General features: G+C 64.4%; 115 protein-coding genes, 2 tRNA genes and 3 pseudogenes (2 of these 120 only partly in view). 80 read left to right on the plus strand and 40 right to left on the minus strand.

Translation table 11 applies throughout. The features are described 5' to 3' along the window. Window positions 1–282 carry the 5' portion of an aconitate hydratase AcnA gene (gene acnA / locus FIU94_RS11450; protein ID WP_152465920.1) on the minus strand. The gene continues 2508 nt to the left of window position 1, outside the view, so 282 of the gene's 2790 nt are visible here — the first part of the coding sequence; its start codon is at window positions 280–282; its stop codon lies off the left edge, out of view. Between the two features lie 222 nt (window positions 283–504). Here acnA and FIU94_RS11455 point away from each other — a divergent pair, with 222 nt between their 5' ends. After that, the gene (locus tag FIU94_RS11455) at window positions 505–1203 is read left to right on the plus strand and encodes a thioredoxin family protein (RefSeq protein WP_152465921.1); all 699 of its coding nucleotides are present in this window, start codon (window positions 505–507) and stop codon (window positions 1201–1203) included. A gap of 281 nt (window positions 1204–1484) precedes the next feature. On the opposite strand, the gene FIU94_RS11460 is transcribed toward FIU94_RS11455, so the two are convergent. The 6 genes from FIU94_RS11460 to FIU94_RS11480 form a co-directional block, all read right to left on the minus strand. Continuing rightward, window positions 1485–2381, minus strand: coding sequence for a lysophospholipid acyltransferase family protein (locus FIU94_RS11460; protein WP_152465922.1), 897 nt, complete (start codon window positions 2379–2381; stop codon window positions 1485–1487). A gap of 85 nt (window positions 2382–2466) precedes the next feature. Beyond that, window positions 2467–3543 carry a flagellar motor switch protein FliG gene (locus tag FIU94_RS11465; protein WP_152465923.1) on the minus strand — a complete coding sequence of 359 codons (1077 nt, stop codon included), beginning with the start codon at window positions 3541–3543 and terminating at the stop codon, window positions 2467–2469. Window positions 3544–3604: 61 nt separating this feature from the next. Beyond that, window positions 3605–4132: a tetratricopeptide repeat protein gene (locus tag FIU94_RS11470; protein WP_152465924.1), complete on the minus strand. Its 528-nt coding sequence runs from the start codon at window positions 4130–4132 to the stop codon at window positions 3605–3607. Between the two features lie 216 nt (window positions 4133–4348). Further along, window positions 4349–4510: a hypothetical protein gene (locus FIU94_RS20895; protein WP_172975893.1), complete on the minus strand. Its 162-nt coding sequence runs from the start codon at window positions 4508–4510 to the stop codon at window positions 4349–4351. A 197-nt stretch (window positions 4511–4707) separates the two neighbouring features. Next, window positions 4708–6018, minus strand: a complete 1311-nt coding sequence (gene purB, locus FIU94_RS11475; RefSeq protein ID WP_152465925.1) for an adenylosuccinate lyase — start codon at window positions 6016–6018, stop codon at window positions 4708–4710. 74 nt (window positions 6019–6092) lie between these two features. Then, window positions 6093–7307: an alpha/beta fold hydrolase gene (locus tag FIU94_RS11480; RefSeq protein WP_152465926.1), complete on the minus strand. Its 1215-nt coding sequence runs from the start codon at window positions 7305–7307 to the stop codon at window positions 6093–6095. 163 nt (window positions 7308–7470) lie between these two features. Here FIU94_RS11480 and FIU94_RS11485 point away from each other — a divergent pair, with 163 nt between their 5' ends. Together FIU94_RS11485 and FIU94_RS11490 are read left to right on the plus strand one after the other, a co-directional pair. Continuing rightward, window positions 7471–8625, plus strand: coding sequence for a PLP-dependent aspartate aminotransferase family protein (locus FIU94_RS11485; RefSeq protein WP_152465927.1), 1155 nt, complete (start codon window positions 7471–7473; stop codon window positions 8623–8625). 35 nt (window positions 8626–8660) lie between these two features. Then, window positions 8661–9374 carry a DUF3445 domain-containing protein gene (locus FIU94_RS11490; protein ID WP_152465928.1) on the plus strand — a complete coding sequence of 238 codons (714 nt, stop codon included), beginning with the start codon at window positions 8661–8663 and terminating at the stop codon, window positions 9372–9374. A 20-nt stretch (window positions 9375–9394) separates the two neighbouring features. Here FIU94_RS11490 and FIU94_RS11495 read toward each other — a convergent pair whose 3' ends face one another. From FIU94_RS11495 to FIU94_RS11515, 5 genes are all read right to left on the minus strand, one after another. Beyond that, window positions 9395–9817 (minus strand): glyoxalase superfamily protein, encoded by a 423-nt coding sequence (locus FIU94_RS11495; RefSeq protein ID WP_152465929.1) that lies wholly within the window; start codon window positions 9815–9817, stop codon window positions 9395–9397. Between the two features lie 267 nt (window positions 9818–10084). Further along, the gene (locus tag FIU94_RS11500) at window positions 10085–10888 is read right to left on the minus strand and encodes a lytic transglycosylase domain-containing protein (RefSeq protein WP_152465930.1); all 804 of its coding nucleotides are present in this window, start codon (window positions 10886–10888) and stop codon (window positions 10085–10087) included. A 101-nt stretch (window positions 10889–10989) separates the two neighbouring features. Beyond that, complete coding sequence (locus tag FIU94_RS11505) at window positions 10990–11244, minus strand: hypothetical protein (protein WP_152465931.1); 255 nt, start codon at window positions 11242–11244, stop codon at window positions 10990–10992. A gap of 158 nt (window positions 11245–11402) precedes the next feature. Next, a complete protein-coding gene (gene glnA, locus FIU94_RS11510; RefSeq protein WP_152465932.1) occupies window positions 11403–12809 on the minus strand; it encodes a type I glutamate--ammonia ligase in 1407 nt (468 codons plus the stop codon). 31 nt (window positions 12810–12840) lie between these two features. Beyond that, the gene (locus FIU94_RS11515) at window positions 12841–13179 is read right to left on the minus strand and encodes a P-II family nitrogen regulator (RefSeq protein WP_152465933.1); all 339 of its coding nucleotides are present in this window, start codon (window positions 13177–13179) and stop codon (window positions 12841–12843) included. A gap of 160 nt (window positions 13180–13339) precedes the next feature. Between FIU94_RS11515 and FIU94_RS21180 the strand changes: the two genes are divergently transcribed. Next, window positions 13340–13996 (plus strand): NAD(P)H-hydrate epimerase, encoded by a 657-nt coding sequence (locus tag FIU94_RS21180; RefSeq protein WP_152465934.1) that lies wholly within the window; start codon window positions 13340–13342, stop codon window positions 13994–13996. Between the two features lie 44 nt (window positions 13997–14040). Beyond that, window positions 14041–14892 (plus strand): NAD(P)H-hydrate dehydratase, encoded by an 852-nt coding sequence (locus tag FIU94_RS21185; RefSeq protein ID WP_152465935.1) that lies wholly within the window; start codon window positions 14041–14043, stop codon window positions 14890–14892. A 2-nt stretch (window positions 14893–14894) separates the two neighbouring features. Here FIU94_RS21185 and FIU94_RS11530 read toward each other — a convergent pair whose 3' ends face one another. Then, window positions 14895–15416 carry a Hint domain-containing protein gene (locus tag FIU94_RS11530; RefSeq protein ID WP_152465936.1) on the minus strand — a complete coding sequence of 174 codons (522 nt, stop codon included), beginning with the start codon at window positions 15414–15416 and terminating at the stop codon, window positions 14895–14897. Between the two features lie 164 nt (window positions 15417–15580). Here FIU94_RS11530 and FIU94_RS11535 point away from each other — a divergent pair. Beyond that, window positions 15581–15664: transfer RNA gene (locus FIU94_RS11535), tRNA-Leu, on the plus strand. A 361-nt stretch (window positions 15665–16025) separates the two neighbouring features. On the opposite strand, the gene FIU94_RS11540 is transcribed toward FIU94_RS11535, so the two are convergent. Further along, window positions 16026–17045 carry a 1-aminocyclopropane-1-carboxylate deaminase gene (locus tag FIU94_RS11540; protein ID WP_152465937.1) on the minus strand — a complete coding sequence of 340 codons (1020 nt, stop codon included), beginning with the start codon at window positions 17043–17045 and terminating at the stop codon, window positions 16026–16028. Window positions 17046–17270: 225 nt separating this feature from the next. On the opposite strand from FIU94_RS11540, the gene FIU94_RS11545 reads away from it, so the two are divergent. Then, window positions 17271–17747: an Lrp/AsnC family transcriptional regulator gene (locus tag FIU94_RS11545; protein ID WP_152465938.1), complete on the plus strand. Its 477-nt coding sequence runs from the start codon at window positions 17271–17273 to the stop codon at window positions 17745–17747. A gap of 17 nt (window positions 17748–17764) precedes the next feature. On the opposite strand, the gene FIU94_RS11550 is transcribed toward FIU94_RS11545, so the two are convergent. After that, a complete protein-coding gene (locus FIU94_RS11550) occupies window positions 17765–19282 on the minus strand; it encodes a malonyl-CoA synthase (protein ID WP_152465939.1) in 1518 nt (505 codons plus the stop codon). 3 nt (window positions 19283–19285) lie between these two features. Next, window positions 19286–20539, minus strand: coding sequence for a malonyl-CoA decarboxylase family protein (locus FIU94_RS11555; RefSeq protein ID WP_152465940.1), 1254 nt, complete (start codon window positions 20537–20539; stop codon window positions 19286–19288). A 219-nt stretch (window positions 20540–20758) separates the two neighbouring features. Between FIU94_RS11555 and FIU94_RS11560 the strand changes: the two genes are divergently transcribed. The 11 genes from FIU94_RS11560 (at window position 20759) to FIU94_RS11610 (ending at window position 34649) form a co-directional block, all read left to right on the plus strand. Then, window positions 20759–21415 carry a GntR family transcriptional regulator gene (locus FIU94_RS11560; RefSeq protein ID WP_152465941.1) on the plus strand — a complete coding sequence of 219 codons (657 nt, stop codon included), beginning with the start codon at window positions 20759–20761 and terminating at the stop codon, window positions 21413–21415. A gap of 236 nt (window positions 21416–21651) precedes the next feature. Next, window positions 21652–23166, plus strand: coding sequence for an ABC transporter substrate-binding protein (locus tag FIU94_RS11565; RefSeq protein WP_152465942.1), 1515 nt, complete (start codon window positions 21652–21654; stop codon window positions 23164–23166). 68 nt (window positions 23167–23234) lie between these two features. Further along, window positions 23235–24152 carry an ABC transporter permease gene (locus tag FIU94_RS11570; protein ID WP_152465943.1) on the plus strand — a complete coding sequence of 306 codons (918 nt, stop codon included), beginning with the start codon at window positions 23235–23237 and terminating at the stop codon, window positions 24150–24152. Window positions 24153–24160: 8 nt separating this feature from the next. Beyond that, window positions 24161–25075 carry an ABC transporter permease gene (locus FIU94_RS11575; RefSeq protein WP_172975894.1) on the plus strand — a complete coding sequence of 305 codons (915 nt, stop codon included), beginning with the start codon at window positions 24161–24163 and terminating at the stop codon, window positions 25073–25075. Continuing rightward, window positions 25075–26712 (plus strand): ABC transporter ATP-binding protein, encoded by a 1638-nt coding sequence (locus FIU94_RS11580; protein WP_152465944.1) that lies wholly within the window; start codon window positions 25075–25077, stop codon window positions 26710–26712. The genes FIU94_RS11575 and FIU94_RS11580 overlap by 1 nt, the downstream gene beginning before the upstream one ends. Beyond that, on the plus strand, window positions 26709–28301 hold the full coding sequence (locus tag FIU94_RS11585; protein WP_152465945.1) for a gamma-glutamyltransferase: 1593 nt from the start codon (window positions 26709–26711) through the stop codon (window positions 28299–28301). The genes FIU94_RS11580 and FIU94_RS11585 overlap by 4 nt, the downstream gene beginning before the upstream one ends. Then, the gene (locus FIU94_RS11590; RefSeq protein ID WP_152465946.1) at window positions 28298–29686 is read left to right on the plus strand and encodes a M20 family metallopeptidase; all 1389 of its coding nucleotides are present in this window, start codon (window positions 28298–28300) and stop codon (window positions 29684–29686) included. Before FIU94_RS11585 ends, FIU94_RS11590 begins: the two co-directional genes overlap by 4 nt. A 3-nt stretch (window positions 29687–29689) precedes the next feature. Further along, complete coding sequence (locus FIU94_RS11595) at window positions 29690–31000, plus strand: D-serine ammonia-lyase (protein WP_152465947.1); 1311 nt, start codon at window positions 29690–29692, stop codon at window positions 30998–31000. Next, the gene (locus FIU94_RS11600; protein ID WP_152465948.1) at window positions 30997–32487 is read left to right on the plus strand and encodes an amidase; all 1491 of its coding nucleotides are present in this window, start codon (window positions 30997–30999) and stop codon (window positions 32485–32487) included. The genes FIU94_RS11595 and FIU94_RS11600 overlap by 4 nt, the downstream gene beginning before the upstream one ends. Window positions 32488–32591: 104 nt before the next feature. Next, a complete protein-coding gene (locus FIU94_RS11605; protein WP_152465949.1) occupies window positions 32592–33812 on the plus strand; it encodes an FAD-binding oxidoreductase in 1221 nt (406 codons plus the stop codon). A 57-nt stretch (window positions 33813–33869) separates the two neighbouring features. Next, window positions 33870–34649 (plus strand): short-chain dehydrogenase/reductase, encoded by a 780-nt coding sequence (locus FIU94_RS11610; protein WP_152465950.1) that lies wholly within the window; start codon window positions 33870–33872, stop codon window positions 34647–34649. A 58-nt stretch (window positions 34650–34707) separates the two neighbouring features. Here the strand turns inward: FIU94_RS11610 and FIU94_RS11615 are convergent, their stop codons facing one another. The 4 genes from FIU94_RS11615 to FIU94_RS11630 all read right to left on the minus strand — a co-directional run bounded on the left by FIU94_RS11615 (window position 34708) and on the right by FIU94_RS11630 (window position 38450). After that, window positions 34708–35637: an AEC family transporter gene (locus FIU94_RS11615; protein ID WP_152465951.1), complete on the minus strand. Its 930-nt coding sequence runs from the start codon at window positions 35635–35637 to the stop codon at window positions 34708–34710. An 86-nt stretch (window positions 35638–35723) separates the two neighbouring features. Then, window positions 35724–36524, minus strand: a complete 801-nt coding sequence (locus FIU94_RS11620; RefSeq protein WP_152465952.1) for an MBL fold metallo-hydrolase — start codon at window positions 36522–36524, stop codon at window positions 35724–35726. Further along, window positions 36524–37324: a TatD family hydrolase gene (locus FIU94_RS11625; RefSeq protein ID WP_152465953.1), complete on the minus strand. Its 801-nt coding sequence runs from the start codon at window positions 37322–37324 to the stop codon at window positions 36524–36526. Before FIU94_RS11625 ends, FIU94_RS11620 begins: the two co-directional genes overlap by 1 nt. A gap of 10 nt (window positions 37325–37334) precedes the next feature. After that, window positions 37335–38450: a DNA polymerase III subunit delta' gene (locus tag FIU94_RS11630; protein WP_152465954.1), complete on the minus strand. Its 1116-nt coding sequence runs from the start codon at window positions 38448–38450 to the stop codon at window positions 37335–37337. Between the two features lie 252 nt (window positions 38451–38702). On the opposite strand from FIU94_RS11630, the gene FIU94_RS11635 reads away from it, so the two are divergent. The 4 genes from FIU94_RS11635 (at window position 38703) to FIU94_RS11650 (ending at window position 41228) form a co-directional block, all read left to right on the plus strand. Then, window positions 38703–39425 carry a hypothetical protein gene (locus FIU94_RS11635; protein WP_152465955.1) on the plus strand — a complete coding sequence of 241 codons (723 nt, stop codon included), beginning with the start codon at window positions 38703–38705 and terminating at the stop codon, window positions 39423–39425. A gap of 459 nt (window positions 39426–39884) precedes the next feature. Continuing rightward, on the plus strand, window positions 39885–40259 hold the full coding sequence (locus FIU94_RS11640; RefSeq protein ID WP_152465956.1) for a hypothetical protein: 375 nt from the start codon (window positions 39885–39887) through the stop codon (window positions 40257–40259). Next, window positions 40256–40696, plus strand: coding sequence for an SMI1/KNR4 family protein (locus tag FIU94_RS11645; protein WP_152465957.1), 441 nt, complete (start codon window positions 40256–40258; stop codon window positions 40694–40696). Before FIU94_RS11640 ends, FIU94_RS11645 begins: the two co-directional genes overlap by 4 nt. A gap of 1 nt (window position 40697) precedes the next feature. Then, window positions 40698–41228, plus strand: coding sequence for a hypothetical protein (locus FIU94_RS11650; RefSeq protein ID WP_152465958.1), 531 nt, complete (start codon window positions 40698–40700; stop codon window positions 41226–41228). A gap of 301 nt (window positions 41229–41529) precedes the next feature. Here FIU94_RS11650 and tmk read toward each other — a convergent pair whose 3' ends face one another. From tmk to FIU94_RS11665, 3 genes are read right to left on the minus strand one after another with little or no spacing between them, the layout of a single operon-like run. Then, window positions 41530–42168, minus strand: a complete 639-nt coding sequence (gene tmk, locus FIU94_RS11655; protein ID WP_152465959.1) for a dTMP kinase — start codon at window positions 42166–42168, stop codon at window positions 41530–41532. Beyond that, a complete protein-coding gene (locus FIU94_RS11660; RefSeq protein ID WP_152465960.1) occupies window positions 42165–43316 on the minus strand; it encodes a D-alanyl-D-alanine carboxypeptidase family protein in 1152 nt (383 codons plus the stop codon). Before FIU94_RS11660 ends, tmk begins: the two co-directional genes overlap by 4 nt. A 21-nt stretch (window positions 43317–43337) precedes the next feature. Then, a complete protein-coding gene (locus FIU94_RS11665) occupies window positions 43338–44234 on the minus strand; it encodes an SPOR domain-containing protein (protein WP_152465961.1) in 897 nt (298 codons plus the stop codon). 223 nt (window positions 44235–44457) lie between these two features. On the opposite strand from FIU94_RS11665, the gene FIU94_RS11670 reads away from it, so the two are divergent. From FIU94_RS11670 to FIU94_RS21190, 19 genes and pseudogenes are all read left to right on the plus strand, one after another. After that, window positions 44458–44547, plus strand: a tRNA-Ser gene (locus tag FIU94_RS11670). 146 nt (window positions 44548–44693) lie between these two features. Next, window positions 44694–45893: a site-specific integrase gene (locus FIU94_RS11675; RefSeq protein ID WP_152465962.1), complete on the plus strand. Its 1200-nt coding sequence runs from the start codon at window positions 44694–44696 to the stop codon at window positions 45891–45893. A gap of 15 nt (window positions 45894–45908) precedes the next feature. After that, on the plus strand, window positions 45909–46874 hold the full coding sequence (locus FIU94_RS11680) for a hypothetical protein (protein WP_152465963.1): 966 nt from the start codon (window positions 45909–45911) through the stop codon (window positions 46872–46874). Between the two features lie 218 nt (window positions 46875–47092). Next, window positions 47093–47323 carry a MerR family transcriptional regulator gene (locus FIU94_RS11685; RefSeq protein WP_254702526.1) on the plus strand — a complete coding sequence of 77 codons (231 nt, stop codon included), beginning with the start codon at window positions 47093–47095 and terminating at the stop codon, window positions 47321–47323. Between the two features lie 186 nt (window positions 47324–47509). Further along, complete coding sequence (locus FIU94_RS11690) at window positions 47510–47836, plus strand: hypothetical protein (RefSeq protein WP_152465964.1); 327 nt, start codon at window positions 47510–47512, stop codon at window positions 47834–47836. Continuing rightward, window positions 47829–48347: a helix-turn-helix domain-containing protein gene (locus FIU94_RS11695; protein WP_152465965.1), complete on the plus strand. Its 519-nt coding sequence runs from the start codon at window positions 47829–47831 to the stop codon at window positions 48345–48347. Before FIU94_RS11690 ends, FIU94_RS11695 begins: the two co-directional genes overlap by 8 nt. Before the next feature lie 88 nt (window positions 48348–48435). Beyond that, a complete protein-coding gene (locus FIU94_RS11700) occupies window positions 48436–48954 on the plus strand; it encodes a hypothetical protein (RefSeq protein WP_152465966.1) in 519 nt (172 codons plus the stop codon). Between the two features lie 831 nt (window positions 48955–49785). Then, window positions 49786–50484, plus strand: a pseudogene (locus FIU94_RS21035) (DUF5131 family protein). Window positions 50485–51012: 528 nt separating this feature from the next. After that, complete coding sequence (locus tag FIU94_RS11710; RefSeq protein WP_152465967.1) at window positions 51013–51573, plus strand: hypothetical protein; 561 nt, start codon at window positions 51013–51015, stop codon at window positions 51571–51573. A gap of 62 nt (window positions 51574–51635) precedes the next feature. Then, on the plus strand, window positions 51636–52007 hold the full coding sequence (locus FIU94_RS11715) for a hypothetical protein (RefSeq protein ID WP_152465968.1): 372 nt from the start codon (window positions 51636–51638) through the stop codon (window positions 52005–52007). Window positions 52008–52579: 572 nt separating this feature from the next. Then, window positions 52580–53866: an urea ABC transporter substrate-binding protein gene (gene urtA, locus FIU94_RS11720; RefSeq protein WP_152465969.1), complete on the plus strand. Its 1287-nt coding sequence runs from the start codon at window positions 52580–52582 to the stop codon at window positions 53864–53866. Between the two features lie 67 nt (window positions 53867–53933). Beyond that, the gene (gene urtB, locus FIU94_RS11725) at window positions 53934–55862 is read left to right on the plus strand and encodes an urea ABC transporter permease subunit UrtB (RefSeq protein ID WP_152465970.1); all 1929 of its coding nucleotides are present in this window, start codon (window positions 53934–53936) and stop codon (window positions 55860–55862) included. A gap of 4 nt (window positions 55863–55866) precedes the next feature. After that, the gene (gene urtC / locus FIU94_RS11730; RefSeq protein ID WP_152465971.1) at window positions 55867–57048 is read left to right on the plus strand and encodes an urea ABC transporter permease subunit UrtC; all 1182 of its coding nucleotides are present in this window, start codon (window positions 55867–55869) and stop codon (window positions 57046–57048) included. Further along, window positions 57045–57800: an urea ABC transporter ATP-binding protein UrtD gene (gene urtD / locus FIU94_RS11735; RefSeq protein WP_152465972.1), complete on the plus strand. Its 756-nt coding sequence runs from the start codon at window positions 57045–57047 to the stop codon at window positions 57798–57800. Before urtC ends, urtD begins: the two co-directional genes overlap by 4 nt. After that, window positions 57787–58482, plus strand: a complete 696-nt coding sequence (gene urtE / locus FIU94_RS11740; RefSeq protein WP_152465973.1) for an urea ABC transporter ATP-binding subunit UrtE — start codon at window positions 57787–57789, stop codon at window positions 58480–58482. The genes urtD and urtE overlap by 14 nt, the downstream gene beginning before the upstream one ends. 506 nt (window positions 58483–58988) lie before the next feature. Next, the gene (locus FIU94_RS11745; RefSeq protein ID WP_152465974.1) at window positions 58989–60272 is read left to right on the plus strand and encodes a site-specific DNA-methyltransferase; all 1284 of its coding nucleotides are present in this window, start codon (window positions 58989–58991) and stop codon (window positions 60270–60272) included. Then, the gene (locus FIU94_RS11750; RefSeq protein WP_152465975.1) at window positions 60269–60481 is read left to right on the plus strand and encodes a hypothetical protein; all 213 of its coding nucleotides are present in this window, start codon (window positions 60269–60271) and stop codon (window positions 60479–60481) included. Before FIU94_RS11745 ends, FIU94_RS11750 begins: the two co-directional genes overlap by 4 nt. An 84-nt stretch (window positions 60482–60565) precedes the next feature. Beyond that, the gene (locus FIU94_RS11755) at window positions 60566–61279 is read left to right on the plus strand and encodes a recombinase family protein (RefSeq protein ID WP_254702527.1); all 714 of its coding nucleotides are present in this window, start codon (window positions 60566–60568) and stop codon (window positions 61277–61279) included. Next, window positions 61279–61566 (plus strand): LysR substrate-binding domain-containing protein, encoded by a 288-nt coding sequence (locus FIU94_RS21190; protein WP_172975896.1) that lies wholly within the window; start codon window positions 61279–61281, stop codon window positions 61564–61566. Before FIU94_RS11755 ends, FIU94_RS21190 begins: the two co-directional genes overlap by 1 nt. 71 nt (window positions 61567–61637) lie before the next feature. On the opposite strand, the gene FIU94_RS11765 is transcribed toward FIU94_RS21190, so the two are convergent. Beyond that, a complete protein-coding gene (locus FIU94_RS11765; protein WP_254702528.1) occupies window positions 61638–62618 on the minus strand; it encodes a GlxA family transcriptional regulator in 981 nt (326 codons plus the stop codon). A 132-nt stretch (window positions 62619–62750) separates the two neighbouring features. Between FIU94_RS11765 and FIU94_RS11770 the strand changes: the two genes are divergently transcribed. From FIU94_RS11770 to FIU94_RS11785, 4 genes are all read left to right on the plus strand, one after another. After that, window positions 62751–63221: a hypothetical protein gene (locus tag FIU94_RS11770; RefSeq protein WP_152465976.1), complete on the plus strand. Its 471-nt coding sequence runs from the start codon at window positions 62751–62753 to the stop codon at window positions 63219–63221. A 286-nt stretch (window positions 63222–63507) separates the two neighbouring features. Then, window positions 63508–64338, plus strand: a complete 831-nt coding sequence (locus FIU94_RS11775; RefSeq protein WP_152467032.1) for an alpha/beta fold hydrolase — start codon at window positions 63508–63510, stop codon at window positions 64336–64338. A gap of 54 nt (window positions 64339–64392) precedes the next feature. Next, entirely contained in the window at window positions 64393–65187 is a 795-nt protein-coding gene (locus FIU94_RS11780) for an alpha/beta fold hydrolase (protein WP_152465977.1), read from the plus strand. A gap of 70 nt (window positions 65188–65257) precedes the next feature. After that, window positions 65258–65683 (plus strand): organic hydroperoxide resistance protein, encoded by a 426-nt coding sequence (locus FIU94_RS11785; protein WP_152465978.1) that lies wholly within the window; start codon window positions 65258–65260, stop codon window positions 65681–65683. Between the two features lie 52 nt (window positions 65684–65735). Here FIU94_RS11785 and FIU94_RS11790 read toward each other — a convergent pair whose 3' ends face one another. Further along, a complete protein-coding gene (locus FIU94_RS11790; protein ID WP_152467033.1) occupies window positions 65736–66644 on the minus strand; it encodes a LysR family transcriptional regulator in 909 nt (302 codons plus the stop codon). 112 nt (window positions 66645–66756) lie between these two features. On the opposite strand from FIU94_RS11790, the gene FIU94_RS11795 reads away from it, so the two are divergent. From FIU94_RS11795 to FIU94_RS11885, 19 genes and pseudogenes are all read left to right on the plus strand, one after another. Beyond that, window positions 66757–67086, plus strand: a complete 330-nt coding sequence (locus tag FIU94_RS11795) for a nuclear transport factor 2 family protein (protein WP_152465979.1) — start codon at window positions 66757–66759, stop codon at window positions 67084–67086. After that, the gene (locus FIU94_RS11800) at window positions 67083–67862 is read left to right on the plus strand and encodes an SDR family oxidoreductase (RefSeq protein WP_152465980.1); all 780 of its coding nucleotides are present in this window, start codon (window positions 67083–67085) and stop codon (window positions 67860–67862) included. Before FIU94_RS11795 ends, FIU94_RS11800 begins: the two co-directional genes overlap by 4 nt. Before the next feature lie 682 nt (window positions 67863–68544). Then, window positions 68545–69462 carry an NAD(P)/FAD-dependent oxidoreductase gene (locus tag FIU94_RS11805; RefSeq protein ID WP_152465981.1) on the plus strand — a complete coding sequence of 306 codons (918 nt, stop codon included), beginning with the start codon at window positions 68545–68547 and terminating at the stop codon, window positions 69460–69462. Next, a pseudogene (locus FIU94_RS11810) lies at window positions 69459–69692 on the plus strand (GTP-binding protein); the annotation flags it as partial. The gene FIU94_RS11805 and the pseudogene FIU94_RS11810, both read left to right, overlap by 4 nt. Before the next feature lie 82 nt (window positions 69693–69774). After that, window positions 69775–70056, plus strand: a complete 282-nt coding sequence (locus FIU94_RS11820) for a DUF6525 family protein (RefSeq protein ID WP_152465982.1) — start codon at window positions 69775–69777, stop codon at window positions 70054–70056. A gap of 6 nt (window positions 70057–70062) precedes the next feature. Continuing rightward, entirely contained in the window at window positions 70063–71562 is a 1500-nt protein-coding gene (locus FIU94_RS11825; RefSeq protein WP_152465983.1) for an ABC transporter substrate-binding protein, read from the plus strand. 8 nt (window positions 71563–71570) lie between these two features. Next, window positions 71571–72488: an ABC transporter permease gene (locus FIU94_RS11830; protein WP_254702529.1), complete on the plus strand. Its 918-nt coding sequence runs from the start codon at window positions 71571–71573 to the stop codon at window positions 72486–72488. Continuing rightward, complete coding sequence (locus FIU94_RS11835; RefSeq protein WP_152465985.1) at window positions 72485–73297, plus strand: ABC transporter permease; 813 nt, start codon at window positions 72485–72487, stop codon at window positions 73295–73297. Before FIU94_RS11830 ends, FIU94_RS11835 begins: the two co-directional genes overlap by 4 nt. Beyond that, window positions 73294–74736, plus strand: a complete 1443-nt coding sequence (locus FIU94_RS11840; protein ID WP_152465986.1) for an ABC transporter ATP-binding protein — start codon at window positions 73294–73296, stop codon at window positions 74734–74736. Before FIU94_RS11835 ends, FIU94_RS11840 begins: the two co-directional genes overlap by 4 nt. A gap of 41 nt (window positions 74737–74777) precedes the next feature. Further along, entirely contained in the window at window positions 74778–75344 is a 567-nt protein-coding gene (locus tag FIU94_RS11845; RefSeq protein ID WP_152465987.1) for a DUF2796 domain-containing protein, read from the plus strand. A gap of 2 nt (window positions 75345–75346) precedes the next feature. After that, window positions 75347–76036, plus strand: a complete 690-nt coding sequence (locus FIU94_RS11850; RefSeq protein ID WP_152465988.1) for an ABC transporter ATP-binding protein — start codon at window positions 75347–75349, stop codon at window positions 76034–76036. Then, window positions 76033–77283, plus strand: a complete 1251-nt coding sequence (locus FIU94_RS11855; protein WP_152465989.1) for an ABC transporter permease — start codon at window positions 76033–76035, stop codon at window positions 77281–77283. Before FIU94_RS11850 ends, FIU94_RS11855 begins: the two co-directional genes overlap by 4 nt. After that, the gene (locus tag FIU94_RS11860) at window positions 77280–77789 is read left to right on the plus strand and encodes a DUF3299 domain-containing protein (RefSeq protein WP_254702530.1); all 510 of its coding nucleotides are present in this window, start codon (window positions 77280–77282) and stop codon (window positions 77787–77789) included. Before FIU94_RS11855 ends, FIU94_RS11860 begins: the two co-directional genes overlap by 4 nt. After that, complete coding sequence (locus FIU94_RS11865; protein ID WP_152465990.1) at window positions 77780–78286, plus strand: DUF3299 domain-containing protein; 507 nt, start codon at window positions 77780–77782, stop codon at window positions 78284–78286. The genes FIU94_RS11860 and FIU94_RS11865 overlap by 10 nt, the downstream gene beginning before the upstream one ends. 63 nt (window positions 78287–78349) lie before the next feature. Continuing rightward, window positions 78350–78667, plus strand: a pseudogene (locus FIU94_RS21040) (DDE-type integrase/transposase/recombinase); the annotation flags it as partial. Between the two features lie 200 nt (window positions 78668–78867). Next, the gene (locus FIU94_RS11870; protein ID WP_152465991.1) at window positions 78868–79791 is read left to right on the plus strand and encodes a choline ABC transporter substrate-binding protein; all 924 of its coding nucleotides are present in this window, start codon (window positions 78868–78870) and stop codon (window positions 79789–79791) included. A gap of 82 nt (window positions 79792–79873) precedes the next feature. Beyond that, entirely contained in the window at window positions 79874–80707 is an 834-nt protein-coding gene (gene choW, locus FIU94_RS11875; protein ID WP_152465992.1) for a choline ABC transporter permease subunit, read from the plus strand. After that, window positions 80704–81720 (plus strand): choline ABC transporter ATP-binding protein, encoded by a 1017-nt coding sequence (choV, locus tag FIU94_RS11880; RefSeq protein WP_152465993.1) that lies wholly within the window; start codon window positions 80704–80706, stop codon window positions 81718–81720. The genes choW and choV overlap by 4 nt, the downstream gene beginning before the upstream one ends. Before the next feature lie 86 nt (window positions 81721–81806). After that, window positions 81807–82076 carry a hypothetical protein gene (locus tag FIU94_RS11885; RefSeq protein WP_152465994.1) on the plus strand — a complete coding sequence of 90 codons (270 nt, stop codon included), beginning with the start codon at window positions 81807–81809 and terminating at the stop codon, window positions 82074–82076. A gap of 27 nt (window positions 82077–82103) precedes the next feature. On the opposite strand, the gene FIU94_RS11890 is transcribed toward FIU94_RS11885, so the two are convergent. Beyond that, window positions 82104–83117: a Hint domain-containing protein gene (locus tag FIU94_RS11890; protein ID WP_152465995.1), complete on the minus strand. Its 1014-nt coding sequence runs from the start codon at window positions 83115–83117 to the stop codon at window positions 82104–82106. Between the two features lie 138 nt (window positions 83118–83255). Here FIU94_RS11890 and FIU94_RS11895 point away from each other — a divergent pair, with 138 nt between their 5' ends. From FIU94_RS11895 to FIU94_RS11920, 6 genes are all read left to right on the plus strand, one after another. Continuing rightward, window positions 83256–84035 (plus strand): SDR family oxidoreductase, encoded by a 780-nt coding sequence (locus FIU94_RS11895; protein WP_152465996.1) that lies wholly within the window; start codon window positions 83256–83258, stop codon window positions 84033–84035. A 14-nt stretch (window positions 84036–84049) separates the two neighbouring features. Continuing rightward, window positions 84050–84436, plus strand: coding sequence for a hypothetical protein (locus tag FIU94_RS11900; protein ID WP_152465997.1), 387 nt, complete (start codon window positions 84050–84052; stop codon window positions 84434–84436). 2 nt (window positions 84437–84438) lie between these two features. Further along, a complete protein-coding gene (locus tag FIU94_RS11905) occupies window positions 84439–85563 on the plus strand; it encodes a hypothetical protein (protein WP_152465998.1) in 1125 nt (374 codons plus the stop codon). Between the two features lie 70 nt (window positions 85564–85633). Continuing rightward, complete coding sequence (locus FIU94_RS11910; protein WP_152465999.1) at window positions 85634–86734, plus strand: ABC transporter ATP-binding protein; 1101 nt, start codon at window positions 85634–85636, stop codon at window positions 86732–86734. After that, window positions 86727–87080, plus strand: coding sequence for a Lin0512 family protein (locus FIU94_RS11915; protein ID WP_152466000.1), 354 nt, complete (start codon window positions 86727–86729; stop codon window positions 87078–87080). The genes FIU94_RS11910 and FIU94_RS11915 overlap by 8 nt, the downstream gene beginning before the upstream one ends. Beyond that, window positions 87073–87432, plus strand: a complete 360-nt coding sequence (locus FIU94_RS11920; protein ID WP_152466001.1) for a Lin0512 family protein — start codon at window positions 87073–87075, stop codon at window positions 87430–87432. The genes FIU94_RS11915 and FIU94_RS11920 overlap by 8 nt, the downstream gene beginning before the upstream one ends. Window positions 87433–87523: 91 nt before the next feature. Here the strand turns inward: FIU94_RS11920 and FIU94_RS11925 are convergent, their stop codons facing one another. Further along, window positions 87524–88189, minus strand: a complete 666-nt coding sequence (locus FIU94_RS11925; RefSeq protein WP_152466002.1) for a YafY family protein — start codon at window positions 88187–88189, stop codon at window positions 87524–87526. Between the two features lie 183 nt (window positions 88190–88372). Between FIU94_RS11925 and FIU94_RS11930 the strand changes: the two genes are divergently transcribed. The 4 genes from FIU94_RS11930 to FIU94_RS11945 are packed head-to-tail and all read left to right on the plus strand — an operon-like array spanning window position 88373 to window position 91077. Continuing rightward, window positions 88373–88636: a twin-arginine translocase TatA/TatE family subunit gene (locus tag FIU94_RS11930; protein WP_152466003.1), complete on the plus strand. Its 264-nt coding sequence runs from the start codon at window positions 88373–88375 to the stop codon at window positions 88634–88636. A 6-nt stretch (window positions 88637–88642) separates the two neighbouring features. Then, window positions 88643–89326, plus strand: a complete 684-nt coding sequence (gene tatB / locus FIU94_RS11935) for a Sec-independent protein translocase protein TatB (RefSeq protein WP_152466004.1) — start codon at window positions 88643–88645, stop codon at window positions 89324–89326. Between the two features lie 3 nt (window positions 89327–89329). Further along, window positions 89330–90238, plus strand: coding sequence for a twin-arginine translocase subunit TatC (tatC, locus tag FIU94_RS11940; RefSeq protein WP_152466005.1), 909 nt, complete (start codon window positions 89330–89332; stop codon window positions 90236–90238). Then, complete coding sequence (locus tag FIU94_RS11945) at window positions 90235–91077, plus strand: ATP-binding protein (protein WP_152466006.1); 843 nt, start codon at window positions 90235–90237, stop codon at window positions 91075–91077. The genes tatC and FIU94_RS11945 overlap by 4 nt, the downstream gene beginning before the upstream one ends. 18 nt (window positions 91078–91095) lie before the next feature. On the opposite strand, the gene FIU94_RS11950 is transcribed toward FIU94_RS11945, so the two are convergent. The 11 genes from FIU94_RS11950 to radA form a co-directional block, all read right to left on the minus strand. Then, window positions 91096–92136 (minus strand): Hint domain-containing protein, encoded by a 1041-nt coding sequence (locus FIU94_RS11950; protein WP_254702531.1) that lies wholly within the window; start codon window positions 92134–92136, stop codon window positions 91096–91098. Between the two features lie 136 nt (window positions 92137–92272). After that, window positions 92273–93520: a peptidoglycan DD-metalloendopeptidase family protein gene (locus FIU94_RS11955; RefSeq protein ID WP_152466007.1), complete on the minus strand. Its 1248-nt coding sequence runs from the start codon at window positions 93518–93520 to the stop codon at window positions 92273–92275. 62 nt (window positions 93521–93582) lie between these two features. Beyond that, window positions 93583–94239, minus strand: a complete 657-nt coding sequence (locus FIU94_RS11960; RefSeq protein WP_152466008.1) for a protein-L-isoaspartate(D-aspartate) O-methyltransferase — start codon at window positions 94237–94239, stop codon at window positions 93583–93585. Next, window positions 94236–95021, minus strand: coding sequence for a 5'/3'-nucleotidase SurE (gene surE / locus FIU94_RS11965; protein WP_152466009.1), 786 nt, complete (start codon window positions 95019–95021; stop codon window positions 94236–94238). The genes FIU94_RS11960 and surE overlap by 4 nt, the downstream gene beginning before the upstream one ends. An 82-nt stretch (window positions 95022–95103) precedes the next feature. Continuing rightward, entirely contained in the window at window positions 95104–95739 is a 636-nt protein-coding gene (locus FIU94_RS11970; RefSeq protein ID WP_152466010.1) for an SDR family oxidoreductase, read from the minus strand. Between the two features lie 43 nt (window positions 95740–95782). Next, window positions 95783–96049 (minus strand): pilus assembly protein PilZ, encoded by a 267-nt coding sequence (locus FIU94_RS11975; RefSeq protein WP_152466011.1) that lies wholly within the window; start codon window positions 96047–96049, stop codon window positions 95783–95785. 127 nt (window positions 96050–96176) lie between these two features. Beyond that, complete coding sequence (locus FIU94_RS11980) at window positions 96177–96599, minus strand: DUF1801 domain-containing protein (RefSeq protein ID WP_152466012.1); 423 nt, start codon at window positions 96597–96599, stop codon at window positions 96177–96179. Window positions 96600–96642: 43 nt separating this feature from the next. Further along, window positions 96643–98127: an amidophosphoribosyltransferase gene (gene purF, locus FIU94_RS11985; protein ID WP_152467036.1), complete on the minus strand. Its 1485-nt coding sequence runs from the start codon at window positions 98125–98127 to the stop codon at window positions 96643–96645. Window positions 98128–98285: 158 nt separating this feature from the next. After that, window positions 98286–99413: a PAS domain-containing sensor histidine kinase gene (locus FIU94_RS11990; RefSeq protein WP_152466013.1), complete on the minus strand. Its 1128-nt coding sequence runs from the start codon at window positions 99411–99413 to the stop codon at window positions 98286–98288. Between the two features lie 67 nt (window positions 99414–99480). Then, entirely contained in the window at window positions 99481–100035 is a 555-nt protein-coding gene (locus FIU94_RS11995; RefSeq protein ID WP_152466014.1) for a CvpA family protein, read from the minus strand. A 26-nt stretch (window positions 100036–100061) separates the two neighbouring features. Beyond that, on the minus strand, window positions 100062–101429 hold the full coding sequence (gene radA, locus FIU94_RS12000) for a DNA repair protein RadA (protein ID WP_152466015.1): 1368 nt from the start codon (window positions 101427–101429) through the stop codon (window positions 100062–100064). Between the two features lie 451 nt (window positions 101430–101880). Between radA and FIU94_RS12005 the strand changes: the two genes are divergently transcribed. Continuing rightward, window positions 101881–102846: a hypothetical protein gene (locus FIU94_RS12005; RefSeq protein ID WP_152466016.1), complete on the plus strand. Its 966-nt coding sequence runs from the start codon at window positions 101881–101883 to the stop codon at window positions 102844–102846. 18 nt (window positions 102847–102864) lie between these two features. Here the strand turns inward: FIU94_RS12005 and FIU94_RS12010 are convergent, their stop codons facing one another. Beyond that, window positions 102865–104097 carry a Tm-1-like ATP-binding domain-containing protein gene (locus FIU94_RS12010; protein ID WP_152466017.1) on the minus strand — a complete coding sequence of 411 codons (1233 nt, stop codon included), beginning with the start codon at window positions 104095–104097 and terminating at the stop codon, window positions 102865–102867. Further along, window positions 104094–105578, minus strand: a complete 1485-nt coding sequence (locus FIU94_RS12015) for an aldehyde dehydrogenase (protein ID WP_152466018.1) — start codon at window positions 105576–105578, stop codon at window positions 104094–104096. Before FIU94_RS12015 ends, FIU94_RS12010 begins: the two co-directional genes overlap by 4 nt. 185 nt (window positions 105579–105763) lie before the next feature. Between FIU94_RS12015 and FIU94_RS12020 the strand changes: the two genes are divergently transcribed. The 5 genes in view from FIU94_RS12020 to FIU94_RS12040 are tightly spaced (at most 51 nt apart) and all read left to right on the plus strand, a layout consistent with a single transcriptional unit that may run on beyond the window. Continuing rightward, window positions 105764–106699, plus strand: coding sequence for a tripartite tricarboxylate transporter substrate-binding protein (locus FIU94_RS12020; protein ID WP_152466019.1), 936 nt, complete (start codon window positions 105764–105766; stop codon window positions 106697–106699). 51 nt (window positions 106700–106750) lie between these two features. Further along, on the plus strand, window positions 106751–107284 hold the full coding sequence (locus FIU94_RS12025; protein ID WP_152466020.1) for a tripartite tricarboxylate transporter TctB family protein: 534 nt from the start codon (window positions 106751–106753) through the stop codon (window positions 107282–107284). After that, complete coding sequence (locus tag FIU94_RS12030) at window positions 107284–108888, plus strand: tripartite tricarboxylate transporter permease (protein ID WP_152466021.1); 1605 nt, start codon at window positions 107284–107286, stop codon at window positions 108886–108888. Before FIU94_RS12025 ends, FIU94_RS12030 begins: the two co-directional genes overlap by 1 nt. Then, window positions 108869–110125, plus strand: a complete 1257-nt coding sequence (locus FIU94_RS12035; RefSeq protein WP_152466022.1) for a cytochrome P450 — start codon at window positions 108869–108871, stop codon at window positions 110123–110125. Before FIU94_RS12030 ends, FIU94_RS12035 begins: the two co-directional genes overlap by 20 nt. A gap of 7 nt (window positions 110126–110132) precedes the next feature. Continuing rightward, window positions 110133–110917, plus strand: partial view of a glutamine synthetase family protein gene (locus FIU94_RS12040; protein ID WP_152466023.1) — the 5' portion only. The gene runs 508 nt beyond the window's last position; 785 of the gene's 1293 nt are visible here — the first part of the coding sequence; it begins with the start codon at window positions 110133–110135; the stop codon falls past the right edge of the window.

Genomic DNA, 110917 nt, shown 5'->3' on the forward strand with positions numbered 1-110917 from the left:
CTGCATCAGCACGCGTGCGGGGCGATAGGCAATTTCGCGAGGATTCTTGCCGCCTTTGCTTGCCCATTCGGCGAAGGCCTTGATGTCGTCCACGGTAACGGTCTTGCCGTCCTCGAAGCGCAGCATGTTCTCCAGCACCACCTTGAGCGCGGCAGGCAGCTTGGTGAAGTCGCCCAGCCCTGCCTCCTGCGCCGCGGGGATGGAGTAATAGGCGATTTTCTGATCGCCCGCGCTGAGGGTCTTGCGGGTCTTGGCGGTGTCCTGACCGACTTGAATCGTCATGGAGGGGCTCCCTTGGCTGTGAAAGGTGGCAGTTCTTGACGTCTAGATGGCCTATTGCAGCCCGCGTTTCAATGGGAAACGCGGGCATTGGCATTAAATTGTATACTGTGGTATACCAAGCCTGGCTTTTGGACAGCCCGAGCTTTCAAGAAACATTGATTGGTTATTTCAGGGCCGCATGGATACTACTGGCCGGGTCGTTGCTCCGCAGATTGGAATGAAATGAGATACCTGCTGCCCCTGGTTACTGCGCTGAGCCTTGGCTCCGTGCTTCCCGCGATTTCGCAAGAGAGCCCGGTGGTTGTGGAGCTGTTCACGTCGCAGGGCTGTTCGAGTTGCCCGCCGGCCGATGCCATTCTGGAGGAACTGGCGGAACGGGAGGACGTGATCGCGCTGGCGCTGCACGTGGATTACTGGGACTACATCGGCTGGGAAGACCCCTTTGGCGATCCTGCCCACGCGGACCGGCAACGCGCCTATGCACACAAGGCCGGACGCAAGTCGATCTATACGCCCGAGATGATCGTGCAGGGCGAGACCGACATCGTGGGCGCAAAGCCGATGAAGCTGAGCAAAGCCATTGCCGAACACAATCAGCGCGGCGCCCCGGTTGCGCTGAAGATCGCGCGCGAGGGCGATACACTGAAGATCGAGGCTGAGGCGCTGGAGGAGGTGTCGGGTCCGGTCATCCTGCATATGGTGCGTTACGTGCCACACCGCACCACCACGATCGAACGCGGTGAGAACCGGGGCAAGACGCTGAGCTACGCCAATATCGTCGACGGCTGGCAGGTGCTGGGCCAGTGGGATGGCGCGGCCCCCTTGTCGATGACTGCCGAGATCAGTGGCGACACGCCGGTTGTGGTGATTCTGCAAAGCGATGAGGCTGGCCCGATCCTGGCGGCGCAACGTCTGCGTTAGGCCAAAGGTCGCGTGTTGGCGCGCTCGACCGGACCTGACGTCTGCGGTACTGGCGAACGAAATGTCTACGGCACTGGCGAACGAACTTTCCCACCCCGCCGGATGATGACATTTCATTTATGACATGTCTGCGAAGAACGGTCTGATTCCGTCAGACAGTCCGTCAAACAGTCCGTCAGACAGGGCGGCGCGGCGCGCAGCAACCGAGCAGGCCGTGCGGTCGCGGTGATCGGGAAACATGCCTGCCGCAACATCGACCGCTGAAGGATCGTCAGTCACCGCTATTCGTCGGGCCGCCAGCGGCGGTGGACCCAGAACCACTGCTCGGGATGGGCCCGCACCCTTTCCGACAGGCTGTCGTTCAGCGCCTGCGTCATCGTTTCGGGGTCGCTGTGCGGGATCGGCGCTTCCAGCACGCTGCGAAAGCTGACGCCATCAGGCTGTCGGATGCTGTAGAACGGGATCAGCAGCGCGTCGTAGCGCAGCGCCAATTCCGCCGCCGACACGGCGGTGCGGGCGGGCGCGCCCATGAAATCAAGGATCGGCGCGAACTGCACGTGCTGATCGAACAGCAGAACCAGCTGGCCGCCGTCGCGCAAGTGGCGCACGAAACCTGCCGTGCCGCGCCGTCCCTGCGGAAACACGGGGCCGCCGAAGGCTTCCATCGTCTTGACATAATGTGCGTTGAAATAGGGGTTCTTCATGTCGCGGTAGAGACCGCCGATGTCATGGCCCCGCGCCACAAGGGCCGCCCGGGTGGCCTCGTAATTGCCGAAATGTCCTGTGACCAGGATCACCGGTCTGCCCCGCGCCGCCGCGTCCTCCAAGGCCGTCAGGCCCGGCCCTTCGGGCGTGATGCCCGCCATGCGCGCGGGAAAATCCTTGTGGGAGTAATTCTCGATAAAGGTACGGCCCGCGTTGTCCAGACAGCCCGCTGCGATTTCTCGGTGCCGGTCCGGCGGCAGGTCGGGGCGGATCCGTGCGAGGTTGTCCAGCGCCCGCCTTCGGTATCCGGCGGCGGGACCCAGCACCCTGCGCATCAGCGCGCCAACGGCACGCACCCGTGTCTCATAAGGCAGGGCGAGGGCGCAGCGGATGATGCCGACCGCCAGGCCGTTGGTCAGATAGTGACCGATCTTGCGCCCGAGGGCAGGCGGAGCGGTGGCTGGTTCGGGCATGGGACCACGTGATTGGGGCAGGTCGCACTGACATAGCCCGCGGGGCGCCGCGCAACAAGGGTGGCGCGGGCCTGCTCCTCTTTGGTCAGGCGGCGTCCTCCCCGTCGTCCTCTACCAACAGCAGCAGATCGCCTGCGGCTTCCATCTGGCGAATGGTGCCCACCACGTCGCTCATCGCCGCTTCCGCTTCCGCCGGTTTGAGCTTGCCCGTCTCCGCGATTTCCTCGCGCAGCTGGTCGGCCATGCGGCCCGACATGTTTTCGAGAATGAAATCCCGCGTCGCGGCAAAACCGGCCGCTTCCGCCCCGGCGAGCGCGGTCAGCAGGCTGGCGGGCGGGACCTCGCGCAGGATGCGCGGCACGTCGCGCCGGGCAATGCGGGCGGGGATGTTGCCAAAGGTGAAGATCGCCTTGCGCACCGCGTTGGCAAACCCCTGATCGGTTTCGTCCAGCCCGGTCAACACGTCGTCGCGGGTCATGGTATTGGAGGAATTCAGGATCGCCCCCACCCGCGCCACCGGGTCGCCGTCAAAGGCCCGGGCGGGCTGCGCGTCCAGCTGCATCGCCAGCGACAGGCCGATCCGGTCGACCGCCTCGGGGGTTACGGCGCTGGTCAGCGACACGGCATAGGTGATCCGGCGGGCCTGCGGACCGGGCAGTCGGCCCAGCAATTCGGCCGCCAACGGCACCGGCAGCTTTGCCAGCATCACCGCCGACACCTCCACGCTTTCGTTTTGCAGCACGGGCAGCAGGCTGTCGGCGCCCAGTTCGCGGATGCGTGCCCAAGGGTCGCCCCACTGGCGCACCCCGGCTTCCCTGCGCAGGCGCAGCGCGGTATGGCGGCTGATCTTGCCGTCCAGCGCGTCCAGCGCGCCCGCAATCCCGGCAGGAAATGCCAGGCCGATGCTGTCGATCTCGTCGGCGAATTCGGACGCCACGGCGCAGAGCGTGTCGCGGTCCACCAGCCGCATAGCCCCCATCTGGTGGGTCAGCGCCTCTTGCAGCTCGTCGGGCAGATCCTCCAGCGGGAGGTCCGCCCCCTCGTTCAGCAGCAGGCGCACCACGATGGCAGCCTTTGCCCGCCGGCTGAGGGTGATCGGCGCGCCCGTCGGCGCCACTGCGGGCGCCGAAAGCATGGAGCCGATCGGCACCATATCGTTCATCTGTCTGTCCCCTTCCGTCACTGCGGCGCTTGTGACACGAAAGGATGAAGGAAGCCTGAAATCAGTAGCTGAAGGTGCGCCCCGTGGCGATGGCCTGCCGCAGCGAAGCCTCGGCCCAGGTGCCGCTGCCGCCGTGGGCACGGATCGCCCTGAGCTGATCCATCGCGGCCGCGATATTGCCCGCTTCGACAAAGCCCTGGCCCATGTAGGACCGTGCCAGCACGTTGTCCGGATTGAGCACAAGTGCCTCGCGATAATGGCCCATCGCCCGTTCGGCATTGCCCATCTTGCGATGAACAAAGCCGAGGTAGGTCAGCGTGCGGTCGTCGGTCTGCGGCATCTCGGCCAGAATCACCTGCGCATCTGCGTAGCGCCCGGCATAGGCAAGTTCGCGCACCGTCTCGTACAGCGTATCGACATCGAGGTTGCTGTCCTTGGCGACGATGCAGGTCTTGGTCGCCTTGTCGTAGACCTGCCCGGTCTCGCACTTGGGCTTTTCGGGAGCGGTTTCATTGCCGCCGCCTGCGGCCAGGGCGGCGGTGGTTGCCAACGGCAAGGCGAATGCGGTGGAAAGAAGCAGGACCTTCATCTGGGGTCTCCGGTATGTCGTTACTGTCAAACTGAATAAAAGGGCAGAAACCGCCAGACAGCCAGAAAAAACGTGGCTATATGCGACACGGTTGCGTGATGGACGGTGGCCGCAGGGGGATGCACCGCCTGCGGTCAGGGCGGTCAGGGCGGTCAAGGCGGTCGTGAAAACCCGCGCGGATACGGCGGGTCTGCACGGGAATTCCAGGATGCCGGATCAGGTGCTGACCGGCATGCAGGTTTTCGTGGCGCTGTCGTAGGTAGTGCCGGCGGCACAGGACATCGCCTGTTTCTCCTTGCCATAGGAACATCCGGCGGCGAGGCCGAGGCTCGGCGCGGCGGTGAGGGCAAGGGCAATCGCAAGGGTCTTGATCTTCATGGTCCGTCTCCTTTTGCTTGATTGCTTAAACCTACACCGATTGCGCAATTTTTCAAACCCGGACCTTGCCGTGGCGTCAATGGGGGGGCACTGTGCACAGTCTTCGGGCAGATCGGCGCCCCGACCAACTGCCTGTGCGGAAAGGCGGGCCGGGGATGAGGTATTTTTGGCATAAAGAAGGGGAGGGGGCGCGTTGGTCAGGCCCCGTCGCCGAAGACGCGGGCAAAGATCGTGTCCACATGTTTGGTGTGGTAGCCCATGTCGAATTTCTCTTCGATCTGATCCGTGCCCAGGGCGGCCACCACGTCCGCGTCGGCCAGAAGTTCCTCTTTGAAATCCGTGCGCTGTTCCCAGACCTTGAGCGCGTTGCGCTGGACCATGGCATAGGCGTCCTCGCGGCTCACACCGGCCTGGGTCAGGGCCAGAAGGACGCGCTGGGACATCACGAGGCCGGGGAACTTGTTCATGTTCTCCAGCATGTTCTCGGGGAAGATGATCATCTTGTCCACGACGCCGGTGAGACGGGCAAGGGCGAAATCCAGCGTCACGGTGGCGTCGGGGCCGATCATCCGTTCGACCGAGGAATGCGAGATGTCGCGTTCGTGCCAGAGGGCCACGTTTTCCATCGCCGGGATCACCGCCATGCGGACGAGGCGGGCAAGACCCGTCAGGTTCTCGGTCAGCACCGGGTTCTTCTTGTGTGGCATGGCGGACGAGCCTTTCTGGCCCATCGAGAAGAATTCGGCGCCTTCCAGCACCTCGGTGCGCTGCATGTGGCGGATTTCGATCGCGACGTTTTCGACCGAAGAGGCGATGACGCCAAGCGTGGCGAAGAAGGCGGCGTGCCGGTCGCGGGGGATGACCTGTGTGGAAATGGGCTCGGGCGTGAGGCCGAGCTTGGCGCAGACGTGTTCTTCCACGCGGGGGTCGATATTGGCAAACGTGCCGACCGCGCCCGAGATGGCGCCGGTGGCGACCTCGTCGCGCGCGGTACGCAGGCGCGTGAGGTTGCGGTCCATCTCGGCATAGAAACGTGCAAATGTCAGGCCCATGGTGGTGGGTTCGGCGTGGATGCCGTGGCTGCGGCCCACGCGCAGCGTGTCCTTGTGTTCGATCGCGCGGCGCTTGAGCGCAGCCAGCAGCGCCTCCATATCCGCGATCAGGATGTCGGCGGCACGGACAAGCTGAACGTTCAGGCAGGTGTCCAGCACGTCGGACGAAGTCATGCCCTGATGGACAAAGCGCGCCTCGTCGCTGCCGACATGTTCGGCCAGATGCGTGAGGAAGGCGATGACGTCGTGTTTGGTCACGGCCTCGATCTCGTCGATGCGGGCGACGTCGAATTCCACATCCTTGGCCGTCCACACGGCGTCGGCGTTTTCGCGCGGGATGACACCCAGATCTGCCATGGCGTCGCAGGCATGGGCCTCGATCTCGAACCAGATGCGAAACTTGGTCTCGGGCGACCAGATGGAAACCATTTCGGGGCGGGAATAGCGAGGGATCATGGGGCACCTGTCCGGAAAGCTGACGTTTGCGCGGTGCATAGACCGACAGGGGGCCAAGGACAAGCGGCGCCCCGTTAGTCCAGGAGTTCGGTCACTACGCGAGAGCTGCGTTCCAGCGTGCGGTGCACCGGGCATTTGTCGGCGATCTCCAGCAGCCGCTGGCGCTGGTCGGCGCTCAGGTCTCCGGTCAGGCGAATCCGGCGCTGCCAGGTGTCGATCTTGTCGCCTGAACCGGTCTCGGCGTCTTGGGCATGCACCTTGTCGTGGCAGACATCGACGCTGACATGTTCCAACGGCCAGCCCTTGCGCCGGGCGTACATCCGGATCGTCATCGAGGTACAGGCGCCCAGTCCGGCAGAGAGGAAACCGTAGGGTGTCATCCCCTTGTTCGTGCCGCCGTAGGCGTGCGGCTCGTCCGCCAGGACGTGGTGATGCGGGCCGCTGTTGATGTCGTGCAGAAATCCGTCGGAATCCGCTTCGGCCACGCGCACGACGCCTTCCGGGGCGCCGGGCGGCGGGGCGGGCGGGGTCAGCGGCAGGTACCGCCCCGCCCAGGCGGCGATGACACCGGCGACATATTCCGCGTCGCGCCTGCGCGATACCAGGTGGTCGGCCCCGTCGAGGGTAACAAAGCTCTTGGGGTGCGTCGCGCCCAGGAAAATCTGGCTGGCGCTGTCTATCCCGACGATGTCGTCGGTGGGCGAATGCAGCACCAGCAGGGCCGCGGTCAGCCGCGCCAGCGCCGGCCCCAGCGCACCCTGTTCCACGTCTTCGACAAAGCCCTTGCCGATGCGGAAGGGACGGCCCCCCAGCGTCACCTCGGCCGCGCCCTCGGCCCGGATGCGGGGCAGCGCCTCGGCGAAGTTCCGGGTAACGTGGCCGGGGTCGAAGGGGGCGGCAATGGTCGCCACGGCCTTGACCTCGGGCAGGTCGGGTGCTGCCTTGAGCACCGCAGCACCGCCCAGCGAATGACCAATCAGCAGGGCGGGGGCCATCCCGCGCCCGTCGAGATAGCGGGCGGCGGCGGCAATATCCGCGACATTCGAGGTGAAGGAGGTATTGGCGAATTCCCCCGCCGAATGACCGAGACCGGTGAAATCGAACCGCAGCACCGCGATGCCCATCCCGGCAAGCCGGGCCGCGATCCGGCGGGCTGCGGGGATGTCCTTGCCGCAGGTGAAGCAATGGGCGAAAAGCGCCGTGGCCAGGTGCGGCCCTTCGGGCAGATCCAGCCGGGCGGCAAGGTCGCTGCCGTCATGGCCGGGAAAGGTGATGCGCTCTGTGGCCATGCCGGGCTCCCTGTGTGCTGCAAGCGAGAGTGACCCCCTGCCGCGCCCTGTGCAAGTCCGTGTCACGCCACTGTGACGCGCCGAACCCGACCGTGAACGGGGCTGGCGGGGGCGCGATGCGCCGTGTAGCAAGGGGCACGCACCACGATCGAAAGGGTATTTCATGGCCGCCACGCCTGACAAAAGATTGCAACCGGCCACCCTTGCGGCGCAGGCGGCGGGGGCTGCTGACGCGCATACCGGCGGGGTTGTCCCTGCGGTGCATATGGCCACGACATTTGCGCGCGACGACGATTATGCGCCGCTGGTACCCGGCAACGTCTACCTGCGGTCCCACAACGAGAATGTGCGCGTGGCCGAACGGCTGCTGTCCCGGCTGGAGGGTGCAGCAGACACGCTGCTGTTCCCCTCGGGCATGGCGGCGGTGGCGGCGGTGTTCCGCACCGTGCCCAACGGGGCCAGCATCCTGGTGCAAAGCCAGATCTACTGGGGCACCACCGCCTGGATCCGGGCGTTCTGTGCCCGTCGCCAGATCACCCTCCACGAGGTCGAAGCCGCTGATACGGATGCCTTTGCCGCCGCCTGCGCCGCCCACCGGCCCGCCATCGCCTGGGTCGAGACGCCGTCGAACCCCTGGCTGCGGATCGTGGATATCGCCGCCGCGGCAGAGGCGGCGCATGCCGTCGGCGCGCAGCTGGTGGTCGACAGCACGGCGGCCAGCCCGGTCCTGAGCCAGCCGCTGGCCTTGGGCGCGGACATCGTGATGCATTCCGCGACCAAGGGGATCAACGGCCATTCCGACGTTCTGGCCGGCGCACTCTGTGTGGCGGACGGGGAAAGTGAGATCTGGCGCATGGTCCGCGAGGACCGCGACATGGCGGGGGCGGTGCTGGCCCCGATGGAGGCCTGGCTGCTGACGCGGGGGATGCGCACATTGCCGCTCCGGATGCGGGAAATGTCGCGCTCCGCCCAGGCGCTGGCGGCATACCTGTCGGATCACCCACGGGTAGAAGAGGTGATGTATCCCGGTCTGCCGGATCATCCGGGCCATGCGTTGGCGGCGCGTCAGATGCAGGGCGGCTTTGGCGGACTGCTGTCATTTGTCGTGAAGGGCGGGGCGCAGGCGGCCCTTCAGGCGGCGGGCCGGTTGCAACTGTTCCACAGGGCGACGTCGCTCGGCGGGGTCGAAAGCCTGGTGGAGCATCGCCACACGATCGAGCCGGATACCGGCATTCCCGAGGGGCTGCTGCGGCTGTCGGTCGGGATCGAAGATGTGGGGGATCTGCGCGATGATCTGGCGCAGGCGCTGGGGCAATAGGGTCCGGTTCCCCTCCTGACCCAAGGGTGCGCGCGATGAAAGAGATACTGCACAGCTGCCTGCCACCCGAGATGTCGCAGGACCGGCCTCTTCCGGGTGTTGCCCCCTGCGGGGCGACGGACTGGTTGCGGGTGGATGAAACCTATTCCGCGCAGATGGCTTATCGCGCGGCGCTGCTGGCGGAGCGGCCCGACAAGGTATTGTGGGAGCCGCCCGAGGCCCGCGCCGCCGCGACCGAGGTGCTGGAGGAGGCGCTGGCCCTGTTGCCGGGGCTCGGCTTCTCGGTCGAAGGCAACCGGGTGATCTGCCCGGACGGGCGCAGGGTGGTGCTGGACTGGGAGGCGCCCCTGCGCACGCTGGGGCATCTTGTGCAGCAGGACATCTGCGTGATGGACAAGCGCGGGGATGAACATGTGCTGGTGGCGGCGGTGTTGTGCTTTCCGGCGAGCTGGCGGTTGGCCGACAAGGCGGGGCGGCCCCTGGTCGCGATCCACGCGCCGGTGGCGGAATATGACGCCGGTCTGGCGCGGCGGGTGCAGCGGCTGTTCGATGGGGTGCAGCCAGGCCGTCCGCTGTGGCGGTTCAACCGGCTGCCTTATGCTGACAGCGACCTGCATCATCCCACGCGCGCGGATCCCACCGCGCCCTGCCGCTATCTGCGGGCGGAGCGCCAGTGCGTGGTACGGATGCCGCGCAGCAGGGCGGTTGCCTTTACCATCCACACGCATGTGGTGCGGCGCGCGGGCTGATCCCGCGCGCCGCCCCGGTGTCAAATCGGGTCCAGCACCATATGGGGCTGGCCGTCCGAGGTCTTTTGCGGCGATTGGCCGTGCGCGTTCACCGTCGTGTTGACCTGCCGCCGGAACGAACTGAACAGGTCCGACGTGACCACGTCGATCGGTCTGTCGAACCGCAGTGTCAGCGCCCAGTAGCCCGAGGAAGACTGCCGCGCCGCCTTGACCTCGGCCACAAAGGGATGACCCAGGTAGCGGCCTGTCACACGCTGACCCGGCGCCCAGCCGGGATGGCTGTTTGCGGCACGCGCGGCGATGGTGTTCCAGTCGCGTGCGCCCCACTGGTGGGCCACGGTTTCCAGTGCTTCGGCATGGCTGAGCATCTGGCCACGGGCAGCCAGATCGGCGCGCAGGCGTTTGGCCTGCGCCTTGAGAACGTCACGGGAAGGGGTATTCATGTCTACACTCCGTCTCGCATGAAGTGACGTGGGGGTCCGCGTTGCCCATCAATCTAGCGAGATTGAAGGTAGGTCATCGTTCAGGACTTCACCGGAATGCGGACGGCAGGGGCCTGACCCTGAGGCCCAGATAGGGGGCAGGGCCGGTTTGCGCAAGGGCCTGCGCGCAGCACCTGTCGGCACTGTGGCTTTTGAGTATTTTCGGCATAAAGAAGCCTGGGGGGCCGCGCCACGGGCCGATGTCATGCCCGTGGCGCGGGGCGTCTCTTAACCGTCGATGCGGGCGCCCATGATCGCGATGGCTTGCTGGTAGACGGTGGCGGCGTTCCATTGCTTGATCACGCGGAAGTTCGGCTGCCCTTCCTGGTATCCCTGGCCCGGTTGCCAGCCCTTGCGGCGCAGGAAGTTCGCGGTGGAGGCAAGGGCGTCGGTCTGGTTGTAGAAGTCGACGCGGCCGTCGCCGTTGCCGTCAACGCCGTATTGCAGGGCATTGCCCGGCAGGAACTGGGTATGGCCCAGTTCGCCATGTTTGGCGCCCTTGGTGTTCGAGGTGATCGCGCCGCGATCCACCAGTTTCAGCGCGCCGATGGCGTGCGGCACGAAGAAGCTGGAGCGGCGGCAGTCGTAGGCCAGCGTGGTGATGGCCGACACGACAGAGGAATTGCCCATGAACCCGCCGAAACCGGTTTCCATGCCGTGGATGGCAATCAGCACGCCTGCGGGCACGCCGTAGGACCGTTCCAGCGATTGATAGAAACCGGGGTTCTGTGCCTTGCGTTTACGGCCCTGGGATACAATCGTATCGGCCCCGCGCACCTGCATGAATTTGGACAGCGAGTAGCGAAAGGATTTCTGGTTGCGGTCCGCCGCGATCGTGCCGGAGGCGTAGCTGGCCGACGCCAGCGCATCGAGCCCGCGCTGTCCCACGCCCGCTGCGCGGGCTTCGTTCGCAAAGGCCGCCTTCCAGGCGTTGAAACCGCCCGAGTTGTTCCCGCAGGTCGCGGCGAGGCCCGGTGCGGCGAGCGCGGTCGCGACGCTCAGTGAAAGGGCAAGGGTTCTGAAGTGGCGCATGGTAATCCTCAGCCGGTTGTGAATGTACAGAAATGAAATCTAGATCCGAACCTTAACCCGGCGAATACTTTCTGAAAAGAGCCGCCGAAAAGGTGGCGCGCTCAGTAAGAGAGCATTTTCACCTTTGAGCTGAGAATGCCGGCCATGTCGAGCGGGGTCTCGGTAGGCCTGTCCATTGCCTCCCAGGCGTAGACGGTGCCGCCGGCCATGAAAAAGCACAACATCAGCGGGGTTATCAGCGAACTGCCCAGACTGCGGGTGCGCCGGGGCTTGCGGGCTTGGACGGTGCGTCGGGCCTGCTTCTCAATCCGGTCGATCCGATTGGCGAAAGCGATTTCGTTCGCTGCGTTGCCCATATCCGTGCTGTCCCCCGACCGTGCCATTCACTCGTGCCGACCATCGCAATCAATTTGGGTCGAATTGTGACAAACCGCGGGCCAATTGGCGAAGCCGCACAAAGCAAAAGGGCACCCCCGAAGGGGTGCCCCGATGACAGACCGGCGCGTGGGCGCGATCAGCAGCTGTAGTACATGCCGAATTCGACCGGATGGGGGGTGTGCTCGTACTTGTGCACCTCTTCCATCTTCAGTTCGATGTAGCCTTCGATCTGGTCGCGGGTGAACACGTCACCGGCCAGCAGGAAGTCCATGTCGGCCTGCAGTTCCTCCAGGGCTTCGCGCAGGCTGCCGCAGACGGTCGGGATGTCGGCCAGTTCCTCGGCGGGCAGGTCATAGAGGTTCTTGTCCATCGCTTCGCCCGGGTCGATCTTGTTCTTGATCCCGTCAAGGCCCGCCATCAGCAGCGCAGAGAAGCACAGGTAGGGGTTGGATGCGGGATCGGGGAAACGTGCTTCGACCCGCTTCGCTTTCGGCGACTCGGTCCACGGGATACGCACGCAGCCCGAGCGGTTGCGCGCGGAGTACGCACGCAGAACGGGGGCTTCGAAGCCCGGGATCAGGCGCTTGTAAGAGTTCGTCGACGGGTTGGTGAAGGCGTTCAGCGCCTTGGCGTGGCGCAGGATACCGCCGATGTACCACAGGGCTTCCTGGCTGAGATCGGCATATTTGTCACCGGCAAAGAGCGGCTTGCCGTCTTTCCAGATCGACATGTTCACATGCATGCCCGACCCGTTGTCGCCCGAGATCGGCTTGGGCATGAAAGTGGCCGACTTGCCGTAGGCATGGGCGACGTTATGGATCACGTACTTGTACTTCTGCAGCTCGTCCGCCTGCTTGGTCAGCGTGCCGAAGATCAGGCCCAACTCGTGCTGGCAGGAGGCGACTTCGTGGTGGTGCTTGTCCACCTTCATGCCGAGACGCTTCATGGTGGACAGCATTTCTGCCCGCAGATCCTGCGCCTCGTCCACGGGGTTCACCGGGAAATAGCCGCCCTTGAGGCCCGGACGGTGGCCCATGTTGCCCATCTCGTAATCGGTGTCGGTGTTCCAGGACCCGTCGGATGCATCGACCTCGTAGGACACCTTGTTGATCGAGTTGGAGAACTTCACGTTGTCGAACAGGAAGAACTCGGCCTCGGGACCGAAGAAGGCGGAATCGCCGATACCCGAAGAGATCAGGTAGGCTTCGGCCTTTTCGGCGGTGCCGCGCGGGTCGCGCTCGTAGCTTTCGCCGGTGTCCGGCTCAACGATGGAGCAATGCACGCAGATCGTCTTTTCCGCATAGAAGGGGTCGACGTAGGCGCTTTCGGTGTCCAGCATCAGCTTCATGTCGGAGGCTTCGATGCTTTTCCAGCCTGCGATCGAGGAGCCGTCGAACATGAAACCCTCTTCGATGAAGTCCTCGTCCACCTCATCGCTGCAGACGGTGACGTGCTGCAGCTTGCCGCGCGTGTCGGTGAACCGCACATCGACGTATTCGATGTCTTCGTCCTTGATCTTCTTGAGGAACTCTTTGGTGCTCATGGGCTGTAATCCTTTTGGCAGGTAGTGCTGTTTACAACGCGTCCGAGCCGGTTTCGCCGGTGCGGATGCGAATGGTTTGTTCGACGGGCGTGACGAAGATCTTGCCGTCGCCGATTTTTTCGGTCTTGGCGGCGTCAACGATGGCGGCAATGGCCGCATCCACCTGGTCATCGTCGAGTACGACCTCGACCTTAACCTTGGGCAGGAAATCGACGACATATTCAGCGCCGCGATAGAGTTCGGTGTGGCCCTTCTGGCGCCCGAACCCCTTTACCTCGATCACGGAAAGACCCTGGACGCCGACGTCCTGTAGCGCCTCCTTCACTTCGTCGAGCTTGAAAGGCTTGATGATCGCTTCGATCTTTTTCATGTCGGTCCCTTTTCGAGGAAAGCTTTGGCCAGCAAAGGCATTTCATTTTGACCGGGGGGAATCCATAACAGCTCCGGCCCGAACGGCTTGGATGCAGGTTAATCCGCAGGCGGCGGCGTTAAAACAGGCAAAGAGATTAAATAATGTGCAATAGTGAAACATGAGTGGCGCGGTCCCCGCGGATTGTCTGACCAGCGCGCAGATGCGCGCTGTCGAACGGGCCGCCATGGCATCAGGCGCGGTGACGGGCAGAACCCTGATGGAACGCGCGGGTCGGGGTGTTGTGGAGGCACTGCGCGCTCGGCGATCCGATCTGGTGGTGCCGGGACAGCGTGCAGTGGTGCTGTGCGGGCCGGGAAACAACGGCGGGGACGGCTATGTCATCGCACGCCTGCTGCGTGAGGCGGGGTTGGATGTAGGAGTGTTCGGCATGGGGGCGATACCGGATTTGCCGCCCGACGCCCGGGCCAATGCCGAAGTTTGGCGGGAATTGGGCGAAATTGCCTCGCTGGAGGTTGTTGCCCTGCCCGCTGACGGGGCGCCGGTGCTGGTTATTGATTCGCTTTTCGGGATTGGTCAGCGCGGGCCGCTTGACGATGTGCTGGCGCCGGTGCATCGGGCGGTGGGGCGGTGCCGTGGCGCGGTTTTCATGGTCGCCGTCGATGTGCCGACGGGTTACGATGCCGACGCGGGGACGATGCTGGCCGCGCAGCCGTTGTCCGCCGATCTGATCGTGACGTTTCACCGGGCCAAGCCCGCCCACCGGATGCCGCCACTGGCCGATACGGCGCTGGTGGTGGCGGGGATCGGCCTGTAATCTGAAACGCCGTTTGGCCCGATCGACATGGGAAGGTTCGAAAATTGGTTCACCCTATCACCCGCGACACCCTGGATCTTGCACTGCTGCGCAAAGGGCAGGGGCACAAGTACGACCACGGGCATGTGCTGGTCCTGTCTGGCGGGCCGGGGCGCACCGGGGCCGCGCGGTTGGCGGCGCGGGCGGCGTTGCGCATCGGGGCAGGGGCGGTCACGCTGGGTGTACCCCCTGCCGCGCAGTTGGAAGTCGCGGTTCAGGTCACTGCCGTCATGCTGGCGCGGGTCGGGGATGCCGCCGCCCTGCACGACCTGCTGGCGGAGGGGCGGTTTGCCGCCCTGTGCCTGGGCCCCGGTTTCGGCATGGATGCAAATCAGCAGGCGCTAGTGGAAGGGGCGTTGGACAGTGGGCTGCCCTGTGTGCTCGACGCGGATGCGCTCACGATCATCGGCAAGTCACCGACCCTGATTGCGGGACTGCACGACGCCTGTGTGCTCACCCCGCACCTCGGGGAATTCCGCCGGGTCTTTGGCGACATCGCTGCCAGTTTCGAAGCAAAAACAATGACAAAGGCGCAGGCGACGGCGCAGGCGGCGCAGAAGGCGGGCTGTACCGTGCTGCTTAAAGGGGCTGAGACGACAATCGCCGCGCCGGACGGAAGCGTCACCTGCCACGCTGCCACGGGGGCGCGGGCGGTGCCCTGGTTGGCCACTGCGGGGGCGGGGGATACGCTGGCGGGCATGATCACCGGTCTGCTGGCGCGGGGGGTGGATCCGGCAAGCGCCGCCGAAACGGCGACATGGCTGCACGCGGAATGCGCCCGCAGCTTTGGCCCCGGCCTGATCGCCGAGGACCTGGCAGAGGAGCTGCCAAAGGTTCTGAGGGGACTGGGCCTTTAGGATCAGGCGGCGTGCAGAACCGCGCCGCGTGCCTTGGCCGCATCGGCCGTTCCCAGTTCCAGCCCGTCGGCATAAAGGATATGCGGGCCGTCACAGAAGATCTGGAACAGAGTTGTTTCTGTCGTGCCAAGGTCGGTGATGAATTCGTTGTCCACCAGCGTGCGTGCGGCCACCAATGCGCGTTCCGAATTGAACAATGCCCGCGCGCGCCAGTCGCGGATCAGCACCATCTGGTCCCCCGCAAGGATCGCGTCCCGCTCGGGCCGGGTGTGGCCCAGTGATCCCGCAGACAGCCCGATCTGATGCACGGCCCGTGTGCTGCGCTGGATGTGCATGACCTTGGAAATGCCGGTATCGCGGGTGATGATCTTGTCGCCCACCGACAGAAATTCCACCGGAATCTCTCCGTCGAGCGTGAGCAACATGGCACCTTGGACCAGTCCTGTATCCAGGACGGCGTAAGGGGAGTACTGGCCCGCATGGCGATCATTGTCGCCTACGCGCCCGACCGTATTCGGTTTCATGGGCGTCACTTTCTTTTTTGTACCTGCCTCAGGTTATCCCGAACATAAGACAACAAAGTGTTAATGTCTTGCCTTTTTTTGGGCCGGACCGCCGCCGAGTTTTTTCTCTCGCCTATCGGCATCGTGTTTGCTAATCAGCGCCTCAGACCGAAATCCGGTCGTGTGCGGGTGTGGCGGAATTGGTAGACGCACCAGATTTAGGTTCTGGCGCCTTTGGCGTGGGGGTTCGAGTCCCTTCACCCGCACCACTGGCTCTTCCGAAGGAAGATGCCGCAACTCTCGAAACAACAGCATGCGGCAGTCGCTCCAAGGGAGCGATGAGAGCATTTGGCTCTAGGTCTCTCTTTTCACCCGCACCACTTTGAAATGGCCTATCGCATTCGGCTACCTGAGGCCGGTTTGGTTCCAGGTTTACGCGTCTCACCCGCTCCAAAGCTCGGAAAACTCAGCTCTTTACAGCACCGCACGGGGCGGCAGCCGCTTTGAAAAATGATGTGAGTGCGGTCTGCCGGTCTTTCGGTTGGCTGTGGCTGAAAACACAAAACGGACCGGGCACGCGAGGCGTGGTCCCGATCCGTTGTCTGCACCGGACGCGCGGCGAAGCGGGGCTCAGCCGTCCTTGTAGTAGTAGCTGTAGCCGTTCAGCGCTGGCGCGCCGCCAAGGTGCGCATAAAGCACCCGAGACCCCTCGGGGAAAAACCCCTTGCGGGTGAGGTCGATCATGCCCTGCATGGATTTGCCCTCGTAGACCGGGTCCGTCATCATCGCTTCGGTCCGGGCCGCGAGGCGGATCGCGTCGTTGGTTTCGTCCGACGGCACCCCATAGGCGGGGTAGGCGTAATCGTTATTGATGACGATGTCCTGCTCGGTGATCTCCTGGCCCAGTTCGACCAGCTCGGCGGTGTTGCGGGCGATCTCCGTCACCTGGGCGCGGGTCTGCTCGGGCGTGGCGGAGGCGTCGATGCCGATCACCCGGTCGGCGCGGCCCTGGTCCTTGAACCCGACGATCATGCCCGCCTGGGTGGAGCCGGTCACGACGCAGACCACGATGTAGTCGAACTTGAACCCCAGTTCTTCCTCCTGCTGGGCGACCTCTTCGGCAAAACCGATGTAGCCCAGTGCGCCGTATTTATGCACCGATGCACCGGCGGGAATGCCGTAGGGGACGCCGCCTTCGTCGCGCACCGACTGCATCGCGTTTTCCCAGCTTTCGCGAATGCCGATGTCGAAACCTTCGTCGACCAGGCGCGAATCCGCACCCATCAGGCGGGTCATCAGAATGTTGCCCACCCGGTCGTAGACGGCATCGAAATGCGGCACCCATTTTTCCTGAACCACCACGCATTTCATGCCGATCTTGGCGGCGGTCGCGGCGACCATGCGGGTGTGGTTGGACTGGACGCCGCCGATGGACACCAGCGTATCGGCCCCAGAGGCAAGCGCGTCCGGCACGATGTATTCGAGCTTGCGCAGTTTGTTGCCGCCCATGGCAAGACCGGAATTGCAGTCGTCCCGCTTTGCGTAGATTTCGACCTTGCCGCCCAGCGCCTCGGACAGGCGCGGCAGGTGTTCGATCGGCGTTTTGCCGTAGGTGAGCGGATAGCGTTCGAATTTCTCAAGCAATGACATGGCTGTCTCCCGTGTTGTCGGCGCTGACACTACCGAATAATGCCAGAGATGTCCTTTCAATATCGAGGGATTTTTTCTATGTATTGCGTGGCAAGAGGTCTGGATAAGGTATGATTTTTCACCAGCGTCCTTCAAATTGAAAGAAATCATCAGACGAGTCCCTGCTCGAATCACGTTCCACTTCACCGCCGGCCGTGCGGTGGCTCAGACAAGGAAACCAAACCCGTGAATGACACACCTGCCGATCCGCTCAGCCGGTCCGAACTCACCCTGTTGCGGTTGCTGCAAGAGGACGGGCGGCAGACCAACGCCGAACTGGCCAAGCGGATCAATGTCAGCGCCGCGACCTGCCACCGGCGCACGCAAAGACTTTTTGACGAAGGCTTCATCACCGGCGTCCGCGCGACCGTGGACCCCCACAAGGTCGGGCTGGGCGCACTGGTCATGGTGGGGATCGTCCTGGACCGGTCCACGCCCGAAAGCTTTGCCGCATTCGAAGAGGCGATCGCCCGGGAGGACGCGATACTGGATTGCGATCTGGTGGCCGGGGACTTCGACTACCTACTGCGGATCAGGGTGTCCGACATGAGCGATTTCAACCGGCTGCATACGCGCAAGCTCATCGCCTTGCCCGGCGTCCGGCAGGCGCGGACCTTTTTTGTGATCAAGGAGGTCAAGTCGAACGCCCCGCTGAAGTTCTGAACTCCGGCAGAGCGGGGTCACTGCGATGTAAACATGTCCTTGTAAGTCTCGCGCAGGACATTCTTCTGGACCTTGCCCATGGTGTTGCGCGGCAGGCTGTCGATCATCACCAGACGGCGCGGATGCTTGAACCGCGCGAGCGGGCCCTTGATCCGTTCCATGATGCTGTCGACGTCCGGGTCCTGACCTTTTTGCGCCACCAGAACGCCCAGCACGGTTTCACCGAAATCGGGATGTGGCACGCCGATCACCGCGCTTTCCAGCACGCCTTCCTGTTCGTCCAGTACCAGCTCCACCTCCTTGGGGTAGATGTTGTACCCGCCCGAGATGATCAGGTCCTTGCCGCGTCCCACGATGCTGACGTAGCCGTCCGCGTCGATCGTGCCCAGGTCGCCGGTGATGAAAAACCCGTCGTCGCGCAGTTCGGCGGCGGTCTTTTCAGGCATCTGCCAATAGCCCTTGAACACGTTCGGCCCGCGCACTTCGATCACGCCGACCTCGCCCTGCGGCAGGGGGGTGCCGGTTTCCGGATCGGTGATCTTCAGCTCGACCCCCGGCAGCGGAAAGCCGACGGTCCCCGCGCGGCGTTCGCCGTCATAGGGGTTCGAGGTGTTCATGTTGGTCTCGGTCATGCCGTAGCGTTCCAGAATGCGCTGGCCGGTGCGCGCTTCGAACTGCACGTGGGTTTCCGCAAGCAGGGGCGCCGAGCCCGAGATGAACAGACGCATATGCGCCGCCGCGTCCCGGGTAAAGCGCGCGTCGTCGAGCAGGCGGGTATAGAACGTCGGCACACCCATCATCGTCGTGGCCTCCGGCATCCGGTCCAGGATGCGATCCAGGTCGAACCCGGACAGGAAGATCATGCTGCCCCCGGCCACCAGCGTCACGTTGGTGGCGACGAACAGGCCATGCGTATGGAAAATCGGCAGGGCGTGCAGCAGCACGTCATCCGCGGTGAATTGCCATTCCTGAACCAGCGTCCGGGCATTCGACAGAAGGTTGGTCTGGGTCAGCATCGCGCCCTTGGACCGGCCTGTCGTGCCGGACGTGTACAGAAAGGCCGCCAGGTCGTCTTCGCTGCGGGGCACGGTGTCGAACTGTTGCGGTGCCTGCGCGGCCTTTTCCGTCAGCGATCCGCTGCCGTCGGCATTCAGCGTCTCGATCCGGGCACCCAGCCGGGTCGCCACCGGGGCCAGGTCCTGCTCTCTGGCGCTATCTGTCACCACCAGGGCGGCACCGCTGTTGTCGATGAAATAGGTCAGCTCGTCGGTCGTATAGGCGGTGTTCAACGGCAGGAACACCAGCCCCGCCTGCGCACAGGCGGCACAGAGCGCCAGCGCCTGCGGCGATTTCGCGACCTGCACGGCCACCCGGTCGTCCGGCGACAGGCCCAGCCCGGTCAGCACATGGGCCATCTGCGCGGCCTCGGCCAGAAAGTCCGCATAGGTGACTTTGCTTCCGTCTGCCAGATGAAGAAACGGCGCGTCACGGCCCGCATTTGCCCCGTAGAGGGTGTCGTAGAGTGGATTGCCCATGTCTTACCTTTCCGCCTTGAGCATGTTGGTGCCCGTTCTGGCCAGAGATGTCACCTCGGAACTGGCGACGATCTTTTGATTTGTCTGAAAATTCTCATGATTTGCCGCGACTTGCGCAAGATCGTAGAGGTAGTTCACCATGACGCCACCCGACTGAGCCTGCCCGTTCGGCGTGTCGTCCGCATCCGCGTGGACCGCATGCACCAGCGCGCCGTTGCCCAGATGAAACCGCGCCACCGGGTCGAAGGGCGCATCATTGGGCCCTCTGGCGTTCAGCAGGTAATGCGCCGCCAGCGCGCGCCGGTCCTCTGGCTCTTGCGGCATCGCGATGCCCTGCGCACTGGCCCATCTGGTCAAAAGCGGAATCGGCGACAGGGTGACAAAGGACTTGAGCATCGGCAGTTCCGCCGCAAGGTCCGCCGCGACCTGTTTGATCAGCGAATTGCCGAACGACACGCTGGCCAGACCCGCCTGACAATTCGAGATCGAGTAGAACACAGCGGTATCACAGCTTTCGGGATCCAGCGCGGTGCGGTCTTCGGCCAGCACCGTCCGGACCGAACCGGGGATGCCGCGGGTCAGGGCGACTTCGACGAAAATCAGCGGCTCATCCGGCATCGCGGGGTGAAAAAAGGCAAAGCAGCGCCGGTCTCGCGGTTGCAGGCGACGGCGCAGGTCGTCCCAGCTTTGGATGGCGTGCACGGCCTCGTAGGCGGTGATCTTCTCCAGGATATGGGCCGGGCTTTCCCAGTTGATCGGGCGCAGCACCAGAAAGCCGCGGTTGAACCAGGACGCAAAGAGGTGCCGGAAGTCGAGGTCCAGCGCCGCCAGTTCCGGGTCGTCGCCGGCCAGCCGCAACAGGTCGGCACGCATCCGCACCAGCGCGCCGGTCGCCCCGGGCACCCGGTTCAGGCGGCGGATCAGTTCCTGTCGCTTCGGCTCTGCCGCCGTCATGAATGCGCGGTAGGTCTGTTTCGACGGGGCCTGTTCATAGGCGTCCAGTGACGTGCGGACCGTCTCCGGGTCGATGTTCATCGCATGGGCGAGGTGACGCAGGAAGCCCAGCTTGCCGTTGTCGTCGAAGCTGGCAAACTGGTCCAGGATATCCTGCGCCAGCGCCAGCTCCGACAGTTCGCCCGCGCTGCCCAGAAGGTCTTCCATCAGATCCTCCACCGGCCGCGCCGAGGGCGCTTTCTGTCCCAGGGTGAGGTGACGGCGATCAAGCATCGTGGAGAGCAGGTCGGCAAGTAACGTCATTGATCTGGTCCTTGTCGTGTCGATCGCGCGGCGGCGTCGCGGGGCAGGGGCCGGCGTGTGGCCAGGCGCCCCTCACCGGATCAAGTGGCCTGTGCGCCGGGGCGCCGAAGGTAAGGCGCGCCACCTGGATCATAGGGGTGCTGTGTTTTTTGGGTCAACACTTTTGTATACAAGATATTAGTTATTGCGTGCCTCAGGTCCTCAAGCTACTTTTTTCCCATGGAATTACGCAGCGCGGTGAATATCGCAAGATCTTTGGAAGAAATGATCTTTGACGGCACTTTCGCCGACGGCGATCGGCTGGACGAGGTGCGGTTGGCCGAGCAGTTCGGCGTATCGCGCACGCCGCTGCGCGAGGCCCTGCAAAGGCTGGAAAGCTCCGGCCTCGTGACCCTGATCCCCCGGCGGGGTGCCTTCGTGCGTCAACCCGGCCCGCTGGAGCTGCTGGAGATGTTCGAGGTCATGGCAGAGATGGAGGCTGTCTGCGCCAGACTTGCGGCGCGGCGGATGTCGAACGGTGCGCTGGATGAGCTGCGCGAAGCCAACAGGCGTTGTGAGGCGGCCTCGGACGCGCAGGATCCGGACCTTTACTATGCCGAAAACGAACGGTTTCACGCCGCGATCTACCGTGAATCCGGCAACAGCTTTCTCGAACAGGAAAGCCTGAAGCTTCAGAAACGCCTGCGTCCCTTCCGCCGTCAGCAGCTGCGGTCCCGTGGACGGTTGAAACAATCCCTGTCCGAACACCAGGTGATCGTCGCGGCGCTGGCAGAGGGGGACAGTGTGGCCGCCGCCAATGCCGTGCGCGACCATGTGACCGTCCAGGGCGAAGGGTTCCAGCGGTTGATGGCCAGCCTCAAGGCCATCGCCTCCTGAAAGTTCTGTCCCGGCGTCCGGCGGTCCAGATCGCTGCCCCGGACGGTTCATGCGCGTGATACCTGACCCTGCGGAACCGGCGGTGCTGCTCAATTCATGGTCATGATGTCGTGCGATACGCGGAACCGGCAAAAAAAGGTCCTCAAGCCGCTTGACGGATTACGACATGATCTTGTTGTATACAAAAACAACAAAAAGAAATGCACACCGACGGCCAACCAACAGAGAGGACGACCATGAAACTCAAGACATTGATGATGGGGAGCGCGCTGGGCCTTGCAATCGCCGCGCCCGCCTTCGCCGACAAATCCGACGACACGCTCCGTCTGGCTTTCCTGAAGGAACTGGAATCGGTCGACAACTACTTCAACTCGGCCCGCGAAGGCATTCTGATCTCCCGCGCGGTCTGGGACGGTCTGCTCTATCGCGATCCCGATACCGGCGAATTCAAAGGCAACCTGGCGACCGAATGGACCTGGATTGATGACGTCACCATCGAGCTCAAGCTGCGCGAGGGCGTCACTTTCCACAATGGCGAGCCGTTCAATGCCGATGACGTGGTCTATACGGTCAATTACGTGACCAACCCCGACAACGGGATCAAGGTCTCGGCCAACGTGAACTGGATGAAGAGCGCGGAGAAGGTTGACGACTATACCGTGCGCATCAACCTGGTCGCGCCTTTCCCGCCTGCCGAGGAATACCTGGCCGGCCCGGTCGTCATGTACCCGAACGAATATTACGAAGAAGTCGGCCCGACCGGCATGGCCACGGCCCCCATCGGCACCGGCCCCTATAAGGTCGATCTGGTCGAGCCGGGGCAGCTTTACGAGCTGTCCAAGTTCGAGGATTACCACGACAGCCCCAAGGGTGAGGCGGACATCGGCAAGATCGAAGTCAAGACGATCCCCGATATGAACACCCAGGTAGCAGAGCTGTTCAATGGCGGGCTCGATTTCCTGTGGAACGTCCCCGCCGACCAGGCCGAAAAGCTGGCCGAGATGGAGGACCGTTTCGAGGTGGTCAACGCCCAGGCGATTCGCATCGGCTATATCACGATTGACGCCGCGGGCGCCTCGGACCCCGATGGCCCGATGACCGACAAGAAGGTCCGCCAGGCGATCTACCACGCCATCGACCGCCAGGCGATTGTCGATGCGCTGGTCAAGGGCTCGTCCGAAGTTGTCAACGCCGGCTGCGCCCCGATTCAGTTCGGTTGCGATCAAAGCGTGAAAACCTACGACTACGATCCGGAAAAAGCCAAGGCTCTGCTGGCCGAAGCAGGTTATCCGGACGGTTTCGAGATCGACTTCTACGCCTACCGCGACCGGCCCTATGCCGAGGCGCTGATGGGCTTTCTGAACGAGGTCGGGATCACGACCAACTTCAACTACCTCAAGTACGCCGCCCTGCGCGAGAAGCGCGAGAAGAAGGAGGTGCCGATTTCCTTCCAGACCTGGGGGTCCTATTCGCTTGCCGATGTTTCAGCGATCACGGGTGAGTTCTTTACCGGTGGCCCGCTTGACGACGCGATGGATCCCGAGGTGATAGAGTGGGTGAAAGAGGCCGGATCTGTCACCGATCGCGCCAAGCGCGAAGAGCTTTACTCCAAGGCCCATGCCAAGATTGCGGAGGAAGCCTATTGGGTGCCGCTGTGGACGTACAACGTGAACTACGTGCTGAGCAATGAACTTGCCTTCACGCCCACGGATGACGAAATCGTCCGCTTCGCGGATTTCTCCTGGAAGTAAAACAGGACGGGCCGCGTGCGACCATGTGCGCGGCCCGTTGTCCTTACCTGTCCGGAAGGTGACGCACGATGGCCGTCTATATCCTCAAACGTCTCGGTCTTGCCCTTCTGGTGGCGCTGACCGTGTCTTTCATCAGTTTCAGTCTGCTGTTCATGGCAGGCGATCCTGCAGTCGCGATTGCGGGCGAAAACGCCACCGCCGTCGATATCGCCCGGATCAACGAACGCTATGGCTTCGACCGGCCGATGATCGTGCAATATGGCGACTGGCTGGGATCGGCCGTCACGGGCGATCTCGGCAATTCGTGGTATTTCGACATGTCCGTGACCGAACTGATCGGCGACCGGCTGAAGGTCACGATGAAGCTGGGCATTTTTGCGATCTCGCTGGCCCTGCTGGTGGCGATCCCGCTTGGTGTGGCCGCCGCGGCCAACCCCAATTCGCTGATCGACCGCTTTGCCCTGTTCCTGTCCGTGGTCGGTCAGGCCATCCCGTCCTTCTGGTTCGGCCTGATCCTGATCGTGGTCTTCTCGATCAATCTTGGGCTTCTGCCAGCCTCGGGCAATGCGACCTGGCGGCATTTCGTTCTGCCGACCGTCGTCCTGGGCTATTACGCCACGCCCGCGATCATGCGCCTGACCCGCGCCGGCATGATGGAGGTGCTGTCCTCTGACTATATCCGCACCGCGCGGGCCAAGGGGCTGGGCACCCGCAAGGTGATGTTCAAACACGCCCTGCGCAACGCGATCATTCCCGTGGTCAGCCTCGCCGCCGTTCAGATGGGCTTCATGCTGGGCGGCTCCATCGTGGTCGAGACGGTTTTCGCCCTGCACGGCGCAGGCTACCTGGCGTGGGAATCCATCTCGCGCAATGATCTGCCGACAATGCAGGCGTTGATCCTGATCTTCTCGACGTTCTACATCCTTTTCACTTTCCTGGCCGACGTTCTGAACGCCTGGCTGGATCCACGGCTCCGCGTGGGGTGAGGACTGACATGGCCGATACCACCGATACCACTCCGCTCTCCGCGCAGGATACGGCGCGCGACAAACCCCTGACGCCGGGCCAGGCGATGCGCCGCCGCGCCCTGCATCACAAGGGCTTCATGTTCGGCTCCATCGTGATGCTGATCGTCGTCGGGATCGCTGTTTTTGCGCCGCTTCTGACGCAGTACGACCCCTATCAGCAAAGCCTGCTGGCGCGGATGAAGCCGCCGGTCTTTCTGGGCGGTACCTCCGAGCACTGGCTGGGCACCGACGGGCTGGGGCGCGATTTCTGGGCGCGGCTGGCCTATGGCGCGCGCATCTCGCTGATGATCGGCATCCTGGCCGCGGTGATCTCTGGCGTCATCGGGTCCACACTTGGCATCCTCGCCGGGTATTTCGGCGGCAAGGTCGACACGGTCGTGACCTTCCTGATCAACGTCCGGCTTGCCATGCCGGTGGTGCTGGTGGCGCTGGCCGTCGTGGCGCTGTTCGGCGGGTCACTCTTTGTGGTCGTTTCGGTGCTCGGCCTGCTGCTGTGGGACCGCTTCGCGGTTGTGCTGCGCTCGGCCACGATGCAGGTGCGCAAGCAGGAATATGTCGCCGCTGCCGAAGTTCTGGGCGCGTCGCTGCCAAGGGTCCTCTGGAAGGACATCCTGCCCAACGTCATGAACCACCTGATCGTGATCTTCACATTGGAAATGGCCCATGCCATCATCCTCGAGGCGGCGCTGTCCTTCCTGGGCCTTGGCGTGCAGCCGCCGACCCCGTCATGGGGGCTGATGATCTCGGAAGGCAAGGAAATGCTGCTGTTCGAGCCCTGGCTGATCACCATACCGGGCGTGGCGCTGTTTTCGCTGGTTCTTGCCATCAACATGCTGGGGGACGGGCTGCGCGACGTCACCGCACCGGAGGGCCGCAACTGATGACCGATCCCATCCTGTCCATCGAGAACCTGACCGTTCAGCTGCCCAAGGCCGCCGACCGGGACAACGCCGTCGAGAATCTGACGGTCAAGGTGATGCCCAAGGAAATCGTCTGCATCGTCGGCGAAAGCGGGTCGGGCAAATCGATCACCGCCTTCACCACCATGGGGCTGCTGCCAAAGGCGCTGACCCCGACCGGCGGCAAGATCCACTTTGACGGCCATGACCTCCTGACCCTGCCGAAACGCACCCATGCGTCGCTGCGGGGCCGTCGCATGGCAATGATCTTTCAGGAACCGATGTCGGCGCTGAATCCGTGCTACACCGTGGGCGACCAGATCGAAGAGATGTTCCAGCAACACACGGATCTGGGCGCGTCGCAGCGCAGGGCACGCACGATGAAACTGCTCGAAGAGGTGCATCTGCCCGATCCGCCGCGCGTCTACAGTTCGTATCCGCACCAGCTGTCGGGCGGCCAACGTCAGCGGATCGTGATCGCCATGGCCCTGGCGCTGGACCCGGCGCTGCTGATCGCGGATGAACCGACCACCGCGCTGGATCTGTCCACGCAGCAGCAGATCCTGCATCTGTTCAAGGAACTGCGCGAAAAGCATGACGCGGGGATCATGTTCGTCACCCATGATTTCGACGTCGTGGCCGAGATCGCGGATCGCGTCGTCGTCATGCAGCACGGCAGGATCGTCGAACAGGGCAGCGCCGAAGAGGTCCTGAACCGACCGCAGCACCCCTATACCCGGCTGCTGATCGACGCCGTGCCCCGCCGCACCCGCGAGGTGCCCGACCCGATCACCACCCCCGAGACGATGAAGGTCTCTGGCCTGAACAAGACCTATCACATGTCGGGCGGCATGTTCCGCAAGGCGCGCGATGTGCATGCCTGCAAGGACGTCGACTTTGCCGTGCGCCAGGGTGAAACCCTGGGCATCGTGGGCGAAAGCGGCTCGGGCAAGTCGACGCTGGTCAAATGCCTGGTGCGTCTGGAAGACCCCGAAAGTGGTGTCGTCGAAGTGGATGGCAAGGACATCGCCCTGATGTCGCGCAGCGACCTTCATCCCTATCGCAAGCACATCCAGATCGTGTTTCAGGACCCCTACGGCTCTCTCAACCCGCGCCGGACCATCGGCGACCAGCTGGTCGAAGGCCCGGTGAACTTCGGCGAAAACCGTGGCAGGGCGATGGACCGCGCGCGCGAGTTGATGAATATCGTGCGGCTGGGTCCGGACGTGCTGAACCGCTATCCCAACCAGTTCTCCGGCGGGCAGCGGCAGCGGATCTGCATCGCCCGTGCGCTGATGGTCGAACCCAAGATCCTGATCGCGGACGAAGCGGTCTCGGCGCTGGATGTGTCGGTTCAGAAGGAGGTGCTCACGTTGCTGAACGAGATCCGCGACCGGATGGGGCTGACCGTGCTCTTCATCACCCACGATCTGCGCGTTGCCGCCCAGGTCTGCGACACGCTGATTGTGATGCAGGAAGGTGAGGTGGTCGAACGCGGCACGGTCGAAGAGGTCTTTGGCGCGCCCTCGCATCCCTACACCCGAATGCTGCTGGACGCGCAGCCCGGCCAGCATTGGGATGTGCCCGATGTCTCCACCTTGCCCCCGGCGGTCGCATGAGCGGGTCGTTCTCACGCAGCCAGCAGACCCGCAAACCGGGTGTCACGGCCACGTCGGGCGGTGTTGTTGCCGCCCAGCATGTGGTTGCCGCCGAAGCCGGGGCCGAGGTGCTGGCCGCGGGCGGTGATGCGGTTGATGCCGCCGTCGCGGTGAGCTTTGCCATCGGAGTGGTTGAACCCTGGATGTCCGGCCCGATGGGCGGCGGGGCGATGATGCTCTGGCGTGCGGACGAGGGAAGCGCCCATGCGCTGAACTACGGCATGAGGTCCTCCGCCTCGCTGGACGTGTCGCATTATCCGCTGTCGGGGGCGGGCAAGGCGTCGGACCTCTTCCCGTGGGAAGCGGTGATCGAGGACCGCAACGTCACCGGCGCCACTTCGGTCGCCGTGCCCGGCACGATGGCAGGCATCTCCGCGGCCCATGAACGCTTTGGCCGGATGGCCTGGGCCGACCTGCTGGCCCCCGCCGTGGGTCTGGCCAAACGCGGTTTGCACGTGGATTGGTACGCGGCGCTGGTCATCGCCTCCAGCGCCCGCGACCTGGCACGCGATCCCGATGCCGCCGCGCTTTATCTCGATGATGGCCAATGGCCAAAAGGCTCCGGCTGGACCGCGCTGGCCGAGCAGCGGCTGGACCAGAGCAAGATGGCCGAGACGCTGGAACAGATTGCCCGCGAGGGCGAAGAGGCGTTCTATCGCGGTGACATCGCAGCGGCGCTGGTGCGGGACGTGACCGACAAGGGCGGTTTCCTGTCCTTGGAAGACATGCGCGACTACCGCGCCACCTGGTCCGATCCGCTGACGATCCCGTTCCGTGAGGGCCATGTGCACGCCATGCCCGGCCTGACCGCGGGCCCGACGCTGGCCGATACCCTGGCCCGCTGGCAGGACGGATATGCGGCGGCCGACGCGGATACCCCCGCCGCATATGTCGCCCGCGCCGATGGGCTGCGCGCGGCCTATGCCGACCGGCTCGCCACCATGGGGGATCACGAAGACGCCAGGGCCCCCGGCTGCACCACGCATTTCTCCATCGTGGACCGCGCGGGCAACATGGTGGCGATGACCCAGACCCTGCTGTCGATCTTCGGCGCCAAGGTGGTGTCGCCATCGACCGGGCTGAACCTGAACAACGGCATCATGTGGTTCGATCCGGAACAGGGCAAACCGAACTCTCTCGCCCCCGGCAAGGCCTGCCTGATGAACGTCTGCCCCGTGATCGGCGAAACGCCGCAGCGCCGCTTTGCGCTCGGGGCGTCGGGCGGGCGCAAGATCATGCCTGCGGTGGCACAGATCAGCGGCCACCTTATCGAACAGGGCCTGTCGATGCAGGACGCGATCGAAGCGCCGCGCCTGGATGCCTCGGGCGGCGCGCAGGTGGTGGCGGACGAACGCCTGGCGGGCCCTGTGGCCGACGCGCTTGCCGCCCGTTTCCCGCTGGCGCTGGCACAGCGCCTGCCGTTTCCCTTTGCCTTTGCCTGCCCCGCCGGGGTGATGCGCGAAGGTACCAGCAATTCCGGCACGACCGAGACGATGTCGCCCTGGGGCGACGGGGTCGCGGAACCGGATCAGAACAAGGCACCTTCATGACACTTAACGAAACCGCCTGCGCCCGTATCGAAACCTATTTCGACGGTGGCGATTTCCAGCGCGACCTCGCGACCCTTGTTTCCCGCCCGACCGAAAGCCAGGACCCGCGGGGCAGGGCGCACCTGAAGGCCTATCTGGAGAACGACATGGCCCCGATGCTGGAGGCCATGGGCTTTGCCTGCCAGTTCCACGACAACCCCATCCCGGACGGCCCGCCGATCCTGACCGCCGAGCGGATCGAAGACCCGGCCCTGCCCACCGTGCTCAGCTATGGTCACGGCGACGTGGTGCGCGCGCAGGAAGATCAATGGCGCCAGGGGCTGACGCCGTTCGAGCTGACCGAGGAAGGCGACCGGCTCTATGGGCGGGGGGCGGCGGACAACAAGGTGCAGCACCTGATCAACCTGCGGTCCATGGAGGCGGTGATCGCGGCGCAGAAGCATCTGGGCTTCAATGCCAAGGTCATCATCGAGATGGGCGAGGAAACCGGCTCTCCCGGCCTCAAGGACTTCTGCGCGGCCAACAGGGATATGCTTGCCGCCGATGTCTTCATCGCGTCGGACGGGCCACGCCTGCGCCCGTCGGTGCCGACGATTTTTACCGGCGCGCGGGGCGGCGTGAGCTTCGATCTCGAGGTCAACCTGCGGGACGGTGCGAACCATTCCGGCAATTTCGGCGGTCTGCTGGCCGATCCCGCGATGATCCTTGCGCATGCGCTGGCCAGCATCACCGACGCGCGCGGCCAGATCCACATTCCCGAATGGCGCCCGACCAGCCTGACCCCGCGCATCCGCGAGGTTCTGGGGGCGCTGCCGCCGCATGACACCGGCATCGACCTGGATGCCGACTGGGGAGAGGCCGATCTGAGCCCGGCGGAACGAGTCTTTGGCTGGAACAGTTTTGCGATCCTCGCGATGACCGCGGGTGTGCCTGACGCGCCGCTGAACGCCATCGCCGGGTCCGCCCGCGCCACCTGCCAGCTGCGGTTCGTGGTTGGCACCGAACTGGGCGACATCCTGCCCGCGCTGCGCCGTCATCTGGACCAGAACGGTTTTGGCAATGTCCGGATCGTGGAACACGGGCGCAACGCCTTTCCGGCGACGCGGCTGGACCCTGATCATCCGATGGTCCGCTTCGCCGCCGCGTCGATCGAGCGCAGCCTTGGCGTCGCGCCCGACATCCTGCCCAATCTGGGCGGTTCGCTGCCCAACGACTGCTTTGCCGAGGTGCTGGGCCTGCCCACGATCTGGGTGCCGCATTCCTACGCCGGTTGTTCCCAGCATGCCCCCAACGAACATGTCCTGAAATCGCTGTCCCGACAGGCCCTTTTGGCGATGACCAGCCTGTTCGCGGACCTGTCCGGCCAGGGTCTGCCCAAGGAGTAACCCATGGGGCGTCATCTGGGTGAGCTTGGCGCCTTGCGGGCGCGGGTGCAGGCGGGCCGTTCAGCGATGTGGGCGAACCCGGCCTATGCCCCCGCCGAAGACCCCGTCGCGCGGGCGGATCTGGATCGCGCCTGCGCCGACTGGGCGATGCTCGCCCCGCTGCTGGCCCGCGTGTTTCCCGATCTCGACAGCACCGGCGGGCGCATCGGATCGGACCTGATCGTCGCCCCCCAGGGCGCTTTTGGCGAGGTGCCGGGCAGGGTGCTGATCAAATGCGACCATGCGCTGCCCGTGGCCGGGTCGATCAAGGCCCGTGGCGGCCTGTTCGAGGTTTTCATGCAGGCCGTCGCCCAGGCGCGTGCGGCGGGCATTCTTGGCCCCGCCGAACCCGTTAGCGCCTTGGCACAGGCGCGCGACTTTTTCGCCAAACGCACCATCGCCGTCGGCTCGACCGGCAATCTGGGTCTGAGTGTCGGCATCGCGGCGCGGGCGCTGGGGTATCGCTGCGTCGTGCACATGTCCGCGGATGCCAAGCCGTGGAAGGTCGCGCGGCTGCGCAATCTGGGTGTCGAGGTGGTGCTGCACAGTGCCGATTATTCCAGCGCCGTCGCCGGCGCGCGGGACGCCACGGCGCGCGATCCGGACGCCTATTTCGTGGACGATGAATCCTCCGAGCTGCTGTTTCGCGGCTATAGCGCGGCGGCGGCGGAACTGGCCGCGCAGCTTGCGGCCATGCGTATCGCCGTCGGGCCGGAGAACCCGCTGTGCCTGTATCTGCCCTGTGGCATCGGCGGTGCGCCCGGTGGCATCGCCTATGGGGCGCGGGGGGCCTATGGCGCCCATGCCCACAGCTTCTTTGTCGAACCGCAGCAATCGGCCTCCGCGCTCTGCCGGATGGCCTTTGACGTCCCATCGGTCGCCGCGCTGGGCCTGAGCAATCAGACCGAGGCCGATGGCATGGCCGTGGCCACCCTGTCGCCGCTGGTGGCCAGGCGCATGCGCGACCGGCTGGCGGGGGTCTGCACCCTGGGTGACGCGGACATGCTGCGCTGGGTCGCCGTGGGCGCGGCGCACCGGATGCGGTTCGAACCGTCGGCCACCGCCGGCTTTGCCGGGCCGCTGCACCTCATGACGAGCAGCGCGGGGGCGGCGTTCCGGGCGCGGCACATGCCCGGCGTCGCGGCAGACAACATCACACATGTGGTCTGGGCAACCGGCGGGCGCTTTGTGCCCGACGCCGCGCATCAGGCCTATCTGAAGACAGCGGCGGCCCTGCCGACCGGGCTCGACCTGCCAGAGGAGATCGCACCATGACCGACCCCGCCACCCTTGACGCCATCGCGGCACGCCAGCTGATCGGTCGCAAACAGCTGTCTCCGGTCGAACTGGCCGACGCCTGCATCGCCCGGGTCGAAGCGACGGACCACGCGGTGAACGCGCTGATCGCGCGGGATTTCGATGTCGTGATGGACCGTGCGCGTCACGCCGAACGGCAGGTGATGGCAGGCGCGCCGCTGGGTCCGCTGCACGGGCTGCCCTTTGCCGTGAAGGACATGATCGACGTGGCAGGTCTGCCCACGACCTTCGGGTCCGAAGCCTTTGCCGACAACATCGCCTCTGCCGACAGTGCCATCGTGACCGCCATGCGGCGGGCAGGGGCCGTGCCGCTGGGCAAGACGAACACACCGGAATGGAGCGCGGGGGCCAACACCCGCAACCGCGTGAACGGGGTGACGGCGAACCCCTATGACCTGACGCGGACCTGTGCGGGGTCCTCGGGCGGTTCCGCCGTCGCACTTGCCTGCGGATACGCGCCCTTGGCAACGGGGTCCGACACGGGGGGCAGCCTGCGCAATCCCGCCGCCTATTGCGGTGTCGTGGGCTTCCGGCCCAGTCCTGGCGTGGTGCCCGGTGATACCCGACCGGCCGGGCTGCTGCCCTTGCCCACGTCGGGGCCGATGGCCCGCAGCGTCGCGGACGCGGGCCTGATGTTGTCGGTCCTGGCCCGCCCGGACACCAACGATCCGTTCACCGCGGTGATCGAGGGGCGCACGCTCTGGGATGCCGCAGGCTTTGCCAATCTGCCGCGCCGCGACAGCTGTTCGCTGCGCATCGCCGTGACCGAGGATTACGGCTTTGCCCCGACAGAGCGTCTGATCCGCGCACATTTCCGCGCCATCCTGCCCAAGCTGACGCCCCACCTGGGCCATGTGACCGAAGCGACCCCGGATTGCACCGACGCCGACCGCATCTTTTCGGTCCTGCGCGGGGTGCAGTTTCTGGGCACCCAGGCGCAGCTGTTGGACGACAGCCCGGAGCTGGTCGGCCCCAACGTCGCCGACAATGTCCGCGAAGGCCGCAGCTATTCCGCCGAAGACGTGGCACAGGCGCTGTTCGCGCAGGCGCACTATCACCGCAGCTGGCAGGCCTTTTTCGACAGCTACGACTACATCGTCTCGCCCGCCGTCACCATCAGCCCGCGCCCCTGGCGGGAACTTTTCCCGACCGAGATCGACGGGACCCCGACCAAGAGCTACTATCACTGGCTGGCAATGGCTTATGCATCGACGATCCCCGGCCACCCCTCCATCACCATACCCTGCGGCATGGACGCCAACGGGATGCCCTTCGGGCTTCAGATCGTGGGGCGGCGGCATGACGATCTGGGCGTCCTGGCCGTGGCTGCCGAACTTGAGGCGATCATCGCCGGGACGGACATGGCCGTGCCGCCGCCGGACCTAGCCGCGCTGCGCGCCGCGCCGCCATTGTCACAGGCAGAGGCTTTCCTTACCTTCGACTGAAACCAAGACCGACCTCGAACCGAAAGGCCACCGTATGACGTTCCTCCGCGTGCCGCGACACCGCACCGGCACCCCGGCGCCCCAGCCCGACGACCGTTGCCGACATGGCTGAGTTCATCGTCCTTGGCGCCGGTATGGTCGGGATCGGCACGGCGCTGGCCCTGCAGGCGCAGGGTCATGCGGTACGGGTGATCGACCGCCGTGGCCCGGGAGAAGAGACCAGCCACGGCAATGCCGGTGTCATTCAGGCAGAGGCCCGCGTGCCCTACGCCATGCCGCGCGATTGGGGGACGCTGATCCGCTATGGGCTGGGGCGCAGCAACGACCTGCGGCTGGACGCCCTTGCCCTGCCGGGTGCCGCGCGTGCCTTGCTGGACTACTACCGCCATTCCGCGCCCTCAAGGCTCGCCGCGGCGGTCCCCCATTACGCCGCGATCATCGGGCGCGCGACCGAGGATCATGGCCATCTGGTGGCCGCCGCAGGGGCGGACCATCTGATCCGGCGGACCGGCCTGGGCGAAATATATCTTTCGGAGCGGGACCTGGACAGCCGCGCGCGCGACGCCGACGACCTTGCCAAGGCGCATGGGTTGGCGTGGCGCCGCCTCACGGGTGACGACCTGCGGGCCGAAGAGCCGGACCTGACCGACACGCCCGCCGGGGCGATCGTCTGGAACGACAGCTGGAGCACGCCGGACCCCGCCGCGCTGGTGCGCGCCTATGCCGGGCTTTTCGAAAACCGGGGCGGCACGGTTCTGCAAGCGACGGTGCGCGGCGTCACGCAGAGACCGGCGGGATGGTGCGTGACCCATGACGACGGACAGCTCAATGCGGCGCATCTGGTGGTCGCGCTGGGGCCATGGTCGCCTGACTTCCTCAAACCCCTCGGCTACCGCGTGCCGATGGTCCGAAAGCGGGGGTACCACGGGCATTTCGATATGAAGGGCGGGCTGACGCGGCCCTACGTTCTGGCCGGCCACGGGGTGGTGATTTCGTCCATGACACGGGGCCTGCGCATCACCACGGGCGCGCATCTGGCCCGCGCCGATGCGCCCCCCCATGCGGGGCAGCTGGCGACCGGGGCGGCAGCGGCTGGCAAACTGGTTGCCCTGAACGGGGCCGTGCCCGACAGCCGCTGGCAGGGGGTGCGCCCCTGCCTGCCGCGCATGTTGCCGATGGTGGGACGGGCCCCCCGGCACGAGGGGCTTTGGTTCAATTTCGGGCATGGTCATCAGGGGTTGACCCTAGGGCCGACGACGGGCCGGGTGCTGGCCGACATCGTCGGCGGCAGGCAGGACGAACTGGCACGGGCGCTGGCCCCCTGATCCTGCCCTCGCGGTAGCCCGGATGTTGGATGAAACGCGGACAAGAAGGAGCGGCGGATGGATCTTGAACTGACGGGAAAGCATGTGCTGGTGACTGGCGCCTCCAAGGGGATCGGTCTGGAAACCGCCCGGGTCTTCGCGGCGGAGGGCGCGCGGGTGACACTGGTATCGCGGCGTGCCGAGGCGTTGGAGGCGGCGGTTCAGCAGGTGAAAGGACAGACTGGCGGCGCGGTCGATTACATCGCCGCCGATCTCTCCGACGACAGGGCGCGCGCAGACCTTTTCGATGCCGCGCCGGATATCGACATACTGGTCAACAACGCCGGTGCCATCAGGTCGGGCCCGCTGTCGGACCGCACGATGGACGACTGGCGCACCGGGTTCGAGCTGAAGGTCTGGGGGTACATCCACCTCTGCATGCTCTATGCGCCGCGGATGCGGGCGCGGGGCGCGGGCACCATCATCAACGTCATCGGCATGGGCGGCCGGGCGGTGCGGTCGTCCTATATCATCGGGGCCGCAGGCAACGCGGCGCTGATCGGGTTTACCAACGCGCTGGGGGCCGAGACGCCACAGGACAACGTGCGGGTCTTCGGCATCAACCCCTCCGCCACGCTCACCGACCGGATGACCGACCGCCTGCGCGCCGCAGCAAAGGATCGCCTCGGCGATGAGAACCGCTGGGAAGAGCTGCTTGACCCGGACAGGTTCCCCTTCGGCAGGCCCGCCCAGGCGCAGGAAATCGCGTCGCTTGCCGTCCTGCTGGCCAGCGCGAAGGTGCATTACCTGTCGGGCACCGTGGTCGACATCGACGGCGGCGGCCAATGGGCGGGGTAAGTTGGCCTGCCAGGCCGGCTGTATCGCGCCCCGTAGGAAGCACGCTCTCGGCCGGGTCTCAGGCCAGTGCCTCCAGCCACAACCAGACGCTCAGCAGCGAAAGCGCGGTCGCGATCAGCACCGAAGACGCGGCGACGCGGCGGCCCCTGCCATACATGTTGGCAAAGATATAGGCGTTGAACCCCGGTGCCATGGCGGCGGTCAGCACGCCGGACCGGAATGCGTCCTGCGGCAGGGACAGGGCGCTGCCGAACGCCCAGACCAGCGCGGGGTGCACCAGAAGCGTGATCAGGCAGACCAGCGTGATGGCGATCTTGTCGCCTTCGGGGCGATACTGGATCAGCACGCCGCCCAGGGCAAACAGTGCGGCGGGCAGCGCGGCGCGGGCAATCAGCGACAGCGCGTCGTCCACGACGTCCGGGATGGGCACCCCGGAGAAGTTCACCACAAAGCCCGCCATGATCGCCAGCACCAGCGCATTGCTGAACATTGCGCGCCCCACGGAGAGCGCAAGGCGGGCCTTGGACTGGCCGCGGTTCAGGACGACTTCCATCACGGTGATCCCCAGCGCGTAGCAGAAGGGCGAATGAACGGCGATGATGGCGTAATTGCCGGTCAGCGCATCCGGCCCGTAGGCGCGTTCTGCGATCGGCAGCCCCAGCAGGACGGAGTTGGAGAACAGGCAGCAGAATCCGATGGCCACGCAATCCTCCCAGGGGCGGCCCAGCAGCAGGCGCGACCCGAACAGGCCGAGCCCAAAACAGATCGTCGCGCCCGCGTAGAAGCTGACCAGCAACGCCGGGCTGAAATCGCTGCCAAGGTCGAGCCTGGAGATCGCCTGGAACAGCAGGCAGGGGATCGCGAAGCTTTGGGTAAAGCGCATGACCCCGTCGATGCCGCTGACCGGAAACAACCCGCGCCAGACGGCGACATAGCCGAAACCGATGAGCAGGAAGACGGGCAGGATGACATCGAGCAGGTTCTGCACGGGCGGGGCTTTCGCATTGCGGGATCAAAAGGGGGCGATACCCTTCGGACCCCTCCGGGAACAAATAGGAATGCCCAACATAAGGATCAGGCGAGCTGAAAGGTCAGTACCATGCCGTCATGGGCCGGTTCGATGTGGGCGGGGGTTTCCCCGGCCAGAGTGCGGTAATCGAGATCGTTGTGCATGTTTGTCAGCACGGCGCGCCGGGGGGCCAGCTGTTCGATCCATTCCAAGGTCTGCGCCAGGTGACTGTGGGTCGGGTGCGGGTCGCGGCGCAATGCGTCCACGATCCAGCAGGTCAGCCCCTGCAGGTGCGGCATCGCCGCGTCGGGGATGCTGACCACATCGGGCAGGTAGGCCACGTCGTTCATCCGGAACCCCAGCGCGTCGATGCCGCCGTGGTTCACCGTGAAGGGGGCAAAGGTCAGCGCACCGCCCGGGCCGTCGATGGTCACGTCGCCTTCGATATCGTTCATCTCCAGGATCGGCGGATACATCGACCCTTCGGGACGGATGAAGGCGTATCCGAACCGCTCCATCAGCGCGGCGCGGGTCGGGGCATCGGCCCAGACCGGCAGCCGTGCCCGCATGTTGATCACGATCATGCGCAGATCGTCCAGCCCGTGCACGTGGTCCGCGTGCGCATGGGTATAAAGCACCGCGTCCAGCCGTCCCACGCCAGCATCCAGCAGCTGGCTGCGCATGTCGGGCGAGGTATCAATCAGCACCGTGGTCGTCCCCGCGTCAGTGACCCGTTCGACCAGCACCGAGCAGCGGCGGCGGTGGTTGCGCGGCTCTGACGGGTCGCAGTCGCCCCACAGGCCCCCCAGGCGGGGCACGCCCCCCGAAGACCCGCATCCCAGGATGGTGACTCGCATTTCCGCCATCAGGCGGCCCGATCGTATTGCGCGGCCTTGCGGAACAGCCGGTCAAAGTTCGCCTGTGTCCGGCGCGCGAAATCGGCATAGTCGAGGCCGAAGGTTTCGGCGGCGCGGCGCGCGGTATGGGCGGTGAAGGCGGGCTCGTTGGTCTTGCCCCGGTGCGGCGGCGGCGCAAGGTAGGGGGCGTCGGTCTCGACCAGGATGCGGTCCAGCGGCGCCGCGGCAAAGATGTCGCGCAGCGCGCCGGACTTGGGAAAGGCGGTGATCCCCGACATGCTGAGGTAGAACCCCAGGTCGAGCGCCGTCCGGGCCAGCGCCTCCGACGAGGAAAAGCAATGCATCACACAGCTGTAGGCACCGTTGGCGTATTCTTCGGACAGGATCGCGGCCATGTCGTCATCGGCGTCGCGGGCATGTATGATCAGCGGCAGGCCGCTCTCGCGGGCGGCGGCGATGTGGATACGCAGCGAGGTCTTCTGCACCTCGGCGCTTTCGGAAGTGTAGTGATAGTCAAGCCCGGTTTCGCCGATGCCGACCATCTTGGGATGCCGGGTCAGCGCCAGCAGGTCGTCCACACTGACCAGCGGCTCGGCGGCGGCGGACATCGGGTGCGTCCCCGCGGCATAGAAAACCGGCGCATGAGCCTCGGCGATGGCCCGCACGGCAGGTTCATTGCGCAGTTTCGTGCAGATCGTGACCATCCGCGTCACGCCCGCCTCCGCCGCGCGGGCGATGACCTGCGGCAACTGGCCTTCGAAATCGGGGAAATCGAGGTGACAGTGGCTGTCGGTAATCTGGGGAGTCATGCCTGTTTTCCTATCGCGGCGCGTGTTCTGCGATCCTGTGCAGGGTATCTAGGACCAAGGCGGCAGGGTCAAGGTTGACCGCCAGCCCGTGCTGCGCACGATCGGAAACTTCCTGCGCGAGGTTGGCCCAGACGCGGCCCTGCTGCGGCGTGGGGGCCAGCCGGGTCAATGCCTGCGCCTCGTTCGGCGCGGCCTCTGTCTCCGGCGCGGCACCGGTCGCGCCCGTGCGGGCGAGCCGCGCCAGCATCAGGTCGATCAGGCTGAACAGCAGCGTCAATTTTTCCTCCGCCCCCCGCTGGGCCGCGGCTTCGGCCAGCTTGATCGCGCGGGCGCGGTCCAGGCGCGGCATCGACGACAGCAGCGCCACCAGTTCCGCGTAGATCTGCAGCCCACCCATCAGCGACAGCCTCAGCGCCCCGCCGACCGATCCGACGGAGAGTTCCGCCAGCGCCGCCGGATCGCCCTCGACCGCCACATCCGACGCCGACAGCGCCGCCGCCATCTGATCCGGCGAAAGGGTGCCCAGCCGAAGCGTGCGGCAGCGCGACCGGATTGTGGGCAACAACCCAGAAGGCTGGTGGCTGATCAGCAATAGCGTGGCACGTTCGGGGGGTTCCTCCAGCATTTTCAACAGCGCGTTGGCGGCGTTCACGTTCATCTCGTCCGCGTTATCGACGATGACCACTCTGCGGCCGCCGTCAGCGGCGGAAAGCTGGAAAAAGCCGTTCAGCGCGCGGATGTCGTCGACGACAATCTGCTTGCGCATCCGTTTGGTGTCCGGGTTCACGGTCCGGATCACCGATTTCAGCGCCCCTTCGCCGCCCGAGGCAATGCGCCGCGACACCGGGTGATCGGCGGGGATCTCAAGCGTGGTGGGCGTGGGCGTGGCGAACATCCCGCCCGCGTCGGCGTCGGGCGTGGCCAGCAGGAACCGCGCGATGCGCCACGCCAGCGTCGCCTTTCCCACGCCGCGCGGCCCGGTCAGAAGCCAGGCGTGGTGCAGCTTGCCGGTGGTCCAGGCATCCAGGAACGCGGCCTCGGCCTCTGTCTGGCCAATCAGGACCTGCGTATCGCGCGGGTGCGCTGCACCGCTGATTTGATCCGGGGGAAGGGCATCGTCGCTCATGCAGTCCGTTTATCACGGATCGCGGCGGTTGAAAGGGTGGGCAGCGGTCGTCTGCAACCTGGGGTGGAGCGTCCGGACGGCCAATCCGGTCAGCGGTGCCGAATTGCCATGTTCTCCCCCGATCGGGGGAGTGACCGCAAACCGCTTCACAGGGCTAGTGATGCCATGGTTTCGTTCGTGTTCCAGGCCCTCGGCAGAGGTTGGCACGGCGTCCATCTGATTTTGTCATCGAGTCACGAAGGGGAATTACCAGTGAATTATCAAACCATATTGCGGGCAGGTCTGTTGGGCGTGTCCTGCCTGTCGTTGACCGCCTGCCTGGGCAACGGCAATGGCGGCGCCATCGGCGGTGGTGGTGGCGGCGGCGGTGGTGGCCCAGCCACGACCCGGGCCGAATACGATGCCAAGTTCGACCAGCTTCAGAACACCACCAGCCTGGCGCCGACCAGCGTGGAGCTTGTCGGGCAGGGCACTTTCCGCGGCAATACGTTGCTGAACGTCTTCACCAATGACCAGGCGGCCACCGAAGGCTACGCGCTGGGCGATCTGGAAGTGCAGGCGGATTTCGACAATGAAACCATTTCCGGCACCGCCACCAACTTCCGCGGCGAACTGGGCGGGAATCCCTTCACGCTTGAGGGAACACTGGACAGCGCCGACGGCATCGCGCCCTCGACCCTGCAGGAAGAAACCCAACCGATCATTCTGCCGCCCGGTCAGGCGCCTATTCCCGGCGCGCCCACCGAAATCGTGACCAACGGCTTTGCCGTGAACATGGGAGGCGAACTGTCGGACCCGGTCAGCGGCAGCATCGGCCAGGTCAACCTTGGCATTGGCGGTACTTTCCTTGGCCCGATCGGCGGCGGACAGGCGCAGGCGGCGGCCGGACCGGCCACCGTGGTCGTGTCTGATGAACCCGGCGGCGCGCTGATCCGTCTCGGCGGTGCCGGTACATTCGTGCTGGAGCGCGAATAACACCTCCCGACCTCGCGATCTTTCTGGAAGGCCCCGTTCGCGGGGCCTTTTGTGGTCTTCGCGGCAGGTTTTCGTCGCCCGCCGGATGCTGCGAAGGACAAAGGACACCGATGGGGACTATCAAACAGGATCGACATCCGTGTGCAGGCGGCCTGAGAATGTGGAAATGGGTGCAGCCAGGGCCGGATCGGCCCCACGGGCCGACGCTTTGGCTGCGCTTGATGCGTAACTTAGAGCGAGGATGTACTTGGCTGCGATTAAGTGTGTGCGATCAAATGTCGGCAGCGCCGTTCTCCGGCACCGCGACACTGGCCCGCTCAACGCCCTGCGCATTGCAGAACAAGCGCGTGGTCCAACACCACGTCTCCCCGATCCAGCCAGGCCGATTGTCCCGCTTGACCAATCCCCAAACCTTTCTCAGGGTTGGATTTGAACAAACCTGAACGGGTCATTTGAGAGATGGACAAGAACACCTTCGCGGAGCGGCTGGCGCAGTCCATGGCCGGGACGTCCGACGGGATACTCAAGTACGCACAGCAACCTGTCGGCCGAGGCGTTTCTGCCGCGCGCAAGGCCCGCGCGCAGTGGATGTCAGAGCTGGACGAAGCGCAGCGCCCGTGGCTTCATCAGCTGGTGGAAGAGGGCGTGCATGCTGGTGTCTTTGGCGTGCTCTGCGTGCTCGATCACGTCAGGTCCCTTGAAGATGTCGGCGAAAAGGGCACCTTCACATTGACCTACACGTCCCCTTCCGGAGAGCAGACGCAGATCAACCCGGAGAGCGGCGAGATGCTGCACGATCTTTACAACTGGTTCAGCCGGGACGCGCATGGATGAGGAAAGGCCGCAAACCGACGCCATCCACCCTCGCGCCCGATACACTCGATCTGCTGGAACGTGTGCTCGACGCCAGGCTTCCCCCAGCATACCGAGACTGGCTTGCCACGCGCAACGGGCAGTTGCCCGAAAAACGCCTGATTACCTTCGTGGAAAACGGGAAAGAGACCGACACCCGACTGCACTATCTCTACGCAGTGAACTCCGAACACGACTATGATGACCTGTGGCACTTCAACTCGAATTACGGCGGTGATTTCCGGCCACGGTATCTGAGCATCGGAGGGGACACCTTCGGAAATGCCATCCTTCTGGCTGTCAAGGGGCCGAACCACAGGCAGGTCTTCTTTAGCGATCACGAAGTTCCCTTCGACGTCGGCCTGCATTTCATCGCCCCCGGTTTCGAGGCCTTCATCGACGGATTGACGGAAGGCTGACATGCGCAAGTGCACATATTTCTACGCGACCCCTGCCGATTTCCATGCGCTGATGGAGCTGGTGGAGGCGGACGAAACCTTTGTCTATCTGGTTCACCCCGACATCCGGTCGCCCGAGGTCCGGGTTTACGAGCACGCCCGCGACATTCCGGATGTCCTGCGGATATTTCCGGGACACTTCGTTCACGATCTTTTCCTCGTGCCGCCCGGCACGCAGGTTCGGGCAGCAGCGCATGAGCATGTCACCGGAACGCGCTATGCGCTAAGGCCGAGAGAGCTGTCTTCTGCCGTCGTCCTTCAGCTTTGGGGCGAACACCCCGATGGTGCCTTGCTGCGCTCTCGTTTTTACCTTCATGGGACAGCGCCCGCGGCCCGCAGGCTGGAGGCCACGCTTTTCCGGCACATGCGCCGGACCTTCCGCAATATGAGCGGTCCCAAAGTCGGCGTCGAGGCGTTTGAACAGCTTATTGAGGGACGCCGATTGACCTTCGATGTGAATGCCCCGGCTGAGGCGGATCTGCGGGTCGGTTAGATCAACTCTGTCTGGTGCCCGGGCATCGCGGACCAATGGCCGCGCACGGCGCGGAGCATGGCAGCGCAACCGACGAATGGCCTTGTCCGGCGGGCCGAAAGCGGAGGCCGTGCGCGACCGGTTTGACCGGCATTCAGAGCTTGGAACAGAAATTTTCGGCGTCTTCTGCGTCTCGCCCGGCGATAAAGACCGTCTGCGGGAGGGCGAACGAATGGCGGCCCTGGGGCAGGCCATCGGGATGCGATGCCGGGAAAGGATCAGCGCGGAGATTGAGAGCGCTAGGTTTCCTGCCCGCCGGCAGTCAGGCGGGCCGCAGGGAGCCAAACCGCTCCGCCACCGCGCGGACATCGGCGGCGACGGCCTCGACATCCCGTGCGCCGTCGACGATCCGGTAGCGGTCAGAGAATTCATCGGCCAGTGCCAGAAACCCGGCGCGCATGGCCTTTTGCAAGTCTTCGCCGAAATCCTCGAACCGTTCCTCGGCCCCCCTGCGGGAAAGCGCGCGGCTGAGCCCTTCCGACGGGTCCATGTCGATCAGGATGGTCAGGTCCGGCTCCAGGCCGATCATAAGATCGTGCAGGCTGTCCACCACGCCACGCAGGTCGCCGCGCGACATGCCCTGATACATCCGTGTTGAATCGGCAAAGCGGTCGCAGACGACAACCTTGCCCGCCGCCAGAGCGGGGCGGATCGTGCGTTCAACGTGGTCGCGGCGCGCGGCGGTGAAAAGCAGGATCTCGGTCTCTGCCGACCAGCGATCGGGATCGCCCTGCAGCACCAGCGCGCGGATTTCTTCGGCCCCGGGGGACCCGCCGGGCTCGCGCGTCAGGATCACGTCACGCCCGGTATCGCGCAGATGATCGGCGAGAAGCCTGGCCTGGGTGGATTTGCCCGACCCGTCGATGCCTTCGAAGCTGATGAACAGCCCCTGGCTGCTCACGAGGCTTCCTGCGGGCCTGCGTTCAGGCGCGCCAGCAGGTGCTGTGCCGCGGCGGCCAGCTTGATCATGAAACCGCCGGGGGCGACATCGTCGGAGGCCACCAGCGGCACGCGGACTTCGGGCAGCCCGTCGCGGGTGATGACCAGTTCACCCAACTCGGCGCCCTTTTCAATTGGCGCCTTGAAGGGTTCCTGATAGATCGCTTCGGCCGTGACATCGTTGCTGCCGGTATAGGGCGTCAGCATGGTCAGCGTGTCCTTAAGCTCCAGCCCCACGGTCTGCACGGCCCCCAGGGCCACGGGCACCTCGGTGATCCGGGTCCCGGCCTCGCCCAGCGTGCGTTCGGAAAACTGGCGGAAGGCCCAGTTGACGATCGCCTCGGATTCCTGCGCGCGGGCCTCTGCCGTCTCAAGACCCGAGATCACAAAGACCACCCGGCGGTCGCCTTGCTTGGCCGAACCGACAAGGCCATAGCCCGCTTCGGTGGTATGCCCCGTCTTCAGCCCGTCCGCCCCGATGCCGAGCGACAGCAGCGGGTTGCGGTTATACCGGTTGGAGGCTTCGTTTTCGTCAAACAGGAACTCGGTCTCGGCGAACATCGGATAGAACTGCGGAAAGTCGGTGATCAGCCGGGTCGCGACCAGCCCGAGGTCGCGCATCGACATGCGGTGGCCGGGCTTGGGCCAGCCGTTCGAGTTCATGAAGGTGGAATTGGTCATGCCCATCTGCTGGGCGCGGGTCGTCATGTCGCGGGCAAAACGCGCCTCCGTGCCCGACAGCGCCTCTGCCAGAACCACGCAGGCGTCATTGCCCGACAGCACGATGATGCCGCGCAGCAGATCCTCCACCGACACACGTTCGCCCTGTTGCAGGAACATGGTCGAGCCGCCGTAGGCCGCCGCGTCCGCGGAAACCAGAAGCTCGTCGTCAAGTTCCAGCCTGCCGTTCTCCAGCGCCTCGAACGCCATGTAGAGCGTCATCAGCTTGGACATGGAGGCAGGCGGCAGCGGCTGGTCGGCATTCTTGGCCAGCAGAACGGTCCCGGTAGACAGGTCATAGACATAGGCGGCGCTCGCCTTGGTCTCGAAGGCGTGAGCGGGAAGGCTGAACAGGATCAGCGCCAGGCAGGCAGCGATGCGGCGGATCATGGTCTTGGGAGACTCCTAATGTTAGCTCGATACGGCGTAGGCGTCCGAAAAACCCTCGCCCTTGATCTTGTCGATCAGGGTGTTGAGCTCGGACGTGCCGGAGGCCGGACCGACAACGACACGCCAGAACGGCTTGCCGTTGATTTCCGATTTCTTGACGGTCGGCACGAGTCCCGCGCCGCGCATCTGTTTCGCCGCACGTTCGGCGTTGGCTTCGACACTGAAGATGCCGATCTGGACGTAGGGCTTGCCGAGGCTGGTGGCGGGCTTCGCCACCGGCGCGGGGACGGGGGCAGGGGCCGCGGGCTGTGCCGCCGCCGGTGTCGCAGGTGCAGGGGCCTGCGCCGTCGCGGCCGTCTGACCGGCGGGCGCGACCGGGTCGAGCGTGGCTTCAGTCACCTCCGAAGGAGCCTGCACGCTTTGCGCCGCGGCCTCGGCCTCCGCGCTTTCCTCGGCCTCTTCGCGGCGCAGGGCAACGACGTTCAGCGTCGCCGGGGCGCCGGCAAGCACACCCAGTGCCGCCGCGGCATCCGAGGACATCTGCAGCTTCGGCCCCGGCAATTCGCGCTCGCGACGGAACAGGGCGCCGATCACGAACTTGTCATTCGCTTCGTTGCGGATGATCACCCGCTCCGGTTCGGTCACATCGGGGTGGGCGACCCAGACGCCCCCCAGCGAAGGACGCCCGTCCCACAGGCCCTCGTCGGTGACGTTGAACACCTCGGGGGCTTCCACGTCGCGTTCTACCAGCTTGGTGGATCGGGTGGTCCCGGCGGTGGCGGTCTGTGCCTTGGGCTTGAGAAAGCCGAATTGTCCGGTGTCCTCGCATCCCGCCAGCATGCCTACCGACAGCGCCAGACCTGCCATCAGTGTCGCGCGGCCTGCGCGGCTGTGGGGGCGGGAGTTTAGCCTGCTCATCTGTTTTCGTCCTTGCCTGCGGACCTAAAAGGTCAATTTCCGCCGCACATGCGGCAATGCTTAACACCCCCTTGCCGAGGGTTTTGCGCAGTCTAACGCGCAAGCGACAGCCTGAAAAGGCTGGGCTGCAGGGATCGGCAAATTTCCCCGTCCGCCGCCGGACCGATATCGGGCTTTGGGGATTTGCCGAATCGAATGCAGCAGACTAGGAGGGGAACATTGCGGAGGTTTGGCAGAGTGGTCGATTGCACCGGTCTTGAAAACCGGCGGGCGTGAGAGCGTCCCCAGGGTTCGAATCCCTGAGCCTCCGCCAAGACGACATTTTCCCCAGTTTCACCAGATGGCCTAGGATAGCGTAACCCGCTGTCCCTGTGGGCTTTCGTGCTTGCCCAAGGTTTCTGTGGCTTTCATTCGGTTTCACCTGTACGTTTTCATTGCGTGGTATGAAGGGTGGTACGAATGGCGGCGCTGGCGGGCAAGCTGACGAAACGACTGGTGGAGAACCTGGGGCCGGGGCGGCATGGCGACGGCGCGGGCTTGTATCTGGTGGTGGACCCGTCCGGCGCGCGCCGCTGGATCTTGCGCGTCACGGTGAAAGGCCAGAAGAACCAGAAGGGCGCGCCGCTGCGCACCGACTTCGGACTGGGCGGCGCTGACGTGGTGACACTCAACACAGCGCGCGAAAGGGCGCTGGAGTATCGCCGCATGGCGAAGTCCGGCCTGAACCCGCGCTTCAATGCCCAGCGCGAGGTGCCGAGTTTCGAGGAACTGGCGCAGCAGGTGCACATTGACCGGATGCCGACGTGGAAGAACGCCAAGCACGGCGCGCAATGGCTCAACACGCTGCGCGACTACGCCTTCCCCAAGATTGGACGGATGCCGGTCGATGCCATAGGGCAACCCGATGTGCTGATGTGCCTCTCCCCCATCTGGACCGACAAGCACGAAACGGCGCGGCGACTGGCCCAGCGCATCAAGACGGTGCTGGACGTGGCGCGGTCGCGCGGGTTCCGCGAGGGCGAGAACCCCATCACGGCGGTGAAGGAAGCCGGGGTGCTGCCCAAGGTGAAGGTGAAGGCGGTGCACCATGACGCGATGCCGTGGCGCGACGTGCCAGCTTTCTATGCCGAACTGGAGGCGCGCACCGCCACGGCAGCAAAGGCGCTGCAATTCACGATCCTGACCGCCTGCCGCACCTCCGAGGTGCTGGGGGCCACATGGGACGAACTGGACCTAGAGGCGCGCCTGTGGACGATCCCGGCAGCGCGGATGAAAGGCGGGGTGGTGCATCGGGTGCCGCTGACCGACGAGATGCTGCGGGTGCTGGAGTCGGTGCGACCCTTGGGCGGTGCCTACGTCTTCCGGGGGCAGGCAGGCGGCAAGACGCCGGAGGAACGGGTGCAGAGCAGGCCGCTGTCCAACATGTCGATGCTGATGCTGCTGCGGCGCATGGGGCGCGAGCCATTCACGGTGCATGGGTTCCGGAGCAGTTTCCGCGATTGGGCTGGGGAGGAAGCGGGCGTGGCCCGCGAGGTGGCCGAGGCCGCGCTGGCGCATCAGGTGGGGTCGGATGTGGAGCGCGCATATGCGCGGTCGGACTTGCTGGAGCGGCGGCGAAAGCTCATGGATGACTGGTCAGGTTATATGCAAAACGAATAGTAGCTGGAGAACGACATGGCGCTTAAGAGCAATTTTGAAGGGCTGGATTTTTGGCGGCTAGCAGACGAGCTTTCTGTGATTGATGCAGCCTTCCTAACCCTAATGTTAGAACCTGGTGACTTCGAGCTACTTTCCCCCAATAGTCCAATGGCGTCTCAGATTCGCCAGAACAGCGGATGGGGGAAGTATGACAATACCGAGCGGGTTGACCTCGAAGAAGGAATAGGAATCGCTGCTTCGGAATTCAGAGCGGTATTTAAGGCAATCCGGTCTGCTATCCTTTCTGATAAGCTGCCTGCTAGGGTCGTAAATCTAGGCCGTTCGCCTGGTTATAGCTGGTATGGAGATATGTATCTGCCTATTCCGGGAGACGAGTCTGAGCGTACACTTTACTATAGCTACACGTTCTACAGCGGGCGCACGTCGATATTCAGCAACAGCGACTCTGTCCTGACCGACAAAGACACTGACGAAGAGCGCAAGATATACATTGTAAAGGAGCCTGACTGGCATCAGACAACCGTGGAACTGGATGCTTTGTGTGCATGGTTCAAGTCGCGCGGCGTAGCACCGTTATTTTTCTTTCCTGAGGGAATTCCGGATGGGTTCCGAGATAAGGACCACGCTAGATACTCCGCAAAGCTGGCGACGGCTGTAGCTGCTTGGGAGACTATCCCGCGACCCGCCAAAAACAAAAGCGTCAAGCAGACGCTGACGGACTGGATCATCAGCAACGGCGTGCGCTTTGGGTTGGGCAATGAGGATGGAACGGTTTCGGCGACGGTTGCCGAGGAAGTCGCAAAAATTGCGAACTGGAACACCAGCGGAGGTGCGACTCCAACCTATACTGAACTTGACGATACTAAGGGCAGTGCCAACGCAGAGGTGCGCAATTTTGCCGAGGTTCCGCAACCCGAGCGCCATGAATACGCGTCTGGTTCTGCTCCCCGCCGCGATTTGGACGACGATATTCCGTTCTGATAGGCTAGGTAACCCTAACCTAAGGGGTGGGGCCAGCACATTGAAATAAATTGACTTTTCACTGACCGGCGGTCGCGGTGGTGCATCTGCGCCGCAATCTTGCCAACCGAGCGACGTTGACCTCAATACAGGAAAAGCTGACCTGAGGTGCTATCGCACTGACCCAATCTCTACGCAGGTTAAAGGCACTTTTTGGCTTCCTAGAAAGGGGAACACCAATGGCCAGCAACCGACTGCAATTCAAGGGCATCCTGGACGACGACCGGATATTCTTCCCGGAAGACCCCGAAATGCGCATCTTCGGCAGTATCGAAAAACTCGCCCAATGGAGGCATCGAAACCGGGGACCAGCCTATATCCGTATCGGTCGGCGCATCGGCTATCACGGCACGGATTTGAACTCTTACTTGAGCGCCCAGCGCACCGACCCGAACGGGGAGGCCGCTTGATGGAAGACCCCAACACCGCACAAGGCGGGGTCAGGGCTTTCCGTGCGGCATCGACTGCCACTGTCGCAAGTCCAGTTGATGCCACATGCAGCCACGATCCCGCAAGCCCGAAGGAAGCCCGTTTCTTTTGGGACCGGCGCAGCAATTCCATCGAGCGCGTCACGCGCCATTTGTGGAGGGGCTGTCATGGGTGAGCACTGGTACAGCAATCCGACGCAAATCTACTTCACCTGCCGCGCTCTGGCGCTGGGCCAGACCCTGAACCACATGGACGTTATCCGGGGGGTGAAAGGCTGGCGGCTGGGGGCAATAGCCCACACCCTGCGCACCGAATACGGCTGGCCCATCGTGACCGAGTATCGAGGGCCGGAGCGCATCGGACATTATCGCCTGCCGAAGTCCTGCGACCCGGCGCGACTCGACTATCCGCCATCGGCCCAGCATTTGGTGGCCGAACTGGTGGCGCTGGACATCCTGCCGCGCGGTGGTCCCGCTGGGGGTGCCGATGCGTAGGAAGGGCAGCAGGAAATCAGGGGAGGGGCAGTTTGCCCCTCTCACCTACGCGATGCTCAAGAGTGATGCCTGGCGCAGCCTGTCCGGTTCTGCGGTGCGGGTGTACTTGGAGCTGCACACGCGCTTCAACGGCAGCAACAACGGCACGGTGCGGCTGTCCTATGCCGAGGCATCGAAGGCGCTGGGCATTGGCAAGGCAACGGTGCAGCGCGCGTTTGACGACCTACAGGCCAAGGGGTTCCTTGTGCTGGTGCGCGGCGGGAACTGGTATCACCGGCAGGCGCACGAATGGCGGCTGACCCACAAGCCCGTACAGAAGGCGAGCGGTCGGGAAAGCCCGACGAACGACTGGCGTTTTTGGCGCGAGAAAAATCCAGAACTCGGTTCTGGTTTGGACCAGAAAGGGGCATCCGTGGTTCCGTTCCAAAACCCTAAGATTACCCTTGGTTCCGATGTGGAACCCGTCAGGGCCGATATGTCGAAGCGCAAGGGTTCTGGTTCGGAACACTGATAGTTACCACTCCCCGGCAGGAAGCGGGCAGGGGGAGGCAAGGCAACCCGGCGGTGCCGATACCGTCCAATCCATCGAGGGCGCTACCATGACGAAGACGACCGACTTGGATACCAAAGCGCCGGAACGCGCCTATCCCCGGATGACCTTCGGGGAGGGCAACACCCTGACGTGCACCACAGGGGCCGAGGGGGAGATTCCGGCCCTTCTGGGCATGAAGACCAAGGATGCCGCGCTGGCCGTCTTTTACAGCGCGCTGGAGGCGCTGGGCGTCCACGCCGAGGCCAAGGCGCAGATGGTGGCCGCTATGTATGCCGAGCTGGAGCCGCGCGACGGCATCGAGGCGATGTTGGTAGGCCAGATGACCGCAACCCATATCGCGATGACAGTGGCCGCAGCGAAGATGAGCGGGGCCAGCATGTATGCGGTGCGGGAAAGCCATGAACGATCCATGACACGCCTGAGCCGGACGTACCTGGCCCAGATGGACGCGCTCAAGAAATACCGCGCCAAGGCGCAGCAGGTTGTGCGGGTGGAGCGGGTGACGGTGCATGACGGTGGGCAGGCCATCGTGGGCGACGTGCGGCACGGTAGGGGCGGGGGCTGATGAAAACCGACGCTAACCCCATGCACCCTGCCCAGCGCCTGCAAGACGCGCCACGGTGTACGGCTAGGGCCAAGCGGTCGGGCAGGCGATGCCTTTCCCCAGCAAAGAGGGGCCACACGGTCTGCCGTATGCACGGCGCGGGCGGTGGTGCACCCTGCGGTGCCGCCCATCCCAACTACCGGGACGGCCTGCGGTCGAAAGAGGTGCGGATGGTCAGGGCGATGGTCAAGGCGCTGGGCGACGTGTAAGGTGCCGTTGTCTAAATTGTGGCGGTGCGGATTCGGCACCCTGCGCCGGTCCCCGGATGCGCAGTCCTAAGCTTTCTGGCTCCCCCATCCCCCGGCCCGAATTGGCGAAAATCAGAGCATGGTGTGGTATGGATTGTGGTACGATTTTTCGCGTATAGAGATTTTTTAATTTATTGCAGATACTTATCGGAGGTGTGCGGATGACTGAGCCTCCGCCACTTACCCCTGCGAAAGCGTTCTCCCGATTCGGCTGCGGCCGGATTTTTCCGTTGTTTTCGGGGGGTATGCGGGTGGGGCTGAGCGCTGGCCCCTGCGCCGGGAGGCACGGAAGCGGTCTCTCAAGGTCGATATTCTCTGGACCTCTCGACTGAACGTATTCGGTGCAGAGCCTGCAAGTCTCTGGAAAAATATAGAAAGCATGGTTCTCACCAAAACACTTCGACGGTAGTCGCATCCGTGAGGCGGGACAGAAATCGAACCGGCTCTGGGACGCTGGTCGGCGACCGATCTGCGCGCCCCATGTTCCGGCTTTGTCCCAAGCCGGTGCCGTGTTGGCATTCCAAAAAAATTATTGATGTGGCAGGTGGCGCAGAAATCAGAAATCGAATGGACTGATGCAACGTGGAACCCGGTGACCGGGTGCACCAAGGTCGGTCCGGGATGTGACAACTGCTACGCTGAGCGCTTTGCAGAGCGTTGGCAGGGTATTCCGGGCCACCCCTATGAACTAGGGTTTGACCTGAAGCTTTGGCCGACGAGGTTGAAGCAGCCCGCACTCTGGAAGAAGCCGCGGATGATATTCGTGAATTCAATGAGCGACCTGTTCCACAAGGACATCGACCGATCCTTCGTGGACTAGGTGTTCGATGCCATGGAGCAGGCTGACTGGCATGTCTACCAAGTCCTGACCAGGCGCAGTTCCCTCATGCGAAAGTATGTCCACAATCGCTATCAGGGTGGGCCGGTCCCGCGCCATATCTGGCTCGGTGTCTCGGTTGAGGACTCCGCGCATACCAGCAGGATCGAGCACTTGAAGCAGATCAATTCAGACGCACGCTTCATCTCGTTCGAACCACTGCTCGGCTCAATTGGGGACGTGAACCTGCAAGGTGTTGCCTGGGCTATTGTCGGAGGAGAGAGCGGACCTCGCGCTCGATCAATGGAGGAAGGATGGGCCCGTCAACTTCGGGACGTTTGTGACCGTGACGATGTGGCGTTCTTCTTTAAGCAGTGGGGCGGCGCGAGGCCGAAATCCGGTGGCCGCCTTCTCGATGGCGAATAGTGGAATGGCTTTCCTTGGCAGATTGTTCCCGAACCGATCATTCGCGCCCTACAGCCCGAGGATGCCTGATGCCGCCAAGGATAGAAAACTACCAAGGGCGCGAGCAATCCTTCACCAAGCATCTGTTTCTCAAAAAGTATCTCGAGTCGGCAGCCTACAAGCTGTTTCAAGGCAGATCGCCGGTCTTCAACTTCGTGGACGCCTTCGCAGGCCCTTGGCGGGTATCTGACACCAACAGGTATTCCGACGCCTCGTTTTCCCAAGCCATCGAAACGCTGGAAACGGTTCGTCGATCTTTGCTCGATATGGGGCGTACGGGACTAAAGGTCCGATTTTGTTTCTGCGAACGGAACCCGGCCTCTGTCGAAAAGTTGCGGGAATTCGCGGCCGAGAAGCCGGAGTTCGACATTCGGGTGTTCTCTGGCCCGTTTGAAAACAACCTCGACGGCATAAGCGCTGCCAGCCGGGACGGCTTCACATTCACGTTCATCGACCCCACTGGCTGGAACGTTGAATCCGCCAAGGTCTTTGAATTCCTTCGAGGCCTGGAACGGCGAATTTTTGTTCAACGTCATGGCGGAAGAGGTGAACAGGCACGCCGACTGGGATGGCGTTGCGGCATCTGTCGGCCGTTTCCTGGCGGATCCAACTTGGAAGAATGCCTTCGAGGCAATGCCGGAGGTCTCCAACGAGACCAAAATCCTGCAGCTCTTGAAGACCAAGATGAAAGAGGAGCGGGTCGCCACGTACTTGCCGGACATGGCCATTCGAAAGCCGCGCGAGGATCGGGTCAAGATGCGGCTGATCTTAGGGACTCACAGCGGGTTTGGGGTCGAGGTGTTCCGGACCGTGCAGGAAAAGGTAGAGAAGGAAGCCGTCCGTACGCGTCACGCAATCCAGACAGAGGAAACCGGGCAGTCGCAACTCTTCCCCGAGGATCAGATAGTCGCATTCGAGACCGACCACGACGGAGTCGGATGTTCTGCACATGTCGGCTGGGCGACGGTCGGGCCGCGCGATTCGTGCCCATTGCCCATTCGAGTCCTGAGGGCGATCTGCTGCGTGCCACGATTTGCGACGATGAACTGATCCAGAGTATCGGACGGGGCAGGGGCATCAATCGTGGCCCGCAAGACCCGCTGGAAGTTCATGTGCTTGCCGACGTGGCGCTGCTGCTGGTGCATGACGAGGTGACGACATGGGAGTTGTCGGCGCCCGATCTGTTTCAGAAAATGCTGCTCGCGGGTGTGGCGGTGGACAGTCCGGCAGATGCGACAATGTTGCATCCGGAACTGTTCGCAGGTGAAAAGCAGGCTCAGAAGGCGTTTGAACGGTCGGGATTAAAGCGACAAACGTCTTATAAGGATCCCATAAGGGAAATGTCGCTTAAATCAGCCGCGTACCGTCGTGCTGGGCGAGGGCGGGGTTGGCAGCGTGCCTGGTGGGTCCAAGGAGATTCCTCGGATGTTGAACACCTTCTAAAAGCCCACCTTGGTGTATTGGAAGCTTGGAGGCCAGAGTAGCTCATAGCTTGCGTACGAGAGCGGACGGTCGAGTGAAGCGGGGCGTACGTCAGCTTCGAGCCCAATGTTATCAATGCCGCAAGATGCATGAACGGCAGCAACACACACTAAGCGGATTTTCGTCGTTGGCGGCCCAGAGGTTCGCTTTGCGGACATATTGACGGAAAAATTCAGCTAGTTGCGTCATGCTCAGAACGGATTGCTCCCGACTAGTCAAATCTGGACCCAAAAGAAAGATACCTTCGTGCAGGCCATTTGCAGCGCCTCCATTGCGAATTCGCACGAACATCAACTAAATTCGATGCCTAAATTTTGGAATTATCCAACAAAACCGCGCATAAATTAGGCAGCCGTTCTGCGGCGCAGCATAATGCACCATCAGATGGCTTGTCACACCAACCGACTAAGAATTGGCTCAAGGCAGCTTCGACAAGAGGCGCTACGGACGGGACAATCTTGCAGGATCCACCCCGCCCGCAGCTACAGCAAACGCTGTGTGGTTTAGAAATGGTCCTTTGGCGCATCGCGTCAAGGCGATCCGGGTCTGCCGCACGCCTAAGGGGGATGCCCACATGAAACTTGATATCAAATCGTCACTTGGTGCGACATTCGCACTGCTGATCGCAGGGTCAGCCGCAGCACAGAATTGCGCTGATCCAATCAAGGTCGGCGTGCTGCACTCGCTGTCCGGCACGATGGCCATTTCGGAAACCACGCTGAAAGACACAATGGAATTGCTGATTGCGCAGCAAAACGAGGCAGGCGGGCTGCTAGGCTGTCAGATTGAAGCGGTTGTCGTCGACCCGGCCTCCGACTGGCCCCTGTTCGCGGAAAAGGCGCGCGAACTGCTGACGGTCTCCGAAGTTGATGTCATTTTCGGGGCGTGGACATCTGTATCGCGCAAATCCGCGCTGCCCGTCCTGGAGGAGCTCAACGGGTTGATGTTCTACCCCGTGCAATACGAGGGCGAGGAATCCTCGAAAAATGTGTTCTACACCGGGGCCGCTCCGAACCAGCAGGCGATCCCCGCCACCGATTATTTCCTTAAGGAACTGGGTGTCGAAAAATTCGCTCTGCTCGGCACCGATTATGTCTATCCCAGAACCACCAACAAAATTCTTGAGCAATACCTGATCGACGCAGGCATTCCAAAAGAGAACATCTTCGTCAATTACACGCCTTTCGGCCACTCTGACTGGTCAACAATCGTGTCTGACGTTGTGGAACTGGGTGCGGATGGCAGCCAGGTCGGCGTGATTTCGACCATCAACGGCGATGCCAATATCGGTTTCTACAAGGAACTGGCCGCCGCTGGCATCTCTGCGGATGACATTCCCGTCGTCGCCTTCTCGGTCGGTGAAGAAGAACTGTCCGGTCTGGATACCTCCGATCTGGTTGGCCACCTTGCCGCGTGGAATTATTTCCAGTCCGCCGAATCTGAAGCCAACGACAAATGGGTCGCAGCCTGGAAAGAGGCGATGGGCGAAGACCGCGTGACCAATGACCCGATGGAGGCCCATTACATCGGCTTCAACATGTGGGTGAATGCGGTCAAGGAGGCTGGCACCACCGACGTCGATGCGGTTCGCACGGCCATGTACGGGCAGGAATTTCCGAACCTGACAGGTGGCACGGCGGTCATGTTGCCCAACCACCACCTCGCCAAGCCCGTGCTGATCGGCGAGATCACGGCAGACGGCCAGTTCGACATCATCAGCCAGACCGAAGAGGTCCCCGGCGATGCATGGACGGACTTTCTGCCTGAATCGGCTGCTCTGACCTCCGATTGGAAAGATCTCGGCTGCGGTATGTACAACACCGAGACCGAGACCTGCGTTCAGTTGACCTCGAACTACTGATCTCCTCGCTGCCCCGGATGTCTTGGCGTCCGGGGCAACCCTTGAAGACCTTCACCGAAAGTCAGCCATGATCCGTGTTCTGCTCAGTCTCATCTGGCTTGTGGCATCTGCAGGCCTGGCCGCCGCGCAGGATTTGCAAACAGTCTTGCAAACCCACGCCGAAGAGGTGGCATCGCCGTCACGTGGGTCCGTCAGCGTGGTTTTGGACGATCTGGCCGACCTCGGGTCGCCTCAGGTGTCCGTATTTCTGGAACAATGGGCCGACAGAAATGTCTGGCAGAATGACGAGACCGGCTTGTTCTATATAGGTGAGGAGGATGGCGACGAAATTGCCCTGACCGATCTGGACAGCGGCGAGGAAACGACGGCTGCATCCGACGGATACACCCAATTGCGGCCGAACGGCGGTGTGCGCCGCGTGATCGGGTCAGCGTTGGTGCAATTTCAGCTGACCGATCCCGACCCAGACAGACGCCGCTCCGCGCTTGAGAGTATCGGCAGGCGGGCAGATCCTAGTCAATTGCCCTTGCTCGAAGCCTCGCTCGAGGGAGAGGCAGACCCCGCCATCCGTGCGCGCAAGGTTCAGTTGATCACCTTCCTGACGGCCCGCTTCGGGGGCAACGTGGCGGACCGCGTCGCGGCCATCGAAAGCCTCTCGACCGACACCTCGGTTGAGGCGCGGGGGGTTTTGAACCAGATCCTCTCGACCTCCAATGACGCCACGCAAGGCGAGCCGAATGGCAACATCGCCCGCATCCGCGACCCGTCGAGTGATCCTGCGGCCTTCTACTCAGAACTGGTCGAGGCCGATTTAGCTCCGTCCTTGGTGACGCCTGGCGACATCCGCGCTGCACTCGAGGCCAATATCGTCAATGGCCGCGTCGGTGGTGTGCCGACAGCAACTCTCGGCACCGACGCCGCGCGCGCGCAGGCCTACGCCGCGCTGGCGGCAGATGGTCTCGCGCCGCCGCTGGTCACACAGGCCGATCTGGCTGAAACGCTGTCAGGTTTCACCTTCTTTGAAAAATATGATGAACCCGATGCCACCATAACGGATGCCGCTCGCAAGACCCTCGACGCGGTTGAAACCCGTGTCGGCGTCGCGCAGACAGTCGACCTGACCTTGGATGGGTTGTCGCTCGCATCGATCTATTTCCTTGCCGCAATCGGTCTGGCGATCACCTTTGGCCAGATGGGCGTGATCAACATGGCCCACGGCGAATTCATCATGATGGGCGCCTATACCGGCTATGTCATGCAGTTGGTTGTTCCTGATTACACGGTGTCGCTGCTGATCGCGCTGCCGCTGGCTTTCGCCGTCACCTTTGGGGCGGGCGTCGCGATGGAACGCCTGGTGATCCGGCACCTCTATCACCGTCCGCTTGAAACCCTTTTGGCGACATTCGGAATTTCCATCGCGTTGCAACAGATCGCCAAGAACGTGTTTGGCACGCAGGCGCGTCCATTGACGTCGCCTGATTGGCTGGGGGGCGCGCTGGTCATCTCCGACGTGATCCAGATCAGCTATATTCGCATTGCGATCTTCATCTTGGCGCTCGTTTTTCTGGGGCTTCTGCTTTTCATTCTCAGGCGGACGCGGCTGGGATTGGAAGTGCGCGCCGTCACCCAAAATCCGGGCATGGCGGCGTCAATGGGGATCAACCCGGACCGCATCAACATGATGACGTTTGGCCTCGGCTCCGGCATAGCCGGGGTCGCGGGTGTGGGCATCGGTCTTTATGCGCAGGTCACTTCCGAGATGGGGTCGAATTACATCGTACAGAGCTTTATGACCGTCGTCGTCGGTGGCGTCGGGTCGGTTTTCGGCACTTTGGCGGGGGCGGGCCTGATCGGGTTCCTGCAAAAAGGGATCGAATGGCTGAACCCCTCAAATACCCTGGCCGCACAGACCTACATGATCCTGTTCATCATCCTGTTCATTCAGTTCCGACCCAAGGGCATCGTCGCGCCCAAGGGCCGTGCGGCGGCGGATTGATCCCATGACCCAAACGAATGCCTCCCGAAAATCCTTTATCGCGCGCAACCCGTCGGTGCTCTATTTCCTTGCCGCCCTTGGGCTGTTCACCGCCATCGTCACTGTGATGTCCGAAGCCCTTGGCGCGGGCCTTATCTCGACTTCATTCGTCAAGACCTTGGGCAAAACCCTTTGCCTGTGCCTCGTTGCGATCGCGATGGATGTGGTATGGGGGTATTGCGGGATCCTGTCGCTGGGCCACTTTGCGTTCTTTGGTATCGGCGGCTACGCCATCGGTATGTGGCTGATGTATGCCCGAACCGAACTGATCGTGACACAAAGCCTTTCCGGGCAGGTCATCCCACCCACGCCGCAAGAGATATCAGATGCGATTGGCAACCAGATCTTTGGCGTCGTGGGATCGTCGGACTTCCCGGCCATCTGGATGTTTGCAGACAGCCTTTTCATGCAGCTCGCATTGGTTGTGCTGGTTCCGGGGCTCCTGGCCCTTGTGTTCGGCTGGCTGGCCTTTCGCAGCCGTGTAACCGGCGTTTACCTGTCGATCCTCACGCAGGCCATGACTTTGGCGCTGGCGCTTTACCTGTTCCAGAATGACAGCGGACTGAGGGGCAACAACGGCCTGTCGGGCTTGCAAAATATTCCGGGCTTTGCCGACAGCGAGCAGGATATGATCTCTGTCGTCTTCTTTCTTGTGTCGGCCCTGTCCCTCGCGCTTGGCTATCTGCTGTTTGCCTGGATCACCGACAGCAAGCTGGGCAACATCATTCAAGCCATCCGGGACGATGAATCCCGGGTGCGCTTTCTTGGCTATCACGTGGAAAGCTACAAGCTGTTTGTCTTTACGATCACGGCGATCGTCTCAGGCATCGCAGGCGCGCTTTATTATCCGCAAGCGGGCATCATCAACCCCGCCGAAATCGCGCCCATCGCGTCGATCTATCTGGCTGTTTGGGTCGCCATCGGGGGGCGCGGACGGTTGTATGGCGCCGTGATCGGGGCGGCGTTGGTCTCATTGCTGTCCAGCTGGTTCACGGGCGGGGGCGCGCCGAATATCGATTTGGGGTTCTACACCTTGAAGTGGGTCGATTGGTGGCTGGTACTGTTGGGGCTCACTTTCGTATTGGTCACGCTTTTCGCGCCCAAGGGCATCGCCGGAGTATTTGACAGATTGGTGCGTAAATCATGAGCTCTCTCCTGGAAATGTCAGGCATCTCCAAATCCTTTGACGGGTTTCAGGCCATCAAGAACCTGAGCCTGCAAATTGGCGAACCAGAATTGCGCGCCGTGATCGGCCCCAATGGTGCAGGCAAGACAACCTTCATGGACATCATAACCGGCAAGACAAGACCGGACGAAGGCCGCATCCTGTTCGGAGAAGACAACCGATCGCTGATCGGGATGTCGGAAAGCGAAATCGCCAGCCTCGGCATCGGGCGCAAGTTTCAGAAACCCACCGTTTTTGAAGCACAGACCGTTCGCGAAAACCTGGCCATGGCTCTCAGGAACCCGCGCGGCGTTTTTTCGGTTCTGCTGCATCGCAAGACCTCTCAGGGTGCCGAGCGGATCGAAGACGTCGCTGAACAGATTGACCTGACAGACCAGCTGAACCGGCCCGCCGGAGAGTTGAGCCATGGCCAAAAGCAGTGGCTTGAGATCGGGATGCTGCTCGCACAATCGCCACGACTGCTGCTCGTGGATGAACCGGCAGCCGGTATGACCGCGCATGAACGCGAACACACCACGGAGATCCTCAAGAAAGCGGCCCAGACCCGCGCGGTGATCGTGGTCGAGCATGACATGGAATTTGTGAGGCGGCTGAATTGCAAGGTCACGGTGCTGCACGAAGGGTCGGTGCTGGCCGAAGGATCGCTGGATCACGTTACCAGGAACAAGGCCGTCGTGGACGTATATTTGGGGCGCACAGATGCTGGCGATTGAAAACCTGACGCTGAAATACGGGCAATCCCAGATCTTGAACGGGATCACGCTGAACGCGCCTGTCGGTCAAGTCACCTGCGTGACAGGCACCAACGGGGTCGGCAAGACAAGCCTTCTGAAAGCCATCGCCGGACGGCATCCCTTCTCGGGCGGCAGGGTCGCGCTGAACGGCATCGATCTACCCTCGGGGCGCGCGGCCTTGGCTGCCAGGGCAGGGGTTGGGTATGTTCCGCAGGGGCGTGAGATCTTCCCGCTGTTGACTGTCGAGGAAAACCTTGAAACAGGTTTCGCCTGCCTGCCCAGATCCGAGCATAAAATTCCCGATGACATTTTCGACCTCTTCCCTGTTTTGGGCGAAATGAAAGCCCGTCGGGGCGGCGACCTGTCCGGTGGCCAACAACAGCAGCTCTCGATCGCCCGCGCGCTCATCGCCCGCCCCAAAGTTCTGTTGCTGGATGAACCAACCGAGGGCATCCAGCCCAACATCATCCAGATGATTGGCCGGACCATCCAGCTGCTTCGAGATCGCGGCGATTTGGCAATCGTCCTTGTCGAGCAGAGTTTTGAGTTTGCCTACCTCAACTCTGACCATTTCCACATCATGCAACGCGGACTGATCGTGGACTCGGTTCCGAAATCTCACGCCAGGAGAGAAGCCTTGTTGAACGCGCTTGCACTCTAGGAGCGATTCACCAAAGCGAACTAGGGGTGGAGATTGCAGTATTCGCAGCTTGCCGCAGAAGTGCTCTGCCTAGTTCCGACGATACTCATCGCTTCATCCGTCAATAGCACATGGCTAACTGGGAGAAGTGCCACCCGTCCAACAATGGTCGACTTATGCCGATAGCATCGGTTGTCTGTGAGAACACTGAATTGTGGCAATGCGCCAAAAGCGGTCGCCCATTCGTTTTTAATGTATGGCAGCAAGGTCCGCTTAGAAGTCCTCGTCGCGCGCCCTAGCGAAGGACGGCTTTGCCCTGCTTCAAATGAAGCCAGTTTTGTTCACCGAGCGGCGGAGTAGGGGGGCGAGACTCCCGGTAAAGATACCCTGCGACGCGCTGGCGGATGCAGTGCCAATCCCCAATATGTCGGCGGATGGCGTGGTATGTCGTTTACTGTCATGATTACAATGGCTTAACCCCTCTGTTAGAATGCCTCCGAGGCCAAGTCTATTCAGGAGCGGGGGTCATGGCGGTCAGAACAGAGACCAAAGCAGCGGCGGAGACCGGAGCGGCCGGGGCCAGCCATATCCGCCAATGCCCCGTCGCTGACCTCATCCCTTATGCGAACAACGCCCGCACGCACAGCGAGGCGCAGGTGGCACGGATCGCGGCTTCGATCCGGGAGTTCGGCTGCAACAACCCGGTGCTGATCGATGGTGGCAATGGCATCATCGCCGGACATGGTCGGGTGCTGGCTGCACGGAAGCTCGGCCTCGCGACGGTGCCGGTGATCGAACTGGCCCACCTCAATGAGGCACAGAAGCGCTCGTACATCCTCGCGGACAACAGGCTGGCGGAGCAGGCGGGCTGGGACCCGGAGCTGCTGGCTTTGGAACTGGGCGACCTCGGGGAACTGGGTGTTGATCTCACTGGCCTTGGCTTCGGCAGCCTGGAACTGGACGAACTTCTCGGACTGGACGTGGCTGACCCGAAGGAAGAGGCGACACCGGAACCTCCGGTCGTCCCCGTTTCTGGCCCCGGTGATCTGTGGTGCCTCGGACCTCACCGGCTGCTCTGCGGTGACGCGACGGACCAGGAATGCGTCACCCGCCTGTTGAACGGGGTAAAGCCGCACCTCATGGCCACAGACCCGCCGTTTGGCGTCAACTACGATCCTGACTGGCGCAACCGCGTAGAGGCCTCAGAGACCAAACGCACGGGCAAGGTGCTGAACGATCACCGGGCCGACTGGCGCGAGGCCTGGGCGCTGTTCCCGGGAGATGTGGCCTATGTCTGGCACGGCGCGCTCCACGCCACGACGGTTGCGGACAGCCTGATCGCGACGGGCTTCGACATCCGAAGCCAGATTATCTGGGCCAAGGAGCGCCATGTCCTCAGCCGGGGGCACTACCACTGGCAGCACGAGCCCGCCTGGTACGCGGTGCGCGGCAAGGGGCACTGGTCCGGCGACCGCAAGCAGTCGACGCTCTGGTCGATCCCCAGTCGGGATCAGGATGCCGCCACGATCCATGGTACCCAGAAGCCGGTCGAATGCATGCGCCGCCAGATGCTCAACAATGCGAGCCCCGGGCAGGCAGTCTACGAGCCCTTTTCCGGATCGGGAACCTCGATCATTGCGGCCGAGAGCTGCGGCCGGGTGTGCTTCGCCATGGAGCTGGACCCGGCTTATGTCGACGTGGCTGTTTTGCGCCGGCAGGCATTCACGGACAAGGAAGCCGTGCTGGAGGGGGATGGAGGGACCTTCGCCAAGGTATCCCAGCAGCGAACCGCCGGGGAGGTGGTGGCGTGAGTCAGTCGCGGATCATGTCGGGGGTGGAGGCAATAACCAACGTCGGCGTCGGTTTCGCGCTGGCGGTACTGGGCCAGGTGATGGTCTATCCGGTGGTCGGGCTCGAAGCCAGCCTGGGTCAGACCTTGCAGGTCGGTGCCGCGTTCACCGCGCTGTCACTGATGCGCGGCTACGTCCTGCGGCGTCTGTTCAACCGGTTGAGGGAGTAGATCATGGCGCGCCGTCGATCGTCCTCGATCCCGCCCAGATGCAGGAGGTCGAAACCCTCGCTGCGTTGCTGAACCGAGAGCAGATTGCTGACTACTTCGGCATCTCCCGCACGACATTCAAGGCGATCTGCTGTCGCGACGACGAGGTTCGCGTCCGGTATAAAAAGGGGAAAGGCAAAAGCCATCGCCCATGTTGCCAATGGTCTGCTGCAAAAAGCGCGGACCGGCGATACCAAGGGGGAAACGATCCTAGCGCAGTTCACGGAAGTCGAAAGCGGCCTCCGGAACGATCGGCCGGAACTCGCAAGGGCGCTACAATTGGCACGGATCACAGGCGCAACGCTGGTCATTGACCGTCTTTCCCGCAATGCCGCATTCCTGCTGACCCTACGCGACAGCGGCGTTGGGTTTGTGGCCTGTGACATGCCGGAAGGCAATAACCTGACCGTGGGGATCATGGCGCTGGTAGCACAAGCCGAACGAGAAGCCATCTCACGCCGCACAAAGGAGGCGCTGGCGGCGGCAAAGGCGCGTGGTGTGAAGCTGGGCAACCCGAATGGCGCAGCAGCCCTCTTGCGGGCTGGCAAGGGCGGTACCGCGCTTTGGGAAACGGTACGCCAGAACGCGGACGATCACGCGGCGGCGTTGGCGCCGGTTGTGGATGCCCTCAAGGCCGAAGGGCACACGACGTTGCGTGCCATGGCAGAGGCGCTCAATGACCGGGGCATGTTGACCCGGCGAGGTGGGCGCTGGCACGTATCCAGCGTGAGGAGTCTGCTGATACGGCTGGCTGTCTAGTGGGTCAGCGCGCTGGCCGACCCGCGCATCATGCCCGCCCTCATCATGGCCGGAGACGAGGACGGCTAGAAAATGGTCGACCCAACCATCTCGTCACCCTGTCGCCGCGGCTCGTTACCAGTGACATCGAAATCCTGCAGAAGGCGGCGATCCGGGGCGTCGGCGTGGCGCAACTGCGCGAATACCTCCGCGCCGCAGCCATCGCCGACGGCCGGCTTGTCCGCCTGATGCCCGACCTCACTACCGTTGCCGGCACAGTCTACGCCGTATTCTCACGCGAAATCTAAAGCGCCCCAACCTTCCGCGCCTTCCTCGACCATCTGGTGTCAGAGTTCCGCGAAGTCCTGCCCGCAAGTGGCTAGCCCTCCGTCGCCGCGATGCCGAAACGCTGTCGATAGGCGGCGGGGGCGGCGCCAACCAGCTTGTGAAAGATCTTCCGAAAGGCTGCCGGGTCAGAATAACCGACATCCCAGGCGATGCGATCCACCGGGTCTAGCGTGCGCTCCAGACCTTCCCGGGCCTTGGCGATGCGCACCTGCTGGAGGTAGGCGTTGGGCCGGTGCCCGGTCGCGGCAGTGAACCGACGCAGGAAGGTGCGTTCAGTCAGCCCGGCGACGGTGTGCAGGTCGGCCTGCATGAGAGGCTTGGAGAGATTGGCGTGCAGGTGGTGCTGGGCCCGGCGGATGGCCTCGTCGCCATGGTCGAACCGGGGGACGAAAGCCGCGAAGGGCCGCTGGCTGGAGCGAGGCGGGTCGATCAGCAAGAAGCGCGCCGTCGCGAGCATCGTGGCCGGGCCAAGGAAGCGTTCGACGAGCGTGAGGCCGAGGTCGGTCCAGGCCAGGATACCGCCCGCGGTGACGATGTCGCCGTCATCCAGCACCATCCGGTCGTCGGCGACGTCGATCTCGGGAAAGCGCCGGGCGAGTTGCTCGGCGAAGGCCCAATGCGTGGTCGCGCGTCGCCCGTTCATCAGCCCCGTCTCGGCCAGCACGAAGGCACCCGCACAGACCGAGCCGATCACCGTGCCCTCCGCATGCTGCGCGCGCAGCCAGGCGGCGGCAGCCGGGAACGGCTCCATGCGTTCAGGCATTACCAGGCTCGGCGGGGCAATGGCATGGCTCAGCCTATGCGGCAGGTCGGGGTGGCTGTCCCAGGTGCAGGTCACTGCCTCCTCGGACGCCACCCAGTGCGATACGCGGATCAGGCGACCGCCCGCCCATTCACCTGCGATGCGGAAGAGGTCGGTCATGCCGTAGATCGCCGAGAGCTGACAGTCAGGGTAGATCAGCAGCCCGATCTCGGCCACCGGGACGCCCGTCGTCTTTGGCTGTGTCGTCACGCCTGCATTCCTTCCTGGTTTCAAAGCTCGGGATTGTCCCGAAATTCGCAATTCGACATCTCAATTTGTCCCGCTTATCTGAACGACCCCAGGCCTATAGCTTCGAGTCACAACGCAATCGGAGTGAAAACCATGCAATACTACCAAGTATTCATAAGCGCCGAGCAGACCGCTCAGGCCTATCGTATCCTCGAAGCTCTTATCGACAGGCAACTTGTCTTCGGCGGCCCGATCGTCGGTGGCCCGGCCAAGTTCCTGTGGAACTTCAAGGACAGCGACGTGCCCGAGGGCATCCGCAAGCCCAAGCTGCTCACGCTGGAGCAGGATTACAACTACATCATCAGCTACACCCGCGAGGACCTGAAGGAAGAGCTGATCGAAGTAGCCGAGGCCGCCTCGCTCGAGGAGGTCTGCATGATCTCCTTCCTGCCGATGGAAACCAACCGCTCCCTGCGTCTGCTGCTGGATGCCTCCTTCGAGGGCAAGGGCGAGCTGGCAGCGCCAGAGCCGGTAGATGCGACGGTGGCGCTCACCTTCGTGCCCAGCGAGCAGATCCCGTCGCGGACCAAGAGCTCCAACGGCGAGATCGGCACCCGCACCTGACAAGGCTCCCGGCGGAGCCCCTTCCGCCGGGCCGGCCCCCATCGGGCGGGGCGATGCCGCCCAAGGGTCAGCGACGTTCATCATTGTCAGTTTTGCCTCGAAGGTTGTCAGATTCGCCACGTCCCTTGATGCCGCGCCTTGTCTATCTCTGTCCACATCGAAACCGAAAGGACTGGCAATGACACCTGATCTCACACGGCGGGAAATTCTCAAGGGCGCAACGGCTGCGGCCGCGCTCCTCACCTTGCCGACTTCCATCCTGGCTCAATCAGAAGGACTTTTCACAATGGCAACGATCACGACCCGCGACGGCACCGAAATCTTTTACAAGGACTGGGGCCCGAAAGACGCCCAGCCCGTCGTCTTCCACCACGGTTGGCCGCTCTCCGGTGACGACTGGGACAACCAGATGCTGTTCTTCCTCGCCCATGGCTACCGCGTCATCGCCCACGACCGCCGCGGCCACGGCCGCTCCGAGCAGGTCTCAAACGGGCACGACATGGACCACTACGCCGCCGACCTGGCGGATCTGGCAAAGGCGCTGGACCTACGCGATGCCATCCACATCGGCCATTCCACCGGCGGCGGTGAGGTGGCGCGCTACGTCGCCAATGTCGATCCGGACCGGGTCGCCAAGGCTGCACTGCTGGGCGCCGTGCCGCCGATCATGGTGGCCTCCGAGACCAACCCTGACGGCGTGCCGCTGGAGGTCTTCGACGGCTTCCGCGCCGCCCTGGCCTCCAACCGCGCCCAGTTCTTCCTCGACGTGCCCAGCGGCCCCTTCTACGGCTTCAACCGCGAGGGCGCCGAGATAAGCGAGGGCCTTATCCGCAACTGGTGGCGGCAGGGAATGAACGGCAGCGCCAAGGCGCATTACGACGGGATCAGAGCTTTCTCGGAAACAGACTTCTCCGAGGACCTCAAGGCCATCACCCAGCCGGTGCTGGTGCTGCACGGCGAAGACGACCAGGTCGTGCCGATCGAGAACTCGGCGCACAAGGCGATCGAGCTGCTGCAGAACGGCAAGCTGAAGACCTATCCCGGCCTCTCGCACGGGTTCTTCGCCACCCACCCAGACCTCGTCAACGCCGACCTGCTGGCCTTCGTCCGCGGCTGACGCCGCTCCGCCGATGCGCTCCGCTCAAATCCTCCTTCGAAAGGAAACCAGACCATGACCAGACTTCAGAACTTCCTCGCCGCCTCGGCCGCCGCCGTATTCATCGGAACCATAGCCACGACTGGCCAGGCAGAGACCCGCATTCCCGACGACCAACCCATCCGCAACATAGTGCTGGTGCACGGCGCCTTCGCCGATGCATCCGGCTGGCGCGGGGTCTATGACGACCTCACCGGGCGGGGCTATAGCGTGACGATGGTACAGAACCCGCTGACCTCGCTGGCTGATGACGTGGCCGCCACTAACCGCGCGCTGGAGCGCCAAGACGGTCCGGCGATCCTCGTCGGCCACTCCTGGGGCGGCACCGTCATCACCGAGGCGGGCGTGCATCCCAAGGTCGCAGGGCTGGTATATGTATCCGCCCTCTCGCCGGACGCGGGGGAGACCACCGCGCAGCAGTACGACGGCTTCACCTCGCCGCCCGAGTTCGTGCTCGACATCGGTGAAGACGGCTACGGCTTCGTCGCGCCCGACAGCTTCCAGGCCGGCTTCGCCCATGACGTGAGCGACGCCGACGCGGCTTTCATGCGCGACGCCCAGGTGCCGATCAACATGGAGGTTTTCGGGACCGTGCTGGAAAATGCAGCCTGGCGGACCAGGCCGAGCTGGGCGGTGATCGCAACCGAGGACAAGGCCTTCGCGCAGGAGATGCTGCACCACATGGCCGATCGCATCGGGGCGAAAGTCACCGAAGTGTCGGCCAGCCACGCGGTCTTCATGACCCAGCCCACCGTGGTGGCGGCGACCATCGACGAGGCCGCCCGCGAAGCCGTGGTGCCCGCCAACTGAGCCCCCCTATTTGCGACTGGAAGCCCCGCGCTTCCGGTCGCCCCCCACGGATCAAACCAAGGAGACACGCATGACCATTCTCTACACCACCCACGCCACGGCCAGCGGCAACGGCCGCGACGGCATCGCCTCCATCGAAGACGGGGCCATGACCCTCTCGCTCTCCACGCCCAAGGCCCTCGGCGGCACGGGCGGGGACGGGACCAACCCCGAACAGCTCTTCGCCAGCGGCTACGCGGCCTGCTTCCTCAGCGCCCTGAAATTCATCGCCGGTCGCCAGAAGCAGAAGCTCTCCGACGAGACCAGCGTCACCGTCACCGTGGGCATCGGCCCGCGCGCGGACGGGGCGGGGTTCGGGCTCGATATCGCGCTCGCCGCCAGCTTGCCCGGCCTCGATGAAGATGCAGCCGCAAGGCTGCTGGAAGAGGCCCACGCCACCTGTCCCTATTCGCACCTCACCCGTGAGGGCGCGAAGGTGCGCCTGAGCCTGGCCTGAAGTCCCCGGCGAGGGTATCGCATTGCCTCCCCGGCGATGCCCTCGCCGTGTTTCAGCGCCTCCGGGCAGACCGCGCTAGTTCCCGCGCGAGGTCCACGAAGACCTTGAAGGCCGCGGGCGGGTTGCGGCGGCTGGGGTAGTAGAGGCAGAGCGGCGCGAGCGGGGGCGTCCAGCTCTCCAGCATCCGCACCAGCCGCCCCGCGTCGATATCCGCCTGAACATCCGATTCCATGAAATAGCCAATCCCCACCGCCTCCAGCACGGCGATCCGCGCGAGGCTCGCCTCGTCCAGCGTTATCGGCCCCTTTACGTCCACCTGCACCGGCTCGCCATCGGCCTGAAATTGCCAGCGGAACATGCCGCCGTTGGGCAGCCGGGTGCGGATACAGTCATGCGCCAGCAGGTCGGAGGGCACCCGCGGCAGTGCTCGGGTCTCGAGATAGGCGGGGGCGGCCACCACCGCGTAGCGGCGCGGCGGGCCGATTGGGATCGCGATCATGTCGCTGGGCACCAGCGGCTGGCTGCGCACCCCGAAATCGAAGCCATCGGCCACGATATCCACCAGATTGCCTTCGGTAACCACGTCCACGGTAACGTCCGGAAACCGCCGCAGGTACTCCAGCACCAGCGGCGACAGGAACTCGCGCCCGGCGGTGGCGAAGGTGTTGATCCGCAGCGCGCCCGAGGGCGTCTCCTGCTGCGCGCGCACTGTGTCGAGGGCCTGGTGGATGTCGCGCAGGGCAGGGCTGACCTGATCCACAAAGCGTCGCCCGGCCCCGGTGAGCGAGACGCTTCTGGTGGTGCGGTTGAAGAGCCGTACGCCGAGCTGCTCCTCCAGCTTGGCGATCGCGTTGCTGAGCGCGCTAGTCGACATGCCCAGGTCGATCGCCGCCGCCCTGAACGAGCCCCGCCGGCTGATCGCCAGCACCGCGTCGAAATCCGTCAGCTTGTACATGGCCATTATCCCGAAAAGCGCAATGCCACGTCTCAACTTGTCCCGGTTATTTGCATGGCGTCAACGCTTTAGATTAGGGGCAATCGGAAACGTACATAAGACGAAAAGGAGAAAGACCGTGAACTTGAACCTCCCCCAGACAATCGAGGCCTACTTCAAGGCCGACAAGAAGGGCAGCGCCCAGACGCTGTCGGAGCTGTTCACGCCCGATGCCGTTGTGGTTGATGAAGGCAACACCTACACTGGGCGCGACGCGATCCGGCAGTGGATGGCGAACGCCTCGACCGAGTACACCTATACCGTCGAGCCTTTTGCGCGGGCCGAGGAGGACGGGCGCACCGTCATCACCAGCCACCTCGTCGGGAATTTCCCCGGCAGCCCGGTGGATCTGCGCTACTTCTTCGTCCTTGAGGGCAACCAGATCGCCGAACTGGAGATCGTCCCATGATCCCCTTCCTGACGCTCGAAGGCAAACGCGCCCTCGTCACCTCCGGCACACGCGGTGCCGGAGCCGCCACGGTGCGGCTCTTCTCCGAGCTGGGTGCGAAGGTGCTCACCACGGCCCGCAGCAGGCCGCCCGAGTGGGAGGGGGCGCAGTTCGTCGCCGCCGACCTCACCACCGCGGAGGGCTGCGATAGCCTCGCCGCGGCGGTGCAGGACCATCTTGGCGGGGTCGATATTATCGTCCACATGCTCGGCGGCTCCTCGGCCCCCGCAGGCGGCTACCGGGCTCTCGATGACGCGGAGTGGCAGCGTGAGCTCGACCTCAACCTGATGCCCGCCGTCCGGCTGGACCGCGCGCTGCTTCCAGCGATGGAGGCGCAGGGCTCCGGCGTCGTCATCCACGTCACCTCGATCCAGCGTCAGTTGCCCCTGCCAGACGCGACCACGGCCTATGCCGCAGCCAAGGCGGCGCTCTCGACCTACTCGAAGAGCCTGTCCAAGCAGGTCTCACCCAAGGGCGTGCGCGTGGCGCGGGTCTCTCCCGGCTGGATCGAGACCGAATCCTCGGTCGAATTGGCAAAGCGCCTTGCGGGCGAGCACGGCGTGGATATCGAGGCGGGCAAGCAGATGATCATGGATGCCCTGGGCGGCGTGCCCATTGGACGGCCCTCCAAGCCGGAGGAGATCGCAAGCCTGATCGCCTTCATCGCTTCGGACCGCGCGGGTACCATCACCGGCACGGAATACGTGATCGACGGCGGCACCGTGCCGACAGCCTGAAATCCCCGAGGTACTGAGCAGCGATGGGCGAAACCGATAGTTATCGCTTTGCGGCCTGCCCATCGCCCTCAGAGCGGGGTTTGCGGAAACCTGTGATATCGAAATAGTTATCGTTTCAGATACGCGACGTTCGACGGATCGACGTTTGCGAAGCCAGGAGACTAGCCTGTTGAAGCGCACAGCCGGAACGATGAAACACGTTGTTTTGAGAAAGGGATGCTTTCTTCACAGAACCGTCGCAGGCTGGAGAAGGCTAGATGTCAGGCCCATCCCCTCCGCCACTTGCCCCGGCGAATGCGTTCTCTCGATCCGGCTGCCCCCGTTTTCTCTCTTTTTTCTAAGGGTTTTGCGAAAGGGGCGGCCAAGCAAAGTGTGCACGCAGCTACCAAACACGGGTGGGGCCCGTCTTCCTTAACTAACGAGTTCGATAGCCTCGCGGAGACATCGGAAATGCGCGTCGAGACCGTGATCTGCCACTGAACATTCATTCAGCCGCGAGCGGCGCATTCGCGGCAAAAACCTGCTTGCCTCCCGCAAGTGTTATAAGATAACTATTCAATTACGTAATAACGTATCATTAATGGATTGGGTTTTGCTTCGCGGTCGTTCGAAGACCGCGTCTCCCGATCCTCAGAAAACACTGCCCCGGCGCGGTCGCGACCGGCAACGGAGAGGTCATGCCATGTTAGATGCAGTAATAGTCGGAGGAAGCTTCGCAGGCCTGAGCGCCGCTTTGCAGCTTGCGCGGGCAAGCCGATCCGTTCTGATCATTGACGAGGGCCTGCCGCGCAACCGGATGTCCGCCGCAGCGCATGGTGTGCCGGGCTGGGACGGTGTGCCGCCGGCCGAGATCCTCGCGCGGTTCCGGGCAGATCTGGCGGGTTATCGGACCATCCGCTTTCTGGATGACCGGGCAGAGGACATCTCGGGCGCAATCGACGCTTTCGAAGTGACAACCCGGAGCGGAGAGCGCATCGACGCACGCCGGATCATTCTGACGCACGGGGTGCGGGACATTTTGCCCGACCTGCCGGGTCTTGCCGGGGCCTGGGGTCGCACAGTCCTGCATTGCCCATACTGCCACGGGTACGAGGTCAAGGGACAGCCGCTGGCTGTTCTCGCTTCGGGGCCAATGGCGGCCCATCAGGCGCAGATGCTCCGCGCTGACTGGAGCGGGGACGTCACTGTGCTGGTGAACGGTGTCGATACCCTGGACACCAAGGCACTGACTGCGGCCAACATCAGGATCGAACCGCGCAGGCCCCTGCGGCTGGTGTCCGGCGACGGTGTCAGGGTCTGCTTTCAGGACGGACCGGCAGCTGATTTCGCGGCCATCTTCACCGCCCCGAAGGTCGACCTTGCGGGATCTCCGGCCGTGCGTCTGGGTGTGGGACTGTCCGATGGTCCAATGGGGCCATTCGTCCGTACCGGGGCGATGCAGCAGACCGATACGCCCGGTGTCTTCGCCGCCGGTGATCTGACGACGCCGATGTGGAACGTCAACTTCGCCGTCGGTGATGGCGCTCGCGCCGGTGCGGGCTGCCACCAGTCGCTTCTCTTCCCCGATTTCATCCCAGCTCTCGAAAAGGGGGCCGCATGACGACCAGCCCCGATCCCCGCCTTCCCGTCACCGTCCTGTCCGGTTTCCTGGGGGCCGGCAAGACGACCCTTTTGAACCGCGTGCTGAACAATCGCGACGGGCGCCGCGTCGCTGGCATCGTCAATGACATGTCCAAGGTGAATATCGACGCCGATCTCGTCCGGGCGGATACCGAACTGTCGCGCACGGACGAAACACTGGTCGAGATGCCCAACGGCTGCATCTGCTGCATCGCTCTGTGCCGATCGAGGGCAGGGGCGTGACCCGGCTGATGCGCGGGCTTGATCCGGTCCAGGACCCGGAGCAGGCGGCATGACGCGCAACATCTCCACCACGCTGCGCCGTCGCCGCAGGACCGACCCGATGCAGGCGTATGACGCCCTGCCGCGCCCCTTGCGGGCCTGGATGGCGCAGGCTGCGCTGCCCTGGTCGCCCGCCTCCTGCCGGAGGATCTGGGCCAAGGCCCGGTCGGAAGGTGAACGCGCCGATGACATTCTCGCCCGGCTTGCAAGGGCCGAACAGAAGGCTCTTTCCCGCGACCGGCTCTCGCTGCCCGGCTTGAGCCGCGCCTCTCTCACCCAATCAAAAGGATAAAAGTCCATGAAGCACACACTGGCAGTCCTTGCCGCAACTCTGTTTACCATTGCGCCACCTGTCTTGGCCGACGACAGGCTGGACGTCGTGGCGCAGTTCGAGATCCAGCCGCCGGAGCCGTCCACCACGGGCTATATCTTCACCCGCATGGGCGTCGCGGAAACCCTGGTAAATGCAGACCCGGACGGTGCATTGACGCCGGGGCTGGCGACCGACTGGGCGGCGTCCGAGGACGGTCTGAACTGGACCATCACCCTGCGCGACGGGGTGCAGTTTCACGACGGCACCGTCATGACGGCGGAGACGGTTGCCAGCGCGCTCGACATCGCGCGGGGCAAACCCGGCCCGCTGTCAAAGACACCGGTGGCCGGGATCAGTGCCGGGGATGGCACGGTTGTCATCACCCTTTCCGAACCCTTTGCCGCGCTGCCGGCCTACCTCGCCCATTACAGCGCGCAGATTCTTGCGCCCGCCGCCTATGGTGCGGACGGCGCGGGGGTCGCGGCCATCGGCACCGGACCTTACAGTGTGACCGACCTGACCCCGCCGCTGAGCCTGAAGGCCGAAGCCTTCCCGGACTACTGGGGCAGCGCGCCGCATGTGCCGAACGTCAGCTATGCCGCTGTCAGCCGGGTGGAAACCCGCGCGCTGATGGCCGAATCCGGTGAGGCGGATTTCGTCTTTGGCCTCGATCCGGCTTCGGTGGCGCGTCTGGACATGTCGGACGCGGCGACCGTCCATTCCGTCGCCATTCCGCGGACGCTGCTGTTGAAGGTGAATGCCAGCCACCCCGCCCTGTCCGAGGCTGAGGCACGGCAGGCGCTGTCTCTCGCCATCGACCGCGACGGCATTGCCAAGGCCGTGCTGCGCTATCCCGAAGGCGCGACGCAGCTTTTGCCGCCATCGGTGGGGGGCTGGCACGACGAAACGCTGGCCCCGCTGGCCTACGACCCCGACGCGGCCAGGGCACTTCTGGCCGACCTGGGCTGGACCGCAGGCAACGACGGTATCCTGACCCGCGACGGACAGCGGTTTGCCCTCACCCTGACCACCTATCCCGACCGCCCTGAATTGCCGCTGGTCGCATCCGTGCTGGAACAGCAGTTTCGCGCCATCGGGGTGGAGCTGACGATCAACACCACCAACTCCTCCGAGATCAGCGCGGGCCATGCCGACGGGTCGCTCGACCTCGGGCTGATCGCGCGGAACTTCGGCCTGATCCCGAATCCTGTCGGCACGGTCCTGTCGGACTATGCGCCGACGGGCGACTGGGGGGCGATGGGCTGGCAGAATGACGACATCGTGGCGCTGGCCCGCGCCGTCGCTCGCGGCGGTGGCTCGGATGCCGACCGCGCCCGGATCGTCGAGATCCTGCAAACCGAGCTGCCGATCATCCCGATCGCCTGGTATCGCCAGACGCTGGCCGTGGCCAAGGGCGTCGAGGGCGCGGTGTTCGACCCGTGGGAACGAACCTTTGGCCTTCAGGAGCTGAAGCTCACACCATGAACACGTTGATGACAAGGGGCATACAGGCCCTGATGGTGGCGGTCCTGATCGGGGCCGCAACCTTTGGCATGATGCGCGCCCTGCCGGGCGATGCGGCCTACCGCATCGCCGCCGGTCGGTATGGGTACGACAATGTCGATACCGCCGCCGCCGATGCGGTGCGCGACGAACTGGGGCTGGGCGGCCCGGCGCTGCCCGCTTTTCTAAGCTGGCTGGGCGATCTGCTGCGGCTGGACTTCGGCAATTCGCTGGTCTCGGGCCAGCCTGTTATTGAAGAGATCGGCCACCAGCTGGGCGCGTCGATGGCGCTGGCCGGGGTCGCGGTTGTGCTGTCGCTGATCCTCGGCCCGCCACTGGGCATCCTTGCGGGGCTCAGGCCCGGCGGGCTGCTCGACCGCGTGCTGCTGGTCATGTCCACGGGGCTGAAGGCGGTGCCGCAGTTCCTGATGGCCCTGATCCTCATCCTGATCCTGTCGGTGCAGTTCCGCCTGCTGCCCGCCGCCGGACACGGAGAGGCGCGCCATTTCATCCTGCCCGCGCTGGCGCTGGCCCTCGGCCTGGCCGCCGTCAACGCACGGATCGCGCGGGACGCGATGGCGCGGATCGGGGCGATGCCCTTCTACAGCTTCGCGCAGTGGAAAGGGCTGAGCCCGCGCCAGACGCTGCTGCGCCACGGGTTGCGCAACGTCTCGGTGCCGCTGCTGACCTATCTGGGGCTGCAATTCGTCACACTCGTCGAAGGCGTCGTGGTGGTCGAGGCGGTCTTTGGCTGGCCCGGCATCGGCCACGCGCTGGTCCACGCCATCTTTTCGCGCGATGTGCCGATGGTGCAGGGCACGGCGTTGTGCCTGGGGCTGAGTTTCGTCCTGATCAACGCGGTCATCGACCTGCTCACCGCCCGCATTGATCCAAGGAGAACCGCATGACCGATGCTGTCGCAATCCCCCGCCCCTCAGGTCAAGCCACGCGCTGGACCGGGGCGCTTCTGGTCGCCGCCGTGCTGGTCTTTTCCTTGATCGGCCCGCTGGCCGTGCCGGGGGACCCGTTCGCGCAATCCCTGCTCAAGGCGCTGTCCGGGCCGGAGGCGGGAGCGCCGCTTGGCTATGACCACCTCGGGCGGTCGATTTTCCATCGGCTGGCTGCGGCCCTGCGCCTGTCGCCTGCCATCGCGATAACCGCCGTGCTGACCGCCGGTCTTGCGGGTCTGGCCCTTGGCACGCTTGCGGCGGCGCGCGGCGGCTGGACCGACCGGGTTCTGGTGATGCTGGCCGATGCGCTGCTGGCCTTGCCGGGGCTGCTGCTGGTGCTGATCGTGCTGGCCATCGTACCGGGCACGGCGCTTGGCTTCTGGGCCGGTCTGTCGCTGGTGCTCTGGGTGGAGTTTTTCCGCCTGACCCGCGCCGCCACGCGCGAGGTGCTGGCGTCACCCGCCGTGCAGGCCACGCGGCTGCTGGGCTTCGGACCCGGCTACATTTTCCGCACCCACATCTGGCCGGAAATTGCGCCGATGATGCTGACCGCGGCGGCCTTTGGCACCGCGACGGCGATCATGGCCATCGCGGCACTTGGTTTCGTGCATGTGGGCATGCGGGCCCCGACACCGGAACTGGGGCTGATGATGGTCGAACTGCTGCCCTACTGGCGCGAGGCGCCGCTGGCGCTGCTGTCGCCGGTCATCGTCACCTTCGCCCTGCTGCTGGGCCTCACCCTTCTGGCCGGGAGCCGCGAAACATGACCCTTCTGATAGCCGAAAACATCACGGTGTCGCAGAACGGCGCAGCGATCCTGCACCCGGTTTCCCTGCACCTTGAGCCGGGTGAGCCGCTGGTCATCCTCGGTGAAACCGGGTCGGGCAAGAGCCTGCTGGCGCAGGCCATCATGGGCACCCTGCCGCACGACCTGACTGCACGGGGTCGGGTGGCCCTGGGCGATCACCTGCTGGACGCGGCGCGGCCCGATGGGTTCCGTCCGCTCTGGGGTCTTCAGATCGCGGTGCTGCCGCAGGAGCCGTGGCTGTCGCTTGATCCGCTGATGCGGGCTGAGGGACAGGTGGCCGAGGCGCATCGGCTGGTGCGTGGCCTCGGGGCAGGGGAGGCGCGGGCGCAGGCGGCGACCGACCTCGACCGGCTCGGGCTTTCGGGGGCAGGGCACCGCTATCCACACGAACTGTCGGGCGGCATGGCGCAGCGCGTGGCCATCGCGGCGGCGCGGGCCGGGGGCGCGCGGATCGTGATCGCGGACGAGCCGACCAAGGGACTGGACGCCGCGCGCCGGGACGAGTTGGCCGACCTGCTGCTGGCCGAACTGGCGCGTGGCGGCGGGCTGCTGGTCATCACCCATGACCTGGCGCTGGCGCGGCGTGTCGGCGGGCGGATGATCGTCCTGCGCGAGGGGCGCGTTGTCGAAACCGGCGCGACCGCCACCGTGCTGCGGGCGCCGACAAAGCCCTACTCCCGTGATCTCATCGCGGCGGACCCGGAAAACTGGACCCGGCGGAAACCGGCGGCGGCAGGAGCCCCCGTGCTGACCGCGACCGGGCTGGCTGCGGAGCGGGGCGGTGCGCGCCTGTTCTCCGACCTGTCTTTTGATCTCGCCGAGGGTCGTATCCTTGGTGTGACCGGGCCGTCCGGGTGCGGCAAGTCCACGCTTGGTGACGTGGTTCTGGGGCTGATCCGTCCCTCTGCGGGCCGTGTCGAACGCGCCAGTGGGCTGGCGAAAACGGGTTTTCAGAAGCTCTACCAGGACCCGGTCGCGGCGTTCCCGCGGCACCGGACACTGGGGCGCACGCTGATCGACGTCGCCCGGCGTCATGGCCAGTCGCATACGCGGATCGACGCGCTGTTGCCTCGGCTGGGCCTCGCCCCGCTGCTGCTGACCCGCAGGCCCGGCGCCGTATCGGGCGGAGAGCTTCAGCGTCTGGCGCTTCTGCGTCTCCTGCTCGTCCGGCCGAAGTTCATCTTTGCGGATGAGCCGACGTCGCGCCTCGATCCCCTCACGCAGAAGCAGGTGATCGACCTGCTTGCCGAAACGGCCGCGACCGAAGGCTGCGCCATCATGCTGGTCAGCCATGACCCGGCGCTGGTCACGCGGACGGCGGACCATGTTCTGTCGCTCGGCACGGAAGCGGTAAAGGCGGATGTGGCCGCGCCACGCGTCGTGGGGGCGTTGCAATGACCCGCTTAACTCTTCATCAATCAACCTCGAAAGGACCCACCGTGAAACCGATCCATCTGGCGCTTGCCGCCGCGACCCTTGCCGTACCTGCCTTTGCGCAGGACACCCGTGAAATGGGCGCCCATGTGCATGGCGTCTCGACCGCTGAAATCGCTGTCGAACACGGCGTGGTCGAGATCAACATCCACGCGCCCGGCATGGACATCGTCGGCTTTGAATACGAAGCGACATCGGCCCAAGACAAGGACGCCGTCGAGGCTGCCATCCGCACCATGCTGATGCCGGAAAACCTTGTGACCCTGCCCGAGGCCGCTGGCTGTCGCCTGACGGAAGTGCTGGCGCACGTGCATGGCGGCGATCATGACCACGATAAAGACCATGCCGAAGAAGACCACGGTCACGACGATCACGGGGATGAAGCGCAGCATAGCGAGTTCCACGTCACCTATGCCTATGCCTGCGAGAACGAGGACGCACTGACAACGATTTCCTTCCCCTTCTTCGACCAGTTCGAAAACGCGCAGGAGATCGAGGCGCAATTTGTCACCGAAACCGCAGCGGGCCAGGCGGAAGTCGGGCGCGGCGCGCCGGACCTTTCGCTGGAATAGGCATGGCTGACCCGGCACTGACCCTGAACGATGTCCGGTTCCGCTGGCCGGGGCGGGCGGCGTTCGGGGTGTCGGTGCCGGGGTTCCAAATGGAGCGGGGCGAGAGCGTTCTGCTCTTGGGCGAAAGCGGGTCGGGCAAATCTACCCTGCTGTCGCTGATCTGCGGGATCGTCACGGCGGACAGTGGGCAGGTCGTGGTTGGCGGAACCGACCTTGCGGCCCTGCGCGCCGGAGCGCGGGACCGGTTCAGGGCCGAACGGATCGGCGTGATCTTCCAGCAGTTCAACCTGCTGCCCTATGCCAGCGTGTCGGACAACATCCTGTTGCCGCTGCGCTTTGCCCCTGAACGCCGCAAACGCGCCGCACCGGACGAAGCTGCGACGCTTTGTGCCGCGCTTGGCCTGCCCGGGGGGATCACCAGCACGACCGCCGGGCGCCTCTCGGTCGGTCAGCAGCAGCGCGTCGCGGTGGCGCGCGCCCTGATCGGTCAACCGCCCCTGATCGTCGCGGACGAGCCGACCTCGGCGCTGGATGCCGCGACGCAGGACACATTCCTGGGCCTGCTCTTTGACCGGATCGCGGCAACCGGCGCATCCCTGCTGATGGTCAGCCATGACGAAAGGCTGGGCAAGAGGTTCGACCGCGTGGTCCGCCTCTGCGACATCGCACGGACCGAAAGGCTGGCCGCATGATCCTGCGCCTTGCCATTGGCTCGCTTCTGGCGCGGGCGCTGACCGTCGGCATGACGATCCTCGCCATCGGCCTGTCGGTCGCGCTGTTCCTCGGCGTGGAAAAGGTGCGCACCGGCGCGCGGGCCAGCTTTGCCGACACGATTTCGGGGACGGACCTGATCGTGGGCGCGCGGTCGGGGTCGGTTCAACTCTTGCTCTATTCAGTCTTCCGGATCGGCAATGCCACCAACAACGTGAGCTGGGAGAGCTATCGCGACATCGCCGCGCGGCCCGAGGTCGACTGGATCGTCCCCATTTCGCTTGGCGACAGTCACCGGCAGTTCCGGGTGATGGGGACCACGCAGGCGTTCTTTGAGCACTACAAGTATCGCGGCGGCCGGTCGCTGGAAATTGGACAGGGGCACGGGCTGAGCGACCTCTACGATGCCGTGATCGGGGCCGAGGTCGCGGCGACCCTTGGCTACGCGGTCGGCGATCCGATCGTTATCTCCCACGGGCTGGCCAGCTTTACCGAACATGACGATCAGCCCTTCCGCGTCGCCGGGATCATCGAGCGCACCGGCACGCCGGTCGACCGCACGGTGATCGTCAGTCTTGAGGCGATCGAGGCCATCCATGTCGACTGGCGATCCGGCGCGCAGACCCCGGGCCGGACCACGCCGGTCGACCGCATACGCCAGATGAACCTGCAACCCTCGGCTGTCACGGCGGCGCTGGTTGGTGTGAAATCGCGGCTTCAGATCTTCGGCCTGCAACGGGCGATCAACGCGTACCCGGAGGAGCCTTTGCTGGCGATCCTGCCGGGTGTCGCCCTGCAGGAACTCTGGCAGATCGTTGGCGTGGCCGAAACCGCCCTCACGGCGGTGTCCGCCATGGTCGTGGGCACGGCGCTCCTGGGGATGATGGCGATGATCTTTTCATCCCTGAACGAACGGCGGCGCGAAATGGCGATCTGGCGGGCCATGGGCGCGCGGCCTGCGACGATCCTTGGCCTGCTGGTGCTGGAAGCGGCGCTCATGGCGGCCACCGGCGCGGTTCTCGGGCTTGCCCTGCTTTACGCCGGGCTGGTCATCGCGCAGCCGCTGGTCGACAGCGCCTTCGGCCTCTGGTTGCCGATCAACGCGCCGACCGCCCGAGACCTCTGTGTTCTCGCAGGTGTGATCGGCGCCGCCGCGATTGCAAGCCTTTTGCCCGCGCTCCGGGCCTACCGGCTTTCGCTCGCCGATGGTATGATGGTGAGGATATGACCACGCATCCGTCCAGACGCGCCTTCATGGCCTGTGCCGCCGCGACCCTTGTTCCGGGCCGCGCACTGGCCAATCCCTATCGCGAAATCGGCTGGGAGGATCTGATCCCGGCGGGCGTGCCTTACGGGCAGATCATCGGCCCCGGCCAGATCGACGCGGTCAACGACACCTGGGTGCCGGAGTTCGACGCCAACGCCGCGCGGGCGAACGAAACGCTGAACGGCAAGCCGGTGAAGCTGCCGGGATATATCATCCCGTTCGACATGACCTCGAAGGGCGTGACCAGCTTCATGCTCGTGCCTTATGTCGGTGCCTGCATCCACACGCCGCCGCCGCCGCCGAACCAGCTGGTATTCGTCAGAACAAGGACACCCTGGCCAAGCGAGTCGATGTGGGACCCCGTCTGGGTGTCCGGTCGCCTGTCGGCCAAGGCGATGACAACCCAGATCGCCGACGTTGGCTATCAGATCGCGGCGGAGAAGATCGAGACCTACAAATGGCAGTAGACCGCCCCTCGCGTCGTGCCGTCCTCCTCGGGCTGGCAGCAGCGGGGCTGTCGGGCCGGACTTTCGCGGAAACTGTAGTCGACCTCGAATGGCGGGACCTTTTACCTACCGGCGACCAATCTCTCCCCGGCAATCTTGCGGGGATCTTGCCGCACGACGAAAGCAGCCTGGCCGCGCAGCAGCCGATGTCGACTGGCATCCGCACCGACTGGAACGGTCAAATCGTTCGGCTTTCAGGGTTCATCGTCCCGATCGACTACAAGGGCACGGGCGTCACGGCGTTCATCCTGGTGCCTTATGTCGGTGCCTGCGTGCACGTGCCGCCGCCCCCGGCGAACCAGCTTGTCTTTGTCACCACGGGCACGCCCTATGAAAGCGCCGGCATGTTCGAGGCTGTGACCGTGACCGGCATGTTCGGAAGCGCATCGACATCGACCCAACTTGCCGAGATCGGATATGCGCTGTCAGCGGATGAGATTCAGCCTTACCGCGCGTAGCGATCCATAGCAGACATACGCCGCGGAGTTGAGGTGGCGCATGGCGATCGTGATCATGACCATAACCTGATCACCAGCCGAGCCTTCGTGGTGATCAAGGCGGCAGAGGAGTTCCACGAGAGGACAGTCCGTCCGAACCGGCTCTGGCAGCCCGACTTTACCTACCTGAAGGTCATCGGTCACGCCGGGGGCGTGCCTTTGACACGACGGCTGGTTCTCCTTTTCGACCATCCTCGACAGTTACAGCCGCTACGTCATCGGGTGGCGGCTCTGCGCCACGATAAAAGCGCCGGATGTGACCGCGACACTGGAAGATGCTCTGGCGCCGATCGCGTCACGGTTGCCCATCGGCCACGCCTGCTCAGCGATGATGACAGCAGTCAAACGGGCCGACCGACTGGCCGGTGAGAGGGTGGATCATGTCCGCGGCGCGCCTTGGCTGTGGACCCAAATCTTCAACCGTTGAATACACATCTGACACGCTTCGGCGCACGGACTTTGCGTTGTCCGGTTGCAACCGGGCGGTTTATGGCATCTTCTTGGCTTATCGTTGCCGATAACAACACGGGAGACTTCATTTCATGAGACATCTGCTAACCACGACCGCCCTGGCCGCGACCTTCGGCGCTTCGGTCGCCGCTGCCGACTGCGACAGTGTCACCTTCTCGGATGTAGGCTGGACCGACATCACCGCCACGACCGCGGCGGCGACCACCGTCCTCGATGCGCTGGGCTACGAGACCGAGATCAAGATCCTGTCGGTGCCTGTCACCTATACCTCGATGGCCTCGGGCGACATCGACGTGTTTCTGGGCAACTGGATGCCCACGATGGAGGCAGACATCGCCAAGTACCGCGATGAAGGCACGGTCGACACGGTGCGCGCCAACCTCGAAGGGGCGAAGTACACCCTGGCCGTGAACAAGGCGGCGGCGGATCTCGGCATCACCTCGTTCGACGCGATTTCGGCCAACCTGGACGCGTTGGATGGCAAGATCTACGGCATCGAGCCGGGCAATGACGGCAACCGGTTGATCCAGTCGATGATCGACGAGAACGCCTTTGACCTAGGTGAGTTCGAGGTCGTTGAAAGTTCCGAGCAGGGGATGCTGGCCCAGGTCCAGCGCCAGACCCGGCGGGAGGAGCCGATTGTCTTTCTCGGCTGGGAGCCGCACCCGATGAACGCCAATTTCGAGCTGACCTACCTTGAGGGCGGGGACGACTACTTTGGCCCCGACCTGGGCGGTGCGACGGTCTATACCAACACCCGCGCGGGCTATGTCGAAGAATGCCCCAACGTGGGCAAGCTGCTGCAGAACATGTCGTTCTCGCTTGCCATGGAAAACGAGATCATGGGCGCGATCCTGGATGACGGCGAGGACCCCGGCGACGCGGCGGAGGCCTGGCTGAAAGCGAATACCGGCGTGTTGGACACCTGGCTTGACGGCGTGACCACCAAAGACGGCGGCGACGCCATGGCGGCGGTCAAGGCAGAGCTTGAGTAGGCCCGCAGACATTCTGACAAAGGCTCACCCCGACAGGGGTGGGCGATTTCAAGGAAAAGACTGATAATTCTGGAATGCGCGGATGGACTGGCTGACGGAAAACAAGATACCCATCGACGATGCCGCCGAGGCCGCGTTCGATTGGTTGCAGATCAACGGCGGCTGGTTCTTCGACGGGCTGTCGCGCATCATGGAACGGCTGATCGAGGTGGTGCTGTGGTGTCTGCAGACGCCCAATCCGCTGATCATCGTGGCGCTTTTCGCGGTACTTACCTGGGTGATCCAGCGCAACTGGAAGACCGTCGCCTTCGTGGTGGTGGGGTTCTTGTTCATACTCAATCAGGATTACTGGGAGGAAACCACCGAAAGCCTGACGCTGGTGCTGTCGGCCTGCGTGGTCTGCATGGGGGTAGGGGTGCCCATAGGGATCGCCGCCGCCCATCGGCCCGGGCTTTACCGTGTGTTGCGGCCGGTGCTGGACCTGATGCAGACCCTGCCGACCTTTGTCTATCTCATTCCCGCCATCGTCTTCTTCGGGATCGGCATGGTGCCGGGGCTGATCGCGACCGTCATTTTCGTTCTGCCCGCCCCGATCCGCCTGACGCAGCTGGGCATCTCCTCCACCCCCAAGGCCCTGCTGGAGGCGGCGCAGGCCTTTGGTGCCAAGCCCAGCCAGACGCTGTGGAAGATCGAGCTGCCCTATGCCCTGCCGCAGATCATGACCGGGCTGAACCAGACCATCATGCTGTCGCTGTCGATGGTCGTGATCGCGGCGCTGGTGGGGGCCGACGGGCTGGGTGTGCCGGTCGTGCGCGCGCTGAACCAGGTGAACACCGGTCTGGGCTTTGAAAGCGGGCTGATCATCGTGGTGGTCGCGATCATGCTGGATCGAATGCTGCGGGTGGGGGAAAAATGACCAACGCTGTCGAGTTCGACAAGGTCTCCATCGTTTTCGGAGACCGGCCCGAAGCCGCCTTGCCGCTGATGGACGAGGGCCAAAGCCGATCGGAGATCGAGGCGGCGACCGGTCAGGTGCTGGGCGTGCACGATTGCACCCTGAAAGTGGCCGAGGGCGAAATCCTGGTGCTGATGGGCCTGTCGGGGTCGGGCAAATCCACCTTGCTGCGCGCGGTGAACGGGCTGAACCCCGTGGTGCGCGGGTCGGTGACGGTGAACGACGGCAAATGGTCTGCCAATGTGCAGGGCTGCTCGGCGCAGGATCTGCGCCGGGTGCGGCGCGAATGCGTGTCCATGGTGTTCCAGCAGTTCGGCCTGTTGCCGTGGCGCAGTGTGCGCGAGAACGTGGCGCTGGCGCTGGAGCTGGCCGATGTGCCGCGCGGCGAACGGTTGGAGCGCGCGGACAGGCAACTGGCACTGGTCGGTCTGTCGGACTGGGCCGACCGCAAGGTGGGCGAGCTGTCGGGCGGCATGCAGCAGCGCGTGGGCCTTGCGCGCGCCTTTGTGACAGAGGCGCCGATCCTGCTGATGGACGAACCGTTTTCCGCGCTCGACCCGCTGATCCGCACCCGGTTGCAGGATGAACTGCTGGAACTGCAAAGCGATCTGAAACGAACCATCATCTTTGTCAGTCACGATCTGGACGAGGCGTTCAAGCTGGGCGGGCGCATCGCGATCATGGAAGGCGGGCGCATCGTTCAGGTGGGCACCCCGCGCGAGATATTTTCGAACCCCGCATCGGAGTATGTGGCCGAATTCGTCGCCAACATGAACCCGCTGGGCGTGCTGACTGCCCGCGACGTGATGGGCGATGCGGCCCCCGGCGATCATGCCGCGGTCGATGCGGAAATGCCGGTCGCAAAGCTGATCGAACGGCTTGCGGGCAAGGAAACCTGCCTCGGCGTGGTCGAGGATGGCAGCCTCATCGGGGCGGTTACGGCGCAATCCATCGTCGATCGCTTGAAGGACTGACCCCCAGCGGCGTTCCCGCCGAAACGCCGGGTTGACAGGTTGGCGTTGCTCTGCCCTGATACCGTGTCGCTTGGGGGGAGTGTCAAATGTTGTACTTTCTCTTGCTCAGCGCGGGCGTTCTGGCAGCATTGAGATGCCTGTCCGCCTATTTTCCAGATGGAACCGCGATGAAATTCTTCGCGGACAAGCTGGTGCTGTTCGCCTACCTGGCCTCGGGCGTTCTGCTCGTCGTCGCGGCGTTGAGCGGAAAGGCCTTGTTGGAGGACCAGTATTCCGTGATGGTGAAAATCGCGGGCTTCTGGACCGTCGGCTTGGTCATTGTCTGGGGCGTTCCCGCGATTTTCCGCAGGATGTAGACCGTTTTCCCGCCTCGGCGCAGATTCTCACCGGGTCGATGCCTTGCGCAGCAGTTCGGCCGCGTCGGGGCGGCGCAGCAGCTTTTCGTTCACATCCAGGCCCGCATGCGGCAGGTCCGAATGGCCGGGGATCACGTCGCCCAAGGCCTCGGAAATCGCGTCCGGCAGGATTGCGCGGGTCCGCGTGTCGATCAGCATCGTCTCTGCCGCGATCCCCTCGGCATAAATGATCTGGTGACTGTCGAAGAGCAGCTGGAAATAGTCGACGAAACCACCGTCCTGAAGAGTGACCGTATACCCGTTCACCAGATGCCGCGCCTTGACCAACAGCTCGGATCGGCCCGCGCCGACCTCGTCTCTGCGCTGGTAGATGAACAGGCGATGGTCCGGGCTGACAATCAGGTCGTTCGCGTTATTCAGGGTTCCGGCGGCGATGCGGATCGGGGCAAAGTCGCCCACCGCGCGCACGGTGCTCTGCCCGATCCAGCGCACAGCCTGCACACCGTCGTCGCGGGTCAGCACGCGGTCGCCCACGACCAGATCCTCGATCAGGCGTTGCTCGCCGCTGGCCAGCGTGATGTGGGTGCCGCGGGTGAAGGACACGCAGCCGACCTGCGCGAACTTGCGACGCTGGGTTTCGGTGTCGATGCCCACCAGCCGGTATCCGGTGCGCGGCAGCAGCTGCGCCATCGGCAACAGAAAAATCTCGGCAACCGCTCCTGCGGCATCCACCTCGACCAACAGCAGCGCCTCCTGCGTTTGCCCGTCGGGCGACATGAACATCAGCGCGCTATCCAGATGCAGCGCCGATCCCGGCGTGCCCGCGTCGGTGTCCTCGGCCACGGTAAAGCGGCTGCCCGCAGAGGGCACGAGCGACAGCCGAAGCGGCGCGGTCTCGCGGGCAAGCTCGTAGACGTCGTCAAGGATCAGCTCGGCGGCAAAGGACAGGGCATCGCCCATGTTCGCGCCATACGTGGCCCGCACGTCGCTGGCCCGGAACACGGGAACGGATTGGGCGGAAACGGGGCGGGAACGTGCCATAATGACCTCTGGTTGCAGGCGAACTGCGCGAAGGAATAAGCTAGGATTGTGACGGGCTTGGGTCAAGCGAAGGGTGTTTTGCTGGCATCCGCAGCCGGGCGTGATAGGACTTTGGCAACCAATCAGGAGGAATCGGGAATGGATCTGGGAATCAAGGGAAAGACCGCGCTGGTCTGCGCATCGTCAAAGGGCCTGGGGCTGGGCTGCGCCGAGGCATTGGCCGAAGCCGGTGTGAACCTGGTGATGAACGCCCGCGGCGCCGAGGCGCTGGAGTCCGCCGCGGAGCGCCTGCGCGCCGATCACGGCGTGTCGGTCAAGACGGTGGTTGCCGATGTCTCGACCGAGGAAGGCCAGAAGACCCTGATCGACGCCGCCGGAGAGATCGACATCCTGGTGAACAACGCGGGCGGCCCGCCGCCGGGCATGTGGAAAGACTGGGACCGGTCCGATTTCATCGCGGCGCTGGATGCCAACATGCTGGCCCCCATCGCGCTGATCAAGGCGCTGGTGCCGGGCATGATGGACCGCGGCTGGGGCAGGGTGGTCAACATCACCTCGCAATCCGTGCGCGCGCCCATCGCGGTGCTGGGCCTGTCGAACTCGGCCCGGACGGGGCTGACTGGCTATGTCGCGGGCACCTCGCGGCAGGTCGCGGGGTCTGGCGTGACCATCAACAACCTGCTGCCGGGGATCCACGCAACCGACCGGGCGGATTCGCTCGACGCGGGCGTGGTCAAGGCCAAGGGCATCACGCTGGAGGAAGCGCGCAAGGAGCGTGCCGCCGGCATCCCGGCGGGGCGCTACGGCACCCGGCAGGAATTCGGCGCGGCCTGTGCGTTCCTGTGTTCGCAGCACGCCGGTTTCATCGTGGGCCAGAACCTGCTGCTGGACGGCGGGGCGACCAACGTCACCATGTGAGCGGAGCCTCGGAGATGTTCAGACCTGTCCTTTGTGCCGTGGCGCTCTGTGTCGCGGCACTCCCCCTCCGGGCGGACGACCTTCTGCCACGGCTCGAAGCGGCGCAGTCGGCGATTGACGCGCGGATGCTGACGGTAATGGGCGCCGACCCCGCCGGCGCACGGTGGAGCCCGACGCGCCGGGCCGCCTCGGCCTGTGCGCTGCGCGAGTTGGAGCGTGTGAAGGGCCGTGCCGCCGCACAGACCTATGTCCGTGCCGTCGAAAATGGCGCGGTCGAGGCCGCCCGCCTGCGCAGGGCACCAGACTTTGGCGGGCTGGCGGCGCGGATACACAGCGCGGCAGGTCTTCGGTTGCAGCAGGACATCGTCCCGATCACGCGCGCCTGCGGCATCGGGCTGTAGCGATGGCCGAGGCCTTTTCGCTGAAGGATCACCTCTTCAATGCACAGAGTATCGGCGAACTGGCAGGGCAATATGCCGCCGGTCTGCCGGGTTTCGACGCGGCCCGCTTTCAGCAAGAGACCCTCGCCGGTTTCCCCGAACGCGGGTTGATGGAGCGGCTCGACTGGATCGCCGATTGCCTTGAGCCGCATCTGGCCACCGACTTTCCCACCATGGCCGAGCAGTTGGAGGCGATGATGCCGCCGCCGCTGGACCCAACGCTGCGCGACGATGACTTTGGCCGTTTTATCCACGCCGTGCCGGGGATTCTGGCCGTGCGGCACGGGCTGGAGGATCACCGCGACCGCGCGCTGGACCTGATCCACGCCGCCACCCGGCGGTTTTCGATGGAATACTACATCCGCCCCTTCCTGAACCGCTGGCCCGACGAAACCCTCGCCCGTCTGGCGGGTTGGGTGGAGGACGACAATTATCATGTCCGCCGTCTGGTGAGCGAAGGGACAAGGCCGCGCCTGCCCTGGGCGCGGGCCGTGACGCTGACCAGTGACCAGACCCTGCCATTGCTGGACCGGCTGCACGCCGATCCGACGCGCTATGTCACAAGATCGGTCGCCAACCACCTGAATGATATTGCGAAAAAGGAGCCGGACCGTGTGGTTTCCCGCCTGCGCGACTGGAAAACATCGGACCGGCAAGACAGCAAGGAACTGGGCTGGATGACCCGCCACGCTCTGCGCACCCTGATCAAACAGGGCGATCCGGGGGCGCTGGACCTATTGGGGTACCGCCGCGATGTGCCTGTGACCGCGCGGCTGACGCTTGCGGCGCAGACCGTACCCATCGGCGGCGCGCTGACCTTTGTGCTGGAGCTTGAAGCCCCGCAGACACTGCCGGTGATGGTGGACTACCGCCTGCGCTTTGTTCGGCCCGGCGGCAAGGAGGCGGAAAAGGTGTTCAAGCTGAAAGCGACGCGGATCGAAGCGGGGCAAAAGCTGAGCCTGCGCAAATCTCACAAGCTCAAGGGCGACGCCACGACCTTTACCCTGCATCCCGGTCCACATGGGATGACGGTGCAGGTCAACGGAACGGATGTGGCAGAGGCCGGATTCGAGCTGTTACCGGGTTGACCGCCCGCAGGTGCTTGCGGGACGGGGGCGGGGCTGGTAGCTGCAACCCGAGCGATTTTATCGGATACCCATGACAGCCGAATTTCCCCGTCTTGAAATCAAGGATCTGAAGCGGTCGTATGACGGCCGCCCCGTGGTCGATGGCGTATCGCTGCGGATCATGCCGGGGCAAGTCACCTGTCTGCTGGGGCCGTCGGGATGCGGCAAGTCCACCACCCTGCGCATGATCGCCGGGGTCGAGATGCAGGACAGCGGGACCATCCATGTGGACGGCAAGCTGATCTGCGACACCGTCTACCGGGTCCCGCCGGAGCGGCGCGAAATCGGGCTGATGTTCCAGGATTTCGCCCTTTTCCCGCACCTGAGCGTGGCCGACAACGTGGGCTTCGGCCTCAGGACGGGGAGCCGCGCGGAAAAACGCGCCCGGATCGAGGAATTGCTGGACCGCGTGGATCTGAAACGGTTCATCGACGGATACCCCCATCAGCTCTCGGGGGGCGAACAGCAGCGCGTGGCACTGGCCCGTGCGCTGGCGCCGCGCCCGCGCATCATGTTGATGGACGAACCCTTTTCCGGTCTCGACAACCGGCTGCGCGACGGAATCCGCGACGAGACGCTGAGCATCCTCAAGGAAGAGGACACCGCCGTTCTGCTAGTCACGCATGAGCCGGACGAGGCGATGCGCATGGCCGACGAGATCGCGCTGATGCGGGACGGGCGGATCGTGATGCAGGGCGCGCCCTACAACGTCTACACCCGGCCCGTGGACCGCGCGGCGGTGGCGTTCTTCTCTGACGCGAACCTGTTGCGCGCGCGGGTCGAGGGCGCGCTGGCCGATACGCCGTTTGGCCAGTTCCTGGCCCCCGGCGTGCCGGACGGCACCGATGTGGACATCGTCTTTCGCCCCCAGCATCTGCGCATCGATTTTGACCGGGCGGGCCAGGGGCCGCGCCCCACGGCGACCGACGGAACCGCGGCGCGCGCCACGGTGGAACGCGCGCGCTTCATGGGCAATGAATCGCTGGTGGAATTCGTGCTCGACCACGACAAGCTGCGTCTCAAGGCGACGGTGCCCAACGTCTTTCTGCCGCAACCCGGCGCCGTCATGTGGCTGACGGTGCGCCGTGACAGATGTTTCGTTTTCCCGGTGACAGGAGGCCGCGATGCCTGAGACTTTGATGGTGGAATTCGGCATGGGGTCGTCCCTGCGCCGGGGCGACTACACAGAGGCCGCGATGCGCGCGGTCCGCGACGCGCTGTGGCACAATTCGATCAACCTGGCAGAGCTTTTCGGCTTTGATAAGAAAGACATGCAGATCACTCTTGATGTGGGCGTGCAGCAGCCCGACAGGGTGGACCCCGAGGCGCTGCGCGCCGTCTTTCCCTATGGCCATGTCACCGTAAACCTGCATCAGGGCGGGCTCGATGTGCCGCGCCCGGACGGCGACGGGAACCCGACGATCATGGCCAATGTCGCCCTGTCGGTCGGCTTTGACATGGAGCGGGCGGATGGCTGAGCAGCGGATCATCATTGAGATGGGCATGGGCAACGACCTGCACGGGATGGACTACACCAAGGCCTGCGCCCGGGCGATCGAGGACGCGCTGCGCCATTCCTCGCTGCCGTTGTTCACGGTCACGGGGCTGTCGCACAAAGAGATGCGCGTGCAGGTCACGGTTGCGGTGCAGGAACCGGAAAAGGTCGATGTCGATGCGCTGAGCGCGGACCTGCCCCGTGGCCGGGCCGAGGTGCGCGCGGTCTTCGGCGGGCTGAACGTCCCGGCGGGGGGCGAGACCATTGTCATCGCCCAGGCCAGCGTGGAGGCGTTTGTGCCGGATCAGACCGGGGCCTGGCGGCTGAAAAGCTGATCGGCCCGGCAGACAGCGCCGTCCGGCGCCGTTTTCTTGGAAGAAAACGGACCGGAGTTTTGAAAAACTCCGCTTGCGCGCGGGCTGCGGGTCAGGGCGCGTAATCTTTCAACCGCTTTCCCGGCTCGTCCACGAACAACTCCGGCAGCGCCTCGGCGGTTTCGATCAGGTCGAGCCGGAACAGCTCGAACCTTTCGCGTCCCTCGCACCAGCTGGTCAACGCCCAGACGCGCCCCCGATACTCCAGGTGCAGCGGCCGCACGGTGCGGCGCGACACCGTGCCGTCCTCGGCGGTATAGGTCAGCGCCACCTTCTGCCGTGCCCGGATGGCGGGCCGCAACAGCGACAGGTGCGTCAGGTTGCGGGTGGGGTCGGCAAAGGGGTTCAGGGCCGCCTTCCAGGCCTCGGCAGCGGCCATGCCCTGCGCGGTCAGCACCGCATCGACCTTGTTGGCCAGCGCATCCGCCGCCACCTGCAGTTCCGCATCCGCCGCCTGCGCGACGATGGCAAGGCCAAGGTTCAGCGCCTCCAACTCCTTTGCGGTCAGGGTGAGCGGGGGCAGGGTAAGCGCATCCTCCATCGTGTAACCTGCCCCGCGCGAGCCTTTGACAGGCACGCCTGCGGCGGTCAGCCGGTCCATGTCCCGGTAGATGGTGCGCGTCGAAACGCCCATCCGCGCGGCCAGATCCTCGGCCCGGAGCAGGGCGCCATCCTGCAGCAGTTGCAAAAGGTCAAACAGGCGGTCGGAACGGGGCATTGGCGGTCTCCGGTCATGCACAACTGACATAAACCTGTCAGGAGTTTGGATCAATGCCCCGCCCACATATGTTTGCGGTCCGTCGGAAACCGGCGGGCGGCGGTTTGGGCTTTGCCGTGGCGTCGGGATTTGCGTACCAACACAGGCGACCGGGGAGATTCCCCTGACAACGGGAGATATGACATGTTGAACAATATTGGCCTGCCGGGCCTTTTGCTGATCGCGGTGGTGGTGCTGGTGCTTTTCGGGCGCGGCAAGATCTCCAGCCTGATGGGTGAAGTCGGCAAAGGCATCACCAGCTTCAAGAAGGGCATCAGCGAGGGCGAGAACGACGTCAAGCAGGTGGATGAGGTCGACGGCGCCGATCTGCCCAAGCACACGGATACAGGCACCCATCCCGCGACGGACCGGGCCGCCGACAAGGGCGTGAAAAAGGACAAGGTGTAACCACCCATGTTCGATATGAGCTGGACCGAGCTGTTGGTCGTGGGGGTCGTGGCGCTGATCGTCGTGGGCCCCAAGGACCTGCCGGTGTTGTTCCGCAAGGTGGGGCAATTCATTGGCAAGGCCAAGGGCATGGCACGCGAATTCACCAATGCGATGAACGACGCGGCGGACAGCAGCGGCGTGCGCGAAATTTCATCGAACCTGAACACCTCGTTGAAGGCGGCGACCAACCCCCTGGGCACCGCGATGGACGGGGTGAAATCGGCCACGAAATCCCTGACCGACATTGATCCCGACAGCGAAACCGGCAAGCTTGCCGCCCAGCGGGCTGCGGACGCGAAGCTGATCCAGGCCAAGACGGCCCGGACTGCCGCCGAACGCAAGCAGCGCGAGGCGGCAGAGGCCATGGCCCGCGCCGAGGCGCTGGAGGCAGAGACCGGCCTGTCCGATGCAAAACCGGACGTGCAGGCCGAAGCGGCGGCAGCCGCTCCGGACAAGGCCACGTCTGCGCCCAAGGCGCCTGCCAAGGCCAAGACCGCCACCAAGGCACCTGCCAAGCCGAAAACCACCACCGCGGCCCCCGCCAAGGCGGCAAAGAAACCTGCCGCGAAAAAGCCCGCGGCCCGCAAACCCGCCGCCAAGAAACCCGCAGCCCGCAAACCCGCCGCCAAGGCACCCGAAAAAGAGTAATCCATGAGCGCCACCGACGATATCGACGACAGCGCAGCGCCGCTGATCGAACATCTGGCAGAGCTGCGGACCCGCCTGATCCGGTCGGTTCTGGCCTTTATCGTGGGCATGATCATCTGCTTTTCCTTCGGCAGCACGATCCTTGATTTCCTGCTGGTGCCGATCGAGCAGACCATGCGCAACCTCGGCAATCCGAACCCGGTGATGCAATACACCGCCCCGCAGGAGTATTTCTTTACCCTGGTGCGTATCTCGATGGTGGGCGGGCTGGCCGTCAGCTTTCCGGTGATCGCCACGCAGCTGTGGCGGTTCGTGGCACCCGGCCTCTACAAGAATGAGAAAAGCGCCTTTCTGCCGTTTCTCATCGCCTCGCCGGCCCTTTTCCTGCTGGGCGCGGCCTTTGCGCATTATGTTGTCGTGCCGCTGGCGATGCAGTTCTTTCTGGGCTTTTCGGATGCCGCATCCTACCTGACCGCGCTGGTGGTCGAGGGCGACGCACGCAAGTCCGGCATCGACATCGTCTTTAACGGGAAGGTCAACGAAAGCCTTGATATCACCCTGAAGATGATCGTGGCTTTCGGCCTGTGTTTTCAGCTGCCGGTACTGCTGACCCTGATGGGCAAGGCGGGGCTGGTGAGCACCGAAGGCCTGCGCAACGTGCGCAAATACGCGGTTGTCGGCATCCTGCTGCTGGCCGCGCTGGTCACGCCACCGGATGTGGTGACACAGCTGATCCTGTTCATCGTGGTCTACGGTCTGTACGAAGTGTCGATTTTCCTTGTCAGCCGGGTTGAGCGGAAGCGCGAAGAGCAGCTGCGCGCGGATGGATATTACGACGATGAGGCCGAGGACGATCTGGCGGATGACGTGTTCGACGAACATCTCGAAGACGACGAGGACGACCTCAAGTGATTGACGACCCCCTGGATCGGATCGCCGCGGCGCTGGAGCGTATGGCGCCTGCGCCGCTGGCCACGCCCGATTTCGACGCGGCAGCCGCCTTTGTCTGGCACACCGGGCCGGATCGGCTGGAGCCTGTCGAAAAGGTGTCGCGCGTGGCGCTGGACCTGTTGATCGGCATCGACCGGTCGCGCGACACGCTGCTGGCGAACACCCGGCAGTTCGCCGCGGGTCTGCCGGCGAACAACGCGCTGCTCTGGGGGGCGCGGGGCATGGGAAAATCAAGCCTTGTAAAGGCGATACACGCCGATGTTCATGCATCGCACGCGGCGCTGCGCATGGTCGAGTTGCAGCGCGAGGACCTGCCGTCGGTGGGGCGGCTGCTGAACCTGCTGCGCGGTGCGTCGCAGCGGTTCATCCTGTTCTGCGATGACCTGAGCTTTGGCCACGACGACGCCCATTACAAGTCGCTCAAGGCGGTGCTGGATGGCGGGATCGAAGGGCGGCCGGACAATGTGGTGCTCTATGCCACGTCGAACCGCCGCCACCTGATGCCCCGTGACATGATCGAAAACGAACGGGGCAGCGCCATCAACCCGGCGGAAGCGGTGGAGGAGAAAGTCTCGCTCTCGGACCGTTTCGGTCTGTGGCTGGGGTTCCATGCCTGCGATCAGGACCAGTATCTTGCGATGATCCGGGGCTATTGCGATGCCTACGGGGTAAAGATCGACGACGAGATCCTGCGCGAAGAGGCCATCGAATGGCAGGCCACGCGCGGGTCCCGGTCAGGCCGGGTGGCGTGGCAGTACTTTACCGATCTTGCGGGGCGCAAGGGTGTTCGCGTCGGCTGACCGCCTGACCGGCCGATGTCAGGCCGCCAGCACCTCCGCCTCGAATGCGCGCAGACAGGGGGCGGCCTTCGGCCCGTAGGTGGCCAGGTCCGGGAAAAGCTTTCTGATCTCGGCACCGGCGGCTTCGTTGACGGACTGAAGCGTCATGTCGCCCGGATACAGGCTTTCGGTCCAAAGGCCTTCGGATTGGATCAGGTGATGGGCGTCGAGCAGGATGTGATGGTACCGCACCCGTCCGCCGCTGCGCCGGTATATCCCGTCATGGCCCAGCAGGTCCTTGGCCCTGACCAGCACCTCCTCCTGCCCGAAGAAGAGCTCGGCCCGCCAGTCCTGCAGCAGAATGGCATGCTGCGGTGACACCACCAGGTCGCGATCATTGCCCAGCGTGCCTTTCGTGATCACGATGGGGGCCAGGTCACCCTGTGCAGGAACGGTGGTCGAGCTGATCCAGGAAATCGGCTGCAGGCCGCCGTCGCGGGTCAGCACCAGCTGTCCGGCCCGCAACGACTGGACGGGTACCGCGCCCTCGGCGGTTTCGATCAGCGTATCGCTGGCAAAGCAGACCACAGATCCACCGAGGCTCGTGTGCGCGATCATATCGCTGTTGTCGACGATGCCCCCGGTCCGAAGATTCGTATCGGCAGGTGGCATGCCATCCGGGAAGACAAGGTAGAACCCGTCTTCGTTCGCGTCGTCTACGTCGTTGTCATTGTTGAGGTCCACATCAATGACCGCGACCCGCCAGGTCGTGGTGCCGTCGGTAACTGTGAACGTATAGTCATAGATGACCTGACGCGCCGTCCCACCTACGTCGGTGGTCTGTTGACCAAAGCCACCAATGCGTTCCTGGCTCGACACGATCTCGTTGGTGGGATCGCCATTGAACTGCGTCGCGCCGTCGTTTTCATCGACGACAAAGTAGGTGTCAGGCCCCGAGTATCGCCAGGTGGCGCCCGTCGGCGGCGCGAAATTGTAATTGAAAGCCGAGCCGTTGATCGTGCTCTGGGTGCCGAAAATCGTGTTCGTGTAGCCGTAGTAGACGGGCATCTGGGTATCCAATCGCAATTCTTCGCGTTGGATTGGTCCTAGTTCTACAACAGGGCAGGCTTGCGACGAAAGCTTGCCATTTGAGACAAATGCAGGGCGATTTCAGGGTATTTTTGCCGCGCCGTGATGCCGGCGCGGCAAGGGCCTGTCAGTTCAGGTAGGGGGCCGGATCGACGCTGTCAAAGCCCTTGCGGACCTCGAAATGGACATAGGCGTCGTCACCGCTGCGCAACTTGGCAATCTGTTGCCCCCGGCGCACGCTGTCGCCCTTGGCGACGCTCACGCTGCTCACGTTCGCATAGACGGTCAGCAGGTTGTCCTGGTGGCGGACAACGACGATCGGAACGCCGTCGGCGCTCTTGGTGATCGCCGCGACGGTGCCGTCGTCGGCGGCCTTTACCGGCGCGCCGGGCGCGGCCTTGATGTTGATGCCCTCGTTCTTGCCCTTGGCATAGCCGCGAATGATGCTGCCCTGGACCGGCGTGGCCATCTTGGCGGTCGAGGTCTTTGCCGTCGTCTTGCCCACGTCCGCCACGGGTTCTTTCGGCTTGTCCGGTGTTGCGGCGGCGGCAGGCGGCAGCGGTTTGGCGGTGTCGTCCTGGGGCAGGGGTGTCTTGGCAGAGGGCGGCGTCGGTGTCGGGCTGCCCTGACCCGGCAGGCTGGTGCTGGGGGCAGGGGCCGCCGCCGGAGTCGCCGCCGCGGCGGGGTTGCGCTTGGGCGGGTTCTGCTGCGGCACGGGGATCAGCAGGAACTGACCTTCGCGCACCGCGAAATCGGCACCCAGCCCGTTCCATTCTGCCAGCGCCTTGACCGGGACGGAATAGAGCCGCGCCACGGTATAGGCGGTCTCGCCCCGCTCGACACGGTGGCGGATCGGCTCCTTGCCGGTCTGAACCTTCGCGGCGGGGGCCGCCGGTGCGGCGGGGGCCAGCGTCGCGGTCTGCACGCCGGGGGCCGCCGGGGCGCGGTCGATGGCATTGCCGGCAAGCGACGAAATGTCTACGGCACCCCCAGAGGCGCCCGGCGCCGGGGCGGCCGTGCCCACGCGGTTGGGCAGGGCGATGATCTCGTCCTTGCGCAGGGGCACCGCCGGGTCGATGCCGTTATAGCTGGCCAGCTGCGTCGTGCTTGCGCCGACACGCGCCGCCACATCCGCCAGCGTGTCGCCGCGCCTGGCAACCGCAACCTGGTAATTGGGGTAAGAGATGACGCCGCGGCTGTCCGGGGTGGGCCGGTCCGCCAGCGGGGCCGTCGCCGCCTGGGCGGTGGTGAAACTGCCAAGGTTGCCGCGCAGGTCGAAGTCGAGCGGCTGCTCCGCACAGGCGCTCAGCAACACCGCGCTGGACCCGGCCAGAAGGCTCAGCCGCACGGGGCGGCACATGAATGAATGGCGCATCTGCATGTCCTCATCTGTCCTCCCCCGTGTCAATCCGGGGATTTGAGCCGCTTATAGCTCAATTATGTGTCTTTGCCCAACCCTTCGAGCAGCGGAACGAAGCGAACGGCGCGCATTTCATCGTATTCAAGCCCTTGAGCGGTTTTCCGCACACGGATCAGGTGCTGCACCGCATCCGATTGCCCGACCGGCAGGACCATGATGCCGCCCTCCTTCAACTGCGCCAGCAGGGGGCTGGGCGGGTCCTCGGCGGCGGCGGTCACGATGATGCGGTCGAAAGGCGCCTGCTCGGTCAACCCGAAACTGCCGTCCGCGGTGATCGCGGTGATGTTGTTCAGATCCATCTGCTCGAATATCGTCCGCGCCTCCTGCACCAGTCGCCGGTGCCGGTCGATGGTGTAGACCCGGCGCGCCAGCTTGCTGAGAACGGCCGCCTGATAGCCCGACCCGGTCCCGATCTCCAGCACCTTGTCACGCGGCGAGACCTCAAGCGCCTGCGTCATCAGACCCACGACCGACGGCTGGCTGATGGTCTGGCCGCAGGCGATGGGCAGCGGCATGTCCTCATAGGCGCGCTGCGCGAAAAGCCCCCGGATAAACGGGCCGCGATCAACCATTTCCATCGCGTTCAAGACGCGGTTGTCGGTGACACCCTTGGAGCGCAGCGCATAAAGGAACTGCATCTTGCGTTCTGCATCTGACAGCTCCTCGTCGGTCACGTGTCGATGCCTGTCAGCTTCGCCAGGACCTCATGCGCGGTCAGATCGGCGCGCATCGGCGTGACCGAGACATATCCCTCCAGATTGACCGCGGCATCGCTGCCGGGCGCCGCCTTGACCCGCTGGTCGCCGCCCTTGATCCAGGAAAACCGCCGTCCGGAGGGGGATGTATGCGGCTCTGTCCCATGCACGACGCCCGGACGCCGCCCCTGCGGGGCAATCCGCGTGCCCTTGACCGCGCTGGCCGAGACGGGGGGGAAATTCACGTTGAAAAACAGCGAATAGGCGCCGTCGTCCCGAGGCGTGGCATCCAGGATGCGGCGGACCACCTCCACCCCGTGCACCTCCGCCGCTTCGAAAGGGTTTTCAAGCTCGCGGTTTTCAGGCCCGTAGTACTGCGACAGTGCAATGGCGGGGAAACCCTGCAGCGCCGCTTCCATTGCGCCGCCGATGGTGCCGGAATACAGCGTATTCTCGGCCGAATTGTTGCCCCGGTTCACCCCGGACAACACCAGATCGGGCTGCGCGTCCTTCAGCACATCGTGCACCCCGATCAGCACGCAATCGGCGGGCGACCCTTCGGCAGCATAGCGGCGCGGGCCCAGCTTGCTGATCATCGTGGGTTTCACGTAGTTGATGCAGTGCCCCACGCCGGATTGTTCGAATGCGGGGGCGACGGTCCAGACCTCGCCGTCGGGGCCGGCGATTTCCGCCGCGATGCGGGCCAGAACCGCCAGACCGGGTGCGTCGATGCCGTCGTCGTTGGTGATGAGAATGCGCATGAAAAAGCCTCTTTTGCCCTTGATAGGGGAGGCTCGTGCAGGCGGCAAGGACAGGTCAGGAATATTGCCCGACGAGCCCGGTTCAGAGTTGCGCGATTACCGCAGCAGCCTGCTCATGGGGGTCGGCCAGCGCCTCGCGGTCCTCACCCGGAAAAAACCGCGCACGGGTCGCCGTCGGCATCGGCTGGGGCGTGAGCACCTGAACCTTCGGCCCGATCTTGGCGGTTTCTGCCGCCCAGGACCGCGCCAGCGCGATCTGCGCGGCCTTGGTGGCCCCATAGGCGCCAAAGAATTTTTCCCCCGCGCGGGGGTCGTCGAAAAAGACCGCCTGTCCCGCTTGGCCCAGCAGCGGCGAGACATAGGTGATCAGCGTGGCGGTGGCGGTGACGTTGCAGGCGACGGATTTTGCCATGTCCTTGGTGTCCACATGATCCGCCGGGGCGAGCGGGGCGGCATGGATCGCCGTGTGCAGCCACAGGTCGAGACCGCCCCACCGGTCGTGGATGCCCCGGCAAAGGACAGCCATCGCGTCGGGCGTGGTCACATCCATCGGTGCGAGCGTGGCGGCGCCGCCCTTTGACTGGATGCGGTCGTCCAGCTCTTCCAGCGCGCCGGTGGTGCGGCCCACGGCGATGATGTGATGGCTGGCGCAAAGCGCCTCTGCCAGCGCGGCACCCAGGCCGCGCGAAGCGCCGGTGATCAATGCGGTCTTTGTCATGCGGGCCATGTGCCTTGATGCAGGCGCGCCGTCAATAGGCCGCTCAGCCGCGCGGCAGTTTGAGGGCCTTGGCCCGGCCCCGCACGTTGAGCACCAGCTGGTCCTGCCCGATCGCGGCGACCGTGCCGCCCGCGACCTTGTCGCCGATGCCCACGCGCGCGATCCGCCCGTTGCGCGTGCGAACCAGCGCGCCGGGTGCCGCGTCGCTGCCGAAGATTCCGATCAGCGCCGTGCGGTCCAGACGGGCCTCTGACGTGGCAAGGTCGGCCACATTGCGGGGGGTGGGTTGTTGGGGTTCGGTATCGCTCATTTTTCGCCTCTTCGCGTCTTGCGCGGGTTGCCGATTCTAGGTCAGGCGGTCAGCTAACAAGGCTCCGGGGCAGTCTGAAGGGGGGCGCTGACGGATCAGCCAAGCCTTGCCGAAGACTGGGCAGTCTTTAGCTGACAGGACGCAGCCCCCGCTGCGACAGATGGTAGCAAAAGGTCATCTGCGACAGGTGCGCAATGGCCTGATCGGGCAAAGGGCGCGTCAGGTCGAGCCTGATCTGTCGACGGTTGTCGTTTGCGCCGATGTCGGGGTAGATCTCGGCCATTCTGGCGGCCAAGTCGGTCTTGCAGTCGACAAAAAGGCTGATCCGGTCGGGATCGTCCGGCGTCCAGCCCATCCGCAGGGTGCTGCCGGTGCGCGGCGCGCGGGGGCGCCAGGCGGGCTGCCCCCACTTCAGGCTTTCCTCCAGCGGACCGATGCCTGTCTGCTCAGCCGTGGCATGAAACACCGCCCGACATGCCCACAGCGCATCACGCGCGGGCAGGGGCCAGCTCTGGACAGCCGAAAGGAACGGGGCGGGGGTTTGCTGCATCGAACCCTTATCGCAGGCCTTCATGACAGAAAGCGGCAGCAGACTATTCGGCTGCCGTCTTCATCTTGAAGCCCTCGTTGACCTTGTCCGCAGGGGTCACGGGATATTCACCCGAAAAACAGGCGTCGCAGTACTGCGGGCACTTGGAGTCGCGGCCATTGGCCTCGCCCACGGCGCGGTAGAGACCGTCGAGCGAGATGAACTTGAGGCTGTCGACCTGCAGATGATCGCGCATCTCGTCCTCTGACATGGTCGCTGCCAGCAGCTTTTCGCGCTGGGGCGTATCCACACCGTAGAAACACGGCCACGCCGTCGGCGGCGAAGCGATCCGGAAGTGGACCTCCGCCGCGCCGGCGTCCAGGATCATCTCCTTGATCTTGCGGCTGGTGGTGCCGCGCACAACGCTGTCGTCCACCAGAATCACCCGCTTGCCCTTGATCAGCGCGCGGTTCACGTTGAGCTTCAGGCGCACACCCATGTTGCGGATCTGCTCGGTCGGTTCGATAAAGGTGCGGCCCATGTATTGGTTGCGGATGATCCCCATGGCGTAGGGAATGCCCGATTCGAGGCTGTAGCCGATGGCGGCGGGGGTGCCGCTGTCAGGCACGGGGCAGACCAGGTCGGCGTCGACCGGGCTTTCCTTGGCCAGTTCGCGGCCGATGTTCTCGCGGGTCTCATACACGCTGCGCCCGCCCAGGATGCTGTCGGGGCGGCTGAAATAGACATGTTCGAAGATGCAGAAGCGCGAGGGCTGGCGGCGGAAGGGGAAATGGCTTTCGACCCCGCCGGAGGTGATGACGACCATCTCGCCCGGTTCGATCTCGCGCACGAACTCGGCGCCGATGATGTCCAGCGCGCAGGTCTCCGAGCTGAGCGCCCAGCCGTCGCCCACCTTTCCCAGCACCAAGGGGCGCACGCCCAGCGGGTCGCGCACGCCGATCAGCTTGGTGCGAGTCATGGCGACAACGGAAAAGGCCCCCTCGACCCGGCGCAGGGCGTCTTCCATGCGTTCGGGAACATTGCGTTGCAGCGACCGCGCCATCAGGTGAATGATGCATTCGCTGTCCGACGAAGACTGGAAGATCGAGCCGCGTTCGATCAGTTCGCGGCGCAGGGCGTTGGCGTTGGTGATGTTGCCGTTATGCGCAATGGCGGCACCGCCCATGGCGAATTCACCAAAGAACGGCTGCACATCGCGGATCGCGGTCTGCCCCTTGGAGCCGGTGGTGGAATAGCGCACATGCCCGATGGCCAGTTCACCCGGCAGGGTTTCCATCACCGATTGGCTGGTGAAATTGTCGCGGACGTAGCCAAAGCGACGGGCGGACTGGAACCCCGCCTCGGGGTGGTAGGACACGATCCCGCCCGCCTCCTGACCCCGGTGTTGCAGGGCGTGCAGGCCAAGCGCCACGAAATTCGCGGCGTCGGCGACGCCGACCACCCCGAAGACCCCGCATTCTTCCTTCAGTTTGTCGTCGTTGTCACCGTCCCTCAGATAGGAGGTGTCAAAGGGATGTGCAGGGGGCATGATCTTGGAAGTGGGCTTTGTCACGGCGGGCAGCTCCGAATCCGGTTTGGCTTGGTGCCTATGTAGGGCTCTTGCCCGCCAGTGTCACCCCGCAGCCCGCCTGCAGGCGCGGATTGTTTCGAACGTGTGACAGCCGCCGCCCGAGGCGATGCGCGGCGTCAGGCCGGATGGTGCAGGGGCGCGCCGGAAGCGGGGCCGCCTGCGAGGGGCGCACGCGGCGCGCCGGGAAGATCGCCTTGCGTCGCAACCCGGCCAGGAAGCGAAAAGCTGATCATGGCGCCGCCGGTGGTCTCGGAATTGCGGGCGGTGATGGTGCCGCCGCGCGCCTGAATGATACGCCTGACGCCGAACAGCCCGTAACCGCCATCGACGCGGAAGCTGCTGCCGTTCATCAGCCTGAGCGCGGCCTCGGAAAAGCCTTTTCCGTTGTCTTCCAGGGTGATGGCGATCATCCCGTCGGGGCGTTCGGCAACCGAAATGTCCAGCATCATGGCGGCCCGGCCCGCGTGTTTCACCGCGTTTTCGATCAGGTTGCGCAGCGCGATATGCAGCGCCGTCTTGTCCGTCATCAAGGTGCTGGGCGTGACTGTCACGTGATGCCGTTCCGCCGGGTCCAGAATGTCGCAGATCAGGCAGGTCATTTCCGACAGATCGCACAGCGCCTCGGTCTTTTCCGCATCGACCGACTGCGCATGCGACAGGATGTCGTCGATCAGCTTCATCGTCTTGTCGGCGATGCCGTCCATCATGTCGATCATCGCCAGTTTGCCATCGCCGTGGTCGACAAAGTCCTCCTTGAGCACCTCTGCCAGCATGGTCACGTTGCGCATCGGCGCGCGCAGGTCGTGCGCCGCCATGGCCACGAATTGCTCCATCTCGGAGGCGGCGGTGTGGTAGCTCACCTGCGCCTCGCGCGCGCGGGCCTGTTCCGTGACATCGAGCGACGTGCCGTAGAGGCGCGCGACCCGCCCCCGCACATCCCGTTCGGGCGACAGGGTGGTGCGCACCTTGCGCACTTCGCCCGCCAGCGGAAGCTGCAATTCGTAAGTCAGCGCCTCGCCGCTTTCGGCGACCTGGCAATGCCGCGCAAGCGCGGTGCGGCCATAGGCGGTGTCATAGACTTCTGCCGCGGTGCGGCCCAGGTAATCGGCCAAGGGGCGGCCGCTGATCGCGCGGGCGCAGGCATTGAAGGCGCGATAGACCGGCAGGCCGCGACCGTCGATCTCAAGAACGAACAGCGGCGTGGCGATATGGTCGAGATGTGAAAATGGATCGGTATCGGACATGCTACGGCTCCCTGATGGGGGAAAGCTACAGCCGCCGCTCTAACAAATTCCTAATGCCCGCCACGCCTTACGCGCCGCAGTTGCCGACCAGCTCTTCGTAGCGCGTGGTGATCCAGCCCAGGGCGTTCTCGGGGTCCTGTTCCTCGATCCGGTCCGTGAACCGGGCGAACACCGTGGCAGACCGGCTGTCGTCGACCATTGTGAACTCCTGATCCGGAATGACCGTTTCGTAGACGAAAAAGGCGATTGCGACCAGGATGATGCCGCGCGCCACCCCAAAGATGAAGCCCAGCCCCTGGTCCAGCCCCCCCAGGACGGAGCGTTGCACCAGCGAGGAAAACAGCGGCGTGAACAGCGAGACAACGATAAGCGCCACGGCAAAGACGATGGCAAAGGCCCCGATGATGGACAGCTCGCAGCTGTCGGCAAGGAATTCGCCCACCACGGGCAATTCCCGCACCAGCGGTTCGACCTGTGGCGCAAAAAGATAGGCGAGCACAGCAGCGGCAACCCAGCCGACGATGGCCATCAGTTCGCGCACCAGCCCGCGGCCATAGGCCAGCAGCGCCGATAGCACGATGACAAGCGCGACAACGCCGTCGATAATGGTAAAGCCTTCCATCTACTGCCTGCCTTCGTAACTGGGCGCTATCCCGCGCCGAAAATTTCACCGACAAATCCGGTCAGATCGCTCAATTGATTGAGCGCGATGCCCGTTTGAGCCACTGCCTTGCCGCCCGCGGGCGCGATTGCGGAGGTAAAACCAAGTTTTTGCGCCTCTTTCAACCTGTTTTCAGTCTGGCTGGCGGGACGCAGCGCACCGGACAGGCTGATTTCCCCGAAAACCACTGTTTCGGCGGGCAGCGCCACGTCTTCGCGTGCGCTCAGCAGGGCGGCGGCGACGGCGAGGTCGGCGGCAGGTTCGGACACCTTCATGCCCCCCGCGACATTCAGGTAGACGTCGAGCCCGGCAAACGGAATGCCGCAGCGCGCTTCTAGCACGGCAAGGATCATGGCCAGCCGCCCGCTGTCCCATCCCACCACCGTGCGCCGGGCCTGCGAATGGGGCGAGGGCGCGACGAGGGCCTGGAATTCGACAAGAACGGGGCGGGTGCCTTCGATCCCGGCAAAGACGACCGATCCTGCGGCGGGTTCGCCTCTTTCGGACAGGAACAGGGCCGACGGGTTGCCGACCTCGGCCAGCCCCCGGCCCGTCATCTCGAACACCCCGATCTCGTCGGCGGGGCCGAAGCGGTTCTTGACGCTGCGCAGGATGCGGAACTGGTGGCCCCGCTCGCCCTCGAAATAGAGCACGGTGTCGACCATGTGTTCGACCACGCGGGGACCGGCGATCTGGCCGTCCTTGGTGACATGGCCCACCAGAATGACGGAGGTGCCGGTGCGCTTGGCAAAGGCGGTCAGCTCGTGGCTGGCGGCCCGGACCTGGCTGACGGAGCCGGGGGCGCTTTCCACGTTGTCGGCCCACATGGTCTGGATGGAATCGATGATCGCCAGTTGCGGGCGTTCCTTGTCGAGTGTGGTCAGGATGTCGCGCAGGTTGGTTTCCGCCGCCAGTTTCACCGGCGCGTCCGCCAGGCCCAGCCGCTGTGCCCGCATCCGTACCTGTGCGCTGGCCTCTTCGCCGCTGACATAGATGGTCGACAGGCCGTTGCGCGCGAATTGCGCCGCCGCCTGCAACAGCAGTGTAGATTTGCCGATGCCGGGGTCGCCCCCCACCAGGATGGCCGAGGCGGGCACCAGCCCGCCGCCCAGCACGCGGTCCAGTTCCTCGATCCTGCTCTTGCTGCGCGGCGGCGGTGCTTCCTCCGTCCCGAGGTCGGTCAGGGTCATCGCCGATCCGCGCCGTGCGCCCAGCGACTTGCTGGGCGGGCCCGCGGAGATGCCCGCGTCCTCCTGAATGGTGTTCCATGCGCCACAGGCGTCGCAGCGCCCGGACCACTTGTTGTAGGACGCGCCGCAGGCGGTGCAGGAGAATGTCTTGGTCGGTTTTGCCATGCTGCCTTGTGCCCCTGCCGGGAAGGGAGGTCAAAGGATTTCCCGCCCCCAGACGCACCCCCCGGAGGTGTCGACACTAGGCTCTGGACCCATTAGTTCTAAATGCTCAGCGGCGATTTCACGAAATTCCAATGGTTTGGGGCGTGCAGCCAATAGTGGTTCTATTTGCAAGCGACCCAAGACGTTGAAATGAAGTGAAATCGCCGCCCGTCGCTCCGAAGGAGCGCCGATTCATGCTGGCACGCCTTCGGCGTGACGGGTTTGACGGATTTTCCCGCAGCCTGCGGCCCATCTGTTTGAAATAGAACCACTATTCCAGCGCAGATGCTTCTTGTCTGCGGAAAAATCTGTCAAACTGAGCGTATAGAATTAATAGGTCCAGAGCCTAGGTTGCGCTCTTCGCGCCGTTCGGGCCATGTGGCCACAGCTGGTACCACTGTGCGGAGGCCTCATGAAATTCCTTTTCTCACTGCTCCTGGTCCTCTGGCCGCTGGTCGCCATGGCCGAGCCTGTCCCGGGCGTGGCGCCTCTGGCGACCGTCGGCGGGCCGGAGCGCCCGATCAGCCTGACGGTCTGGTATCCGTCCGATGCCGAAGCGGCTGAGGTCGTCGGCGGCAACGCGGTCTTTCGCGGTACCATGGCCGCCCCCGATGCGCCGGTCTCCACGGGCCGGTTTCCGCTTGTCATCGTCTCGCACGGGGGGCTCAGATCGGCGGCCGGGTCCGGCGGCTGGCTCAGTGCCGCGCTCGCGCGGAGGGACATGATCGTGGTCGAGGTCAACGGGCCGCGCGTCACCGGGGCGGGCGATGCGGTGGACGAGATCTGGCAGCGTCCTCGTGACATCACGGTGGCGGTGGATCGGGTCTTGTCGGATCCGGTCTGGTCCGCCCGTGTGGACACGAACCGTATCTCGGTGGTGGGTTTCGCCCTCGGCGGAACGGCTGCACTGCTGGCGGGGGGCGCCCGCATGGACCCGGCGATCTATGTCGGGTCCTGCGATGGCGCTGGCGGACCGGACTGCGACTGGCTGGAACGGCAGGGCGGTACACTTGCGGATGTGCGGCGGGACCGGCTTGACCGGATGCGGAACGATCCGCGTATCGCAACGGTCGTCGCGGTCGCGCCGGAATACCGCGGGGCCTGGCAAGACGGCCTGGAGCAGATGAGCGCAACGGCACATATCGTCCGGCTGGGTGCCGCAAGCGGCCCTGCGCCGAACGGTGCGACGCTGGCTGTCATCGCGGATGCCGCGCCTGCCGATGCCTTTGCCCTCTGCACTGACGCCGGGGCGAAGATCCTGCGCGAAGACGGCGGCGACCCCGCGCTTTGCGGGGCCTCCCCCGATGCCCGCCGCGCGATCCACGCCCGACTGCTCGATCAGGTGCTGGAAGGTCTGTCAGCCCGCCCGCGCCAATAGGACCGGCGCCGCGCGGACCTACCGCGTCACCGTGCCGTCAGCGATCCAGCCGTCAAAGACGTCCAGCACCTGCGCGGCAAAGGTATCGTCGTTGATATGCGCATCCAGCGGGATCAGGCGGGTGCCGTCCGGGCACTGCGCCCTGATCTCGGCCACGAAGGCCGCCAGCCCCTCCGGATCGGACAGCGGGCCGCCGGGCCGGTCCCATTCGTTGCCGCCCTGTTCCGGCAGGATCAGCACGCTCGGCCCGGTGGCCTGAGCCAGCTTGTCGCACAGGGTGCGGGCCATCTCGCGCCGCTGCGCCGCCGTCATCATGACCGAGGACAGCAATCGGTTGTGGGTATGCGCCTCCTGACCGGCGACGCGGGGCGGCGGGTCCTGCCAGCCCACGAAATCGACAAGATCGTAACACCCGGTCGAGACGATCTGCGGGATGCCCTTGCGCCCGGCCGCTGTCATGCGGTCGGCCCCCGCGCTGATGGTCGATCCCATCAGGTGATTGCCGACCTCCTGCGGGGCAAAATCCATCACGGCGGCAAAAGCGCCCTCTGCGGCGAGGCTTTCGAAGGCCCGTCCGCCCATGCCGGTGGCGTGGAACACCGCCACCTCGAAGCCGCGGTCTTCCAATGCGGGTTTCAGGCTGACCATGTAGCGCAGCACCGTCTTGCCAAAGGACGTCATGCCGATCAGCGGGCGGTCCCGCGCGGGCGGCTCCACCGCGCGGGCAGCACCCAGCACCGCGCCCGCCGCCTGCGACAGCGACGCCTTGCAGACCGAGTTCAACCCGTATAGCCCGCCAGCCCAGAGGATCATCTGCACATCCGCTGCCAGCCGGTCCGGCGGGATCAGTGGCGAGAAGCTGACGGTCGAGACGATGTACTTGGGCACGCCCAGCGGCAGGGCGGCACAGACGTCGAGCGCCAGGTCGGTGCCCATCGTGCCGCCCAGCACGATGACGCCGTGGATCCTGCCCGCCTGTTGCAGGCGCAACGCCTCTGCCGCCGCCCCCTTGGCCATGATCTGCATCGCCGTGTTTTCGTCGCCGCTGTCGATGGCGTCGGCGATGGAATGCCCGCCCGCCTCGGCCACCTGGTGTTTTGAGATGTCGGCGGGGCGCGCCGGATCGCCCAGCACGCTCACATCCATGCAGAGCGCCCCGCCGCCCTGCGCGCGGATCACATCGGCGATGTAGGTCAGTTCGTCGTCCTTGGTGTCGTAGGTGCCGACAACGAGAATGGTGCGGTCTGTCATAGCTTGATCCACGCGGTCTTGAGGTCGAGATACTTGTCGAAGGCATGCAGCGACTTGTCGTGCCCGTTGCCGGACTGGCCCAAGCCGCCCAGCGGCACCGTGAGGTCCGAGCCGCCATAGGTGTTCACATGCACCAGCCCGGCCCGGATGCGCCGGACCATGCGGTGCGCCCGGCTCAGATCGGCGGTCCAGACCGCGGCGGCAAGGCCGTAGTCCGTGCCGTTGGCCAGCGCCACGGCTTCGTCCTCTGTCTCGAAGGCCTGCACGGCCAGCACGGGGCCAAAGACCTCTTCGCGCGCGATGCGGTCGTCCGGCTGCACGCCGGTCACGATGGTGGGCGCCATGAAATAGCCGCCGGTGTCGGTCAGGATGCGCGCCCCGCCGGTGGCGATGGTGCGGCCCTGCGCGCGGGCCTCGTCGACAAAGCCGAGGTTCCGCTCCAGCTGCGCCTGCGAATTGACCGCGCCGCAGGCGGTGCCGGGGTCCAGCGGATCGCCGACCTGCATGGTTTCCGCGAAGGTCGTCAGTTTCGCGACAAAGCTGTCGTGGATGCTGCGTTCGACCAGCAGCCGCGATCCCGCGATGCAGACCTGGCCCGCGTTGCGGAAGATGCCGTTCGCCGCGACCTTGACCGCCTCGTCCAGGTCGGGCGCATCGGCAAAGACGATGTTGGGCGACTTGCCCCCCAGCTCCAGGTAGACCCGTTTGAGGTTCGACCGCGCCGATGCTTCCAGCAGCCGCCGCCCCGTGACGCCGGAGCCGGTAAAGACCAGCACGTCAACGTCCATCGATTCCGCGATGGCCGCGCCCACGTCGGACCCCGGACCCGTCACGACATTCAGCACGCCGGGCGGCAGTCCCGCCTCCAGCGCCAGTTCCGCGATGCGCAGCAAGCTCAGCGATGCGGTTTCCGCCGGTTTCAGCACCACGCTGCACCCCGCAGCCAGCGCCGGTCCCAGTTTCCATGCGCTGATCATGAGGGGAAAGTTCCACGGCACGATCGCGCCCACCACGCCCGCAGGTTCACGGTGAACAAGCCCCAGCGTGCCGGGGGCGGTCGGTGCGATTTCTCCGTAAAGCTTGTCGATGCTTTCGGCATAATAGCGAATGGTGGCGGCGGCCGACAACGGCTCGGCCTTCAGCGCCATGCCGATCTCGGTGCCGTTCTCGCGCACGCCCAGCACGGCGAGTTCCAGCGCGTTCCGTTCGATCAGGTCGGCCCATTTCAGCATCACTGCCTTGCGGGCCGCGGGGGCCAGCCCGGCCCAGACACCGCCGTCAAAGGCGCGCCGCGCCGCCGCCACGGCACTGTCGGCATCGTCGCGGGTGCCTTTCGCCATGGTTGTCAGCACCGCCCCGTTCAGGGGCGAGCGTATCTCCATCTCTGCCCCGTCCGAGGCCGGCACCGGCGCGCCGTCGATCAAGTGGCGGGCAGGGGGGATGGGCAGATCCCTCAGGTCGGCGATTCGGCTTTGATCCATCGGAAACTCCTCAAGGTGGCGGCGCAGGGCGCGTGCACACCCTGCCAATGCGCGTTTTTCGGCGCCACCGGGTCGTCTGCGCGGCGCGTCTCAAAAGAAATGTTGACAGGAGGCAGGACAAAGTCAAGAATTTCAAACCAGTGGTTCGAATAATGAACCAGCCAAATACTGACAGGGAGCTCTTCATGAAATCGGTTCTGACCGCAACGATCACGGCGCTGACGCTGGGCCTGGCTGGCCCCGCCCTTGCCGAGTACCCGGAAAAACCCGTTACTTTCATCGTACCGTGGCCTCCGGGCGACCTCGAAGACGTGCTGACGCGCATGATCGCCGAGGATTTCCAGGATGAATACGGCGTGGCGGCTGCGGTCGTGAACAAACCCGGCGGCGGTGGCGGCCCATTCCCCGGCGCCATCGACGTGGCGACCGCACCGGCGGACGGCTACACCATCGGGTCCTTCGTGCCAGCGGTCTCGCTGATCGGGCACGAGATCGACATCCCGGAACTCACCCCCGAAAAGTTCGACCCCATCGGCATCTTCCTGACCTATCCCTTCGTCATCGCGGCCTCGGGCAATGCGCCCTATTCGTCGATGGAGGAACTGGCCGCCCACGCCAAGGAAAACGATGTCGTGCTGGGCCACTTCGGCGACGTTCTGACGCCGACGCAGGTGACAAAGGCGCTGGCGCGGAAGATGGACTTCGACTGGGCGGCGGACGCGGCATTCGACGCGCTGGACTGCAACACGCTGGCCTCGGGTGATGCGGATGTGATCAACACCACGCTGCAGCTGATCCTGCCCTGCATCGACCAGGTCAAGGTTCTGGTGTCCATCACCGGCGAGCGGATCAGCAAGATCCCCGACACCCCGACCATCGGCGAGGTCGACGGTGATCTGGACATCGCGTTGTGGAACGGGCTCTTCGTGACCAAGGACACCCCCGAGGACGTGCGCGCCAAGATCGCCGCCGTGGCCGAAAAGACGGTGATGAGCGAGCGCGCACAGCAGGTGGCCGAAGAGACCGGCGCGCTGGTCTACTGGAAGGACGCCAGCGAAAGCGCCGAAATCATCGAGGCCGACAAGGCCACCTTGGCGACCATCGGCGACACGCTGGAGTGATCCGGCCGGAGGGGCCGCAGCGGCCCCTTCCTTTCTTTCCGGGAGCATGACGTGAGCATTGAATCCGACCTTCAAGCACGAACCCGGATCGCGGGGCAGGCGCCTTTCATCCTGGGTGCGCTGGGCCTGTCCCTGCTGCTGCTGTCGCAGATCACAACCCAGACCGAATGGATCGCCGACGCCGACTCTCTGGCGGCGCAACCGCGGTTCTGGCCCGGCGTGGCCCTCGCGCTCATGGTGGGCGGCTTTGCCCTGCACCTGTTGCGGATGCGTCGCCGCCGCCCTGATCGGCTGGACTGGGTCGAGGTCCGGCGCTGGCTGGAGCCGCTGGAATACGTGCTGTGGTTCATGGCTTTTGTCTATCTGGTGCCGATCGTCGGCTTCCTGCCCATGAGCATCCTGTTCGGCTGCGCGCTGGTCTGGCGTCTTGGCTACCGCGGCGCGGGCTATTACTGGACGGCAATCCTCTTTGCCGTGGGTATGGTCACGCTCTTCAAGGGGCTTCTGGGGGTCAAGATCCCCGGCGCGTCCCTTTACGAGGTGCTGCCCGGAGCCCTGCGCAGCTTCTTCATCCTGTACCTGTGATGGACCTGCTTCTTTCCGCCATAGAGGTTCTGGCCCGCTGGGACGTGATGATTGCCCTGCTGGTGGGCTCCATCGGCGGGGTCGCGATCGGCGCGATCCCCGGCGTCGGACCTGCGGTCGCCATCGCGATCCTGTTGCCCGCGACGTTTTCCATGGACCCCATCGTCGGGCTGACCGTGCTTTTGGGCATCTACGGCTCTTCCATGTTCGGCGGCGCGATCCCGGCCATCCTGATCAACACGCCGGGCACGGCGGTCAATGCGCTGACCACCTACGACGGCTTTCCCATGACCTTGCGGGGCGAGGGGCGGCGCGCGCTGTCGCTGGCCTATTCCGCCAGCTTCTTCGGCGGCATCTTTTCGGTCGTCTGCCTCATCGCGCTGTCGCCTCTGCTGGCCAAGGTCGCCCCCATGTTCGGCTCGCGCGAGATTTTCCTTGCGGCGCTTCTGGGCATCATCCTGGTGATCGTGGCCCACAGGGGCCAGATGCTGATCGCGGCCGCGCTGACGGGGTTCGGCATCTTTCTGTCCACCGTGGGGCTGGAGCCGGTGAAATACACCCGCCGGTTCACCTTCGACCAGACCTGGCTGGCCAGCGGCGTGAACCTGATCGTCGTGGTGCTGGGGCTCTTCGCGCTCAGCCAGGCGCTGCTGCTGCTGACGATGGACGACGAGAAGGTGCGCCTGAGCAAGTCGCGCGGATCGCTGTTCCAGGGCTTCCGGGAACTGGCGCGCCACCCGCGCGTCGCGGCGGTATCCGCCACCTTCGGTGTCGTCATGGGCATGATCCCCGGCGTGGGGGAATTCACCGCGCAGTTCATGTCCTATACCTCTGCCCGGAAGATGTCGAAAACGCCCGAGGCCTTTGGCCAGGGGTCGTCCGAAGGGCTGATCGCCTCAGAGACGGCGAACAACGCGGTGCCCGCCGCCGCCATGATCCCGCTTCTGGCGCTGGGCATCCCGGGCGAGGCGCTGACCGCGATGATGCTGTCGGTCTTCTACGTTCATAACGTGGTGCCGGGGCCGGGGCTGTTCCTGTACCAGATGGATTTCGTCGTTGCGCTCTACCTCGCGCTTCTGGTGCTGAACGTGCTGGTGGTCGGCTTCCTGCTGGTGTCGACCGGGTGGCTGGTCTACCTGACCAAGATCCCGAACCGGTTCCTGGGCATGTGCATTTTGCTGCTCAGCTTTGTCGGGGTCTATTCGATCCGCAACTCGGCGGTGGATTGCGCCGTGGCGGCGGTTTTCGGGCTGATCGGATATGTGCTCAAGCGGCTGAACCTGCCGATCGTGCCCATCGTGCTGGGCATGGTGCTGGGCGGCATCATGGAGGTGAAGCTGCGCGCGTCGATGAACCGGGTGAACACGCCCTTCGACTTCATCGACCGGCCCATCGCCTTCATCCTGTTTGCGCTGATCGTGATGATCCTCGCGGGCACCCTCTGGCGGGTCTGGCGCGAATGGGTGCCGACCGACCGGCGCAGCCTGGCGCGCAAATCCTCCGACCGTTTCGCCCGCCGTATCGCAGGCCGCCGCACCCGGCATTTCGAAATCAAGACCAAACAGCAAAGGCGCAGACGCAACTATGACCATTTGGGTTCCTGAAGACGACGGATACGCGGACCTGGGCAAGCACGACAGCTTCGCCTCGGGCGCACCCTACAACACCTTCGCGCGGATGCGGGCCGAGGCGCCCTGCCACTGGTCGGATTTCGATCAGGGCAAAGGCTATTGGTCGATCACCCGGCACGCCGACATCGTGCAGATGATCCGCGACACAGAGACCTTTTCATCCGGGCAGGGCATCCGCATGGAGGACCAGACCCCCGAGGAATACATGGCCCGCCGCACCTTTCAGGAGACCGACGGCAGCGACCACCGCAAGGTGCGCATGAAGGTGGCCAAGGCTTTCTCGCCGCAGGTGGTGGCGGGCTTCGAGGATCAGATCCGCGACCTTTGCCACCCGATCCTCGATGCAGCCCTTGAGAAAGGCGAATTCTGCGCCACCCGCGAGATCGCGCGCGAACTGCCCATGCGGATGCTAGGCCAGATCCTGGGCACCCCGGAAGAAGACCTGCCCTGGCTGGTGGACAAGGGCGATGCGCTGATGGCGAACACCGACCCCGACTTTACCGATCACGTGGCCGACAAGCTGGACACCGACGCCTACCGGCTGATGCCGTTCAATTCGCCCGCCGGGGCGGAACTGTATGAATACGCCCGCGACCTGATGGAAAAAAAGAACGCGGCGGGCGATACAAGCGGCATCCTGCACCTGATCCTGAAGCCGGACGAAAACGGCGAGACGATTTCCGAAACCGAGTTCCGCAACTTCTTTTGCCTGCTGGTCGCGGCAGGCAACGATACCACGCGCTATTCCATTGCCGCGGGCATTCAGGCGCTGGCGCGCCAGCCGGGTCTTCTCGAAGAGATGCAATCGGGCGAGGTCTGGGGCACCGCCCCGGACGAAATCGTGCGCTGGGCATCGCCCGCAACCTATTTCCGGCGGACCGCCACCCGCGACGTAGAGGTGCATGGTCAGCAGATCAGGGCGGGCGACAAGGTGCTGTACTGGTTCGTTTCGGCCAACCGGGATACCGAGATGTTCGAAGATCCCTACAAGCTGACCTTGGCGCGCAAGCCCAACCGCCAGCTGGGCTGGGGGCAGGGCGGGCCGCATGTCTGCCTGGGCATGCACCTCGCGCGGCTGGAGGTGCGGGTGTTGTTCGAAGAACTGGTCCGGCGGATCAGACACATCGAACCCGCCGGACCCGAGGCCTTTGTCAGGTCCAATTTCGTCGGCGGGATCAAGCGTCTTCCCGTGCGCGTCACCCTGAACTGAGGTTGCCATGACTGACCGACTTCGTGCCCTCTTTGTCGACCACCTGTCGATCCCGCGCGGGAAATACCTGCCGGGATCGAAGATCGGCGACAATGACACGCGCTTTGCCCGCGCGACATTCGGCGTGCATTACGACCGCGACCTGCTGCTGGACGCGCCCCATGCCATGGTGCGCGAGGGGATGCCGGACATGGAACTGCGCTGGCGCGGCGACGACATCCGCCAAAGCTGGGAGCCGGGCACCCAGATCGTGGTGGGCGACCTCTACGATACCGAGGGGGCGGCGCTGCCGCTCTGCCCGCGCGGGGCGCTGAAGCGGGCCATCGCGGACTGGGGCCGCCACGGGTTGACGCCGAAAGTCGGGATCGAACTGGAGGCCTACGCGCTGCAGGGCGACGAACAGGGGCGGCTGCGGCCCTACGACACGCCGGGTGGCGTGGTCTACGGCACGGGACCCTTCGCCGACCCGATGCGGTTCAACGATGTGATCTGGCGCAAAGCCGAGGAGATGGGCTTTCACCTCGACATGATCACGGCTGAATACGACAGTCCGCAGTTCGAATACACGCTGACCTTCGATGACGCGCTCAAGGCGGTGGACGACATCGTGCTGTTCCGGCTGATGGCACGGGAGATCGCGCTGGATCACGGGATCATCCTGACCTTCCTGCCCAAGCCGATTGCCGAGACCGGCGGATCGGGCATGCACATCAACTTTTCCTTCGTGGACGAGACCGGAGCGAATGCGCTGTCCACCGGGCCGCAGGGGGGGCCGGATCACCTGAACGCGCT

This window comes from Sulfitobacter sp. THAF37, assembly GCF_009363555.1.
GTDB lineage: Bacteria > Pseudomonadota > Alphaproteobacteria > Rhodobacterales > Rhodobacteraceae > Sulfitobacter.

Excerpts from the sequence above, each read along its gene's own strand:
- FIU94_RS11550 (WP_152465939.1), bottom strand. The coding sequence starts at position 19,282 with ATGGGCAATCCACTCTACGACACCCTCTACGGGGCAAATGCGGGCCGT.
- choW (WP_152465992.1), top strand. The coding sequence starts at position 79,874 with ATGGACTGGCTGACGGAAAACAAGATACCCATCGACGATGCCGCCGAG.
- FIU94_RS11820 (WP_152465982.1), top strand. The coding sequence starts at position 69,775 with ATGACGCGCAACATCTCCACCACGCTGCGCCGTCGCCGCAGGACCGAC.
- urtD (WP_152465972.1), top strand. The coding sequence starts at position 57,045 with ATGAGCTCTCTCCTGGAAATGTCAGGCATCTCCAAATCCTTTGACGGG.
- FIU94_RS11970 (WP_152466010.1), bottom strand. The coding sequence starts at position 95,739 with ATGACAAAGACCGCATTGATCACCGGCGCTTCGCGCGGCCTGGGTGCC.
- FIU94_RS11835 (WP_152465985.1), top strand. The coding sequence starts at position 72,485 with ATGACCGATGCTGTCGCAATCCCCCGCCCCTCAGGTCAAGCCACGCGC.
- FIU94_RS11515 (WP_152465933.1), bottom strand. The coding sequence starts at position 13,179 with ATGAAAAAGATCGAAGCGATCATCAAGCCTTTCAAGCTCGACGAAGTG.
- urtC (WP_152465971.1), top strand. The coding sequence starts at position 55,867 with ATGACCCAAACGAATGCCTCCCGAAAATCCTTTATCGCGCGCAACCCG.
- urtB (WP_152465970.1), top strand. The coding sequence starts at position 53,934 with ATGATCCGTGTTCTGCTCAGTCTCATCTGGCTTGTGGCATCTGCAGGC.
- FIU94_RS11575 (WP_172975894.1), top strand. The coding sequence starts at position 24,161 with ATGGCCGATACCACCGATACCACTCCGCTCTCCGCGCAGGATACGGCG.
- urtE (WP_152465973.1), top strand. The coding sequence starts at position 57,787 with ATGCTGGCGATTGAAAACCTGACGCTGAAATACGGGCAATCCCAGATC.
- FIU94_RS11825 (WP_152465983.1), top strand. The coding sequence starts at position 70,063 with ATGAAGCACACACTGGCAGTCCTTGCCGCAACTCTGTTTACCATTGCG.
- FIU94_RS11925 (WP_152466002.1), bottom strand. The coding sequence starts at position 88,189 with ATGCCCCGTTCCGACCGCCTGTTTGACCTTTTGCAACTGCTGCAGGAT.
- FIU94_RS12015 (WP_152466018.1), bottom strand. The coding sequence starts at position 105,578 with ATGGATCAAAGCCGAATCGCCGACCTGAGGGATCTGCCCATCCCCCCT.
- FIU94_RS12030 (WP_152466021.1), top strand. The coding sequence starts at position 107,284 with ATGGACCTGCTTCTTTCCGCCATAGAGGTTCTGGCCCGCTGGGACGTG.
- FIU94_RS11660 (WP_152465960.1), bottom strand. The coding sequence starts at position 43,316 with ATGATCCGCCGCATCGCTGCCTGCCTGGCGCTGATCCTGTTCAGCCTT.
- FIU94_RS11785 (WP_152465978.1), top strand. The coding sequence starts at position 65,258 with ATGACCATTCTCTACACCACCCACGCCACGGCCAGCGGCAACGGCCGC.
- FIU94_RS11570 (WP_152465943.1), top strand. The coding sequence starts at position 23,235 with ATGGCCGTCTATATCCTCAAACGTCTCGGTCTTGCCCTTCTGGTGGCG.
- FIU94_RS11870 (WP_152465991.1), top strand. The coding sequence starts at position 78,868 with ATGAGACATCTGCTAACCACGACCGCCCTGGCCGCGACCTTCGGCGCT.
- FIU94_RS11830 (WP_254702529.1), top strand. The coding sequence starts at position 71,571 with ATGACAAGGGGCATACAGGCCCTGATGGTGGCGGTCCTGATCGGGGCC.
- FIU94_RS11580 (WP_152465944.1), top strand. The coding sequence starts at position 25,075 with ATGACCGATCCCATCCTGTCCATCGAGAACCTGACCGTTCAGCTGCCC.
- FIU94_RS11855 (WP_152465989.1), top strand. The coding sequence starts at position 76,033 with ATGATCCTGCGCCTTGCCATTGGCTCGCTTCTGGCGCGGGCGCTGACC.
- tatB (WP_152466004.1), top strand. The coding sequence starts at position 88,643 with ATGTTCGATATGAGCTGGACCGAGCTGTTGGTCGTGGGGGTCGTGGCG.
- FIU94_RS11860 (WP_254702530.1), top strand. The coding sequence starts at position 77,280 with ATGACCACGCATCCGTCCAGACGCGCCTTCATGGCCTGTGCCGCCGCG.
- FIU94_RS11685 (WP_254702526.1), top strand. The coding sequence starts at position 47,093 with ATGGCCAGCAACCGACTGCAATTCAAGGGCATCCTGGACGACGACCGG.
- FIU94_RS11540 (WP_152465937.1), bottom strand. The coding sequence starts at position 17,045 with ATGTCATTGCTTGAGAAATTCGAACGCTATCCGCTCACCTACGGCAAA.
- FIU94_RS11930 (WP_152466003.1), top strand. The coding sequence starts at position 88,373 with ATGTTGAACAATATTGGCCTGCCGGGCCTTTTGCTGATCGCGGTGGTG.
- FIU94_RS11485 (WP_152465927.1), top strand. The coding sequence starts at position 7,471 with ATGGCCGCCACGCCTGACAAAAGATTGCAACCGGCCACCCTTGCGGCG.
- FIU94_RS11975 (WP_152466011.1), bottom strand. The coding sequence starts at position 96,049 with ATGAGCGATACCGAACCCCAACAACCCACCCCCCGCAATGTGGCCGAC.
- FIU94_RS12005 (WP_152466016.1), top strand. The coding sequence starts at position 101,881 with ATGAAATTCCTTTTCTCACTGCTCCTGGTCCTCTGGCCGCTGGTCGCC.
- FIU94_RS11700 (WP_152465966.1), top strand. The coding sequence starts at position 48,436 with ATGACGAAGACGACCGACTTGGATACCAAAGCGCCGGAACGCGCCTAT.
- FIU94_RS11850 (WP_152465988.1), top strand. The coding sequence starts at position 75,347 with ATGGCTGACCCGGCACTGACCCTGAACGATGTCCGGTTCCGCTGGCCG.
- FIU94_RS11915 (WP_152466000.1), top strand. The coding sequence starts at position 86,727 with ATGCCTGAGACTTTGATGGTGGAATTCGGCATGGGGTCGTCCCTGCGC.
- surE (WP_152466009.1), bottom strand. The coding sequence starts at position 95,021 with ATGCGCATTCTCATCACCAACGACGACGGCATCGACGCACCCGGTCTG.
- FIU94_RS11560 (WP_152465941.1), top strand. The coding sequence starts at position 20,759 with ATGGAATTACGCAGCGCGGTGAATATCGCAAGATCTTTGGAAGAAATG.
- FIU94_RS11490 (WP_152465928.1), top strand. The coding sequence starts at position 8,661 with ATGAAAGAGATACTGCACAGCTGCCTGCCACCCGAGATGTCGCAGGAC.
- choV (WP_152465993.1), top strand. The coding sequence starts at position 80,704 with ATGACCAACGCTGTCGAGTTCGACAAGGTCTCCATCGTTTTCGGAGAC.
- FIU94_RS12020 (WP_152466019.1), top strand. The coding sequence starts at position 105,764 with ATGAAATCGGTTCTGACCGCAACGATCACGGCGCTGACGCTGGGCCTG.
- purB (WP_152465925.1), bottom strand. The coding sequence starts at position 6,018 with ATGATCCCTCGCTATTCCCGCCCCGAAATGGTTTCCATCTGGTCGCCC.
- FIU94_RS11645 (WP_152465957.1), top strand. The coding sequence starts at position 40,256 with ATGAGGAAAGGCCGCAAACCGACGCCATCCACCCTCGCGCCCGATACA.
- FIU94_RS11805 (WP_152465981.1), top strand. The coding sequence starts at position 68,545 with ATGTTAGATGCAGTAATAGTCGGAGGAAGCTTCGCAGGCCTGAGCGCC.
- purF (WP_152467036.1), bottom strand. The coding sequence starts at position 98,127 with ATGCCCCCTGCACATCCCTTTGACACCTCCTATCTGAGGGACGGTGAC.
- FIU94_RS11800 (WP_152465980.1), top strand. The coding sequence starts at position 67,083 with ATGATCCCCTTCCTGACGCTCGAAGGCAAACGCGCCCTCGTCACCTCC.
- FIU94_RS11480 (WP_152465926.1), bottom strand. The coding sequence starts at position 7,307 with ATGGCCACAGAGCGCATCACCTTTCCCGGCCATGACGGCAGCGACCTT.
- FIU94_RS11675 (WP_152465962.1), top strand. The coding sequence starts at position 44,694 with ATGGCGGCGCTGGCGGGCAAGCTGACGAAACGACTGGTGGAGAACCTG.
- FIU94_RS12010 (WP_152466017.1), bottom strand. The coding sequence starts at position 104,097 with ATGACAGACCGCACCATTCTCGTTGTCGGCACCTACGACACCAAGGAC.
- FIU94_RS11460 (WP_152465922.1), bottom strand. The coding sequence starts at position 2,381 with ATGCCCGAACCAGCCACCGCTCCGCCTGCCCTCGGGCGCAAGATCGGT.
- FIU94_RS12035 (WP_152466022.1), top strand. The coding sequence starts at position 108,869 with ATGACCATTTGGGTTCCTGAAGACGACGGATACGCGGACCTGGGCAAG.
- FIU94_RS11680 (WP_152465963.1), top strand. The coding sequence starts at position 45,909 with ATGGCGCTTAAGAGCAATTTTGAAGGGCTGGATTTTTGGCGGCTAGCA.
- FIU94_RS11770 (WP_152465976.1), top strand. The coding sequence starts at position 62,751 with ATGCAATACTACCAAGTATTCATAAGCGCCGAGCAGACCGCTCAGGCC.
- FIU94_RS11995 (WP_152466014.1), bottom strand. The coding sequence starts at position 100,035 with ATGGAAGGCTTTACCATTATCGACGGCGTTGTCGCGCTTGTCATCGTG.
- FIU94_RS11595 (WP_152465947.1), top strand. The coding sequence starts at position 29,690 with ATGGGGCGTCATCTGGGTGAGCTTGGCGCCTTGCGGGCGCGGGTGCAG.
- FIU94_RS11790 (WP_152467033.1), bottom strand. The coding sequence starts at position 66,644 with ATGGCCATGTACAAGCTGACGGATTTCGACGCGGTGCTGGCGATCAGC.
- FIU94_RS11920 (WP_152466001.1), top strand. The coding sequence starts at position 87,073 with ATGGCTGAGCAGCGGATCATCATTGAGATGGGCATGGGCAACGACCTG.
- FIU94_RS11495 (WP_152465929.1), bottom strand. The coding sequence starts at position 9,817 with ATGAATACCCCTTCCCGTGACGTTCTCAAGGCGCAGGCCAAACGCCTG.
- FIU94_RS11565 (WP_152465942.1), top strand. The coding sequence starts at position 21,652 with ATGAAACTCAAGACATTGATGATGGGGAGCGCGCTGGGCCTTGCAATC.
- FIU94_RS11665 (WP_152465961.1), bottom strand. The coding sequence starts at position 44,234 with ATGAGCAGGCTAAACTCCCGCCCCCACAGCCGCGCAGGCCGCGCGACA.
- FIU94_RS11895 (WP_152465996.1), top strand. The coding sequence starts at position 83,256 with ATGGATCTGGGAATCAAGGGAAAGACCGCGCTGGTCTGCGCATCGTCA.
- FIU94_RS11605 (WP_152465949.1), top strand. The coding sequence starts at position 32,592 with ATGGCTGAGTTCATCGTCCTTGGCGCCGGTATGGTCGGGATCGGCACG.
- FIU94_RS11455 (WP_152465921.1), top strand. The coding sequence starts at position 505 with ATGAGATACCTGCTGCCCCTGGTTACTGCGCTGAGCCTTGGCTCCGTG.
- glnA (WP_152465932.1), bottom strand. The coding sequence starts at position 12,809 with ATGAGCACCAAAGAGTTCCTCAAGAAGATCAAGGACGAAGACATCGAA.
- FIU94_RS11690 (WP_152465964.1), top strand. The coding sequence starts at position 47,510 with ATGGGTGAGCACTGGTACAGCAATCCGACGCAAATCTACTTCACCTGC.
- FIU94_RS11590 (WP_152465946.1), top strand. The coding sequence starts at position 28,298 with ATGACACTTAACGAAACCGCCTGCGCCCGTATCGAAACCTATTTCGAC.
- FIU94_RS11625 (WP_152465953.1), bottom strand. The coding sequence starts at position 37,324 with ATGACTCCCCAGATTACCGACAGCCACTGTCACCTCGATTTCCCCGAT.
- FIU94_RS11650 (WP_152465958.1), top strand. The coding sequence starts at position 40,698 with ATGCGCAAGTGCACATATTTCTACGCGACCCCTGCCGATTTCCATGCG.
- urtA (WP_152465969.1), top strand. The coding sequence starts at position 52,580 with ATGAAACTTGATATCAAATCGTCACTTGGTGCGACATTCGCACTGCTG.
- radA (WP_152466015.1), bottom strand. The coding sequence starts at position 101,429 with ATGGCAAAACCGACCAAGACATTCTCCTGCACCGCCTGCGGCGCGTCC.
- FIU94_RS11885 (WP_152465994.1), top strand. The coding sequence starts at position 81,807 with ATGTTGTACTTTCTCTTGCTCAGCGCGGGCGTTCTGGCAGCATTGAGA.
- FIU94_RS11955 (WP_152466007.1), bottom strand. The coding sequence starts at position 93,520 with ATGCGCCATTCATTCATGTGCCGCCCCGTGCGGCTGAGCCTTCTGGCC.
- FIU94_RS11600 (WP_152465948.1), top strand. The coding sequence starts at position 30,997 with ATGACCGACCCCGCCACCCTTGACGCCATCGCGGCACGCCAGCTGATC.
- FIU94_RS11905 (WP_152465998.1), top strand. The coding sequence starts at position 84,439 with ATGGCCGAGGCCTTTTCGCTGAAGGATCACCTCTTCAATGCACAGAGT.
- FIU94_RS11890 (WP_152465995.1), bottom strand. The coding sequence starts at position 83,117 with ATGGCACGTTCCCGCCCCGTTTCCGCCCAATCCGTTCCCGTGTTCCGG.
- FIU94_RS11775 (WP_152467032.1), top strand. The coding sequence starts at position 63,508 with ATGGCAACGATCACGACCCGCGACGGCACCGAAATCTTTTACAAGGAC.
- FIU94_RS11745 (WP_152465974.1), top strand. The coding sequence starts at position 58,989 with ATGGCGGTCAGAACAGAGACCAAAGCAGCGGCGGAGACCGGAGCGGCC.
- FIU94_RS11470 (WP_152465924.1), bottom strand. The coding sequence starts at position 4,132 with ATGAAGGTCCTGCTTCTTTCCACCGCATTCGCCTTGCCGTTGGCAACC.
- FIU94_RS11585 (WP_152465945.1), top strand. The coding sequence starts at position 26,709 with ATGAGCGGGTCGTTCTCACGCAGCCAGCAGACCCGCAAACCGGGTGTC.
- FIU94_RS11610 (WP_152465950.1), top strand. The coding sequence starts at position 33,870 with ATGGATCTTGAACTGACGGGAAAGCATGTGCTGGTGACTGGCGCCTCC.
- FIU94_RS11500 (WP_152465930.1), bottom strand. The coding sequence starts at position 10,888 with ATGCGCCACTTCAGAACCCTTGCCCTTTCACTGAGCGTCGCGACCGCG.
- FIU94_RS11465 (WP_152465923.1), bottom strand. The coding sequence starts at position 3,543 with ATGAACGATATGGTGCCGATCGGCTCCATGCTTTCGGCGCCCGCAGTG.
- FIU94_RS11620 (WP_152465952.1), bottom strand. The coding sequence starts at position 36,524 with ATGGCGGAAATGCGAGTCACCATCCTGGGATGCGGGTCTTCGGGGGGC.
- FIU94_RS11555 (WP_152465940.1), bottom strand. The coding sequence starts at position 20,539 with ATGACGTTACTTGCCGACCTGCTCTCCACGATGCTTGATCGCCGTCAC.
- FIU94_RS11990 (WP_152466013.1), bottom strand. The coding sequence starts at position 99,413 with ATGTCCGATACCGATCCATTTTCACATCTCGACCATATCGCCACGCCG.
- FIU94_RS11780 (WP_152465977.1), top strand. The coding sequence starts at position 64,393 with ATGACCAGACTTCAGAACTTCCTCGCCGCCTCGGCCGCCGCCGTATTC.
- FIU94_RS11980 (WP_152466012.1), bottom strand. The coding sequence starts at position 96,599 with ATGCAGCAAACCCCCGCCCCGTTCCTTTCGGCTGTCCAGAGCTGGCCC.
- FIU94_RS11530 (WP_152465936.1), bottom strand. The coding sequence starts at position 15,416 with ATGAAACCGAATACGGTCGGGCGCGTAGGCGACAATGATCGCCATGCG.
- FIU94_RS11640 (WP_152465956.1), top strand. The coding sequence starts at position 39,885 with ATGGACAAGAACACCTTCGCGGAGCGGCTGGCGCAGTCCATGGCCGGG.
- FIU94_RS11630 (WP_152465954.1), bottom strand. The coding sequence starts at position 38,450 with ATGAGCGACGATGCCCTTCCCCCGGATCAAATCAGCGGTGCAGCGCAC.
- tatC (WP_152466005.1), top strand. The coding sequence starts at position 89,330 with ATGAGCGCCACCGACGATATCGACGACAGCGCAGCGCCGCTGATCGAA.
- FIU94_RS11900 (WP_152465997.1), top strand. The coding sequence starts at position 84,050 with ATGTTCAGACCTGTCCTTTGTGCCGTGGCGCTCTGTGTCGCGGCACTC.
- FIU94_RS11910 (WP_152465999.1), top strand. The coding sequence starts at position 85,634 with ATGACAGCCGAATTTCCCCGTCTTGAAATCAAGGATCTGAAGCGGTCG.
- FIU94_RS11505 (WP_152465931.1), bottom strand. The coding sequence starts at position 11,244 with ATGGGCAACGCAGCGAACGAAATCGCTTTCGCCAATCGGATCGACCGG.
- FIU94_RS11865 (WP_152465990.1), top strand. The coding sequence starts at position 77,780 with ATGGCAGTAGACCGCCCCTCGCGTCGTGCCGTCCTCCTCGGGCTGGCA.
- FIU94_RS21180 (WP_152465934.1), top strand. The coding sequence starts at position 13,340 with ATGAGTGGCGCGGTCCCCGCGGATTGTCTGACCAGCGCGCAGATGCGC.
- FIU94_RS11695 (WP_152465965.1), top strand. The coding sequence starts at position 47,829 with ATGCGTAGGAAGGGCAGCAGGAAATCAGGGGAGGGGCAGTTTGCCCCT.
- FIU94_RS20895 (WP_172975893.1), bottom strand. The coding sequence starts at position 4,510 with ATGAAGATCAAGACCCTTGCGATTGCCCTTGCCCTCACCGCCGCGCCG.
- FIU94_RS11840 (WP_152465986.1), top strand. The coding sequence starts at position 73,294 with ATGACCCTTCTGATAGCCGAAAACATCACGGTGTCGCAGAACGGCGCA.